The organism is Polynucleobacter necessarius (assembly GCF_900095205.1).
In the GTDB taxonomy this organism is placed as follows: Bacteria; Pseudomonadota; Gammaproteobacteria; order Burkholderiales; family Burkholderiaceae; genus Polynucleobacter; species Polynucleobacter necessarius_E.
This window is the reverse complement of sequence record NZ_LT606951.1, coordinates 1,483,644-1,598,986: the sequence shown is the minus strand read 5'-3', so window position 1 is coordinate 1,598,986 and position 115,343 is coordinate 1,483,644. Positions and strand designations below refer to the sequence as shown.

The 115,343-nt window shown below is 44.8% G+C and carries 108 protein-coding genes, 2 tRNA genes and 28 pseudogenes (1 of these 138 only partly in view); 92 read left to right on the top strand and 46 right to left on the bottom strand.

The genetic code is table 11. The features are described from left to right. Nucleotides 1-513 precede the first annotated feature (513 nt). Nucleotides 514-2,238, bottom strand: a pseudogene (locus DXE37_RS08805) (Rne/Rng family ribonuclease); the annotation flags it as partial. 86 nt (nt 2,239-2,324) lie between these two features. Further along, nucleotides 2,325-2,567, bottom strand: coding sequence for a hypothetical protein (locus DXE37_RS12980; protein ID WP_114637230.1), 243 nt, complete (start codon nt 2,565-2,567; stop codon nt 2,325-2,327). A 138-nt stretch (nt 2,568-2,705) separates the two neighbouring features. Between DXE37_RS12980 and DXE37_RS08795 the strand changes: the two genes are divergently transcribed. The 3 genes and pseudogenes from DXE37_RS08795 (at nt 2,706) to DXE37_RS08785 (ending at nt 5,382) form a co-directional block, all read left to right on the top strand. Next, nucleotides 2,706-3,719 (top strand): RluA family pseudouridine synthase, encoded by a 1,014-nt coding sequence (locus tag DXE37_RS08795; protein WP_114637229.1) that lies wholly within the window; start codon nt 2,706-2,708, stop codon nt 3,717-3,719. A gap of 21 nt (nt 3,720-3,740) precedes the next feature. Beyond that, nucleotides 3,741-4,423: pseudogene (locus DXE37_RS08790) on the top strand (HAD-IA family hydrolase). A gap of 8 nt (nt 4,424-4,431) precedes the next feature. Then, nucleotides 4,432-5,382, top strand: coding sequence for a S49 family peptidase (locus DXE37_RS08785; protein WP_114637228.1), 951 nt, complete (start codon nt 4,432-4,434; stop codon nt 5,380-5,382). A gap of 22 nt (nt 5,383-5,404) precedes the next feature. Here DXE37_RS08785 and DXE37_RS08780 read toward each other — a convergent pair whose 3' ends face one another. Both DXE37_RS08780 and DXE37_RS08775 read right to left on the bottom strand, forming a co-directional pair. Then, nucleotides 5,405-6,178, bottom strand: a complete 774-nt coding sequence (locus DXE37_RS08780; protein WP_114637227.1) for an SAM-dependent methyltransferase — start codon at nt 6,176-6,178, stop codon at nt 5,405-5,407. A gap of 12 nt (nt 6,179-6,190) precedes the next feature. Next, entirely contained in the window at nt 6,191-6,829 is a 639-nt protein-coding gene (locus DXE37_RS08775) for a Maf family nucleotide pyrophosphatase (protein ID WP_415066978.1), read from the bottom strand. A gap of 13 nt (nt 6,830-6,842) precedes the next feature. Here DXE37_RS08775 and DXE37_RS08770 point away from each other — a divergent pair, with 13 nt between their 5' ends. From DXE37_RS08770 to nagZ, 17 genes and pseudogenes are all read left to right on the top strand, one after another. After that, a complete protein-coding gene (locus DXE37_RS08770; RefSeq protein WP_114637226.1) occupies nt 6,843-7,418 on the top strand; it encodes a YceD family protein in 576 nt (191 codons plus the stop codon). A 107-nt stretch (nt 7,419-7,525) separates the two neighbouring features. Further along, on the top strand, nt 7,526-7,705 hold the full coding sequence (rpmF, locus tag DXE37_RS08765; protein ID WP_114637225.1) for a 50S ribosomal protein L32: 180 nt from the start codon (nt 7,526-7,528) through the stop codon (nt 7,703-7,705). 83 nt (nt 7,706-7,788) lie between these two features. Then, complete coding sequence (gene plsX, locus DXE37_RS08760) at nt 7,789-8,802, top strand: phosphate acyltransferase PlsX (protein WP_114637581.1); 1,014 nt, start codon at nt 7,789-7,791, stop codon at nt 8,800-8,802. Continuing rightward, nucleotides 8,799-9,785, top strand: a complete 987-nt coding sequence (locus DXE37_RS08755) for a beta-ketoacyl-ACP synthase III (RefSeq protein ID WP_114637224.1) — start codon at nt 8,799-8,801, stop codon at nt 9,783-9,785. The genes plsX and DXE37_RS08755 overlap by 4 nt, the downstream gene beginning before the upstream one ends. Nucleotides 9,786-9,842: 57 nt before the next feature. Continuing rightward, a complete protein-coding gene (fabD, locus tag DXE37_RS08750; protein WP_114637223.1) occupies nt 9,843-10,778 on the top strand; it encodes an ACP S-malonyltransferase in 936 nt (311 codons plus the stop codon). A gap of 42 nt (nt 10,779-10,820) precedes the next feature. Then, on the top strand, nt 10,821-11,564 hold the full coding sequence (gene fabG / locus DXE37_RS08745) for a 3-oxoacyl-ACP reductase FabG (RefSeq protein WP_114637222.1): 744 nt from the start codon (nt 10,821-10,823) through the stop codon (nt 11,562-11,564). 101 nt (nt 11,565-11,665) lie between these two features. Beyond that, on the top strand, nt 11,666-11,905 hold the full coding sequence (gene acpP / locus DXE37_RS08740; protein WP_114637221.1) for an acyl carrier protein: 240 nt from the start codon (nt 11,666-11,668) through the stop codon (nt 11,903-11,905). 21 nt (nt 11,906-11,926) lie between these two features. After that, nucleotides 11,927-13,174 carry a beta-ketoacyl-ACP synthase II gene (gene fabF / locus DXE37_RS08735; protein ID WP_114637220.1) on the top strand — a complete coding sequence of 416 codons (1,248 nt, stop codon included), beginning with the start codon at nt 11,927-11,929 and terminating at the stop codon, nt 13,172-13,174. A gap of 74 nt (nt 13,175-13,248) precedes the next feature. Continuing rightward, nucleotides 13,249-14,664, top strand: a complete 1,416-nt coding sequence (locus tag DXE37_RS08730; RefSeq protein WP_269460333.1) for a DegQ family serine endoprotease — start codon at nt 13,249-13,251, stop codon at nt 14,662-14,664. Between the two features lie 138 nt (nt 14,665-14,802). Then, nucleotides 14,803-16,608 (top strand): translation elongation factor 4, encoded by a 1,806-nt coding sequence (gene lepA, locus DXE37_RS08725; RefSeq protein WP_114637218.1) that lies wholly within the window; start codon nt 14,803-14,805, stop codon nt 16,606-16,608. Then, nucleotides 16,608-17,414, top strand: a complete 807-nt coding sequence (gene lepB, locus DXE37_RS08720) for a signal peptidase I (protein ID WP_114637217.1) — start codon at nt 16,608-16,610, stop codon at nt 17,412-17,414. The genes lepA and lepB overlap by 1 nt, the downstream gene beginning before the upstream one ends. A 23-nt stretch (nt 17,415-17,437) precedes the next feature. Then, complete coding sequence (gene rnc / locus DXE37_RS08715) at nt 17,438-18,178, top strand: ribonuclease III (protein WP_415067151.1); 741 nt, start codon at nt 17,438-17,440, stop codon at nt 18,176-18,178. A gap of 33 nt (nt 18,179-18,211) precedes the next feature. Then, nucleotides 18,212-19,147: a GTPase Era gene (era, locus tag DXE37_RS08710; RefSeq protein ID WP_114637216.1), complete on the top strand. Its 936-nt coding sequence runs from the start codon at nt 18,212-18,214 to the stop codon at nt 19,145-19,147. Nucleotides 19,148-19,152: 5 nt separating this feature from the next. Then, nucleotides 19,153-19,887 carry a DNA repair protein RecO gene (recO, locus tag DXE37_RS08705; protein WP_114637215.1) on the top strand — a complete coding sequence of 245 codons (735 nt, stop codon included), beginning with the start codon at nt 19,153-19,155 and terminating at the stop codon, nt 19,885-19,887. 12 nt (nt 19,888-19,899) lie between these two features. Further along, nucleotides 19,900-20,651 (top strand): annotated as a pseudogene (pdxJ, locus tag DXE37_RS08700) (pyridoxine 5'-phosphate synthase). Between the two features lie 6 nt (nt 20,652-20,657). Further along, on the top strand, nt 20,658-21,050 hold the full coding sequence (acpS, locus tag DXE37_RS08695; RefSeq protein ID WP_114637214.1) for a holo-ACP synthase: 393 nt from the start codon (nt 20,658-20,660) through the stop codon (nt 21,048-21,050). A 9-nt stretch (nt 21,051-21,059) separates the two neighbouring features. Beyond that, nucleotides 21,060-22,138: pseudogene (gene nagZ, locus DXE37_RS08690) on the top strand (beta-N-acetylhexosaminidase). Here nagZ and DXE37_RS08685 read toward each other — a convergent pair. The 3 genes from DXE37_RS08685 to earP form a co-directional block, all read right to left on the bottom strand. After that, on the bottom strand, nt 22,044-23,144 hold the full coding sequence (locus DXE37_RS08685) for a hypothetical protein (RefSeq protein WP_114637213.1): 1,101 nt from the start codon (nt 23,142-23,144) through the stop codon (nt 22,044-22,046). The pseudogene nagZ and the gene DXE37_RS08685 overlap by 95 nt on opposite strands. A 77-nt stretch (nt 23,145-23,221) precedes the next feature. Next, nucleotides 23,222-23,782 (bottom strand): elongation factor P, encoded by a 561-nt coding sequence (gene efp / locus DXE37_RS08680; protein ID WP_114637212.1) that lies wholly within the window; start codon nt 23,780-23,782, stop codon nt 23,222-23,224. Between the two features lie 87 nt (nt 23,783-23,869). Continuing rightward, nucleotides 23,870-24,940 carry an elongation factor P maturation arginine rhamnosyltransferase EarP gene (gene earP, locus DXE37_RS08675; protein ID WP_114637211.1) on the bottom strand — a complete coding sequence of 357 codons (1,071 nt, stop codon included), beginning with the start codon at nt 24,938-24,940 and terminating at the stop codon, nt 23,870-23,872. Here earP and uvrC point away from each other — a divergent pair. The 5 genes from uvrC (at nt 24,939) to DXE37_RS08650 (ending at nt 28,321) form a co-directional block, all read left to right on the top strand. Further along, on the top strand, nt 24,939-26,849 hold the full coding sequence (gene uvrC, locus DXE37_RS08670) for an excinuclease ABC subunit UvrC (RefSeq protein ID WP_114637210.1): 1,911 nt from the start codon (nt 24,939-24,941) through the stop codon (nt 26,847-26,849). The two genes, earP and uvrC, sit on opposite strands and share 2 nt — an antisense overlap. Nucleotides 26,850-26,879: 30 nt before the next feature. Next, on the top strand, nt 26,880-27,455 hold the full coding sequence (gene pgsA, locus DXE37_RS08665) for a CDP-diacylglycerol--glycerol-3-phosphate 3-phosphatidyltransferase (protein ID WP_114637209.1): 576 nt from the start codon (nt 26,880-26,882) through the stop codon (nt 27,453-27,455). Between the two features lie 116 nt (nt 27,456-27,571). Continuing rightward, nucleotides 27,572-27,647 (top strand) — tRNA-Gly (locus DXE37_RS08660). Between the two features lie 49 nt (nt 27,648-27,696). After that, nucleotides 27,697-27,770 (top strand) — tRNA-Cys (locus DXE37_RS08655). An 89-nt stretch (nt 27,771-27,859) separates the two neighbouring features. Further along, nucleotides 27,860-28,321, top strand: a complete 462-nt coding sequence (locus DXE37_RS08650) for a hypothetical protein (protein WP_114637208.1) — start codon at nt 27,860-27,862, stop codon at nt 28,319-28,321. A gap of 79 nt (nt 28,322-28,400) precedes the next feature. Here DXE37_RS08650 and lexA read toward each other — a convergent pair whose 3' ends face one another. Further along, entirely contained in the window at nt 28,401-29,120 is a 720-nt protein-coding gene (gene lexA / locus DXE37_RS08645; RefSeq protein ID WP_114637207.1) for a transcriptional repressor LexA, read from the bottom strand. Between the two features lie 60 nt (nt 29,121-29,180). Here lexA and DXE37_RS11755 point away from each other — a divergent pair, with 60 nt between their 5' ends. The 9 genes from DXE37_RS11755 to dnaB all read left to right on the top strand — a co-directional run bounded on the left by DXE37_RS11755 (nt 29,181) and on the right by dnaB (nt 33,344). Beyond that, entirely contained in the window at nt 29,181-29,579 is a 399-nt protein-coding gene (locus tag DXE37_RS11755) for an asparaginase domain-containing protein (protein ID WP_197713184.1), read from the top strand. Next, entirely contained in the window at nt 29,558-29,635 is a 78-nt protein-coding gene (locus tag DXE37_RS14430; RefSeq protein WP_415067149.1) for a hypothetical protein, read from the top strand. The genes DXE37_RS11755 and DXE37_RS14430 overlap by 22 nt, the downstream gene beginning before the upstream one ends. Nucleotides 29,636-29,804: 169 nt before the next feature. Further along, on the top strand, nt 29,805-30,053 hold the full coding sequence (locus DXE37_RS12975; protein WP_231971288.1) for a hypothetical protein: 249 nt from the start codon (nt 29,805-29,807) through the stop codon (nt 30,051-30,053). Beyond that, nucleotides 30,046-30,264 (top strand): hypothetical protein, encoded by a 219-nt coding sequence (locus tag DXE37_RS12970; RefSeq protein ID WP_231971287.1) that lies wholly within the window; start codon nt 30,046-30,048, stop codon nt 30,262-30,264. Before DXE37_RS12975 ends, DXE37_RS12970 begins: the two co-directional genes overlap by 8 nt. A 134-nt stretch (nt 30,265-30,398) precedes the next feature. After that, a complete protein-coding gene (rpsF, locus tag DXE37_RS08635; protein ID WP_114637206.1) occupies nt 30,399-30,779 on the top strand; it encodes a 30S ribosomal protein S6 in 381 nt (126 codons plus the stop codon). A gap of 54 nt (nt 30,780-30,833) precedes the next feature. Continuing rightward, nucleotides 30,834-31,127, top strand: coding sequence for a primosomal replication protein N (gene priB / locus DXE37_RS08630; protein ID WP_114637205.1), 294 nt, complete (start codon nt 30,834-30,836; stop codon nt 31,125-31,127). A gap of 13 nt (nt 31,128-31,140) precedes the next feature. Beyond that, the gene (gene rpsR / locus DXE37_RS08625; RefSeq protein WP_076022861.1) at nt 31,141-31,413 is read left to right on the top strand and encodes a 30S ribosomal protein S18; all 273 of its coding nucleotides are present in this window, start codon (nt 31,141-31,143) and stop codon (nt 31,411-31,413) included. 13 nt (nt 31,414-31,426) lie between these two features. After that, on the top strand, nt 31,427-31,879 hold the full coding sequence (gene rplI / locus DXE37_RS08620) for a 50S ribosomal protein L9 (protein WP_114637204.1): 453 nt from the start codon (nt 31,427-31,429) through the stop codon (nt 31,877-31,879). 25 nt (nt 31,880-31,904) lie between these two features. Beyond that, on the top strand, nt 31,905-33,344 hold the full coding sequence (dnaB, locus tag DXE37_RS08615; RefSeq protein WP_415066967.1) for a replicative DNA helicase: 1,440 nt from the start codon (nt 31,905-31,907) through the stop codon (nt 33,342-33,344). Here dnaB and DXE37_RS10880 read toward each other — a convergent pair. Then, nucleotides 33,341-33,598 (bottom strand): hypothetical protein, encoded by a 258-nt coding sequence (locus tag DXE37_RS10880; protein ID WP_162786111.1) that lies wholly within the window; start codon nt 33,596-33,598, stop codon nt 33,341-33,343. The two genes, dnaB and DXE37_RS10880, sit on opposite strands and share 4 nt — an antisense overlap. A 72-nt stretch (nt 33,599-33,670) precedes the next feature. Continuing rightward, entirely contained in the window at nt 33,671-34,492 is an 822-nt protein-coding gene (locus tag DXE37_RS08610) for a mechanosensitive ion channel family protein (protein WP_114637203.1), read from the bottom strand. A gap of 303 nt (nt 34,493-34,795) precedes the next feature. Between DXE37_RS08610 and DXE37_RS08605 the strand changes: the two genes are divergently transcribed. The 3 genes from DXE37_RS08605 to DXE37_RS10875 all read left to right on the top strand — a co-directional run bounded on the left by DXE37_RS08605 (nt 34,796) and on the right by DXE37_RS10875 (nt 36,871). Next, nucleotides 34,796-35,407: a hypothetical protein gene (locus DXE37_RS08605; RefSeq protein ID WP_162786247.1), complete on the top strand. Its 612-nt coding sequence runs from the start codon at nt 34,796-34,798 to the stop codon at nt 35,405-35,407. 146 nt (nt 35,408-35,553) lie between these two features. Beyond that, entirely contained in the window at nt 35,554-36,243 is a 690-nt protein-coding gene (locus tag DXE37_RS08600; RefSeq protein ID WP_162786246.1) for a hypothetical protein, read from the top strand. Nucleotides 36,244-36,364: 121 nt separating this feature from the next. Continuing rightward, a complete protein-coding gene (locus DXE37_RS10875; protein WP_162786245.1) occupies nt 36,365-36,871 on the top strand; it encodes a hypothetical protein in 507 nt (168 codons plus the stop codon). Here the strand turns inward: DXE37_RS10875 and DXE37_RS08595 are convergent. The 10 genes and pseudogenes from DXE37_RS08595 to DXE37_RS08550 form a co-directional block, all read right to left on the bottom strand. Next, on the bottom strand, nt 36,820-37,356 hold the full coding sequence (locus DXE37_RS08595; protein ID WP_114637200.1) for a C40 family peptidase: 537 nt from the start codon (nt 37,354-37,356) through the stop codon (nt 36,820-36,822). The two genes, DXE37_RS10875 and DXE37_RS08595, sit on opposite strands and share 52 nt — an antisense overlap. Beyond that, nucleotides 37,337-38,899: pseudogene (locus tag DXE37_RS08590) on the bottom strand (PhoH family protein). Before DXE37_RS08590 ends, DXE37_RS08595 begins: the two are co-directional and overlap by 20 nt. Nucleotides 38,900-39,230: 331 nt before the next feature. Next, nucleotides 39,231-39,698 carry a peroxiredoxin gene (locus DXE37_RS08585; RefSeq protein WP_114637199.1) on the bottom strand — a complete coding sequence of 156 codons (468 nt, stop codon included), beginning with the start codon at nt 39,696-39,698 and terminating at the stop codon, nt 39,231-39,233. 32 nt (nt 39,699-39,730) lie between these two features. Continuing rightward, nucleotides 39,731-40,648: a polysaccharide deacetylase family protein gene (locus tag DXE37_RS08580; protein ID WP_114637198.1), complete on the bottom strand. Its 918-nt coding sequence runs from the start codon at nt 40,646-40,648 to the stop codon at nt 39,731-39,733. A 16-nt stretch (nt 40,649-40,664) separates the two neighbouring features. Next, entirely contained in the window at nt 40,665-41,711 is a 1,047-nt protein-coding gene (locus DXE37_RS08575; protein ID WP_114637197.1) for a bifunctional UDP-4-keto-pentose/UDP-xylose synthase, read from the bottom strand. Between the two features lie 25 nt (nt 41,712-41,736). After that, a complete protein-coding gene (locus tag DXE37_RS08570) occupies nt 41,737-42,606 on the bottom strand; it encodes a formyltransferase (RefSeq protein WP_114637196.1) in 870 nt (289 codons plus the stop codon). Next, nucleotides 42,607-43,569: a glycosyltransferase gene (locus DXE37_RS08565; protein ID WP_114637195.1), complete on the bottom strand. Its 963-nt coding sequence runs from the start codon at nt 43,567-43,569 to the stop codon at nt 42,607-42,609. Nucleotides 43,570-43,610: 41 nt separating this feature from the next. Next, entirely contained in the window at nt 43,611-44,777 is a 1,167-nt protein-coding gene (locus DXE37_RS08560; protein WP_114637194.1) for a DegT/DnrJ/EryC1/StrS family aminotransferase, read from the bottom strand. A 21-nt stretch (nt 44,778-44,798) separates the two neighbouring features. Then, entirely contained in the window at nt 44,799-46,490 is a 1,692-nt protein-coding gene (locus DXE37_RS08555; protein WP_114637193.1) for an ArnT family glycosyltransferase, read from the bottom strand. Beyond that, entirely contained in the window at nt 46,490-46,867 is a 378-nt protein-coding gene (locus DXE37_RS08550) for an Mth938-like domain-containing protein (RefSeq protein WP_114637192.1), read from the bottom strand. The genes DXE37_RS08555 and DXE37_RS08550 overlap by 1 nt, the downstream gene beginning before the upstream one ends. Before the next feature lie 79 nt (nt 46,868-46,946). On the opposite strand from DXE37_RS08550, the gene DXE37_RS08545 reads away from it, so the two are divergent. The 25 genes and pseudogenes from DXE37_RS08545 (at nt 46,947) to DXE37_RS08420 (ending at nt 68,230) form a co-directional block, all read left to right on the top strand. Beyond that, nucleotides 46,947-48,203, top strand: a complete 1,257-nt coding sequence (locus DXE37_RS08545) for a pyridoxal phosphate-dependent aminotransferase (protein WP_114637579.1) — start codon at nt 46,947-46,949, stop codon at nt 48,201-48,203. Beyond that, the gene (locus DXE37_RS08540) at nt 48,200-49,510 is read left to right on the top strand and encodes a homoserine dehydrogenase (RefSeq protein WP_114637191.1); all 1,311 of its coding nucleotides are present in this window, start codon (nt 48,200-48,202) and stop codon (nt 49,508-49,510) included. Before DXE37_RS08545 ends, DXE37_RS08540 begins: the two co-directional genes overlap by 4 nt. 23 nt (nt 49,511-49,533) lie before the next feature. After that, nucleotides 49,534-50,976, top strand: coding sequence for a threonine synthase (gene thrC / locus DXE37_RS08535; RefSeq protein ID WP_114637190.1), 1,443 nt, complete (start codon nt 49,534-49,536; stop codon nt 50,974-50,976). Nucleotides 50,977-51,031: 55 nt separating this feature from the next. Next, a pseudogene (locus DXE37_RS08530) lies at nt 51,032-52,282 on the top strand (molybdopterin molybdotransferase MoeA). After that, nucleotides 52,279-52,536: a MoaD/ThiS family protein gene (locus tag DXE37_RS08525; RefSeq protein ID WP_114637189.1), complete on the top strand. Its 258-nt coding sequence runs from the start codon at nt 52,279-52,281 to the stop codon at nt 52,534-52,536. The pseudogene DXE37_RS08530 and the gene DXE37_RS08525 overlap by 4 nt, the downstream one beginning before the upstream one ends. A gap of 1 nt (nt 52,537) precedes the next feature. Next, nucleotides 52,538-52,997, top strand: a pseudogene (locus tag DXE37_RS08520) (molybdenum cofactor biosynthesis protein MoaE). After that, nucleotides 52,930-53,556 carry a carboxylesterase family protein gene (locus tag DXE37_RS13705; RefSeq protein WP_114637188.1) on the top strand — a complete coding sequence of 209 codons (627 nt, stop codon included), beginning with the start codon at nt 52,930-52,932 and terminating at the stop codon, nt 53,554-53,556. The pseudogene DXE37_RS08520 and the gene DXE37_RS13705 overlap by 68 nt, the downstream one beginning before the upstream one ends. Then, nucleotides 53,457-54,089: a carboxylesterase family protein gene (locus tag DXE37_RS13700; RefSeq protein WP_331852171.1), complete on the top strand. Its 633-nt coding sequence runs from the start codon at nt 53,457-53,459 to the stop codon at nt 54,087-54,089. The genes DXE37_RS13705 and DXE37_RS13700 overlap by 100 nt, the downstream gene beginning before the upstream one ends. Then, complete coding sequence (locus DXE37_RS08505; protein WP_114637186.1) at nt 54,074-54,397, top strand: hypothetical protein; 324 nt, start codon at nt 54,074-54,076, stop codon at nt 54,395-54,397. The genes DXE37_RS13700 and DXE37_RS08505 overlap by 16 nt, the downstream gene beginning before the upstream one ends. Next, nucleotides 54,375-54,689, top strand: a complete 315-nt coding sequence (locus DXE37_RS08500; protein WP_114637185.1) for a hypothetical protein — start codon at nt 54,375-54,377, stop codon at nt 54,687-54,689. Before DXE37_RS08505 ends, DXE37_RS08500 begins: the two co-directional genes overlap by 23 nt. 445 nt (nt 54,690-55,134) lie before the next feature. Beyond that, nucleotides 55,135-57,738, top strand: coding sequence for an ATP-dependent chaperone ClpB (gene clpB / locus DXE37_RS08490; RefSeq protein WP_114637184.1), 2,604 nt, complete (start codon nt 55,135-55,137; stop codon nt 57,736-57,738). A 162-nt stretch (nt 57,739-57,900) separates the two neighbouring features. After that, nucleotides 57,901-59,034: an MFS transporter gene (locus DXE37_RS08485; protein ID WP_231971286.1), complete on the top strand. Its 1,134-nt coding sequence runs from the start codon at nt 57,901-57,903 to the stop codon at nt 59,032-59,034. 281 nt (nt 59,035-59,315) lie between these two features. Beyond that, nucleotides 59,316-60,607: pseudogene (gene aceA, locus DXE37_RS08480) on the top strand (isocitrate lyase). 105 nt (nt 60,608-60,712) lie between these two features. Next, nucleotides 60,713-61,153 (top strand): HIT family protein, encoded by a 441-nt coding sequence (locus tag DXE37_RS08475; RefSeq protein ID WP_114637183.1) that lies wholly within the window; start codon nt 60,713-60,715, stop codon nt 61,151-61,153. Nucleotides 61,154-61,219: 66 nt separating this feature from the next. Then, nucleotides 61,220-62,172 (top strand): annotated as a pseudogene (locus tag DXE37_RS08470) (TRAP transporter substrate-binding protein). Nucleotides 62,173-62,177: 5 nt separating this feature from the next. Next, nucleotides 62,178-62,732: a TRAP transporter small permease subunit gene (locus DXE37_RS08465; protein WP_114637182.1), complete on the top strand. Its 555-nt coding sequence runs from the start codon at nt 62,178-62,180 to the stop codon at nt 62,730-62,732. Next, nucleotides 62,729-64,040 (top strand): annotated as a pseudogene (locus tag DXE37_RS08460) (TRAP transporter large permease). The gene DXE37_RS08465 and the pseudogene DXE37_RS08460 overlap by 4 nt, the downstream one beginning before the upstream one ends. Nucleotides 64,041-64,045: 5 nt before the next feature. Then, nucleotides 64,046-64,354, top strand: coding sequence for a 5-oxoprolinase subunit B family protein (locus tag DXE37_RS08455; RefSeq protein WP_114637181.1), 309 nt, complete (start codon nt 64,046-64,048; stop codon nt 64,352-64,354). Nucleotides 64,355-64,362: 8 nt separating this feature from the next. Further along, on the top strand, nt 64,363-64,701 hold the full coding sequence (locus DXE37_RS14425) for a carboxyltransferase domain-containing protein (protein WP_114637180.1): 339 nt from the start codon (nt 64,363-64,365) through the stop codon (nt 64,699-64,701). After that, the gene (locus DXE37_RS08445) at nt 64,662-65,405 is read left to right on the top strand and encodes a 5-oxoprolinase subunit C family protein (RefSeq protein WP_162786243.1); all 744 of its coding nucleotides are present in this window, start codon (nt 64,662-64,664) and stop codon (nt 65,403-65,405) included. Before DXE37_RS14425 ends, DXE37_RS08445 begins: the two co-directional genes overlap by 40 nt. Next, a complete protein-coding gene (locus tag DXE37_RS14420; protein WP_415066957.1) occupies nt 65,333-65,725 on the top strand; it encodes a 5-oxoprolinase subunit C family protein in 393 nt (130 codons plus the stop codon). Before DXE37_RS08445 ends, DXE37_RS14420 begins: the two co-directional genes overlap by 73 nt. A 76-nt stretch (nt 65,726-65,801) precedes the next feature. After that, nucleotides 65,802-66,468: pseudogene (locus DXE37_RS08435) on the top strand (5-oxoprolinase subunit PxpA); the annotation flags it as partial. A gap of 174 nt (nt 66,469-66,642) precedes the next feature. Next, entirely contained in the window at nt 66,643-66,951 is a 309-nt protein-coding gene (locus DXE37_RS12960; RefSeq protein ID WP_114637177.1) for a substrate-binding domain-containing protein, read from the top strand. Then, nucleotides 66,952-67,218 carry a molybdate ABC transporter substrate-binding protein gene (locus DXE37_RS12955; protein ID WP_114637176.1) on the top strand — a complete coding sequence of 89 codons (267 nt, stop codon included), beginning with the start codon at nt 66,952-66,954 and terminating at the stop codon, nt 67,216-67,218. It abuts the gene before it with no gap. A gap of 38 nt (nt 67,219-67,256) precedes the next feature. Further along, nucleotides 67,257-68,230, top strand: a pseudogene (locus tag DXE37_RS08420) (Bug family tripartite tricarboxylate transporter substrate binding protein). Here the strand turns inward: DXE37_RS08420 and DXE37_RS08415 are convergent. The 5 genes and pseudogenes from DXE37_RS08415 to DXE37_RS08395 form a co-directional block, all read right to left on the bottom strand. Further along, nucleotides 68,227-68,652 carry a DUF1841 family protein gene (locus DXE37_RS08415; RefSeq protein ID WP_114637578.1) on the bottom strand — a complete coding sequence of 142 codons (426 nt, stop codon included), beginning with the start codon at nt 68,650-68,652 and terminating at the stop codon, nt 68,227-68,229. The pseudogene DXE37_RS08420 and the gene DXE37_RS08415 sit on opposite strands and share 4 nt — an antisense overlap. Beyond that, nucleotides 68,645-69,301 carry an endonuclease III gene (gene nth, locus DXE37_RS08410; RefSeq protein ID WP_114637577.1) on the bottom strand — a complete coding sequence of 219 codons (657 nt, stop codon included), beginning with the start codon at nt 69,299-69,301 and terminating at the stop codon, nt 68,645-68,647. The genes DXE37_RS08415 and nth overlap by 8 nt, the downstream gene beginning before the upstream one ends. After that, nucleotides 69,301-69,987 (bottom strand): electron transport complex subunit RsxB, encoded by a 687-nt coding sequence (rsxB, locus tag DXE37_RS08405; protein ID WP_114637175.1) that lies wholly within the window; start codon nt 69,985-69,987, stop codon nt 69,301-69,303. The genes nth and rsxB overlap by 1 nt, the downstream gene beginning before the upstream one ends. Before the next feature lie 30 nt (nt 69,988-70,017). After that, nucleotides 70,018-71,333 (bottom strand): annotated as a pseudogene (locus DXE37_RS08400) (polyhydroxyalkanoate depolymerase). 41 nt (nt 71,334-71,374) lie between these two features. After that, complete coding sequence (locus tag DXE37_RS08395) at nt 71,375-72,574, bottom strand: amino acid aminotransferase (RefSeq protein ID WP_114637174.1); 1,200 nt, start codon at nt 72,572-72,574, stop codon at nt 71,375-71,377. Nucleotides 72,575-72,725: 151 nt separating this feature from the next. Here DXE37_RS08395 and uvrB point away from each other — a divergent pair, with 151 nt between their 5' ends. The 10 genes from uvrB to DXE37_RS14415 all read left to right on the top strand — a co-directional run bounded on the left by uvrB (nt 72,726) and on the right by DXE37_RS14415 (nt 81,472). Beyond that, the gene (gene uvrB, locus DXE37_RS08390) at nt 72,726-74,885 is read left to right on the top strand and encodes an excinuclease ABC subunit UvrB (protein WP_231971285.1); all 2,160 of its coding nucleotides are present in this window, start codon (nt 72,726-72,728) and stop codon (nt 74,883-74,885) included. A gap of 137 nt (nt 74,886-75,022) precedes the next feature. Beyond that, a complete protein-coding gene (locus tag DXE37_RS08385; RefSeq protein ID WP_114637173.1) occupies nt 75,023-75,592 on the top strand; it encodes a Fe-S cluster assembly transcription factor in 570 nt (189 codons plus the stop codon). Nucleotides 75,593-75,619: 27 nt separating this feature from the next. Beyond that, entirely contained in the window at nt 75,620-76,879 is a 1,260-nt protein-coding gene (locus DXE37_RS08380; protein WP_114637172.1) for an IscS subfamily cysteine desulfurase, read from the top strand. Nucleotides 76,880-76,918: 39 nt separating this feature from the next. Next, complete coding sequence (gene iscU / locus DXE37_RS08375) at nt 76,919-77,305, top strand: Fe-S cluster assembly scaffold IscU (protein ID WP_114637171.1); 387 nt, start codon at nt 76,919-76,921, stop codon at nt 77,303-77,305. A gap of 31 nt (nt 77,306-77,336) precedes the next feature. Continuing rightward, entirely contained in the window at nt 77,337-77,660 is a 324-nt protein-coding gene (gene iscA, locus DXE37_RS08370) for an iron-sulfur cluster assembly protein IscA (RefSeq protein ID WP_114637170.1), read from the top strand. Continuing rightward, entirely contained in the window at nt 77,638-78,165 is a 528-nt protein-coding gene (gene hscB, locus DXE37_RS08365; protein ID WP_231971284.1) for a Fe-S protein assembly co-chaperone HscB, read from the top strand. The genes iscA and hscB overlap by 23 nt, the downstream gene beginning before the upstream one ends. 26 nt (nt 78,166-78,191) lie before the next feature. Continuing rightward, nucleotides 78,192-80,057 carry a Fe-S protein assembly chaperone HscA gene (gene hscA, locus DXE37_RS08360; RefSeq protein ID WP_114637168.1) on the top strand — a complete coding sequence of 622 codons (1,866 nt, stop codon included), beginning with the start codon at nt 78,192-78,194 and terminating at the stop codon, nt 80,055-80,057. Nucleotides 80,058-80,085: 28 nt separating this feature from the next. Continuing rightward, a complete protein-coding gene (gene fdx / locus DXE37_RS08355; RefSeq protein WP_114637167.1) occupies nt 80,086-80,424 on the top strand; it encodes an ISC system 2Fe-2S type ferredoxin in 339 nt (112 codons plus the stop codon). 9 nt (nt 80,425-80,433) lie between these two features. Continuing rightward, nucleotides 80,434-80,865, top strand: coding sequence for a cupin domain-containing protein (locus DXE37_RS08350; protein WP_114637166.1), 432 nt, complete (start codon nt 80,434-80,436; stop codon nt 80,863-80,865). A 283-nt stretch (nt 80,866-81,148) separates the two neighbouring features. Further along, a complete protein-coding gene (locus DXE37_RS14415) occupies nt 81,149-81,472 on the top strand; it encodes a DUF2325 domain-containing protein (protein ID WP_114637165.1) in 324 nt (107 codons plus the stop codon). Here DXE37_RS14415 and DXE37_RS08340 read toward each other — a convergent pair. From DXE37_RS08340 to DXE37_RS08285, 9 genes and pseudogenes are all read right to left on the bottom strand, one after another. Further along, nucleotides 81,407-82,754 (bottom strand): annotated as a pseudogene (locus DXE37_RS08340) (sulfate adenylyltransferase subunit 1). The gene DXE37_RS14415 and the pseudogene DXE37_RS08340 sit on opposite strands and share 66 nt — an antisense overlap. After that, a pseudogene (gene cysD / locus DXE37_RS08335) lies at nt 82,754-83,625 on the bottom strand (sulfate adenylyltransferase subunit CysD). Before cysD ends, DXE37_RS08340 begins: the two co-directional pseudogenes overlap by 1 nt. Before the next feature lie 26 nt (nt 83,626-83,651). Then, a pseudogene (locus tag DXE37_RS08330) lies at nt 83,652-84,357 on the bottom strand (phosphoadenylyl-sulfate reductase). A 66-nt stretch (nt 84,358-84,423) separates the two neighbouring features. Continuing rightward, nucleotides 84,424-85,361: pseudogene (locus DXE37_RS08325) on the bottom strand (CysB family HTH-type transcriptional regulator). A 17-nt stretch (nt 85,362-85,378) separates the two neighbouring features. Then, nucleotides 85,379-86,466 (bottom strand): annotated as a pseudogene (locus DXE37_RS14410) (sulfate/molybdate ABC transporter ATP-binding protein). Then, nucleotides 86,463-87,333, bottom strand: a pseudogene (gene cysW / locus DXE37_RS08305) (sulfate ABC transporter permease subunit CysW). Before cysW ends, DXE37_RS14410 begins: the two co-directional pseudogenes overlap by 4 nt. After that, a pseudogene (gene cysT, locus DXE37_RS08300) lies at nt 87,333-88,173 on the bottom strand (sulfate ABC transporter permease subunit CysT). Before cysT ends, cysW begins: the two co-directional pseudogenes overlap by 1 nt. Nucleotides 88,174-88,320: 147 nt before the next feature. Beyond that, complete coding sequence (locus tag DXE37_RS08295) at nt 88,321-89,352, bottom strand: sulfate ABC transporter substrate-binding protein (protein WP_415066950.1); 1,032 nt, start codon at nt 89,350-89,352, stop codon at nt 88,321-88,323. A gap of 428 nt (nt 89,353-89,780) precedes the next feature. Further along, complete coding sequence (locus DXE37_RS08285; RefSeq protein WP_114637160.1) at nt 89,781-90,362, bottom strand: RBBP9/YdeN family alpha/beta hydrolase; 582 nt, start codon at nt 90,360-90,362, stop codon at nt 89,781-89,783. 150 nt (nt 90,363-90,512) lie between these two features. On the opposite strand from DXE37_RS08285, the gene epsC reads away from it, so the two are divergent. The 3 genes and pseudogenes from epsC to DXE37_RS08270 form a co-directional block, all read left to right on the top strand. Further along, nucleotides 90,513-91,421 carry a serine O-acetyltransferase EpsC gene (epsC, locus tag DXE37_RS08280; protein WP_114637159.1) on the top strand — a complete coding sequence of 303 codons (909 nt, stop codon included), beginning with the start codon at nt 90,513-90,515 and terminating at the stop codon, nt 91,419-91,421. Between the two features lie 58 nt (nt 91,422-91,479). Further along, nucleotides 91,480-92,396: pseudogene (locus DXE37_RS08275) on the top strand (family 2A encapsulin nanocompartment shell protein). A gap of 370 nt (nt 92,397-92,766) precedes the next feature. Then, nucleotides 92,767-94,000: pseudogene (locus tag DXE37_RS08270) on the top strand (family 2A encapsulin nanocompartment cargo protein cysteine desulfurase); the annotation flags it as partial. Nucleotides 94,001-94,148: 148 nt separating this feature from the next. Here the strand turns inward: DXE37_RS08270 and DXE37_RS08265 are convergent. Next, nucleotides 94,149-94,424 (bottom strand): tripartite tricarboxylate transporter substrate-binding protein, encoded by a 276-nt coding sequence (locus DXE37_RS08265; protein WP_114637158.1) that lies wholly within the window; start codon nt 94,422-94,424, stop codon nt 94,149-94,151. Nucleotides 94,425-94,426: 2 nt separating this feature from the next. On the opposite strand from DXE37_RS08265, the pseudogene DXE37_RS08260 reads away from it, so the two are divergent. From DXE37_RS08260 to DXE37_RS12935, 7 genes and pseudogenes are all read left to right on the top strand, one after another. Continuing rightward, nucleotides 94,427-95,328, top strand: a pseudogene (locus DXE37_RS08260) (thiamine pyrophosphate-dependent enzyme); the annotation flags it as partial. Between the two features lie 92 nt (nt 95,329-95,420). Further along, nucleotides 95,421-95,948 (top strand): Bug family tripartite tricarboxylate transporter substrate binding protein, encoded by a 528-nt coding sequence (locus tag DXE37_RS13685; protein WP_269460332.1) that lies wholly within the window; start codon nt 95,421-95,423, stop codon nt 95,946-95,948. Next, nucleotides 95,941-96,405: a Bug family tripartite tricarboxylate transporter substrate binding protein gene (locus tag DXE37_RS13680; RefSeq protein WP_269460331.1), complete on the top strand. Its 465-nt coding sequence runs from the start codon at nt 95,941-95,943 to the stop codon at nt 96,403-96,405. The genes DXE37_RS13685 and DXE37_RS13680 overlap by 8 nt, the downstream gene beginning before the upstream one ends. A 19-nt stretch (nt 96,406-96,424) precedes the next feature. Beyond that, a complete protein-coding gene (locus DXE37_RS13675) occupies nt 96,425-96,619 on the top strand; it encodes an aconitase X (RefSeq protein ID WP_269460330.1) in 195 nt (64 codons plus the stop codon). Nucleotides 96,620-96,642: 23 nt separating this feature from the next. Then, nucleotides 96,643-97,656 carry an aconitase X gene (locus DXE37_RS08250; protein WP_269460329.1) on the top strand — a complete coding sequence of 338 codons (1,014 nt, stop codon included), beginning with the start codon at nt 96,643-96,645 and terminating at the stop codon, nt 97,654-97,656. Next, nucleotides 97,653-97,802, top strand: coding sequence for a hypothetical protein (locus DXE37_RS12940; protein ID WP_231971282.1), 150 nt, complete (start codon nt 97,653-97,655; stop codon nt 97,800-97,802). The genes DXE37_RS08250 and DXE37_RS12940 overlap by 4 nt, the downstream gene beginning before the upstream one ends. Before the next feature lie 15 nt (nt 97,803-97,817). Then, the gene (locus tag DXE37_RS12935) at nt 97,818-98,063 is read left to right on the top strand and encodes an aconitase X swivel domain-containing protein (protein WP_269460361.1); all 246 of its coding nucleotides are present in this window, start codon (nt 97,818-97,820) and stop codon (nt 98,061-98,063) included. Nucleotides 98,064-98,067: 4 nt separating this feature from the next. On the opposite strand, the gene DXE37_RS08240 is transcribed toward DXE37_RS12935, so the two are convergent. The 7 genes and pseudogenes from DXE37_RS08240 to DXE37_RS08205 form a co-directional block, all read right to left on the bottom strand. Continuing rightward, entirely contained in the window at nt 98,068-98,637 is a 570-nt protein-coding gene (locus DXE37_RS08240) for a nitroreductase family protein (protein ID WP_114637157.1), read from the bottom strand. A 12-nt stretch (nt 98,638-98,649) separates the two neighbouring features. Further along, nucleotides 98,650-99,414: pseudogene (locus DXE37_RS08235) on the bottom strand (dimethyl sulfoxide reductase anchor subunit family protein); the annotation flags it as partial. Between the two features lie 172 nt (nt 99,415-99,586). Beyond that, a pseudogene (locus DXE37_RS08225) lies at nt 99,587-100,173 on the bottom strand (4Fe-4S dicluster domain-containing protein). A gap of 50 nt (nt 100,174-100,223) precedes the next feature. Then, nucleotides 100,224-102,996, bottom strand: a pseudogene (locus tag DXE37_RS08220) (molybdopterin oxidoreductase family protein). 97 nt (nt 102,997-103,093) lie between these two features. After that, a complete protein-coding gene (locus DXE37_RS08215) occupies nt 103,094-103,717 on the bottom strand; it encodes a phosphate acyltransferase (protein ID WP_114637154.1) in 624 nt (207 codons plus the stop codon). Then, nucleotides 103,714-103,983 carry a hypothetical protein gene (locus tag DXE37_RS08210; protein ID WP_114637153.1) on the bottom strand — a complete coding sequence of 90 codons (270 nt, stop codon included), beginning with the start codon at nt 103,981-103,983 and terminating at the stop codon, nt 103,714-103,716. The genes DXE37_RS08215 and DXE37_RS08210 overlap by 4 nt, the downstream gene beginning before the upstream one ends. Nucleotides 103,984-104,022: 39 nt before the next feature. After that, nucleotides 104,023-104,754 (bottom strand): IclR family transcriptional regulator, encoded by a 732-nt coding sequence (locus DXE37_RS08205; RefSeq protein WP_114637152.1) that lies wholly within the window; start codon nt 104,752-104,754, stop codon nt 104,023-104,025. 262 nt (nt 104,755-105,016) lie between these two features. Here DXE37_RS08205 and DXE37_RS12930 point away from each other — a divergent pair, with 262 nt between their 5' ends. From DXE37_RS12930 to DXE37_RS14405, 5 genes and pseudogenes are all read left to right on the top strand, one after another. Further along, nucleotides 105,017-105,277: a type 2 periplasmic-binding domain-containing protein gene (locus DXE37_RS12930; RefSeq protein WP_231971281.1), complete on the top strand. Its 261-nt coding sequence runs from the start codon at nt 105,017-105,019 to the stop codon at nt 105,275-105,277. Then, nucleotides 105,222-105,752, top strand: coding sequence for a tripartite tricarboxylate transporter substrate-binding protein (locus DXE37_RS12925; RefSeq protein WP_231971280.1), 531 nt, complete (start codon nt 105,222-105,224; stop codon nt 105,750-105,752). Before DXE37_RS12930 ends, DXE37_RS12925 begins: the two co-directional genes overlap by 56 nt. A 108-nt stretch (nt 105,753-105,860) precedes the next feature. Continuing rightward, a pseudogene (sauS, locus tag DXE37_RS12920) lies at nt 105,861-107,133 on the top strand (acylating sulfoacetaldehyde dehydrogenase); the annotation flags it as partial. Between the two features lie 4 nt (nt 107,134-107,137). Then, nucleotides 107,138-107,446 (top strand): AMP-binding protein, encoded by a 309-nt coding sequence (locus tag DXE37_RS08190; protein WP_114637150.1) that lies wholly within the window; start codon nt 107,138-107,140, stop codon nt 107,444-107,446. 266 nt (nt 107,447-107,712) lie between these two features. Continuing rightward, entirely contained in the window at nt 107,713-108,642 is a 930-nt protein-coding gene (locus DXE37_RS14405) for an AMP-binding protein (protein ID WP_114637148.1), read from the top strand. A 35-nt stretch (nt 108,643-108,677) separates the two neighbouring features. Here the strand turns inward: DXE37_RS14405 and DXE37_RS08175 are convergent, their stop codons facing one another. The 4 genes and pseudogenes from DXE37_RS08175 to DXE37_RS08160 all read right to left on the bottom strand — a co-directional run bounded on the left by DXE37_RS08175 (nt 108,678) and on the right by DXE37_RS08160 (nt 112,759). After that, nucleotides 108,678-109,481: a sulfite exporter TauE/SafE family protein gene (locus DXE37_RS08175; RefSeq protein WP_114637147.1), complete on the bottom strand. Its 804-nt coding sequence runs from the start codon at nt 109,479-109,481 to the stop codon at nt 108,678-108,680. After that, a pseudogene (locus tag DXE37_RS08170) lies at nt 109,481-111,099 on the bottom strand (GMC family oxidoreductase). The gene DXE37_RS08175 and the pseudogene DXE37_RS08170 overlap by 1 nt, the downstream one beginning before the upstream one ends. Before the next feature lie 4 nt (nt 111,100-111,103). Next, nucleotides 111,104-111,931 (bottom strand): 3-oxoadipate:acetyl-CoA acetyltransferase, encoded by an 828-nt coding sequence (locus DXE37_RS08165; protein WP_114637146.1) that lies wholly within the window; start codon nt 111,929-111,931, stop codon nt 111,104-111,106. 15 nt (nt 111,932-111,946) lie between these two features. Beyond that, entirely contained in the window at nt 111,947-112,759 is an 813-nt protein-coding gene (locus DXE37_RS08160; RefSeq protein WP_114637145.1) for an IclR family transcriptional regulator, read from the bottom strand. A 226-nt stretch (nt 112,760-112,985) separates the two neighbouring features. Here DXE37_RS08160 and accB point away from each other — a divergent pair, with 226 nt between their 5' ends. The 5 genes from accB to DXE37_RS08130 form a co-directional block, all read left to right on the top strand. Further along, nucleotides 112,986-113,438, top strand: a complete 453-nt coding sequence (gene accB / locus DXE37_RS08155) for an acetyl-CoA carboxylase biotin carboxyl carrier protein (protein WP_114637144.1) — start codon at nt 112,986-112,988, stop codon at nt 113,436-113,438. After that, nucleotides 113,438-113,776, top strand: coding sequence for a hypothetical protein (locus tag DXE37_RS08150; RefSeq protein ID WP_114637143.1), 339 nt, complete (start codon nt 113,438-113,440; stop codon nt 113,774-113,776). The genes accB and DXE37_RS08150 overlap by 1 nt, the downstream gene beginning before the upstream one ends. An 11-nt stretch (nt 113,777-113,787) precedes the next feature. Next, nucleotides 113,788-114,069 (top strand): hypothetical protein, encoded by a 282-nt coding sequence (locus DXE37_RS08145; protein WP_114637142.1) that lies wholly within the window; start codon nt 113,788-113,790, stop codon nt 114,067-114,069. 15 nt (nt 114,070-114,084) lie between these two features. Beyond that, nucleotides 114,085-114,597: a hypothetical protein gene (locus DXE37_RS08140; RefSeq protein WP_114637141.1), complete on the top strand. Its 513-nt coding sequence runs from the start codon at nt 114,085-114,087 to the stop codon at nt 114,595-114,597. Between the two features lie 359 nt (nt 114,598-114,956). Further along, on the top strand, nt 114,957-115,343 hold the 5' portion of the coding sequence (locus tag DXE37_RS08130) for an ABC transporter substrate-binding protein (RefSeq protein ID WP_114637139.1). The gene runs 216 nt beyond the window's last position; only the first 387 of its 603 coding nucleotides appear in the window; the start codon lies at nt 114,957-114,959; its stop codon lies off the right edge, out of view.

Sequence of the window (115,343 nt, the reverse complement as noted above, 5' to 3'; positions counted from 1 at the left end):
GTCGGTGGCGACCCAGATCATTCCTGCTGATTGCACAACACTATGCAATGGGGTTTCTTCAAGCGCCTGAAATGCCACTTTAGGAAGCTCTGGTGCAGGCTTCGTAATCACCTCTACGGTTGCTACAGCTGCAACTACCGCTGCTGGTGCTGGTGTGCTTGCTGGAGCTGGGGTGGAACCTTGTGCAGAGCGATTCGATTGACGCGGAGCACGAGGTGCGCGCTCAGGTCTTTCTTGTTTTTCTGCAACAGGTTTTGCATTACTAAAGCTACTCACGATATTCTGAATTGGCATGCTTGCAGAAGCGCCGGCCATTCCAGCTGGAGGGCCTGAAAATGGGCTGACTGATACGGCTGTATTAGGCGTATTTGCTCCTTCGTTACCGCCTTCAGTACGCTCACCGCGTTCACGTTGACCGTGACCACGACCGCGACGATTGCGACCACGATTGCGATCTCCGTTACGACCTTGGTTACGTCCACGGTTGTTGCTAGGAGCTGGCTTCTCTTCAACTGCTGGAGGTGAACTAAAGAGGCTCTTAATAAATCCAAAGAAACCACCAGAGCTTTCTGCTTTCACTACTTTTTCAGTGCGAGCAGGACGCGGTTGGCTAATCGGCGCAGGTTGTGTTGGAGTGATACCTTTAACAGCTGCTTCTGGACGGACTTTGACATCAGCATCTTTTTTGCGAACTGTTGTATCTGTTTCCAATTCCCGAGCAGCTTCTTCTGCCATCACATAGCTGGCTTTTTGATCGTCAAGACGTGGATCGTCATGACGTAAGCGCTCTAGTTTGTAATGTGGAGTTTCTAAATGCTTGTTTGGAACCATCAAGACATTGACCTTGAAGCGTGTCTCAATCTTGATCACTTCAGCACGTTTTTCATTCAACAGGAAGGCAGCTACTTCGACTGGAACCTGTGTATGAATAGCTGCTGTGTTTTCCTTCATTGCTTCTTCTTGAATGATGCGCAGAACTTGCAATGCAGAAGATTCGGTATCACGAATGTGACCTGTGCCATTACAACGTGGGCAGGTCACATGGCTACCTTCAGAAAGTGCTGGACGCAAGCGTTGGCGTGACATTTCCATCAAGCCAAACTTGGAGATCTTGCCCATCTGAACGCGAGCGCGATCGTGACGTAGCGCATCTCGCAGGCGATTCTCAACGTCCTTCTGGGCTTTACTGGACTCCATATCAATGAAGTCGATCACGATTAAGCCGCCCAAGTCACGTAAACGTGCTTGACGAGCGATTTCATCAGCAGCTTCTAAGTTGGTGCGGGTTGCAGTCTCTTCAATGTCAGAGCCGCGGGTTGCACGTGCAGAGTTCACGTCCACGGAAACCAAAGCTTCGGTGTGGTCAATCACAATTGCTCCGCCAGATGGTAATGGCACAGTACGTGAGTACGCAGTTTCAATTTGATGCTCAATTTGGAAGCGTGAGAACAAAGGTACGTCATCTTGATAGCGCTTTACGCGTGGCAAGTTGTCTGGCATAACAACAGACATAAATGCGGCAGCTTGTTCGTAGATGTTATCGATATCGATGAGGATCTCGCCGATATCTGGTTGGAAGTAATCGCGAATAGCGCGAATGACTAAGCTAGATTCGAGGTAAATCAACAATGGTGCCGAATTGCCTTTGGCGGCTTCATCAATGGCTTTCCACAACTGCATCAGGTAACTTAAGTCCCATTGCAATTCAGTGGCATCACGACCGATACCAGCTGTACGAGCAATGATGCTCATGCCGTCGGGTACTTCTAGTTGAGACATCGCTTCGCGAAGTTCTTGACGGTCTTCGCCTTCAATACGGCGAGAAACGCCACCTCCATGGGGGTTATTTGGCATCAAGACCAAATAACGGCCTGCCAAGGAGATAAATGAGGTGAGTGCAGCGCCTTTTTGGCCGCGCTCTTCTTTTTCTACTTGAACAATGATTTCTTGACTTTCGCGTAAGGCATCCTTAATAGAGGCGTTACGGACATCGATGCCCTCTTTGAAATAACTGTGGGCAACTTCCTTGAATGGCAAAAAGCCATGACGCTCTTCGCCGTAATTGACAAAGCAGGCTTCTAAGGAAGGTTCAATACGGGTAATGACACCTTTGTAGATATTGCCTTTACGTTGTTCACGACCGGCAGCTTCAATATCGATATCAATGAGTTTTTGACCATCAACGATGGCAACTCGCAACTCTTCTTGTTGAGTTGCATTAAACAACATGCGTTTCATAACACTCTCTCCTATGGAGGGGGGCGTCGCTGCGCGCTGCGTTAGGGGACAAGTTAAATACCGCTTAGGACAGAGTCTAAGGCGGTTTACGAGTGTGGAGCTTGCAAACCTAGGCACTTTTTGCCTAGTTCACCCAGTTCACGTTTGGTTAAATCGGTGCCACACTTGACGATCGCCGCAGAGACCTCCTTTAGGTCATCAATGCAGGCGCGCGCCTGAAAACTGTCTTCTAATCGTGGGTCGCGGCATACGGCACACCAACCCTGCGCCTCATTACAACGGGGGAGGGGCGACCCCGGGAGTCCATTAAGGGCGACTCCAAGCTCCACGATTCAAGCGCCTGACTTCAGGCTGGTCTCGGGCCAATAAATTGGCTAGAGCGTTGATTATACGGCACAAGTTGCGTGACAATGGGGTATTGTTGAGTCCCTTGTCATCTCCGAATGGGGTTGCAAAAGAGATAAATCATGAAATCCGAACTCATTTCCAAGCCTCCTAAGCTAAAAACCCCCTCCAGTTCAGCGCCTGCTGCAGGGCATCTTCAGATTATTGGTCCAGAAGAGGCTGGTCAACGCTTAGATAATTATTTATTACGATGGGCTAAAGGGGTTCCCAAAAGCCACGTTTACCGAATTATTCGATCGGGAGCGGTAAGGGTCAATAAAAAGCGCGCCGAGCCTACCACTCGTCTCGTTGAGGGTGATGTAGTTCGAGTTCCCCCTGTCCGAATTGCCGAACCCGCCCAAATGGCAGCCGTGAACTCTGCCCAAACTAAGTCTAGGGCGCATGGCTACTCAGACAAAATGCCCATCCTTTTTGAAGATGAGGCTCTTTTAATAGTGAATAAGCCAGCTGGTTTGGCTGTTCATGGTGGTTCAGGTATTGCACTTGGGGTGATTGAAACCTTACGGATTACCCGTCCAGAGCTGAAGTTTTTGGAATTAGTTCATCGTTTAGACCGAGATACTTCAGGAGTATTACTCTTGGCTAAAAAGCGTAGTGCTTTAGTTGAGCTCCATCGTCAAATCCGTGAGGGTCAAACCGACAAATGCTACTTCTTGCTTGCACATGGTGAAATCGTGCAAGGCGCCAAAACGATGCAACTGAAGTATCCACTGCATAAATATCTTCTGGCCAATGGAGAGCGTCGTGTCAGGATGGATCCAGACGGTCTGCCTAGCCATACGGCATTGAGAGTCACTAAAATTTTTAAGCGGGATGATGCTGCTATTACGTTAGCTGAAGCACAACTAAAGACAGGGCGCACCCATCAAATTCGGGTGCATCTGCAAAAGTTGGGTCATGCCATTTTGGGTGATGATAAATATGGCTTTGAAGATATCGATAAACTGATTAAATCAAAGCGCTTATATCTTCATGCACATTTGGCAGGATTTACGCATCCTCGCACTGGTGAAAAAATGCGCATTGAATCGCCGTTGCCACCAGAATTTACTGCCATGATGAAAACGTTTGAGTAGTGCAATTACAGTAAGCTAAGTATGTCGCAAGCCAATAAAATAAATCGTCCATATGACCTCATCGTTTGGGATTGGGATGGAACCATCATGGATTCCACGCCAACGATCGTTCACTGCATTCAGCAGGCTTGCCGCGATTTGGGCTTTAAGGTACCTGACGACCAGTTGGCAAGCTCGGTCATTGGTTTGGGAATTCAGGACTCCTTGCGAAGAGCAGTTCCTTGGATTGAGCCGATTCATTTTCAAAAACTGACTGACCGTTTTCGCTACCACTATCTGGTAAAAGATCATGGGCTCGATTTGTTTGTCGGCATTCGGGAGTTGCTAGAAGAGTTACACGATAAGCAATATCTACTTGGTGTAGCAACTGGTAAATCTCGTGTGGGTCTAGATCGCTCACTAAAGCATCATCAAATAGGACATCTTTTTCATGAGACGCGCACGGCAGATGAACCATTTTCAAAACCCCATCCAGGCATGTTGTTGGAGTTATCTGATGTTACTCAAGTGCCTACGCGTCGTATGCTCATGATTGGCGATACCACGCATGATTTGGATATGGCGGCTAATGCCGGCGTAGATGCTATTGCTGTGACCTATGGGGCCCACCCGCCCGATACTTTGAAAACATCACCTTCATATTAGTGCATGTGGACAATGTTGCTCAACTATCCCAATGGCTTAAAAATAATTTGCAACACTAGGAAACGACATGACGGAAAACAATCCAAATCAAAATTGGGAGCGACAAGCGCTTGAGCATCTCTTATTGGAGAATTTAAAAGAGACACGCAAAGCACGTCGCTGGAAAGCGGTATTACGCGTTCTGACATTGCTTGTGATCGTTGGCGCCTTAATTTCTATATTTGATTTTCATCTTCCTGGTAAGGGCATGGGAGTGGAAAAACATACTGCTTTAGTCAGTCTGGAGGGAGAAATTTCTTCCAGCTCGATGGCTAATGCAATGGATATCAATTCATCCTTAGTGTCGGCATTTGAGAATGAGCAAAGTGCTGGAGTCGTATTACGTATCAATAGCCCTGGAGGCTCACCAGTCCAAGCTGGCATGATCAATGATGAGATTCATCGTTTGCGTAAGCTGTATCCAAAAAAACCGTTTTATGTTGTTGTCGAGGATATTTGTGCGTCTGGCGGATATTACGTGGCGGTTGCAGCAGATCAAATCTTGGTCGATAAAGCGAGCTTAGTAGGATCGATTGGCGTCATCATGGAAGGCTTTGGGTTCACTGGCTTAATGGATAAGCTCGGGGTGACGCGTCGCATGATTACATCAGGATCCAATAAGGGCATGCTTGATCCATTTAGCAAAGAAAACCCTAAACAAGTTGAAATGGTGAAAATCATGATTGATGAGATTCATCAGCAATTTATTACGGTAGTGAAAGAAGGTCGTGGCGACCGTTTAAAAGATATCCTCGATTTATTTTCTGGTCGAATTTGGAATGGCGAACAAGCAGTGAAGATTGGCTTGGCGGACGGCTATGGCACTGTTGATACCGTTGCGCGCGATATTTTTAAGGCGCCCGATATTTTGGACTACACCATGAAAGAAAACTTCGCAGAGAGAGTTGCTAAGCGCTTTGGAGCGGAAGCTGGAGCTGCTGCGGGTAAGGTTTTGGTGAAAACGCCAGATCTTAAGTAATCAAGATTAAACAAATCGTAGCCTAGGCCAATAGTAGAAAAACTGTTGGCCTATTTTGTAATGAAGCGCATGCCGCTTCATTGGAGTAGCGTTTACGCCATTCAGCAACGGCGAGTGTTGTGATCATTTCAGATTTGAGGCTGAAGTCTATTCCAAGGCAAAGCAAACTTTGTGGTGCTAAAGAATTGATGCATGCCATCAGCATGGCGGCATTGCGATAGGGTGTCTCAATCCATATTTGGGTTTGCTGCAGCTTTCTGGATTCAATTTCGAGTTGTTTGAGTTTGCTGCCGCGCTCATGGGTGTCATGAGGCAAGTAGCCCTGAAATGCAAAGCGCTGCCCATTGAGACCACTTGCCATCAACCCCAACAAAATCGAGCTTGGACCTACTAATGGCTTTACTTGGGCACCTAATTTATGGGCTGCTAGCACTAATTCAGCACCAGGATCAGCAACACCAGGAACGCCCGCTTCGGACATTAAACCCATATCGTTTCCGGCCAGAAGTGGCTTGAGTAAATCAGCGGGTTTTACCGAATCACCATATTTGGCGTTACGTGCTGCGCCACGCCATTCGCTCATCTGCATTTCTTGAATGGTGCAAACCAGTGGTGAAACTGTATCGATTGCTTTAAGTAGGGCGCGTGCCGTTTTGGCATTTTCCACGATCCAGTGCTGAAGCTTGGCTGATTGTGCAATGGTTTGGGCAGGTAGCACCCAGGGGGGTAATTGCTCTGCGCGGCCATCATCACCTAGAGTATTGGGAACTAAATACAGCGTGCCGAGTTTGCTCATGAATATTTTTTCTTATTGTTTTGATGGAATCGCAAATCCTGCATCGCGTAGTAAGCCCGTTAATGCAATGAGTGGTAATCCAATTAAAGCAGTTGGGTCATTACTCTGGATGGACTCTAATAGGCTAATTCCAAGTCCTTCAGACTTGGCGCTACCTGCGCAATCATAGGGCTCCTCAGCTAGTAAGTAACTTTCCAATATATCGTCAGAGAGTTTACGAAAAGTGACTTCGGTTGGAATGCTTAAAGTAGTTTGTATGTCACCTTTCATTAAACAGAGTGCGGTATGAAAAGTCACTGTTGCACCACGCATCAGTTGCAACTGCGCCAATGCTCTTTCAAAATTACCTGGTTTTCCGATTGCTGCCCCACAAAGATCGGCAACTTGATCTGAGCCTATTACCCAAGCTTGAGGATGTAATTTGGCAACTGCTGTTGCTTTGGCATGAGCGAGGCGAAGTGCTAATTCAAGGGTGCTTTCGCCGGGAAGGGGGGTTTCGTCTACTTGAGGGGAAATAACTTCAAAAGGAATGCGTAGGCGCGCTAAAAGTTCACGTCGATATTGCGATGTGGACGCCAAGATGAGACTTGGATTTTGGGGTGTATTGGTAGCAATACTCATGTTTAGCTGTGCTTTCTGGCTGGCATTCATTTAGACTGATGTCATGAAGCATAATCAAGTTTTACTTCAAGTCGAACTATCTATCGAGCCTAATGCTTTAAAAAAGGTGGATTTTTGTGCTCCACAATCCTATCAAGGTACTGGTTTTTTGAGCATTTCAGATTTACCCAGAGTAGCGGAGGAGGCTTCAACCATCATCCCTGGTGACGGTTTTGATTGGTCGGTTAAGACTCATTTTGAAGATTCGCCAGGTAGCGAGCCCCATCAAATTTTGGATTTAGGCCTGAAAGGACGTCTACACCTGGTTTGCCAACGCTGTTTGCAAGGTTGCGCGATCGATTTGGACGAAAAGTGTCGCTTTGTCCTGGTTTTAGCTGATGTCGAGGCAGATGCTTACCCAATTGAGGATGAAAAGCAGGAGCCTTTGGTAGTAAATCAGCATTTCAACCTCCTGGAAACCATAGAGGACGAGGTTTTGCTGTCATTACCCCTGATTCCTAAGCATCCGGATGGCTTTTGCGAACCCCACACCTCAACTTTTGGTGATGAGGAGGGTGAAGTGGCTGCAAATGAACATGAAAATCCTTTTAACATATTGAAAAATATGAAAAAAAACTGAAATCAGGAGTTTTATTTCAGCTGTTGTTTTGAGTGTGCTTACTCGATAAATCAAGCATTTAGGCTCTTTTCCATGTTAGAATGCCGCCTCTTGCTTAGGAGTTCAATATGGCCGTTCAACAAAATAAAAAATCACCTTCCAAACGTGGCATGCATCGTGCGCACGATTTTTTGACCGCACCTGCTACGGCTGTTGAAGCCACAACTGGTGAGGCTCATTTGCGCCACCACATTTCACCTAATGGCTGCTATCGTGGCCGTAAAGTTGTTAAAACAAAAAGCGACTAATTTTTTAGTCCAAACAGATAGAAGCGGCTCTATACAAAGCCGCTTTTTTCTTGGATAAATCACTTGCAGCAATCAATGAGTTTATGAGCGTTACTCTTGCTATTGATGCCATGGGCGGAGATCATGGAGTCGTCGTGACGGTTCCGGCCGCCTGCGATTTTTTGGAAAAGCATGCTGATGTGAAGATTGTCCTGGTGGGCGATCTTGACTTAATTAAGCAAGTCTTGAGCAAGTCTCCTAAAGCTCCAATGGATCGCATTCAAATTATTTCCGCTAGTGAAGTTGTGTTGATGGATGACCCCATTGAGGCGGCATTACGTCGCAAAAAAGATTCCTCTATGCGCGTAGCGATAGAGCAAGTCAAAGAGGGTGCAGCAGATGCTGTAATCTCTTCTGGCAACACTGGTGCGCTCATGGCGATTTCTCGCTACATTCTAAAAACCCTCGAAGGAGTTGATCGTCCTGCGATAGCCACTGCTATTCCTAATGAGTTGGGCCATGGAACCACTATGTTGGATCTTGGCGCTAATGCTGATTGTGAGCCCATGCACTTGGTGCAATTTGCGCAAATGGCAAACGTTATGGTCCAAGTGGTTGATGGAAAACCAAACCCTTCAATTGGATTGCTCAATATTGGCGAGGAAGTGATTAAAGGTAATGAAGTGGTGAAGCAAACTAGTGAGCTGCTACGCCAAACTTCGCTCAATTTTTATGGCAACGTAGAAGGTAATGACATCTTTAAAGGCACCACCGATATTGTGGTGTGCGATGGCTTTGTAGGAAACGTAGTCCTTAAAGCAAGCGAAGGCTTGGCAAAAATGATGAGTGGTTTTATTCGGGAAGAATTTAATCGCTCATGGCTCACCAAGCTAATGGCTGTGTGTGCCATGGTACCTTTGCTCAGAGTTCGTAAGCGTGTTGATCATCGTTGTTATAACGGTGCAGTATTGTTAGGATTACGCGGATGTGTGATCAAGAGTCATGGGTCTGCTGACCGTTTTGCATTTGGATTTGCTTTAGACCGCGCATATGAAGCGGCTAAAAATCGTATGGTGGAACGTATTGCTGCAGCCTTTGTGGTGGAGACAAAAGTATGAGTATCTTTGCAAGAGTCGCCGGCACTGGAAGTTACCTTCCAGAATTGCGATTAACGAATCAAGATTTAGTGGAGCGCCTTGCTAAAACCGGTCTAGAGACCAGTGATGAATGGATTAAAACACGCAGCGGAATCTCCGCGCGCCACTTTGCAGCAGAGAATGAGCTTACTAGCGACCTGGCGGTGAAGGCTGCACAAGCAGCGCTCGAGAGTGCTGGCATTACGTCTGAAGATTTAGATCTTATTATCCTAGCCACTTCTACACCTGATCATTTGGGTGGATTTCCCAGTACGGCCTGCGTAGTGCAGGATAAATTAGGTGCGCATACCGCTTGCGCGGCGTTTGATGTGCAAGCGGTATGCGCCGGTTTTACATATGCGCTTGCAATTGCAGATGCTTTTATTCGTGCGGGAAGTTATCAGAAAGTATTGGCAATCGGCTCCGAGACATTCTCACGAATTTTGAACTTTCAAGATCGTGGCACTTGTGTCTTGTTTGGTGATGGCGCGGGAGCGGTAGTGCTTGAAGCTTCAAATGAGGCAGGCATTCTTTCTACAGCATTGCATGCTGATGGCAGTCAGCGCGATATTCTATGTGTTCCTGGGCGCGCAGGTAATGGCGAGGTACATGGCTCGCCATTTATGACCATGGATGGTCAAGCGGTTTTCAAATTAGCCATTAAGGTTCTAGAGCAAGTAGCTCACGAAGCACTCGCTAAAACTAATCTCAAGCCAGAGCAAATCGATTGGTTAGTTCCGCATCAAGCAAATATTCGGATTATGGAAGGCACGGCCAAGAAGATGGGCATGTCTATGGATAAGGTAATTGTCACGGTACACGAGCACGGCAATACTTCTGCCGCATCTATTCCTTTAGCATTAGATTCTGGCGTCCGCTCTGGACAGATTAAACGCGGACAACATCTTTTGTTGGAGGGTGTTGGCGGAGGCTTTGCTTGGGGTGCGGTTGCCATTAAATATTAAAAATATTTCACAAAAACGATTCACTATTTTTTCATCTCCTTTTAGCGAATTAATCACATGACATTTGCATTTGTATTTCCAGGTCAAGGTTCCCAATTCGTTGGGATGCTCAATTCAATTTCCGAGCGTTCAGAAGTCCGAGCAACATTACAAGAGGCCTCGGATGTCTTAGGTGAGGATGTCGCAAAGCTAATTGCTGAAGGCCCTGCAGAGGCTTTGTCTTTAACTACCAATACTCAGCCTGTCATGCTGGCAGCAGGTATTGCCTTTTACCGTGCATGGTTAGCTGCGGGAGGTCCTGCTCCTAAGGTGATGGCAGGTCATAGCCTAGGCGAGTACTCAGCCTTAGTTGCTGCTGGCGTCATCTCGTTTAAGGATGCTGTGCCATTGGTGCGATTCCGTGCTGAGGCTATGCAAACAGCAGTACCAGTAGGTACAGGTGGTATGGCAGCCGTTCTGGGTTTGGATGATGCGACTGTAATCAAGGTTTGTGCTGAAGCTGGCACTACATCTGGCGGCGTAGTCGAAGCGGTGAATTTCAATGCCCTTGGACAAGTAGTCATTGCTGGCGCAAGCGATGCCGTTACTAAGGCGTGTAAGTTGTTAAAGGCTGCAGGCGCCAAGCGTGCTCTGCCTTTACCAGTTTCCGCACCATTTCATTCCTCTTTGTTGCAGCCTGCCTCTGAAAAACTCAAAACTTATTTAGCCAATATCGAATTCAAAGCACCAACGATTGCTGTGATTAATAACGTTGATGTTGAAATTCTAAATGATCCAGCTGCAATTAAAGATGCCTTAGTGCGTCAAGCAGCCAAGCCTGTGCGTTGGCAAGAGACTATTCAAGCCATGGCTGGACAAGGCATCACTCAAGTGGTGGAGTGTGGTCCAGGTAAGGTTTTGGCTGGGCTCACGAAGCGTATTAATGATCAAGTGACTGGCGTGCCAGTATTTGATGAAGCCAGCTTGAATGAAGTTTTGGCAAGTTTTAAATAAAAAACCAAATTAAAGAAATACAGAAAATAGCGGAAGACCAATATGAATCTCGACTTAAGCGGACAAATTGCCTTGGTAACTGGTGCATCGCGTGGTATTGGTCAGGCGATTGCTGATGAGTTAGTGAAGTGTGGAGCTAAGGTGATTGGCACGGCCACATCAGAAAGTGGCGCGAAAGCGATTGATGAGCGTTTAAAGCCGTCAGGAGGCGCTGGTAAAGTTTTAAACGTTACTGCGCCAAATGCTTGTGAAGAAATCATTGATTTGATTGTCAAAGAATATGGCGGTATCAATATTTTGGTGAACAATGCTGGCATCACTCGTGATAACTTGGCAATGCGCATGAAGGCGGATGAATGGGCTGATGTTATCGACACCAATTTAAGTTCGGTATTTCGTTTGTCTCAAGCAGTCATGCGCCCCATGATGAAGGCTCGCGGTGGCCGTATCATCAATATCACTTCTATTGTTGGTCATATGGGCAACCCTGGCCAGGCAAATTATGCTGCTGCAAAAGCAGGCGTTTCAGGCATGACTCGCGCTTTCGCCCGTGAAATTGGTAGCCGCAATATCACCGTCAATTGTGTTGCACCAGGGTTTATTGATACTGATATGACGCGTGCTTTGAGTGAAGAACAGCAAAATGCACTAAAAGTGAACATACCTTTGGCTCGCTTAGGCAGTCCTGAGGACGTAGCCCAAGCGGTGGCTTTTTTGGCCTCTCCAGTTGCTGGTTACATTACGGGTAATACCCTACATGTCAATGGCGGACTATATTTAGCCTAACGGCAAACCAAGGATTTTGTCATTTTTAGGCAAATTTGCTAATTCGGTCCGCTAAACTGATAGAATCCTTCCATCGTTTTTTACAACCCCTGGGGAAATTAATGGATAACATCGAACAACGCATTAAGAAAATCGTCGCTGAGCAATTGGGCGTCGCAGAAGCAGAGATCAAAAATGAATCTTCTTTTGTGAACGACCTGGGCGCTGACTCTCTTGACACTGTTGAGCTGGTTATGGCTTTGGAAGATGAATTTGGCATCGAAATTCCTGATGAGGAAGCTGAAAAGATGACTACAGTTCAGCTCGTGCTCGACTTCGCTAAATCAAAAGCTCAGGGTTAATTCCCTAGCCTAGGTAATGCTGTGTCAGCATCAAATGGCCGACGTCGGGTAGTGGTCACTGGTCTTGGCCTTATCTCACCTGTTGGTAATTCTGTTGGTGTAGCTTGGTCTAATTTGCTTGCGGGCAAATCAGGCATCGCTACCATCACGAAGTTTGACCACACTCCGCTTAGCATTCATTTCGCTGGAGAGGTGAAAGATTTCAATGTCGAAGAATATGTCACTGCCAAAGAGGCGCGCCATATGGATACATTTATCCATTACGGCATCGCTGCTGGTACGCAAGCAATTCGCGACAGTGGTTTAGAGATTACCGAACAAAACGCCGAGCGCGTTGGTGTAATGGTGGGTTCCGGTATTGGCGGCCTGCCAATGATTGAGGATACGAGCGCTGAGATGTTGGCTCGTGGCCCTCGTCGTATTTCACCATTCTTTGTTCCTGGTTCAATCATCAACATGATTTCTGGGCACCTCAGTATTTTGTTTGGGCTTAAAGGGCCAAACGTTGCTGCGGTGACTGCTTGCACCACTGGATTGCATAGCATTGGTTTAGCTGCGCGATTAATACAGTATGGTGACGCTGATGTCATGGTTGCTGGTGGCGCTGAATCTACGATTTCTGCTTTGGGTGTAGGCGGCTTTGCATCTGCAAGAGCACTCTCTACTCGAAACGATGATCCTGCTACAGCATCGCGCCCATGGGATAAAGACCGTGATGGTTTTGTATTAGGTGAGGGCGCTGGTGTCGTGGTGCTCGAAGAGTATGAGCATGCAAAGGCACGTGGCGCAAAAATTTATTGTGAGTTACTTGGCTTTGGCATGAGTGGTGATGCTTATCACATGACTGCACCAAATATGGATGGTCCACGTCGTTGCATGGTGAATGCAATGCGTGATGCCCAATTAAATCCAGATCAAATTCAGTATTTAAATGCACACGGCACTTCTACGCCATTGGGTGACAAGAATGAAACCGAAGCAATTAAGGCTGCTTTAGGTGATCATGCTAAGAAAGCCTTAATTAATTCCACCAAGTCAATGACAGGCCACCTGTTAGGTGGTGCGGGTGGTTTAGAGTCTGTATTTACGATTTTGGCGCTTCATAACCAAAAATCGCCACCTACGATCAATATTTTCAATCAGGACCCAGAATGCGATTTGGATTATTGTGCCAATACCGCTAGGGATGTGAAGATTGATCATGCGGTCAAAAACAATTTTGGCTTTGGGGGTACTAACGGTACCTTGATTTTTGGCAAATTGACCTAATATTTTCAATGTCTTTATTGTTGGTCTTTACCAAGTAGGTCTCTAGCATTATGAAAAAGTACTTAATTGCGCTCATGGCTATTCTTAGTCTTGGGCTAACTACATTGATTCCAACAGCCTCGGCGCAAAATCCGCGCGTCAGTATTCCAGATTTTGCCGATCTGGTTGAGCGGGCTAGCCCAGCTGTAGTGAATATCCGCGTAACTGAAAAAGTAGCGGTTCAGCAGGCTCAAGGAGGTATTCCTGGAATGCCTGAAGAGCAAGCGGAATTCTTTCGTCGGTTTTTTGGCGTGCCTATTCCCGGAATTCCTAATAGCCCAAAACCAAATTCTGGCAAACCACAAGAAGCGGATCGGGGCGTAGGCTCGGGTTTCATTATTGAATCGAATGGATTGATTTTGACGAACACGCACGTAGTGGAAGGGGCAACTACTATCTATGCCACCTTAACTGACAAGCGTGAGTTCAAAGCGAAGTTGTTGGGTATGGACAAGCGCACTGATGTTGCAGTTGTGAAAATTGAAGCGCGTGATTTACCAAGACTGCCCTTGGGTGATTCTTCTAAGGTGCGTGTGGGTGAATGGGTGCTTGCAATTGGCTCTCCATTTGGTCTTGAGAATACGGTCACCGCCGGTATTGTGTCTGCTAAGAGCCGTGACACTGGCGACTATTTACCCTTTATCCAGACTGACGTTGCCGTTAATCCTGGAAACTCAGGTGGCCCACTGTTAAATGCTGCTGGCCAGGTGATTGGGATAAATTCACAAATCTTTAGTCGCTCTGGTGGCTATATGGGAATTTCATTTGCTATTCCTATTGATGAAGCAATGCGCGTGGCGGATCAATTGCGTACTAATGGAAAAATGACTCGCGGTCGCATTGGTGTTGCCTTGGGTGAAATGACCAAAGATGTGGCTGAGAGTTTGGGTTTAGGAAAACCTCGTGGAGCGTATGTTCGCAATGTCGAACCAGGTGGTCCTGCAGCCAATGGCGGCATTGAAGCAGGAGATGTGATTCTTGGCTTTAATGGCCGTGATATTGCTAAATCAACCGATCTTCCAAGACTGGTTGGAGAGACAAAGCCAGGCACTTCAGCGACTGTGCAGGTATGGCGCAAAGGGAGTGCTCGCGATTTAACAGTAACCGTTGCTGATTCGGAGTCTAATCAAGTAGCCAATAAGAAGTCAGATGCTCCGGCTGCAACCGGCAATAATGCCAATTCTCTCGGTGTTGCTGTTGCTGAGTTATCCGATGCCAAAAAGAAGGATCTCAACATCAAGGGTGGGGTTGAAGTGACGGGATTGGGAGACGGCCCCTTGGTTAAGGCTGGAATTCGTTCTGGTGATGTCATTATTCGGGTTGCTGATGCTGATATCACCAGCGTAAAGCAGTTTGAAGCCTTGGTGAAGGGCTTGGATGCCAATAAGGCCGTTCCGGTCTTCATCAGGCGTGCTGACAGCACTTTAGTAGTCCCTGTAAGGCCAAAATAACCTGATTTTGGAGTTAAAAATGGGGTTCGGCGTCTTTTTTGGGCGCCACCCATTACAATCTCTTCAAGACGACTTTTTGCAGCGCATCATTGTGGTGCGTTCTGACAAGGCGTTTTTTCAATGACTTATTAAGACGCTATGGATTTAATCCGCAATTTTTCTATCATCGCCCATATTGATCACGGCAAATCTACGCTCGCTGATCGCATTATTCAACTGTGTGGTGGTCTTTCTAATCGCGAAATGGAAGCGCAAGTATTGGACTCGATGGATATCGAGCGAGAGCGTGGCATTACGATTAAGGCGCAAACAGCCGCTTTAAATTACAAAGCGAAAGATGGCAAGATTTACAACCTCAATCTGATTGATACCCCTGGACATGTTGACTTCTCTTATGAAGTCAGTCGCTCCTTATCTGCTTGTGAGGGCGCTTTGTTGGTGGTCGATGCTAGTCAAGGTGTTGAGGCTCAAACGGTTGCGAACTGTTACATGGCTCTTGAATTGGGTGTTGAAGTAGTTCCTGTGCTCAATAAGATTGACTTACCGCAAGCCGATCCTGATCGCGCCAAAAAAGAAATTGAAGATGTGATTGGGATTGATGCATCGGATGCAGTGACGTGTTCAGCCAAAACGGGTCTAGGTGTTCAGGATGTCATTGAAGAAATGATTGTGAGAGTGCCTCCGCCAACAGGTAATGCAGCGGACCCATTGCAAGCATTGATTATTGACTCTTGGTTTGACAACTACGTAGGTGTTGTTATGTTAGTGCGTGTTGTGAACGGCACCTTAAAGTCAAAAGAAAAAATTACCTTAATGGCAAATGGCTCAATTCATTTAGTTGAGCATGTTGGGGTATTTAGTCCGAAATCAGTTGATCGTCCAGAGTTATCGGCTGGTCAAGTAGGCTTTGTGATTGCTGGCATTAAAGAATTAAAAGCTACCAAAGTGGGTGATACCGTTACGCATTCGCCTGGGCAACAAGGCCGAGTTCCTGCGGCCGAGCCGCTCCCCGGTTTTAAAGAAGTTAAACCACAAGTGTTTGCTGGCCTATATCCGGTGGAGTCAAGCGAATATGACCAATTGCGTGAATCTTTAGAGAAACTGCAATTAAATGATGCCTCACTCTTGTATGAGCCAGAGGTGTCACAAGCCCTTGGTTTTGGATTCCGGTGCGGCTTCTTGGGTTTATTGCACATGGAGATTGTGCAAGAGCGCTTAGAACGTCAGTACGGCATGAATCTTATTACCACTGCGCCAACAGTGGTCTACCAGGTCGAGCAATCTGATGGAACGATAGTGTCTGTCGATAACCCATCGAAGATGCCAGAAGCTAGCAAGATCAACACCATTCTTGAGCCAATTGTTACGGTGAATTTATATATGCCCCAAGAATATGTGGGTGCAATTATTACTTTGTGCGTTGGTAAGCGCGGCATTCAGATGGATATGAACTATCTAGGTCGTCAAGTCAAACTGACTTATGAATTGCCTATGGCTGAAATTGTTTTGGACTTCTTTGACAAAATGAAATCTATCTCACGTGGCTATGCTTCGATGGATTACGAGTTCAAAGAGTATCGTCCAGCAGATGTAGTGAAAGTCGACATTCTGATTAATGGAGAGCGGGTTGATGCGCTCTCTGTCATTGTCCACCGCAGTAATAGTCAGCATCGCGGTCGCGAAGTAGTTGCTAAGATGCGCGGCATTATTCCTCGTCAGATGTTTGATGTAGTAATTCAGGCGGCAATTGGTAGCAATATTGTGGCGCGAGAAAATGTCAAAGCTTTGCGTAAAAACGTATTGGCTAAGTGCTATGGTGGCGATATTTCTCGTAAGCGCAAACTCTTAGAGAAACAAAAAGAGGGCAAGAAACGCATGAAGCAGGTGGGTAACGTGGAGATTCCACAAGAAGCGTTCTTGGCTATTTTGCAGGTGGGGGATTAATGAATTTTGCTCTAATCCTTTTTATTCTGGTTATTACAACAGGCCTCGCATGGGTTGCTGACAAGCTCTATTTTGCTCCGCAAAGACGATTGGCTGGTATCGATCGCATGCCTTTATGGTTAGAGTACACCGCTGGTTTCTTCCCAGCAATCTGTGCTGTATTTGTCTTGCGCTCCTTTATTGCTGAGCCTTTCAAGATTCCATCGGGATCCATGATCCCAACATTGCAAATTGGCGACTTCATTTTGGCAAACAAATTTACCTATGGAATTCGTTTGCCAGTACTGAATCAAAAAATTGTCGACCTAGGTTCGCCAAAGCGTGGCGATGTAGTGGTGTTTCGCTATCCTCGCGATGAGTCTGTGAATTACATCAAGCGTGTAGTGGCCTTGCCGGGTGATGAAATCACATATGAAAATAAACGTCTGACTATTAATGGCCAACCATTGCAGTACAGCGGTGGTGAGTCTTATCTCGATCCCGAAAACATGCGTTACGCTAAACGCTTTACGGAGACTTTCCCAGCAGATTTAGGTGGAAATCGTCACGAGATTCTCAATGATCCTGATCGTCCTGCTACGGTCTTTCCAACAGAGCGTTTCCCAGGATTTGAATTTTGTCAGTATCAACCAACTGGTTTGACATGCAAGGTGCCTTCAGGCCATTATTTTGCTATGGGCGATAACCGCGATAACAGTGCAGACTCACGCTATTGGGGTTTTGTGCCAGATAAGAATATCGTTGGTAAGGCATTTTTTGTTTGGTTGAATCTCGGTAATCTTGGCCGTATAGGCGGCTTCGAGTAATCACCATGAATGCGCGCGCCGTCATTGAAGCTGGACCGCTACAAGATCGCCTTGGCTACGTTTTCAAGAAGCCAGAGTTGTTGAATCAGGCATTAACTCATCGAAGTCACAGTAAAAAAAATAATGAACGCCTTGAATTTTTGGGCGATTCTATCTTGAATTGTGTTGTCGCTGAAATGCTCTATGAGCGATATTCAGATTTAGATGAGGGTGACCTCTCTCGCGTACGCGCAAACTTAGTAAAGCAACAGGCTCTATATGAGATCGCGCAAACCCTCTCCCTATCAGATTACTTGCGTTTGGGTGAAGGCGAACTCAAAAGTGGCGGCTTTCGTCGCCCATCTATATTGGCTGATACTTTAGAAGCGGTTACAGGCGCTATTTTTGTAGATGGCGGTTTTGAAGCGGCTAAAACTTGCTTGCGTAAACTTTACTCCATCATTTTGGCGAACGTTGATCCCAAGACATTGGGGAAGGACGACAAAACACTTTTACAGGAATGTTTGCAAAGCTATCAATTGCCTTTGCCAACCTACAACGTCACTGGCACTACTGGTGCGGCACATAATCAGCAATTTGAAGTGGAATGTTTAATTCCCAATCTCAAAGTAGCTGTAAAAGGTGAGGGCGCTTCCCGTCGTGCCGCCGAACAGGCTGCCGCAAAAGTGGCTTTACTGGCAGTATTGAAGGCATTGCCACAAGAATCGCGTAAACCCAAAAAACTCGGTCTGCTAAGAAAAAGCGGCCAAAAAAGAAGTTACTGAAGAACAATTAAATCTTAAGCTGAAGGGCTAATTGTGTTTAGATGCGGCACTATTGCCATCGCCGGACGTCCTAATATGGGCAAGTCAACCTTGCTCAATGCTCTAGTTGGTCAAAAAATTAGCATCACTTCGCGTAAGGCACAAACTACCCGCCATCGGATTTTGGGTATTCAGAATCGCGAAGAGGCTCAATTTATTTTTATTGATACTCCGGGGTTTCAGACGCGCTTGATGAATATGCTGAATAAGGCGCTTAATCGAACTGTCACAACTGCATTGCAGAATGTAAATGTAGCCTGTTTCGTAGTGGAGGCTGGTTACTTTGGTGAAGATGACAAGAAGGTGCTGAAGTTGCTCCAAGATGATTTGCCAGTAGTCCTGGTATTAAATAAGCTGGACTTATTTAATAGTCGTTTTCAGACGCCCTCCGAGCGCGATCAGGCATTGCTGAGTTTTATTAAGGAAATGGCTCGTCCCTGGTCTGAGTTAGGTGGACATGAAGATCAGAAGTGTGAGTTTGCTGAAATCGTACCGATGAGTGCGAAGAGTCCTGGGGACATTGAAAGACTTTTAGATGTGCTTGAGGGGTATCTGCCTGAAGCCCCAGCAGTTTATGACGGCGATACTATTACTGATCGCAGTGAGCGTTTCCTGGCTGCTGAGATTCTGCGTGAAAAAGTGTTTCGCTTTACTGGTGAGGAGTTGCCATATACCAGCACGGTTGTCATTGATCAGTTCAAGATGGATGGCAAGATGCGTCGTATTGCAGCAACAATTTTGGTCGATCGTGATAGCCATAAGGCAATGATTATTGGGCAAAAAGGCGAGCGTCTTAAAAAGATTTCGATAGATGCTCGTATTGATATGGAAAAGCTTTTTGATGGCAAGGTCTTCTTAGAGACTTGGGTTAAGGTGAAGCGTGGCTGGGCAGATGATCGTGCCGAATTACAGGCGCAAGGGCTGGAATAAGCTGAATGGCATCGATTCGCGTTGCTGACGAGCCTGCCTTTGTATTGCACAGCATTCCCTACAAAGAAACCAGCTTAATTCTGGATGTTTTTACGAGGCAATATGGGCGTATGGCCCTGATCGCCAAGGGCGCTAAACGACCACACTCAACCCTTAGGCCTGTATTGCAACGTTTCCAGCCGCTACTGGTTTCTTGGAGTGGTAAATCTGAGTTTCGTACCTTAACAAAGTCTGAGTGGGTGGGCGGTATGCCATCTCTAGTGGGCGATGCATTACTTTGCGGTTTCTATTTAAATGAGTTACTCATGAAATTTTTGGCGCGCGAGGACGATTACGAAAAATTGTATGACCGCTATGCAGAAACTATTAATGCCCTATCTAATCTAGAGTTTGAATCTAAGGGCTTGGAAGAAATTTTGCGCCCATTTGAGTTATCTCTACTTCAAGAGACAGGTTATGCTGCTGCGCTAGATCGCTGCGTTGAAACCAACGAAATTCCTATAGCTCATGAGCAATATGTTTACCAACCAGAACGCGGCGTTCGTCCTGTTCAAGTGGATGATCCAGGGCACTGGCCTGTTCTCACCGGAAAATCTCTGCTAGCAATTGCAGTGGGAGATTTTTCTGATCCAGAAACGCTATCGGAAAATAAACAATTAATGCGTTTTCTGCTTGGCTTGCATTTGCAGGATCAGGTTTTAACAACCCGTCAAATTTTGATAGATTTAAAGAAAATCTAGTAATCTACAATGATGAGTCATTTCCCAGCATTGGAACTCGGCATTAATATTGATCACGTGGCTACCTTGCGTAATGCGCGAGGCACGGTCTATCCCGATCCCTTAAGAGCGGCCCAATTGGCTGAGGAGGCTGGTGCTGATTTAATTACCTTACATTTGCGTGAAGATCGTCGGCACATCAAAGATGCTGATTTATTAGCGCTGCGCCCACTGATTAAAACCCGTATGAATTTCGAATGTGCGGTAACGCCTGAGATGATTGATATTGCCTGCACGGTGCGCTCACATGATGTGTGTTTGGTTCCGGAAAAGCGCGAGGAGGTGACAACAGAAGGTGGTCTAGATGTATTGGGTCAATTCGAAGCGATAAAGGCTGCTACGAAGAAATTGTTAGGTGCTGGTATTCGAGCGTCATTATTTGTTGATCCAGAAGAAAGTCAAATTCAGGCGGCTAAAGATGTCGGTGCAACGGTGGTGGAATTACATACTGGACGTTATGCAGATTTATCTGGTCCAGAACAAGCTAAAGAGCTAGAGCGCATTCGTAAGGCTGCTGTATTCGGGAGAAAAGCATTGGCTTGAGAGTCAATGCGGGTCATGGTCTGCATGAAGGCAATGTGATGCCTATTGCTGAAATTGCTGAATTATCTGAGCTCAATATCGGGCATGCCATCGTTGCTGAAGCCCTGTTTAAGGGCTGGCAAAAGGCTATCGTCGATATGAAAGTTTTAATGGCTCAAGGTAGAGCAAATTCTCAGGATTGATCTGAAATGATTATTGGAGTTGGCACGGACATCCTTCAAATTGAGCGTTTGCAAGCCGCTTATGATCGTACTAACGGGCGTCTTGCTGAAAAAATTTTAGGGCCAGACGAGATGGTGGTTTTTCAGCATCGTCTCGCTAGAAATCACAAGCGGGGTATAGCATTCTTGGCTACACGTTTTGCCGCTAAAGAGGCGTTCTCAAAAGCTATTGGATTAGGGATGAGGATGCCTATGACATGGCGTTCACTCCAAACTTTAAATGAGCCAAGCGGAAAACCAGTCGCGACATATTTGGGAAAGCTAGCTCAATTTATGCAAGAGAAAAATTGGGAAGCTCAAGTAACTGTCAGTGATGAGCAAGATATGGCAATTGCGCATGTAATTGTCACTCAAAAATAAGAGGAAAAAATGAGCAAGTCAACGATGGCTCCAGGGCCGATTACCTTGGATGTAGTTGGTTTTGAGCTCACTGCTGAGGATCGCCGTCGAATTCTTCATCCTCTTACTGAGGGTGTGATTTTATTTGGAAGAAACTTTTCTAACCGTCAGCAACTGACTAAATTAACTGCGGCTATTAGAAAGCTTCGCCCTGATGTTCTGCTCTCAATCGATCATGAGGGTGGGCGCGTGCAGCGCTGCAAGGTGGATGGTTTCCCCATTTATCGGCCATGCGCAAGCTTGGTGACCTGTGGGTCGCGAAGAATACATCATCACATCCTGCAGAATCGGCTGCTATTGCGATGGCTGCTGCGACCGCTTGTGGGATATATGTGCTCGTAACTGAATTGCGTGCATGCGGGGTCGACTTTAGTTTTACCCCGGTATTGGATTTAGATTTTGGCCGTAGTGGTGTGATTGGAGATCGATCTTTTAGTCGTGATACTCAAATTGTCTTTGCATTGGCGAAAAGTTTAAACGAAGGCTTGCGTCTTGCTGGAATGGCTAACTGCGGTAAACATTTTCCGGGGCATGGCTGGGCTGAGGCAGATTCACATGTGGCTATTCCAGTAGATGAGCGTAGCTTGAAGCAAATCTTAAATGATGATGCTAAGCCTTATGAGTGGCTGGATTTGAGTTTAGCTGCCGTAATGCCAGCTCATGTGATCTACCCAAAAGTGGATCAAAATCCCGCTGGCTTTTCAAAGATTTGGCTGCACTCTATCTTGCGACAAGAATTGGGTTTTGAGGGTGTGATCTTTAGCGATGACCTTTCAATGGAAGGTGCTAGCGTTGCAGGATCAGTGGTCAAGGGTGCTGAGATGGCTTTAGATGCTGGCTGCGATGCGGTATTGATCTGTAATCGACCAGACCTTGCGGATCAGTTGCTTTCTAAATTGAAAGTAACTAAGGTGAAGCGGGCCGAGTCGATAACCCGTTTAAATCGTTTAATGCTTACTGCCGCTGCAAGCTCATGGGAAGTGCTTCAAAGTGAGTCTGAATACCAGCATGCCAAGGGCTTGCTGCAACAGTTGAATTTGATTCAGTAGACTTAGTTAATTTTTGAAACTCTCTCCATTCAGAGATAACAAACTTTTTAATGTCGTATCCCTGCGGTCTTGCACACACAATCGTTTCCACATCTACGGACTGGTAAATTTTCTGTAGTCTTAGTGCGTTGCCCTCAGTTGAAAAATTGGGCATCCAAGATCCCCAGAAAAATCCAATGCTTTCGAGCTCAAGATAGGCATGGGCCGCTGTCTCTTGTTCGATGGGAATATCTAAATAGACTGAGACTAGATTAAGAGCTTCTATCTCCCTGAGTTCGTGCATGACAGCGGCAACTAAATCGCTGCCAATCCGATCAATTGCAATATTTGCAGTTTGAATACTGGAATTAATGACGGCGTGAAAAGTTGTCTTTCCGCTCGCTGCTACATTAGTGCTCACAATATTGCGAGGTAGATTTAAATCGATAGCCAGTAACTTAGCATGCTCTGCATGCAGAGGGGGCATGTAGATGGTATGTGGTCGATCGTTTAATGATAGATAAAAAGCCAGCAATGACATCCGAGTTTCTGGATGATTTTCTAATCCTTTCATGGAGATAGTTGGCGGAACGTCTCCAATAAACAAACCCGTTTCCTTCGCGTTGAAGGCAATCATCTCATGTTGGCTTATAAGGGTGATCGGTAACGCACTCGGTCCAAAACCCTGGCAGAGACAGTTCTTGGGCAATCTCAATACGTTTTTTTGCCATGATTTCGGCAATATGGTGCCCCTGAAATTCGGATCAACCATCATCTTTCCAGCTTCGGACGAAACATTGTGGGTGCCATCAAAAGTCAGAGCGCAATGCCCAATGATTTGACTATTGGGTGCTTTTGCAATGACCGAATGCATCAACTTGTCCTCAATAATTTCTTCAAGTTGACGGATGTTGTACATGATCGTGTTTGGGTAGCTATCTCCATAACAGCGACGAACGCAATCAACTAATTGCGGGAGGTCAGCTAGATCAAGGCGGTCAATTAATGGTGAAAGTTCATTATTCATAGTTTGGACTTGATGAGAGTTGGTCTCACATTAAAAAACCCGGCATGCCGGGTTTTTTAGGTTCGATAGTTAACTAATTAGTTAGCGCGACTACGGTATTCGCCGGTACGGGTATCAATCTCGATTTTGTCGCCCGTATTGCAAAATAGTGGAACTTGTAATTCATAGCCAGTAGCTAGCTTAGCATTCTTCAATACTTTGCCAGAGCTGGTATCGCCTTTCACTGCTGGCTCTGTGTAAATGATTTCACGAACCAATGAGTTTGGCATAGCTACTGAAAGTGCTTTACCTTCGTAAAACACAACCTCACAAGGCATGCTCTCTTCAAGATAATTCAGTGCATCACCCATGAACTCAGCTTCCACTTCATACTGGTTGTACTCAGTATCCATAAAGACATACATCGGATCAGCAAAATAAGAATAAGTACATTCTTTCTTGTCGAGAATCACAACATCAAATTTGTCATCAGCTTTGTATACACCCTCATTTGGCGCGCCTGTTAACAAATTCTTAAATTTCATTTTCACAACAGAGGAGTTGCGGCCTGAGCGGCTGTATTCGGCTTTTAAAACGACCATGGCATCAGTGCCGATCATTACTACGTTACCAACGCGGAGTTCTTGTGCTGTTTTCATATTGCTATTCCTGGGGGCAGAGCTATTTTTCTGCAGTTTTTATCAAAAACAAGATTGTAACCGCCCGCAAGCCTTTATTGCTTGGGATTAAGCGACAAAGCGGATTAAACGTGCTGGCAAGCCACCATCCCCTTGTTTTTTGAGTAAATGGGCTCGCCATTGCCCTGCATGGGTCTTCCAGCCATCCAGGCCATCAAGCCATTCACTGGGCATTGCCCAGGTCATCGCTGCAATCGTGGCAAGTCGGAGGGTTTGGTTAGCCTCCTCAAGATAGAGGTCCAGAAAAGCTGCTAATTTCACTTCATGAGCGCGATCCTCTTGAGGGTAAATGTGCCAAATAAATGGTTTCCCAGCTAACTGAGCGCGTACAAAAGAATCTTCACCACGCACGATATTGAAATCGCATTGTGAAAGGACCCAGTCGAAATCATCTTGGGAAACAAATGGCATCGATAACAATTGCAAATTATTTGGTAATGCGATTGGTTGCTCGCCATAGAGATTTAATTGCTCAGCATGTCCATGTGCCAACAAGATATCAATATCTTCGTCAAGCTGACCTAAATTTTCTAGCCATTTTTTTAAAGGAGCGCTTGGATAGCAAAAAATACTCATCCTCTTTGCATTTGGGCGGAGCTTTGACCAGATGATTTTTAGATCTTTTGGAATGTGCTTTTCAACTAGGTTGCATTCAGGTGGAATGGGGTCAAGTAATAGGCCACCCACTTCATCCTGAAATCCGGGAAAGAAAAAGTATTTTGGAATGCCATGAGACTGGGGCGATGCTTTGCCATGGAACTCGGTCACCCAGGGTTCAGCACTGAAATACTCTAAGTTAATAATGATCGGTTTTACGGGTGCGACAAATAGGCTGGCTAAATAGCGTTCTGGTAGTTCGCAGCCAAAGGCTTCAATGACAACACCTGGTGTTTGCACGGGATGCCGAGCATTGCTGTGACTGGCTTCCCATGGTTGGATATCAATTTTTTCTTTAGCAGACGAATCTACGCCTGATGAGAGTAAATTAAGGGTTGGTAAATCATCACAAAAAATACGGACCTCTTGTCCATGAATACTTGATAAGCTTCGGGCTAGACGCCAGCAAACACCGGCATCACCAAAGTTATCTACGATTTGACAGAAAATATCCCAACGCATGAGTAATTCGCTTTTCGAAACCCTTCAGAAGGATGTTAAACAGCTACCCGGTTTGCCGGGGGTGTATCGATTTTTTGATGAAGCGGGAAATATTCTGTATGTAGGCAAAGCTCGTAACCTTAAAAAACGTGTGTCTAGTTATTTTCAACGCACCCAATTATCACCGCGCATTGAACTCATGGTTGGCAAAATTGCCCGCTATGAAACTACGGTAACACGAACCGAAACCGAAGCTCTCATTCTAGAGAACAATCTTATTAAAGAGTTGGCTCCGCCATTTAATATTTTGTTTCGTGACGATAAGTCATACCCTTATGTGATGTTGACTGGACATCAATTTCCGAGGTTGGCCTCATACCGAGGAAAGGTTGATAAGCGCAATCATTATTTTGGACCATTCCCTAATAGCTGGGCAGTGCGAAATAGCGTACAGATCTTACAAAAAGTATTTCGGCTGAGAACCTGCGAGGATTCTGTGTTTAAGAATCGTAGTCGCCCTTGTCTTTTGCAGCAAATTCATCGCTGTAGCGCTCCGTGTGTTGGTCGTTTGAGTGCTGAGCAATATGGTCAAGATGTTGCTCAAGCTACTCGATTTTTAGAGGGTGATCACAGCCGAGTTTTATCCGAGCTTGAAAGAGAAATGCATCAGCATAGCGATGCTATGGAGTTTGAGATGGCAGCGGTACTACGCGATCGCATTGCTGATTTGTCTAGTGTTTTACAACAACAGGCAATGGATACGGTAGCTGAAGGTGAGGGTGATGTGGACATCATCGCTGTCGCACAAATGGAAGGTATGGTTTGCGTCAATCTTGCAATGGTGCGTGGCGGACGTCATTTGGGAGATAGGGCGTATTTCCCTAAGGGGTTGCGCACTACCTCCGGCAAGTTGCCATCTTCTGCAGAAATATTGGAAGCTTTTATTACTCAGCATTATCTTGAAGAGAGTGCTGAAAATGCGACTGGTAATTTAATTCCACCAGTATTAGTTTTAAATCACGCCTTGCAATCTGCAAACGATGATTTGACTCAACTGAATGAATCTCCCCCTGAAGATTTACATGAATTATTAAATGCTCAAGCGGGTAAAAAAATTACTTTCTTGCACCAACCTCAGGGACAAAGGCGCCACTGGCTTGCAATGGCCGAAGGCAATGCCAAAATTGCCTTGACTAAACGGCTGGTAGAAACTGGTGGGCAATTAGCCAGAGCGCGTGCTTTGGCTGATATCTTGAGTCTTGACTTAGAGAGTCTTGAACAACTCCGAATCGAATGTTTTGATATTAGTCATACCTCTGGTGAAGCTACGCAAGCTTCTTGCGTCGTGTATGCCAAGAATGCGATGCAGTCGAGTGAGTATCGACGTTTTAATATCAACGACATAACTCCGGGTGATGATTACGCTGCTATGCGACAGGTCTTGCATAGGCGGTACGCTAATTTCCAAGAGCTACCAGTAGAAAAAATTCCGCAAGTCATTTTGATTGATGGCGGTAAAGGTCAGGTCGAAATGGCGCGCCAGGTTCTATCCGAATTTGGCATGGATGTAGGATTGATCGCTGGTGTAGCCAAAGGTGAGGGGCGCAAGGTGGGCTTAGAAACCCTTATCTTTGCCGATGGTCGTCCCGCTCTGGAGTTGGGTATTGATAGTGCTGCTTTGCTATTGGTTGCTCAGATACGAGATGAGGCTCATCGTTTTGCAATTACTGGTATGCGGGCTAAGCGTGCTAAAACAAGAACGATTTCTCGTTTGGAAGAGATTGAGGGGGTTGGGGCTAAGCGTCGTCAAAAATTATTGGCGCGTTTTGGCGGTCTAAAAGGCGTTGCTAACGCCAGTATTGAAGAGATGGCTAGCGTTGAGAGTGTTTCTTTAACGCTTGCCGAACAAATATATCGCCAGCTTCACTAGGCCTTTAACCACTTGGTTTATGCTTAACGGATGCCTTTTAATATACCAATAGCCCTGACCTGGTTGCGTGTTGCAGCTATTCCATTGCTGGTGGCTGTTTTTTATCTTCCGAATAGTTGGCTGACCCCGTTTGAAAAGAATCTGATAGCAGCAGTCATCTTTATCTCTGCTGCAATTACTGATTGGCTAGATGGTTTCTTAGCTCGTCATTTAAAACAAGAATCTGCATTTGGTCAGTTTTTAGATCCAGTGGCGGATAAGCTAATTGTTGCAGCTGCTTTGTTGGTGTTGTTGAATATGGACCGAGTGCAGGTTTGGACGGCACTCATCATTATTGGTCGAGAGATTACGATCTCTGCATTAAGAGAGTGGATGGCTTTATTGGGTGCTGGTAAAAGTGTGGCCGTTCATATGGTCGGCAAGTTAAAAACGACTGCCCAGTTAGTTGCAATACCTTTTTTATTGCTGAATGACACTCTATTTGGTTGGCTCAATTGCGCTCAAGTGGGTACATGGTTAATTTGGATCGCTTTCTTTTTAACGCTTTGGTCGATGTTCTACTACATGAAAAAGGCTCTGCCGCAGCTAGTAGGAAAAATTGAATAGAGCCTAAAAAGCCCAACCAGCAAAGCCTTTCAAGGCAATTGCAAGCCCTCATTTTTTGGAATTTACAATGAATAATGCTTTCTTTGCGATTGTTTGTTAAACTATCGCCCTGTTATGCGGGAATAGCTCAGCTGGTAGAGCGATACCTTGCCAAGGTATAGGTCGGGAGTTCGAACCTCCTTTCCCGCTCCATGTTTGATGGGAAGCCCTAAAAAGCTTCCCATTTTTGATTCAAGTGTTTGGCGCGTTGGCCGAGTGGTTAGGCAGGAGCCTGCAAAGCTTCGTACGGGGGTTCGATTCCCTCACGCGCCTCCAGTAATTTGTCTTGACGAATTAGGTGCATCACCTAAAATACTTTTAACTAATGTGAGTAAAAGCGTCGACTACCTTTATATAAAGTGCACATGATCAAATACAGAACTCTTAAACTCAGCGCCCATGCATTGTTTTTGGCAACTGTATTGGGTGCTTGCGCCAGTTCTGGCGACTCTCCTTCTGGATCACCCCAGGAAGTTCAAGAAGTGCAAACGCAATTATTGGGCGATATGTTATTGCCACAAGGTGCACGTCTAAACGGATCTGATTCAATCATTATTGGTCGTGGCAATGAATGGGTAGGCAAGGCGACTGTCAATGCTCTGCAAGGCGCTATCGATGTTTATGCATTTTTTCAATCTGAGTACCCTAAGAATGGTTGGACAACGGTCACTGCAGTGAAGGCAAAAACTAGTATTTTAGTTTTTACAAAGGGTGATAGAACTGCAACTGTAGAAATTGTGGATAGTTCTCTCGGCGGACCAAAATCAGTCATTATTATTACTTCGTCACCAAAGAATGCAAACGTAGTAGCTCCTGTCCGTAAGTAAGGAAGTTACCAATCAATCTGCTGATTGATGAAATTAAAAAAGGCCTCTAATAAGAGGCCTTTTGTTTCAAGGGGCTGCCTTATAGTCCTTCAGCTCGAATCAGACCAACTGCCTGGCCTTCAATTGCAAAATTAGGCTGACGATCGTCTACCAAAATATTTTTGAAGTCTGGATTTTCTGCTTGTAACTCAATGACCATGCCGTTGGCAGTTTTCTTTTGTTGCCAACGCTTGACCGTAACTTCGTCATCTAGGCGAGCTACTACGATGTCACCATTGCGAACTTCAGTCGTTTTTCTCGCTGCCAAGTAGTCGCCATCCAAAATTCCTGCATCACGCATGCTCATACCTTTTACTTTTAATAAGTAATCAGCACCCTTGCTAAATAAGCTCGGGTCAATAGGCACATGTTTTTCAATATGTTGTACAGCCATGATCGGTGATCCAGCAGCAACACGTCCAATTAAGGGTAATGTCAGTTGCTGAAGTGTTCCTGATGGCAAAGATAATTGACGATATTTATTGCTGTTATGTGATTGATTGAATCGTTGCGGGATACGAATGCCGCGTGATGTGCCAGGTGTTAGTTTGATATAACCTTTTTTTGCTAATGCACGTAAATGTTCCTCAGCTGCATTTGCAGAGGCAAATCCGAGTTGGGTCGCAATCTCTGCTCGCGTTGGCGGCAGGCCGCTCTCATCGATAGCCTTGGTAATTAACTCCAATATCTCATTCTGACGCGGAGTGAGTTTGGGGAGGGCAGTCAGCTCCTCCGGGAAATCGACTGTGTTTATGTCCATACTGGGATTGTATACAGCAGTTTTTGATATATCAAGCAATTTAGAGGGGATAATGAAGGAATGAGCTCAATTCAAAATAATGCACAAAATTCACCCCATATCTTAGTTTTAGGGATGATGGGAGGCACGATTGCTGGAATCGCTGCTAGACCAGATGAAAATCCCATGCAATATGAGGCTGGGCGTGTTGAAATTGCTTCCTTGTTGACGCACATTCAATCGGCCATCCCTGAAGAAATTAAGCTAGTTGCTCAGCAGGTTGCCAATATCAACAGTCGCAATCTCACGGAGCCTTTATTGAGCCTGCTTGGTGAGATTGTGAGGGCTGCCATTGATAACACCTTGGTCAAAGGGATAGTGATCACTCACACGGAACCGATACGATTGAAGAAACCGGAGTCTTTTTGCAGCTTACCTGTGGAAAATTTGCTCAAAATTTGGGCAAAAGAGTCATCCTGACCGGCGCGATGTTGCCAGCTAATGCCCCCAAGCAGATGGGCCGTCAAATCTGCTAGATGCAATTCGCTGGGCTTCAACCTCCATTGACAATTGCCCTGGTGGCATCTACGCGGTTATGGACGGTCGCGGTTGTATGGGGCATGGATCTTTCAAAACGACACGGTAGGGCTCTAAATGCACCTATTCAGGCTTCACCCAGTAGCTCCGTTGGATTATTAATCCATCTTGGCTCTCGGGCGTGAAAGCGGTTCAGGCGCTTGGATCGAGGATTTGCCCATTCCAAAGGCAAATGAGTGGCCTTGGGTAGAAATATTAACGAGCCATGCGGGCGCACGCTCTGAAACCATCACCCACTGGTTTGAACTCAAGGTAGAAGGGGTTAATTCTTGCTGGGACACGGGTATAGGCGGCTTTCATGATGCCTGGAAGGAATCCTTAATAAGCAGCAGTCAAGCACGGTATTGCCTTGGTTAGAACAAGCAGAACCGGGGCGGGAGAAACGGTTGTTGACTTACCGGAGGTCGATATTTCTGGATGCCTAGCGTCAGGCAGTCTGTCGGCTCCTAGGGCCAGAATTGCCCTGCAGTTGTCCTTGAATGCTGAAAAACAAGCTCAATCAGCAGGTAAATCCCTGACTTGGCAGGAATTTTTTGCTAGAATAGCAGCCTTGTCAGTAATTCGGTAAGCGCTGAAAAGCGGCTGTAAAAGTGTTGTATGCAGTACCTACAATTTGTTACTACCTTGTCACATTGGCGCTGAGTTCACAACCATCAGAGCTTAGCAAGACGCCCAGGTGACTTTATCCTTAAGGAGTGTTAGATGCGTCATTATGAAATCGTCTTTATCGTCCATCCGGACCAAAGCGAGCAAGTGCCAGCGATGATCGATCGTTACAAAGCTACATTAGCAGCTGCGGGCGGCAAAATTCATCGTATTGAAGATTGGGGTCGTCGTCAGATGGCTTACATGATCGACAAGCTTGCTAAAGCCCACTACGTTTGCATGAATATTGAGTGCGACCAGAAAACTCTGGAAAAGCTTGAGCATGCGTTCAAATTTAACGATGCTGTTTTGCGTCACCTCATCATCAAGACTAAGAAAGCTGAAACAGAGCCTTCCATCATGATGAAAGAAGTGCAACGTGAAGAAGCGCGCAAATCAGCCCAAGCCGACGCTCCTGTAAGCGGCAGCCTAAGTTAGAAATTTGAAGAGGAATACACAGACTAGAAAGCGTATCAGAGAAGCGGAACGGCGTTGAATCATTTCAACCTAACTGCAATCTTGGTATCTAAAGACGCGATTCGATTTACACCAGCAGGAATACCGGTGATGCATTGCCAGCTAGAACATAGCGGACAAGCAAACGAGGTAGGAGTGGCAAGGAAAATTCAGATGATCGTTGAAGCCATCACAATCGGTCCGGTACAAAAGGATTTAGAGCGAATGGATTTAGGTGCTGAAGCAGTGTTTGAGGGATTCTTAGCGCCCAAGACTCTACGTAATCAAAGACTTGTTTTCCATATTACCCATATTCAATTGAAAAATTAAAGAGGAAATCATCATGGCGTTTGGAAAGAAACCCGATTTCAAAAAGAAACCAGCTCAGAACCCATTGTTCAAGCGTAAGCGTTATTGCCGTTTCACTGTTGCTGGCGTAGAACAGATTGACTACAAAGATGTAGATACATTGAAGGATTTTATTGGCGAAAACGCCAAGATCACTCCTGCTCGTTTGACAGGCACAAAAGCTAAATATCAGCGTCAGTTGGACACTGCTATCAAGCGTGCTCGTTTCTTGGCTTTGTTGCCATTCTCCGATCAACATAAGAAATAATTAGGAGCCCTCAATGCAAATCATTCTTTTAGAAAAAGTAATTAACCTGGGCAACCTTGGTGACATCGTTCGCGTTAAAGACGGTTACGCTCGCAATTTCTTAATCCCGCAACGTAAAGCTCGTCGTGCAACTGATGCAGCAATTGCTGACTTTGCAGTTCGCCGTGCTGAATTGGAAAAAGTGGCTGCTGAGAAATTGGCTGCTGCTGAAGCGGTTGGCGCAAAGCTTAAAGACTTGGTTCTCGAAATCGGTCAGAAAGCTGGAGTTGACGGTCGCTTGTTTGGTTCTGTAACCAACCATGACATCGCTGATGCGTTGAAAGCTAAAGGCTTCACAATTGAGAAGTCTTCAGTACGTTTGCCTACCGGCCCATTGAAAATGGTTGGTGATCACCCTGTGGCGGTTGCTGTTCATACCGGCGTCATTGCAGACATCACTATTCGTGTGGTTGGCGAGCAAGCTTAAGTTTTAAAACTTGTAAACTAGCCTCATGGCTGAATCCCGTTCACGTTCCGTTACGCTGAATCCCAGCATGATGGGTTCTGGGGATGCAGTCGTGCAGGCTTTAAAAGTTCCGCCGCATTCAGTAGAAGCCGAGCAGTCTTTGCTCGGCGGTCTACTGATCGATAACTCCTCTTGGGATAACCTTGGCGGAGTATTAAACGACAAAGATTTTTATCGCCCTGAACATGCTCTGATCTATAAGGTCATCGCACGTTTGGTTGGCGACAATCATCCTGCTGACGTCATCACTGTTTATGACGCGATTAAATCTGAGCAGGGTGGTGACTTAGTCAGTATTGACTACCTTAATTCTCTTGCGCAAAACACTCCTAGTGCAGCCAACATTAAAGGTTACGCTGATATTGTTCGTGACCGCAGTATTTTGCGCCGCTTGATTGAAGCTTCTGACAGCATTGTTAATTCTGTATTTGTGCCAGAAGGTCGTACTGTTAGAACGCTTTTGGATGAAGCAGAGTCACGTATTCTCCAGATTGGTGAAGAGGGTAGTCGTAAGGCTGATTACCTCGAGATTGAACCTTTATTAAAAACCGTGGTTGCTCGTATTGATGAGCTTTATAACCGTCAAGGCGGAAGCGATATTACGGGTATAGCAACTGGTTTCTTGGATTTAGATAAACAAACTAGCGGTTTACAAAAAGGTGACTTGGTCATTGTTGCTGGAAGACCCTCGATGGGTAAGACAGCCTTCGCATTAAATATTGCTGAGAATGTCGCCCTAGCTGAAGGTTTACCAGTTGTCGTGTTCTCCATGGAGATGTCAGGCGAACAGTTGGCTGCCCGTTTGCTTGGATCGGTAGGGCGCGTTGATCAAGGTCGTATGCGCACTGGTAAGTTGCAAGATGATGAGTGGCCACGCGTAACGGATGCGATTGCGCGTTTAAGCAATACTCAAATTTTGATAGATGAGACCGGTTCTTTATCCAGTCTAGAACTGCGTGCACGTGCACGTCGTATCGCCAGAAACTTTGGTGGCACTCTTGGTTTGGTGGTGATTGACTATTTGCAGTTGATGAGTGGCTCAGGTTCGGAAAATAGAGCAACAGAAATTTCTGAAATCTCTCGCTCGCTCAAGTCTATTGCAAAAGAATTGCAGTGTCCCGTAGTGGCGCTCTCGCAGTTAAATCGTGGTCTGGAGCAACGTCCTAACAAGCGCCCGATTATGTCTGATTTGCGTGAATCCGGCGCTATTGAGCAAGATGCTGACCTAATTATGTTTATCTATCGTGATGAGGTTTATCACCCAGATACCACTACCGACAAAGGTGTAGCAGAGATCATCATTGGTAAGCAACGTAATGGCCCGATCGGTACAGTGCGCTTAAGCTGGCAAGGTCCATATACCAAGTTTGACAACTTGGCGATGGGGTCTATTGGATACTCTTTTGGTGGTTACGAGCCGTTCTAAGTAAATGCAAAATTAAACAGATAAAGAAAAAGCCTCGCATGCGAGGCTTTTTCATGAGGCAGAGAAAAATTACTCTGGGTAATCTTACTTACCGCCTTCACACTTTTTAATCGAGCAGCCTTTGTAGCGCCATAGAGTGGCTTACCATCTTCTTTACTAACTGCTTTAGCTTCACAAGCTGCTTGATCGGCAAAGGCCGCGGTAGGAATCGCAAAACTGAGTGCAATACTTAAAGCGATGATGATTTTTTTCATACCCATTCTCCTTAGTAATTGTGGATTTACTTCTACGGCAAATAGACACTACGTTCATTCTAATATTAAAAATTAATTCTGCTTCACAATCATATTCTGTGAGGCTACTGGCGCTGGGAATTCAGCTGCAGCAAGAGATTCACTCATGATGCGGTTGCTATCAAAATATACCTGCCAATAAAAATCATTACTGCAATATGGGCGCACAGCTAAGACGGGGCCAACTAGATTGAACTCTAGAATATTCACCTCAACCGCTGGATCCTGCAGAACATTGGGAATAGTGGCAATCTTTTCACGTAGCAAAGCCATCGCAGCATTTTGATCTGTTGCACCAGAAAGTTGACATTTAAGATCAACACGACGATAAGGGCTATGACTAAAGTTTTGGATAGTGTCACCCAAAATCTTGGTGTTACCAATCATGGTGGCAATATTATCTGGCGTATAAATGGTTGAAGAAAATAGACCAATTTCTTTCACTGTGCCAGTTACTCCACCTGCCGTAATAAAATCGCCCACTTTAAATGGACGCAATACGATTACAAAAACACCTGCCGCAAAATTCGAGAGTAAACCTGCCCATGTTGCTCCAATGGCAACACCAGCGGTAGCAATTAAAGCGGCAAAGCTGGTTGTTTGAATTCCAAAATAACCAAGAATTCCAACAACAAGAAGAATATTCAAAGTTACTGAAACGACTGAGCCCACATAACGCAGGATGGTGGTGTCTAATTTCTGTGCCTCTAGGCCTTTGCGAATAATGCTCAATGCGATGCCAATTAACCAGCGACCAATTACCCAAAAGGCAATCGCAACCAAAATCTTTAGGCCAATATCAGTGGCGGCGGTAACCAATATCTCTTGAATACGGTTTAAATCTATTTCTTTCATTGCTACTTTCCAATCTCATTACGATAAAAATATCTTAAAGCCTAAGAAATGATTATTTCCTATAAAAGAGCGATTAGGTATTAGCCCTAGGGTTAATAGATGTTCACTTTATAGGTAATTATGATTCTTATGAATAAAAATTTAAAATTAATATCACAATAAAAAATTAATTAATCCCTTCTCATGAAATACCTTCAATCTCAAAATATCCATCGGCGTTTTTGTATTTTTCTTGTGCTAACAGCGCTAACATTCATTTTAGAATTCGGTGTTTCATATGCATAAAGTAATGCTAAATGTATTTTGACGGGTAATAATAATGCTGTCTCTACCCCGACAGTTCCTGGTACGTATACATATACACCTACTGGCGGCGAAAATATTACTTGTATGCCGATTAATGCAGGCGCTACATCTCCAGAGACAGTAGCAACGGGCGGCGGCGTTACATCTCCCACGAATACTACTCAAGGAAATGGTGTAACTGTTACCGTTACTTCTGGGACTGTTTATACTGTTGTTGGTTCAACCATTGGATTAGGAAGTGGAGCTACTGTAAATAATTCCGGCACACTAAATATCAGTTCATTTTTTAATGGATATGGTATTTCTGCTGGTGCAAACGGTCGTTCACAGGCAGGTGGCAATAGTTTGAATAACCTCGTTGGGGGCCAAATTATTACTGCAGGTGGCAATGCAGTAAGTATTTATGTTAGTGCTACTAATTCAAGTTCCACTGCAAATACGCTAAGTAATGCTGGCTCAATTACTACTTCTGGAGCTAATTCGGCTGGTATGCGTTTGAATTCTGGCGCAACTAATACTAGCTCTGAATACGATCACGAATACGGGCACGATTACAACAAGCGGTACAGCGGCATATGGTATTCAGGTCTCTGGTGTTGGTGCGGTTAGCGTTCTGAATACCGGCTCCATCAATACCTCTGGCGCAAATTCATTTAGCATCTTTAATACCGGCAACATTGTTAGTTTGTCCAACTCTCAAGGTGAGTCTACCCCACTCACATATTCTGGGATCCTACCAACTAATTACAACGTGATTGTTTTCTAGTCCGTCCAGCTACGGTAAGTTGGACGTTAGTGCTGGAGCTGTTACAGGTGTTATGAATTTCAATATTAATAGCGCCTCTTCACTGACTTATAACAATACGTATGCAACAGTATTAAATGGATTAAAGCTTAATAATCTAGGTAATTCATATAGAACATTTACCTCGGGGGGTAATGTTTATCAATGGGCTTTGGTGCATCGCGTGGGTGGCCCAGCTACTCAGACTGATCTTGTGATTCAACCCGCTCCTCTATCATCAGCGCCTCCAACCTTGGCAGAGTTGAAAGCGGCTTTATTAGCAGATTCCTATTTGATTGCCCCTATAAATTGCGACACTCAAGCTTCTGTAGCTGCATTAGGGAATAGTCTTCAAGGTTTGTTTGCTATGCAGTCAGCCGGTGTAATTAATGGCATGACTTACGATTGCTCATTGTTTGGCCCCAACAATATTTGCGTCTCTGCAGGTGGTCGATTTACTGGTATTAGTGCATTTCCAAATAACACTGTTAGCGCACTGATTATTAGCGCTTATCGCTTTTCGCCTAATTTGCGATTTGGGGGTTATCTAGATCAAAACCTTTCGCAAAGTACACCAGGAGGGATTGCTCAGCTTAATAATGGTCCAATGGTGTCGGTGTATTTGGGGTATGGTCACAAAGTCAGGATGGCACTGGTTTAGAGGTAAAGATGGCGGCGGGTTATGCGAATAAGCAGACCACCTTAACTTGTCCTGTGATTGGTGTTTCTGAGGCAGGCACAGGGTCTACGGGATTAAATACTCAAGGAGTGTTGGGGGTACTGTGAAATATGGTTTTGGGGTAGGCAATACAAGCGTTATATCGCCCTATGCTGGAATACGTTATGTTGTGGGAGGCATGGGAAGTTATGTTGAGGCTCAGTCTTCGACGGTGTCTAGCCCGCTTACCTACAATGGTATCAATAATTACACATCAACAGTACTTGCAGGATTAATTGGTTTTCATAAGTTGAATGAGAAAACCAATATCGCACTTAGCGCAGGCGTGGAGAAAGATGTGAATGCAAACATTGGCAACCTAATCACTAGTGGCAATGGTGACTTTAACGTCGCGATGAATAGTAACTATCGCACCATTAGACCGACTGTAAGTCTAGGTATTTTTTATGATCTTAGCAGTCGAGAAAGACTCGGTTTAAATGGCATCTATCGCCAAGAATCTTATCAAGCTATAACGTCAGCAACAGCGCTTACCCACTTACACAGTAGGTCTTTAATTCATTGCTGGGGGGCTATTCGTCGTGCCTCAGTAAACTTAGCGGCCCAGTAAGGTGTGGTGATGTAATCCAATCGCACCGTGCCTCCTGCGCTGGGGGCATGAACAAATCGTCTTTGTCCAACATAGATGCCGGCGTGAGAATATTTTTCACCGGTCGTATTAAAAAATACTAAATCGCCAGGAGCTGGAGGTTCATTCTCAACACTGCGTCCTTTACTACTCATGAGCTGAATAGTTCTTGGCAGTTTAATGCCCGCTGCTTTGTTGTAAACATAGACAATGAGTCCGCTGCAGTCGAAGCCACCTTTGGGAGTGTTGCCGCCAAAGCGATAGGGGACATCAACCAAACCTACTGCTGCGATAGAAATATCCTCAGTGCCTACGCTCGTATCTTGCTTAAATTGAGCAATTTTAGGATTGGATGATTTATTGCTAGAGGTGCTACATCCGCTGAGAAAGATGAGGGTGCAAATAAAAATGCCGCACCCCATGAGAGTGCGGCATGAGGTGGGTTTCTTAAAGTGCGTCAGCTGCATGATCCGTAAGACGTGAACGCTCGCCACGAGCTAGGGTGACATGACCGCCATGACGCCAACCTTTAAGCGATCAACTACGTAGGTTAAGCCGGAAGATCCCTCAGTTAAGTAAGGTGTATCAATCTGTGCAATATTACCTAAACAAATGATCTTGGTTCCTGGTCCAGCGCGGCCAACTAAGGTCTTCATTTGTTTTGGGGTTAAATTTTGCGCTTCATCAATGATGACAAACTTGCTAACAAAAGTTCTGTCGCGCATGAAATTCATACTTTTTACTTTGATGCGGGAGCGAATCAATTCTTGAGTAGCAGCCCGACCCCACTCTCCGCGCCGCCATCATCATTGCGTTGCAGTACCTCTAAGTTGTCATCAAATGCACCCATCCAAGGCTGCATTTTTTCTTCTTCAGTACCCGGTAAGAAGCCAATGTCTTCGCCAACTGGCACTGTTACGCGTGTGATAATGATCTCGTTGTAGCGTTTGCTATCCAGCACTTGTTCTAAGCCTGCTGCCAATGCCAACAGGGTTTTTCCGGTACCGGCTTGACCAAGCAGGGTCACAAAATCAACATCAGGATTCATTAAGAGATTCATCGCAAAGTTTTGCTCACGATTGCGAGCGGTTACGCCCCAAACGTTATTTTTCTGATGGGAGAAATCTCTTAAGGTTTGTAGGAGAGCGGTCTTGCCGTTGATCTCTTTTACTTGTGCGTAGAAGGGTGTTGAGCCATCTGGGTTTTCTTGATATACAAACCGATTCACCAGCATATTCATCACTGTTGGGCCAGTAACGCGGTAGAACATCGTGCCAGATTTAGAGTCAGCCCAACTCTCCATATCCTTACCGTGCTTCGGCCAAAAATCTGCTGGCAATGTCATCACACCCGCATACATCAAGTCACGATCTTCTAATACTTGATCATTGAAGTAGTCTTTAGCGGGTAAGCCAAGTGCGCGCGCTTTAATGCGCATATTGATATCTTTTGATACCAATACCACCTCTTGACCTTTGCGAGTTTTTTGCAGTTCACTAACTACTGCCAAAATGAGGTTGTCCCCTTTACCTTCAGGTAGGCCCTCAGGTAATGGCTGAATGGAAAGTTTGGTTTGGAAAAATAGACGACCAGTTACATCTTGGTTGCCAAGCTTGTTTAATAGAATACCGTCATCAAGGGTGCCACTTATACCAGCAATCAACTGGTCTAGGGATCGACTGACTGTACGGGCATTGCGCGCTACCTCAGTCATTCCCTTTTTGTGGTTATCTAACTCCTCAAGAGTAGTCATGGGAAGGTAGAGGTCATGTGTTCCGAGAAGCGGAACAATGGGCTTGGATCATGCATTAATACGTTTGTATCTAGGACAAATAAGCTTGGAGGACCTGTGCGAACAACACGTTTTGGTTTTGCAGGCATAGGCGCTTTGCTCTCACTGCACTCATTACGAAGAGGGCTACGATCGGCTTTGATTTTTTCAAGAGCCACTTCTGCTGCAGATAAATCCTCCTCTGCATCGTTAGCCCAATCAGAAGTTTCTACTACCACTGGTTTTGCTTGAGCTGGGCGGTTTTTCTAAGTCAGGAGTATCTTTGCGACTGAGTTTCACTTGATCAGCAATTTGAGTGGGGATTGGGGGCGGTGGCATGAACTCTCCTAAAAGAAAAAACCGCCAAGCGGAGTGCGTTGACGGTTTATTACGAAATGGGTTGCAGCAAGATTGGAAAAGTGGAGGGGTTACTCACCACACCTGATCTTAGATATTCAGGCTTACGGTTCAAACGGACTATCTGACTTTCCCGTCGTTTACGGTGCATGTGAATCGCTTTACCCCAAAATTTGGGGTTTGCAAGCACCCACCAGAAAATTATTGTAAAAATTATTTAGCGGCTTGGGCGGCTTGTAATACCTCTGTCACATGGCCAGGAACCTTAAGACCACGCCACTCTTTAACCAGGTTGCCAGATGAGTCAAATAGGAAAGTGCTGCGCTCTACGCCACGAACCTGTTTGCCATACATATTTTTCATCTTCATAACGCCAAATAGTTGGCAGAGTACTTCTTCTGTGTCAGCAACCAGCTCAAATGGAAGTTCTAATTTGCTACGGAAGTTGTCGTGTGATTTGAGGTTATCGCGAGAGACCCCCACAATTAGGGTATTGGCTTTAGTAAAAGCATCAATATTGTCTCTAAATCCACCTGACTCGGCAGTGCAACCTGGAGTCATATCTTTTGGGTAAAAATACAGCACTAACTTCTTGCCTTTGGCAGAGTCGGGGGTAAAAGTTAATCCCGATGTCGCTGGAATCGCACACTGCGGTATAGGTTGACCAATTGCTACTGTCATGATGACCCCTCTTTAATGGATTGTCTCTAATTTTAATTATTTTGAATGATTAATTCGCCACTGCGATTAGGTATTTCACCCCAGGTTAGTGGTAGTACGGCTATTTTATCTAGCTGTTTGGTGGCTTCCCAGGATTTGTGCAGTTCACCCATGGTTACTAGCTCGTGACCCTGATTTAGCCACTCAGCCAATAATTGCTCAAATGCGGGCAAGAGCTTTTGTCCTTCCAGCTCAGCGTGAAGCGTGAAGACTTGGTCATTTGGATTGCTCTGAGTAATTTCAAGTAATTTTTTAACCGCACCAAATTCATCGGCACCATCAATACCGATAAGCTCATCAAAGGTGGGGAGGGTGGTTGGATACTGGACGTGCTTAGCTTTGCCAGCGGGTAGAGCGAGGCGATATGGCATCAGGTTGGGCTCTGCTCTGCCATCCGAGGAATAGGCGATACCCCATTGATCCAGTTGCTCAAAAGCAGCAGCATTCATTTGCCAGCCTGCAGCACCATAAGTTACTGGAGCATGGCCAAAAATCTCCAGAAAGCGATCCCAACTTTTTTGCATCATTGCTTTAGTCCAAGATGCATCTTGATTGCGAACCGCATCTTGCCAAGCCACATGATCCCAAGTGTGAATGCCTGTCTCATGACCCGCTTGACCTATGGTGCGCATTTCAGCGGCAGCCTTTTTACCAATATCAGGCCCTGGAATAAGAACGCCATATAGTAATGTTTTGATGCCGTAGTGCTCCACGACAGAAGTGCGACTAACTTTTTTCAGAAAGCCTGGGCGAAAGACGCGCTTTAAGGCCCATCCCATATGGTCTGGACCTAAGCTAAAAAGAAAGGTTGCCTTTAAACCAAAGCGATCTAGGGTACGAGCAAGATTAGGTACGCCCTCTTTGGTGCCGCGTAAGGTATCAACATCTACCTTGAGAGCAATCTTAGCCATGAATCCTTTGTTTTGCTTATTCTTTATCGACTAAGGTACGCGCTTTTTCTACATCTTCGCGATAGGCTTCAAAAATATTCTTCAACGCATCGGACATTGTAGTAGTTGGCTTCCAACCAAGTTCATTCATAGTGTTATCAATTGCTGGAACGCGATTCTGCACGTCTTGATAGCCTTCACCGTAATATGCACCAGAGGTGGTTTCCGCAATCTTCACTTCATTTGCAGTCTTCGCATACTCAGGAATGCTGCAAGCAATATCTAGCATTTGATTTGCTAGTTCACGAATCGAGTGGTTGTTCTTTGGATTGCCGATGTTATAGATTTTGCCGTTAGCAACACCATCTTTGTTATCGATGATGCGCATGAGGGCGTCGATACCATCGTCAACATAGGTAAAGGCGCGCTTCTGGGCGCCACCATCAACGACGTTGATTGATTCACCGCGGACGATATGCCCAAGGAATTGGGTGACCACACGGGATGAGCCTTCTTTTGGTGTGTAGATGCTATCTAAGCCAGGACCAATCCAATTAAATGGACGGAAAAGGGTAAACTGCAAACCTTCCATGCCATATCCCCAAATCACGCGATCCATTAACTGCTTAGAGCATGCATAAATCCAACGTGGTTTATTAATAGGGCCATAAACCATATTTGATTTAGCGGGATCGAATTCACTGTCTTCACACATGCCATACACTTCGGATGTAGAAGGAAATACCAAATGCTTTTTGTATTTCACGGCAGAACGCACGATTGGTAAATTGGCTTCGAAGTCGAGCTCAAATACTTTCAGTGGTTGTTGTACGTATGTTGCTGGAGTCGCAATCGCAACCAAGGGCAAGATAACGTCGCATTTGCGAATGTGGTACTCAACCCATTCTTTATTGATGGTGATGTCACCCTCAAAGAAATGCATACGTGGATGATTGACTAAATCACCTAAGCGATCATTTTGCATATCCATGCCATAGACATCCCAATCGGTTGTCTCAAGAATGCGTTTGGATAGGTGGTGACCGATAAATCCATTAACACCAAGAATGAGTACTTTTTTCATCTTTACTGCCTCGTTTTAATCTAATTTATTTGCTTGCTGGAAACCATTCCAAGATTTCTAAAGCTTGGTGATCACCACAAATGCTGAATACCCGATTATCAACCACTTGGATGCCGCAAACCCCAAGATCAAGATTCGCCGGAAATGGCCCTTTTAGACTGGTGCGGGCCACAATCATGACCTTGCCCTGATAGTCTGTAAAGGCGCCTGGATAGGGGGGTGCAACGGCCCTAACTAGGTCATGGATCTGTTGGGCGGTCTGATTCCAATGAATTTGCCCATCAGACGGCTTCCTTCCGCCAAAATAACTGCCTTTTTGTAGCTCGTTGGGCGTGCGGGGAACATTTCCTCGAATCAAGCTTGGCAAGACTTGTTGAATCACATTCACGGCAGTTTTGCTAACTTTGCCAAAGACGTCTGTAGCAGTTTCATTTGGACCAATATTCACTGATGCCTGCCCAACAATATCTCCAGCATCGGGTTTTGCTTCCATGATATGCAAAGTAGCACCAGTTTGAGTTTCGCCATGCAGAATTGCCCAATTGACTGGCGCCCGCCCGCGATACTTTGGTAGCAGCGAGCCATGCATATTGAGTGCGGCAATTTTGGCGCATACCAAAATTTGCTCAGGAATCATAAAGCGATAGTAGAAAGAGAAAATGTAATCAGGCGCTATCGCTTGAATCTTTGGAATCAACCCCAGTAGTTCGCTAGAGCTGGGGGTGATATATGGAATATTATTCTCATTGCATAATTTTGCTACGCTTCCAAACCAAACATTCTCATTGGGGTCATCTTGGTGCGTAAGCACGAGGTCAATTTGAATGCCGGCATTGAGAAGTGCTTTGAGGCAGTTGACTCCTACGTCGTGATAAGCAAAAACGACCGCGTGCAATTATTTTTTCTCTAAGACAGTTTGAACAACATAGCGCGGACGCTTGCGAATTTGCTGGTAAATACGGCCAATGTATTCACCCAAGAGGCCCAGTCCAAATAGCATCACGCCTATGAGGAAAAATGTGAGCGCAAAGAGGGTAAATACACCCTCAACCTCAGCACCCAAAACAAAGCGGCGTATCAGTAGGTAGAGGAATAAGCTGCCAGCTGCTAGTGATAGAAGTATGCCAAGGATCGAAAAGATCTGCAGCGGCATGATAGAGAAGCCTGTCACTAAATCAAAATTCAAGCGTATGAGTTGATACAACGGGTATTTAGATTCACCAGCAAAACGCTCTTCATGCTTGACGGATATTTCAACTGGATTCGCAGAAAAGGTATAAGCCAATGCCGGAATGAAGGTATTGCTTTCATCACATTGACGAACTAGATCAACAATGCGACGGCTATAGCCACGCAACATACAGCCTTGATCGGTCATCGTGATGCAGGTGATATTTTCACGCAAGCGATTCATGGCGCGAGAGGCAAATTTTCGAAAGAAGCTGTCTTGACGATTAGCTCGAATAGTGCCGACGTAATCATGACCTTTTAATAATTGCTCAGTGAGCGCATCAATTTCTTCGGGTGGATTTTGTAAGTCAGCATCTAGGGTAATGATGTATTCGCCTTGAGCATATTCAAACCCAGCCATGATGGCCATGTGCTGCCCAAAGTTGCTATGGAATAAAACAGCGCGAGTCACATCGGGGCGCAACTCTACTTGCTTCGATAGAATGCCAGCAGAGTGATCTTTGCTGCCATCGTTAACAAAAACGATTTCGTAAGTGATGTTTCGTTTAGCAGCCAATGCATCTAATGCTGGATATAAGCGATCAAACAGAGCCTGAAGCCCATCTTCCTCGTTGTATACGGGGATAACAATGCTCAGTGTTGGGTTGGCGGCTAAATGTGCAGTCATGCCGCAATTTTGCCTGATTCTTCGGTCTCAACCCAAGAACACTAGTTTTTGGTGTATTTCACCAGAATTCCGACTAATCCCCTGGCGATACGGCCAATATCTTCATCCGCCATTGCGGGGAATAAAGGAAGGGTCAGAATAGATTTGCCAATACGTTCAGCAATGGGTGTATCTGAGGTTTTATAGCCTTGGTTTTTATAGAGCGTAAAGCCAGAGATGGCTGGGTAGTGAACACCGGTGCCGATGCCAATCTCCTTTAAGTCAGCCATGATTTGGGCGCGGTCGGCATTCAATTGCTCAAGTGGCAACACAACCTGAAACATATGCCAATTACTATCAGTAAAGTTTTCCACTGGAAGCTCTAATTTCAAACCTACTAAACCGGCAGCTTTTAATTTGTTACGCATCACATCAAAGTATTGACGGGCTAAATTAGTTCGACGTGCTTGGTACGAGGGTAGTTGTTTTAATTGCTCAAGACCAATGGCGGCATTCACATCAGTCAAGTTATCTTTCCCGCCAAGGACATCAACATCCATGCCATCTATGCCTTGACGAGTTAAGCCTTGGAGGCGGAATTTCTCTGCGAGTTTGGCCTCATCTGCATTGTTTAAGACTAGACATCCGCCTTCAACAGTGGTGAGATTTTTATTGGCTTGAAAACTGAAACTGATTAAGTCACCGAAGCTACCGATCTTCTTACCTTTCCACTGTGATCCAAAGGCTTGAGCGGCATCTTCAATGACACGAAGTTTGTATTGTTCTGCGAGAGCATAGAGTTGATCCATGTCAACCGGTAGGCCTGCTAAATAGACTGGCATGATGGCGCGAGTCTTGGGGGTGATTGCAGCAGATACTTTATTGAGATCAATATTTCGGGTAACTGGATCGATATCAACGAATATGGGCTTTGCACCAACACTCAAAATGACATTGGATGTTGCTACCCAAGAAATTGGAGTGGTAATCACTTCATCCCCGGCACCAATGCCTGCAACTTGAAGGGCGATCTTCATGGTGGCAGTGCCATTTGCAAAGCAACGAACTGGACGATCACCAAAATACTTGCTTAAAGTAGATTCAAACTCTGCGAGCTTAGGGCCGGATGTCACCCATCCCGAACGCAATATCTCTGAAACAGCATCAATGGTTTCTTGATTGAAACTGGGGCGCGTAAACGGAATAAATTCAGAGCTGGTATTTGACATGATGTCTCAGATATTACAGTGTTACTGCGTCACGTTCGCCACATCAGGATGTTTCACAATAACTCTACGTGAGTCACGATCAACCTCTACCATTGGAAGATTTTGAGCTTGAAGTGCATCAAATTGCTCGGGAACCATGATGGCGTAGGCGGTTTGATCTTCTTTCCAGCGACCAATAAAAGCCTCTAAAGTCGGCATCCAGAGCTCGGGCTCTTGATTAACACCAAATTCGAGCTCGTCAGGTGATTCCACCATGATCATCGTTCTGCCTAAATAGAATGGAACAGTGTGGTCTAAAAGCCGAACGGAATAGAAGTTTACTTTTTCAGGGATAGAGGCTTTCACCCGTTCTACGAGATCGATACCAGAAACTGCGTGGCCTAAGGTCTCATGTCCTGTGCCAGCAATAATGGCGTAAAGAAAAAATCCACAAGCAAAACTCAAGATGCTTCGAGTGCCATCACGTTTACTTCGCCATGCGGCATAAGCGCTAAAAGATGCTAGTACCACTAATGCGGCAATCACCCAGTAGGTGTATTGCGCATACGCTTCAATTTCATCGGGCCTTGCTTGCTTTCCAATAGCATCTAGAAAGAAAAAGCCAACACAACCAAGAATGGCAAACGCAAGCGTTTGTAATTTCCAAGGCAATGCCATGGTATTGGTATCTCCGAGTAAGCGATCTAAACGATTGCCAATCACTAAGGCGAGTGCGGGAAAAATAGGGATGATGTATCCCGGTAACTTTGAGCGTGAGACGCTAAAAAAGGCAAATATCACTACAAACCAGCATACCAATAACCAACCAGCAGAAAACTCGCGACGACGCTCGCTCCAAGCCTGAGCCACAGCACCTGGAATTTGAAGAGCCCATGGCAGGATGCCAATGAGGAGTAGGGGAACAAAATAATAAATAGGGCCTGTTCTGCTGTGTGCGTCTTGGGTAAAGCGCTGTAGATGCTCATGAATAAAAAAGAATTCTAGGAACTTAGGATTACGTTGCGCAATCAACACAAACCACGGAGCTGTGATTGCTAGAAATAAAACGCTTCCGCTGAATAAACGCAAGCGGGCCCAAATTTTCCAATCCCACGTACTAATGGAATAGGCAATAAATACCATTGCAGGAATTGCGGCACCAATCACGCCCTTGGATAAGGTCGCCAGCGCCATGAAAATCCAACAAACCCACATCCAATTGCGACAGCTATTTTTATTATGAGAACTTTGGGCTAGCAACAAGCTACAGAGTGCTGCAACCAAAAAAGAGGAGAGGCCCATATCTAGCGAATTGAAATGACCGCTGATAACCCACATCGGACTGGATGCCAACACAATTGCTGCCAACCAGCCTGCTCTCGCGTTATAAATTTTGGCGCCAGTAAAGCCAACAAAAAGAATGGTGAGAAAGCCGGTTAATGCGGTCCAAAGACGCGCTTGCCAGTCACCAATGCCAAACATCTGAAATGAAGCAGCAGTTGCCCAAGCTTGAAGTGGTGGCTTTTCAAAATACTTATAGCCGTTATAGCGCGGGGTAATCCAGTCGCCTGTTACCAGCATTTCGCGAGCGATTTCTGCATAACGCCCTTCATCTGAAGGGATGAGGTGACGATAGTTCAGTGTGCCAAACCAAAGCAATGCATAAATGATGACTAGCAGCAAAATCTTGCCTGGATTAAGGGCTGATGATTGCCGAATCTGGCTAAATTGCATTAAATGGGCTCCACTATCAGAGCCAATAGAGCTTGGCGTCCTTCGCCTACCAAGATGCTGTAGGTTCGACAGGCAGCCTGGGAATCCATGATTTCAAAGCCAATTTTTGCTTCAATCAAGGCTTTTAGAAGTTCCGGCTTTGGGAATCGCTGACGACTGCCGGTGCCTATCAGAATTAATTCTGGCTTTAAATCAACCATTTGCGCGAAATGGTTGGGCTCTAGATCATCAAATGCTTGGACTGGCCACTCTGAGATGGCGCCATCTGAGCTTAGAAGCACGGCATGTGCATAGGGAGCTTTATTGATCTCTACGTAGCCATCGCCGTAGCCAGTGATCGTATTCGCTCCTGAATGGAGATCAGATTGAAGCTTCAAGTGGGCTCTCTGTCATAATTATGTGGATTATAGCTAGTTGTTTTTTCTCATATTTCAAGAACTTACCATTAAATTTATTGTGAAACCGATCCTAAAGTCCCAAAAGCTTGAAAACGTCTGTTATGACATACGTGGGCCGGTGCTCGAGCTTGCTCAGCGCATGGAGGAAGAGGGTCACAAAATCATTAAATTAAACATCGGAAACGTAGGGGTTTTCGGTTTTGATCCTCCTGAAGAAATTCAGTTAGACATGATTCGAAATTTAAGTAACGCTTCTGCCTATTCTGACTCCAAAGGGATATTCGCTGCTCGCAAAGCGATCATGCAATATTACCAGGAAAAAGGTATTCAAGGCGTAGCTTTGGATGACGTGTACACCGGCAATGGTGTTTCTGAGCTCATCGTACTCTCAATGAACGCACTCTTGAATGATGGTAATGAGGTCTTAGTGCCGACGCCAGATTACCCACTGTGGACTGCTGCAGTGAGTTTGTCGAGCGGAACACCCGTGCATTATCTTTGTGATGAATCTAAAGATTGGGCGCCTGACTTAAATGATCTGCGTAAGAAAATTACGCCTCGTACTAAAGCGATTGTGGTGATTAATCCCAACAATCCTACAGGTGCTATTTACTCCAAAGAGGTATTGCTAGAGTTAACGCAAATTGCCCGTGAACATGGTTTGATTCTGTTTGCCGATGAAATCTACGACAAGATGTTGTACGACGGGGAGAAGCATCTTTCATTAGCTTCATTATCTACTGATGTTGTCATCATCACCTTTAACGGCTTATCCAAGAATTACCGCTCCTGCGGCTACCGCGCTGGCTGGATGGTGGTATCAGGCGACAAGGAAATGGTGCGCGATTACATCGAAGGCCTCAATATGTTGGCCTCTATGCGTCTTTGTGCAAACGTGCCTGGTCAGTATGCAATCCAGACTGCGCTCGGCGGCTATCAAAGCATCAATGATTTGGTGGGGGAGGGCGGTCGTCTTGCAAAGCAACGCGACCTCGCATGGAAACTCATCATTGAAATTCCTGGCGTTACTTGTGTGAAGCCAAAATCAGCTTTGTATTTATTTCCAAGATTGGATCCTGAGGTTTATCCCATTGAGGATGATCAACAATTTGTTGCCGATCTTTTGAAAGAAGAAAAAGTGTTGTTAGTACAGGGCTCTGGTTTTAACTGGGGTAAGCCTGATCATTTCCGCGTAGTGTTCTTGCCTCACGAAGATGTGTTGAAGGAAGCCATTGGCCGCCTTGCACGCTTTCTGGAGCGTTATCGTAATAAACAAGGCCGTAAGGCTTCTTCAACTGTAGTAAAGGCATCATGAAACCGATTCAAGTAGGTCTATTAGGTATTGGCACCGTTGGTGGTGGCGTATTCACTGTTCTCGAACGTAACCAAGATGAAATAACCCGTCGTGCTGGGCGCGGCATTCGAATTAATACTGTTGCCGACTTAAATGTCAAGCGCGCAAAAGAGTTGGTAAAAGACTGTGCTCAAGTAGTGAGCGATGCGCGTGCGGTGATTAACAATCCTGAGATTGACATCGTTGTTGAGTTGATTGGTGGTTATGGTATTGCTAAAGACTTGGTGCTAGAGGCAATTGCTGCTGGTAAGCATGTTGTTACAGCCAATAAGGCGCTGATCGCAGTACATGGTAATGAGATTTTTAAAGCTGCTCATGCTAAAGGTGTCATGGTTGCTTTCGAAGCTGCAGTTGCTGGCGGTATTCCAATTATTAAGGCTCTGCGCGAAGGCTTAACTGCAAATCGTATTGAATGGATAGCCGGCATCATTAACGGTACAACCAACTTCATCTTGTCAGAAATGCGTGACAAAGGATTAGATTTTGAAACCGTTTTAAAAGAAGCGCAGCGCTTAGGTTATGCTGAGACAGACCCTACCTTTGATATCGAAGGGGTTGATGCAGCTCATAAAGCAACCATCATGAGTGCGATTGCATTTGGTATTCCAATGCAATTTGAAAAAGCACACGTAGAGGGTATTACAAAATTTGCTGCGATTGATATTCGTTATGCTGAGCAGTTGGGCTATCGCATTAAGTTGCTCGGTATTGCCAAGAAAACTGCAATCGGTGTTGAATTGCGCGTGCACCCAACCTTAATTCCTTCGAAACGTCTGATTGCAAACGTAGAAGGCGCTATGAATGCCGTGCAGGTATTTGGTGATGTGGTTGGCACTACTTTGTATTACGGTAAAGGTGCTGGCTCAGAGCCAACGGCTTCTGCAGTAATCGCAGACCTGGTTGATATCACTCGCTTGCTCAGTGCTGATCCTGAACATCGTGTTCCTTACTTGGCTTTCCAGCCAGATGCAGTTCAAGATACCCCAGTGTTGCCGATTGGAGAAATCACCACCAGTTACTACTTACGTATGCGCGTAGCAGATCAAGCTGGTGTACTAGCTGATATCACCAAGATTTTGGCTTCACATGGTGTTTCAATCGATGCGCTCTTGCAAAAAGAAGCAAACGAGGGTGAGAGTCAAACTGATTTAGTAGTTTTGACTCACGAGACCAAAGAGAAGAACATGCTTGCCGCAATTAAAGAGATTCAAAATCTCAAGACTGTTGCAGGTGAAGTGGTGAAGATCCGTTTAGAAAATCTGTCTTAATTAAGTAAAATTTAGCAAAATACATGCGTTACCAATCTACTCGTGGCAATAGCCCACAACAATCTTTTTTAGAAATTTTGTTAGGTGGATTGGCGCCTGATGGCGGTTTGTATTTGCCCGTTCAATATCCAAAAGTTACTCCGGCGCAATTAGATTCTTGGCGTGGTTCGCCATACGTTGATTTGGCTTATGAAGTGCTCAGTTTGTATTGCGACGATATTCCTGAGGCAGAGTTACGCGCTCTCTTGCGTAAAACATATACCGAGCAGGTCTATTGCAATGGCCGTCCGCAAGATAATGCCAAAGACATTACGCCTTTGCATTGGCTGGGTGAAGAGCATGGCACGCGCATTGGTCTTTTAAGTCTATCAAATGGCCCAACCTTAGCATTCAAAGATATGGCAATGCAATTGCTAGGTAATCTCTTTGAATATGCTCTCAAGAAAAAAGGCCAACAGCTCAATATTTTAGGTGCTACCTCTGGCGATACTGGCAGCGCAGCTGAATATGCAATGCGTGGCAAAGAGGGTGTAAAAATATTCATGCTTTCACCTCGTGGCAAGATGAGTGCGTTTCAGTCCGCTCAAATGTATTCTTTGCAGGACCCCAATATTTTCAACTTGGCGGTAGCTGGAGTATTCGACGATTGCCAAGATATTGTGAAGGCTGTCAGCAATGACCATGCCTTTAAAGCGAAGAACCAAATTGGTACGGTGAACTCGATTAACTGGGGTCGCGTAGTTGCCCAAGTAGTATATTACTTCCAAGGATATCTCTTGGCGACTAAGTCGAGTAATGAGAAGGTTTCATTTACAGTTCCTTCCGGTAATTTTGGGAATGTATGTGCCGGGCATATCGCTCGCATGATGGGATTACCAATTGAGCATCTGGTTGTGGCAACCAATGAGAATGATGTGCTTGATGAGTTCTTCCGAACTGGCGTTTACCGAGCACGTAAGTCAACTGAGACATTGCATACCTCGAGCCCTTCAATGGACATCTCTAAAGTAAGCAACTTTGAGCGTTTCGTATTTGATTTCATGGGTCAAGATGATCAAGCTACCGTTGGAATGTTTAAACAAGTGGATGAGACTGGTGGCTTTGATATCTCTAATGATGCTGTTTTCAAAGATCTTGGTAAGTACGGATTCCAATCTGGTCGCAGTACTCATGAGAATCGCTTAGAAACCATTCGAGACATTGATCAACGCTACGGCGTAATGATTGATACGCACACTGCAGATGGTGTAAAGGTTGCACGTGAGCACTTACAGGCCGGTATTCCCATGATTGTTCTCGAAACGGCATTGCCTATTAAGTTTGAAGAGACAATCGAGCTAGCCTTGGGTCGTCCTGCTGAATGCCCGCCTGCTTTTAAAGACATTAAGTCTAAGCCTCAGCGTGTTGAGAATATTGATGCCGATGTGAACCAAGTTAAGAATTTCATCGCCACGCATCTTGGTTAATTTCTTTTAGTCAAAATTTTAAGCTCCGCCTATTCATCTCATGACTAAGCCACCAATGTTGAGTGCGCAACAGGCACTAGATCATTTACTCTCTCATGCAGTAGCTGTAATTGAGAGCGAGAAGGTTCCTTTGCAGGCTGGTTTGAGCCGTATTCTTGCTGAGAATGTGAATAGTCTGGTGGATGCGCTCCTCCATTGAACAATACTTCCATGGATGGTTATGCCGTTCGTTGCGCTGATACTGCTTCATCAGGAAAAACATTAAGAATCGCTCAACGTATTCCTGCAGGCTCAATGGGGGTGGAGTTAGAGCCAGGTACTGCTGCCAGAATTTTTACGGGTGCCCCTATCCCACCGTGCTGATGCAGTAGTGATGCAAGAGGACTGCACCGTAGAAGGTCACACAGATCAAGTGACCATTAAATATTGCGCCGATATCGGGTCAGTGGATTCGTCGTAGAGGTGAAGATCTAACAGCAGGCAAAACGGCTCTTACTGCTGGCACCTTTTTACGTCCACAAGAATTAGGTGTGGCTGCATCTGCAGGGCTAATCTATCTGAATGTGAAGCGTTGAGTCAAAGTGGCTGCATTTTTTACGGGTGATGAGTTAGCTCTCCCGGGGGAGCCATTAAAACCAGGCGGCATTTATAACTCGAATCGCGATACCTTGTTAGCCTGCCTTAAATCCTTAGGGTGCGACGCGACGGATCTAGGCATCGTTCCTGATCGATTAGAAGCAACGCGTGAGGCGCTACGCAAGGCAAACAAAGACCACATGATCTGATTATTACCTCAGGCGGTGTATCGGTTGGCGAAGAGGGTCATATCAAACCAGCAGTGACTGCAGAGGGTAGATTAGATCTGTGGCAGATTGCAATAAAGCCAGGCAAACCCCTTGCTTTTGGCGCAGTACGCAAATCAAATGAACCAAAGGATGGTGAGGCATGGTTTATTGGCTTACCCGGTAATCCTGTTTCTAGTTTTGTGACTTTCCTCTTGTTTGTTCGCCCCTTTATTTTGAAATTACAAGGACGCGAAACTAAGCCGACCCAATCGTATTTAATGCGCGCTGACTTTGATTGGATAAAAGCCGATCGACGTAACGAATTCTTACGCGTCAAAATAAATGATCAAGACGGGCTAGATTTATTTCCTAATCAAAGTTCTGGCGTACTCACTAGCGCCTCTTGGGGCGGTGGTTTGGTCGACTGCCCGCCAAATCAACCAATTAAAGTTGGGGATTTTGTTAAATACATCCCCTTTGATGCGCGCTCCTCAAATAATCGGTTTACGATTAGTCTATGAAACTCGAATTACGATTCTTTGCCTCATTACGTGAAGCTCTTGGGGTATCTCAAGAAGACATTACGCTTCCTGAGGCTGTAAAAACCATTGCGGATCTGAGGAATCACCTTGTCGAGCGTGGCGCTCCTTGGTCAGATGTTTTGGGTAATGGAAAAGTGTTGCGCTGTGCGCTCAATCATCAGATGGTTGATCCAAATACCGCCTTACAAGAAGGTGCTGAAGTGGCTTTCTTTCCGTCAGTTACTGAGGGCTAGTGTGCCAACCCGAATACAAGAAGATGATTTTGACCTTAGTGCTGAAATTGCAGCGCTTCGGAAAGATGACCCTCGAGAGTGGGTGCAGTCGTTTCTTTTTTGGGTACGGTTCACGATCTGAATGACGGTGGCCAAGTCAAGGCCATGACCCTTGAGCATTATCCAGGCATGACTGAAAAAGCTTTAGAGGAAATTTTGATTGCTGCTAAATCACGATGGGATGTTTACCAAACATTAGTCATTCAGCGTGTAGGTCCTCTGCTTTCAGAAGACCAGATTGTTCTTGTTGCGGTTACTAGTGTGCGCATCGAGGTGAAGCTTTTGCTGCGTGTGAGTTCATTATGGATTACCTCAAAACCGCCGCTCCATTTTGGAAAAAAGAAGAGACCCCTTATGGCACTCGTTGGGTGGACGCACGCGTTACTGATGATGCTGCAATGGCTCGTTGGAAGAAAAAGTAACAATTTAATTTTGAAATTCACTGAATACATGATGATTTTTGGACTTAGGAAATTGCGAACGAAAAAGGTAATAGCACTCATTTTGAGTTACATAGCGATCAATGCTTTTGCTGTAGAGAGGCCAACAGCAAAGGTTGATACAGGCTCTCTTCAAGGGACTGTTGAATACAACATGAATGTATTTAAGGGAATTCCTTATGCTGCTCCCCCTGTGGGTAATTTGCGTTGGCGTCCTCCGCAACAGGCACTACCTTGGAGTGGCGTGCGGGATGCTAGCAAGTTTGGTGAATCATGTCCACAACAGTTTATTAAAAATATTAGTACTGGCCTTGGTCTTCCAGGTAGTGAAGACTGTCTCAAGTTAAATGTTTATGCGCCTACCAAGCCTGGCAAAAATTTACCAGTGATGGTTTGGATTCATGGTGGTGGATTGGTTGTTGACGGTACTAGAGATCCGCAATTCACGCCAATCAATTTGATCAAAAATGGTGTCATCGTGGTGACGGTGGAATATCGTTTAGGCTCATTGGGATTCTTTGCTACGAAAGAATTAAAATAAAAGCAAAGGGTGAGCCGGTCGGTAACTACGGCACCATGGATCAAATTGCTTCTCTTAAGTGGGTTAAAAAGAATATCGAAGCCTTCGGTGGTGATCCCAATAATATCACGATATTTGGTCAATCTGCTGGTGGTAGAAGTGTGACGTGGCTGATGGTTTCTGATGCTGCTCGGGGTCTATTCCATAAGGTGATTGCCCAAAGTGCTCAGCAGCGTCCACTGCGTGGTATGACTGAGCAACGTCTTGGCTTAACCCCAGAGGTTGATATTGGAGCCAAATATATGTCTTCGCTTGATGCGAACTCTTTGACGGAATTGCGAAAGTTGCCGGTTCAAAAGTTAGTTCTAAATGGAAGCTCTTATTATGCTGGTGAGTTTGGCGGCGCTTTTGTGGATGGTCAAATAATCAAGGGCGATCCAATTCCTTTGTTTGCTGCCGGTAAGCAAGCTAAAGTGTCTTTCATGATTGGTATAAACTCATTTGATAGTGATTTCATGTTGCCTGGTGAGCGCCTGCATTGGATGTATTCCTAAAGCAAGTCAAAGAGGATCCAAAAATTATTGAGCAGTTGTACTCAGGCGTAAAAGACAAATGTATTTTGAATTCTTTTGTGATTCAAGATCTCATGTTCCGGGCGAGTACAAAATTACTGGCCAATAGCATGAACGGCATTGTTCCTGGTTATGCCTATTACTATGATTATTTAACTCAAAATATTCGTGACTCTTTGCCGGGCGCCCCCCCATACATACGAAATTCCATATGTGTTTGGCAGCCTAGAACTCATGCCTCAAGCGCCCAAGCAGCCTTTAACAGGCATGAACCAGTGCGCTCGAATTGAAAAAGATGTCGCTGAGTTCAAAAAGACACATACTTGGCCAAAAGATTGGGTACCAATTGTGGATAAAAATAATCCGCAAGATCAGGCGTTGTCTGAAAAAATGTCTATAAGTTGGGGCGGCGTTTGCAAAAACAGGAAATCCCAATGTTGTGGGTCAGGTAAATTGGCCAATCTACAACATGAATGCAGATGTCATGAGAACTTTTCTTATGGCCAAGAGACGATTACAGGCCTATTTAAAGATCGCATTGCCTATCAAGCTCTGCACTTTAAGGGAAATCTATGCGCTTGAGCGCATAAAAGGTGCCTTCTAGTGGGCTTCTGACAGTTGAGTAAATCACAAATTAACCACCCTACGGGGTGGTTTTTGTTTTCATGGTGACGCTTGTACTTTTAAAGAATGCCAACTTCTCTGATCTGGGCAGTTGCTTTAATTTGATCTCTGCCTTGGATGCCTCTGATCGAGCCGGGTGCTCCTGTGTGGCCAGAAGGATCACTGGGTCGACGAGATCTTGTGTAACGAGCACCTTGGCCCGAATTATGGGCTTCCAAGCGGTGTTCTAGACGGTTAGTTAGCGATGCCGGCGTAGTAGGTGCCGTCAGCGCATTCTAGTAGGTAAACAAGCCAAGTCAAATTGGGTCAAATTCTGGTAAAAAGGGCGTTAAAACCCTTGAAATTAGCAAGATTGCCCTTATATTCTACAGATAGATATATATGGAGTTGATGGAATATAAAAATGAGAATAGATAAATTAACAACCAAATTTCAAGAGGCTTTAAGCGAGGCCCAAAGCATCGCTTTGGCTAAAGATAATCAATATATTGAACCTGCTCACGTGTTGTTGGCAATGTTGCGTGATTCGGATGGTGGCGCAAAGAGTTTATTAACCCGTGCGGGTGTCAATGTGACCGGTCTTGAAAAAGGCGTAGAGAAATTCATTGGTAATTTTCCTGAAGTTCAAGGAACCAGTGGCGAAGTACAAGTTGGTCGCGATCTGAGTAACTGGCTGAACTTATCTGAAAAAGAAGCGAATAAGCGCAACGATCAATTTATTGCTGGTGAGTTGTTTTTGCTAGTAGTGGCTGAAGACAAAGGCGAGCTTGGCAAGGTTGCACGTGAGAATGGGTTAAATCGTAAATCATTAGAAGCGGCTATCGACTTAGTCCGCGGAGGAGAATCAGTGAATAGTGCAGATGCTGAAGGCCAACGTGAAGCCTTGAAGAAATACACCGTCGATCTAACAGAACACGCACGCGCAGGGAAGTTAGATCCAGTGATTGGTCGTGATGATGAGATTCGTCGCACCATTCAAATATTGCAACGTCGCGGTAAAAATAATCCCGTACTGATTGGTGAGCCAGGCGTAGGTAAGACTGCCATTGTTGAGGGTTTGGCACAGCGCATCGTCAATGGTGAAGTGCCTGAAACGCTTAAAAATAAATGTGTCTTGGTGTTGGATATGGCTTTGCTATTGGCTGGCGCTAAGTATCGCGGCGAGTTTGAAGAGCGCCTAAAAGCGGTATTGAGTGATGTCACTAAAGATGAAGGTCAAACGATTATCTTTATTGATGAGATTCATACGATGGTAGGCGCTGGTAAAGGTGATGGCGCAATGGACGCTGGCAATATGCTTAAGCCTGCATTGGCTCGTGGTGAATTGCATTGCATCGGAGCTACTACGCTTGATGAATACCGTAAGTACATTGAAAAAGATCCAGCACTTGAGCGCCGTTTCCAAAAGGTGATGGTTGAAGAGCCTAGCGTTGAGGCAACTATTGCGATCTTGCGTGGTTTGCAAGAGCGTTATGAACTTCACCACGGTATTGAAATCACTGATCCTGCGATCGTTGCTGCGGCTGAGTTGTCACATCGCTACATTACAGATCGTTTCTTGCCGGATAAGGCGATTGACCTCATAGATGAGGCTGGTTCACGTATTCGAATGGAAATTGATTCCAAGCCGGAAGTAATGGACAAATTAGAGCGTCGCCTGATTCAATTGAAGATTGAACGCGAAGCAGTGAAGAAGGAAAAAGATGAAGCCTCACAAAAGCGCCTAGGTCTGATTGAAGAAGAGATTAAGCGTCTTGGTGCAGAGTATGCGGACTTAGAGGAGATCTGGAAAGCGGAGAAGGGTGCCGTGCTTGGTGTCGCCAATCTAAAAGAAGAGATCGAGAAAGTACGTGCAGAGATTGCCAAGTTACAACGCGAAGGCAAGCTTGAAAAAGTAGCTGAGTTGCAATATGGTAAATTGCCTGAGCTTGAGGCAAAACTGAAGTCTGCCGCTGCTGCTGAAGCCAAAGGCGATAAAGATGGCGTAGTCAAAAATAAATTATTACGTACTCAAGTTGGCGCAGAAGAAATTGCTGAAGTCGTTTCTCGTGCAACTGGTATTCCAGTATCCAAGATGATGCAAGGCGAACGTGACAAATTACTGAAGATGGAAGAGTTGTTGCATAAGCGTGTGGTTGGCCAAGAAGAGGCTATCCGTGTCGTGTCTGATGCTATCCGTCGTTCCCGTGCGGGCTTGGCTGAAGAGAATCGTCCTTATGGATCATTCTTATTCCTTGGACCTACAGGTGTTGGTAAAACTGAGCTATGCAAAGCGTTGGCTGGTTTCTTGTTTGATAGCGAAGACCATCTCATTCGTATTGATATGAGTGAGTTTATGGAAAAGCATAGCGTTGCCCGCTTAATCGGCGCGCCTCCAGGCTATGTTGGCTATGAAGAGGGTGGTTACTTAACTGAGCAAGTTCGTCGCCATCCATACAGCGTTATTTTGTTTGATGAAATCGAAAAAGCGCACCCAGATGTATTTAATGTGTTCTTGCAGGTGCTTGATGATGGTCGCTTAACTGATGGTCAGGGTCGTACTGTGGACTTTAAAAATACAGTCATTGTTATGACCAGTAATATCGGTTCACATTTGATTCAGTCCATGGCTGATAAGAAGCAGGCCGAGATTAAGGAAGCTGTATTTGAAGAATTAAAGAACCATTTCCGCCCTGAATTCCTCAATCGTATTGACGAAATCGTAGTGTTCCATGGTTTGGATAAAGGGAATATCGCGAATATTGCAAAAATCTTGCTGAAGAACTTGTCCGATCGCTTGGCGAAAGTCGATATGCAGCTTGAGGTCAGTGATGCAGCCCTGAATAAGATTGCTGAAGTAGGTTTTGATCCAGTTTTTGGGGCAAGGCCGTTGAAGAGGGCTATTCAGCAGCATATCGAGAACCCTGTTTCCAAGATGATTTTGGAAGGCAAGTTTGGACCTAAGGACGTGGTGCCAGTAGATGTAGATAAGTCAGGCGACTTTAGTTTTACTCGCCAGGTTCATTAATTCCCCTTTAAGTAGTTCAGCAGGAATATTCCTGCCCCAGTAAACTCGGTACATGACTGTTGCGCTTAGTAGGCGTGCCAGTGATGTCCGGGTTATTGGCCTCATTAGTCTGGCTCACGGCAGCTCTCATTTCTTTCATTTAATTCTCCCTCCCATGTTCCCATGGTTGAAGGATGCGTTTGCGTTGAGTTATGCAGAGCTTGGGTTTGCTCATGTCAGTATTCTTTGTCATCTCATGCGTCGCTCAAGCCTACTACATCTGGTTTCTTAGTTGATCGCATTGGAGCAAGACCAGTATTGTTTGGCGGTATAGGAATGTTGATTCTTGCCGCCCTGATTTATTCACAAAGCAACGGATATGCCATGTTGATCCTGGGGGCAGTGATTGCTGGTTGCGGTAATGGAATTTTCCATCCAGTCGATTACACGTTGATTAATTACAAGGTGTCGCCACCCAATCTTCCATATGCTTATTCAATGCATGGGGTAACGGGATATTTAGGGTGGGCAGCAGCACTAGCCTTCATGGTTGCGATTGCTCAATTGTCTGATTGGCGTATTGCATTCTTATCTGCAGCTTTACTGGAATCTTGCAGCCTAATTATTCTTTGGCTTAATAAAAAATACCTCTTAGATAACGTCAAGGAGCGCCATGAGCAGAGCCACGCCAGCGCACAAGCCTCTAATCCTGGAGTAACCCCCGAGAGTGCATTTGCATTTCTGAGGTTACCTGCCGTATGGTTGTGCTGGGTTTTCTTTTTCTTTAGTATGGCGTCTACCTCAAGCCTACAGTCATTCGCACTCAGTGCATTATTTAATATTTATCAAGTACCAATGAATGTGGGAAGTTATTACATCACTCTGTTGGCTCTGGGTAGTGCTGCTGGCGTTTTGTTTGGCGGTTATCTCGCTGCGAAATTGCAAGCACCAGAACGTATCGTGTCTTCCTGCTTAACTATCACTATTGTGATGTGCTTATTGCTAGGAACCGGATTCATACCTGTAAGTTTGATCCCCATTTTATTTATAGGTTTAGGTTTTGGTTGTGGTGTTGTCGCGCCTTCTCGCGATCTTTTGGTGAAGATAGTAACTCCTAAAGGTGTAGCAGGGCGTGTGTACGGAATTGTTTATTCTGGCATTGATTTAGGTGCTGCAGTGGTGGGCCCATTCATGTTTGGTTTCTTTATGGATGCCGGTCTTCCAAAAGCATTATTTTTTGGCATTGTCCTATTCCAGCTAATGATCATTCCGACCGTGGTTAAGGTATCAGCCGACACTTCGCCTAAAACAGCCTAATAGAGATCTAATAATTCCATAATATGAAATCTCATTACGCTGCGTAAAATGCAGTGCAATATGGCTATGCTACTTTTATCCCAAAGAGCGGATATTCATTTCATATTACAAAATATAAATCATAACTTATTGAATTTAAATAACTAAATATTTTTAAAAATACCTCAAATTCTACTTGCTTGAATTTTTGAACTGTCTAAACTCTTATATAAGACATAAGACTTGAATGGTCTTAAGGGTCCTCAAATTTTGAAGTACTTGTTTGACTTAGGGAGAAAAACATGGCAGATTGCAAAGCAGAAATCGGAGCACTACAAAAAGACTGGGATACCAATCCACGCTGGAAAGGTATTACTCGTGGTTATACAGCTGAGGACGTAGTACGCCTCCGTGGTTCATTGAAGATTGAGCACACTTTAGCTAAGCATGGCGCAGAGCGTCTTTGGGGCTTGGTAAACAACGAAGCATACGTAAACTGTTTAGGTGCTTTGACTGGTGGTCAAGCTATGCAACAAGTTAAAGCTGGTATTCAAGCAATTTACTTGTCAGGTTAGCAAGTTGCTGCTGACGGTAACTCATATGCAGCGATGTATCCTGACCAATCTTTGTATCCAGTGGATTCAGTGCCTAAGATGGTTGAGCGTATCAATAACTCACTCCAATGTGCCGATGAAATCCAAACCGCAAAAGGTATCAACAAAGGTGACCCTGGTTATATCGAATATTTTGCTCCAATCGTTGCTGATGCTGAGGCTGGTTTCGGTGGTGTATTGAATGCCTTTGAATTGGCTAAAGCTTTGATTAAGCAAGGCGCCGCTGGCGTTCACTTTGAAGACCAATTGTCTTCAGTGAAGAAATGCGGACACTTAGGTGGCAAGTTGTTGTTACCAACCGGTGAGTCAGTGCAAAAATTGATCGTTGCTCGTTTGGCTGCTGACGTAATGGGTGTGCCAACAATCATCTTGGCTCGTACCGATGCTGAAGCTGCTGGCTTGTTGACATCTGACTATGATGAGAACGACAAGTCATTCTTGACCGGCGAACGTACACCTGAAGGCTTCTACAAAACACGTAAAGACTTGGATCAGGCGATCTCACGTGACTTGGCATATACGCGGACATGGTTTGGTGTGAAACAGGTATGCCTGATCTTGAATTTGCTCGTCAATTTGCTGAAGCAATTCGTGCGAAATTCCCAGGCAAGATGTTGGCTTACAACTGCTCACCATCTTTCAACTGGAAGAAGAACTTAGATGATGTAACGATTGCTAAATTCCAACGTGAGTTGGGTGCAATGGGTTACAAGTATCAATTTATTACTCTCGCTGGTATCCACTCTATGTGGTACAATATACACGACTTGGCACAAGACTGCTCTCAGCGCGGTATGACTGCTTATGTAGAGAAAGTTCAAGAGCCAGGGTTTGCAGCTCGTGATCGCGGCTACATATTCGTTTCACATCAGCAAGAAGTTGGTACAGGTTACTTTGATGATGTCACTACTGTTACCCAGGGCGGCAAGTCTTCCGTAACAGCATTGACTGGATCTACTGAGGAAGAGCAGTTCCACTAAGAATCCCTAAGTAGTACGTAGTAAGGCAGTAGCACCAATACTGCCGCGGTACCTAAATTACCCCACAAGGGTGACTTGGGTGCCGTTTTCGTTTACATTCTTCCCATGACAAATTGCGTACTTTGTAAAGAAGAACTCACTCCTGAAGAAGGTCAACTGATCTGGCGAGGCGATGATTGTCGCGTCATCCTTGTTAATGACCCTGATTTGCCTGGGTTTTGCCGCGTTATCTGGAATCGTCACATCGCTGAGATGACAGATCTCACCTATAGTGAGCGTGAGCACTTAATGGCTTTGGTATTTGCGGTTGAAGAGGCTGTACGTCATGTAATGCATCCACATAAAGTTAATATCGCAGCTTTGGGTAATATGGTTCCGCATATACATTGGCATGTCATTCCTAGATTCAAGGATGATGCTTTCTTTTCTGGATCTATCTGGTCTACTCGGAGCCAACAAACACCTGCTTCTGTATTGAGTCAGAGACAAAAGGTTGCACTAGACCTTCCGCATGCTGTTCGCGAACAAATTTCTCAGTTATATTAGTAATAATAAAAATAGAAGCAGCTGATAGTTTCATCAGTTTCTCAAAATTCTCACTAGGAGACATAAATGAGTCGTTGGATATTGAGTCAATCCAAATTTTGGATCGTGGCCTTGTTGGGTTTTTCCTCTATAGGTGTAAATGCTCAAACAAAATGGGATTTAGCAAGTGCTTATCCAGTCAGTAATTTTCACACTGAAAATCTCCAGCAGTTAGCCGTTGACGTTAAAAAAGCTACTGGCGGTAAGTTAAAGATTGTGGTTCATCCAAACGGTTCATTATTTCCTGCAAATGGAATTAAGCGTGGCGTCCAAACTGGACAGGCTCAAATGGGTGAGGTGCTGATCTCAGTATTGGCAAATGAGAATCCGATTTTTGGGGTGGATTCCATTCCATTTTTAGCGACTAGTTATAAAGATTCTGAAAAGCTCTGGAAGCTTTCCAAAAATGCCACCGAGGCTGCTCTGCAAAAGCAAGGTTTGAAGGTAGTTTATGCGGTACCTTGGCCGCCGCAAGGTCTTTATTCTAAGAATCCTATTAATTCAGGCGCTGATATGAAGGGTCTGAAGTGGAGGGCATATAACCCAGCATCCAAGATTGCCGAGTTGGTGGCTGCGCAACCAGTCACGGTCCAGGTGGCTGATTTAGTTCAAGCCATGGCTGCAGGTACTATTAATTCCATGATGACCTCTGGTGCAACTGGTGTGGATATCAAGGTATGGGAAAGTTTGAAGTATTACTACGTTTTGATGGTGAATCAAAAAGCATTTGATGCATTGGATAAGCCAACGCAAGCAGCATTGCTGAAAGCCTGTGCTGAAGCTGAAAAGCGAGGTACAAAATTTCAGAAGAAAAGACTAAGCTATATAACGAGACTTTAGCTAAAAATGGTATGGTCGTACAAAAACCATCCCCTCAGTTGAAGAATGATTTGGATAGGGTTGGTCGAATCATGGTTGCCGAGTGGATTCGCAGTGCAGGTGATGAAGGGCAAAAAATCATCGAAGAATTTAAAAAGTAAGATTTATGCACGCACCACGAAGTTATTACGGCCATCTTTTAGATGGTCTAATCCAAGGGGCCGCCGCTTTGGCGGCCTTATGTATTCTCAGTATCTGCATTTTGATGGTGTTAATGTCACTGTCACGAGAATTTGGTATTAACCTGCGTGGAGCTGATGACCTGATTGCGTGGCTATGTGCGGCATCAGCTTTCTTAATACTGGGCCAAACATTTCAACATGGTGGCATTGTTCGTGTTGAAATTTTTTTAGGTACATTGAATGATGCGTGGAAGAAGCGCTTGGAGATTATTGGCCTAGCTGTTATGTCTGCTTTTTGTCTTTATGCCTTAGCTGCCTTTTCTTTATTTGTATATCAAAGTTGGAAATTTAATGATGTTTCTCAGGGGCAAATAATTGTGTCACTCTGGATCCCACAAATTTTCACCGCATTAGGTTGTCTCATCTTTTTCTTAGCGGTAGTAGATGAATTAGTTCGTGTAATTAAGGGCGGCAAACCTCGTTATCAACAAATGGCAGAAGATCGTTTATCTGTTGGTGATTTTGGGGAGAGCTTGTGAGCATCACATTAATTGCTCTGATTTTATTGGTCTTGATGTCCTTCTTGCTCTTGATGGGTGTTTGGATTCCAGTTGGCGTAGCTATTACCGCATGGTTTGGTTTAGCCTTTTTCTCAGATAAAGACACGATGATGAATTTAGCCAATGTTTGGTGGAATTCGAGTTCGTCATATACCTTAGCTTCTCTGCCTTTATTTGTCTGGATGGGGCGAGATCCTTTTTAGAACCAAATTCTCCGAGCAGATGTTTGCTGGATTGTCTCCGTGGCTCAATTGGTTACCTGGTCGCTTGATGCATGTGAATATTTTGGGCTGCGGTATTTTTGGTTCTGTATCTGGTTCATCGGCGGCAACCTGTGCCACTATTGCTAAGTCTGCATTACCCGAGCTTACGAAGCGTGGCTATGATGAAAAAATCACTCTAGGCTTTTTGTCTTGTGCTGGCACTTTAGGGATCTTGATTTCGCCCTTAATCACGATGGTAGTCTTATGCCGTTGTAGCTGATCAATCAATTATTCGAATCTTTTTAGCTGGATTTATACCTGGCGCCATTTTGATGGGTTTGTTTTCTGGCTACATCGTTATGTGGGCTTTGCTGAACCCAGATAAAACGCCTCCAGCAGAAAAATATTCTTGGCAACAGCGCATTCACTCCATTGGGCAATTAATGCCCTGTACCGCATTAATTATCTTTATTGCTTGGTTGATGTTGGCTGGATACTCTACAGCCACAGAAGCAGCGGCTTATGGTGTTGTGGGTTCCTTAGTATTAGCTGCGGTAGGGCGCAATCTTTCCTGGTCTAACTTTTGGCAGAGCTTGCTTTCTGCTACCCGTCTGACTGCCATGATTAGTTTGTGCTGGGAGCAACCTCATTTCTATCAATTGTGATGAGCTACACAGGTATTCCCAGAGGCTTGGCTGAGTGGGTGCAGAGTATGCATCTTTTACCATGGGCACTCATTTTTGTTTTAACGATTATTTATATTTTGCTAGGTACTGCCTTAGATGGCATTTCGATGATTGCTTTAACTACGGTGACGGTCTTACCTATGGTGCAACAAGCTGGCTTTGATTTAGTTTGGTTTGGTATTTTCATAGTTCTGTTGGTAGAGATTGCAGAAGTAACGCCCCCTGTCGGATTTAACCTTTTTGTCTTACAGAGCATGACTGGTAAAGATAGCAATTACATCGCCAAAGTATCTTTACCCTTCTTTGCCATGATGGTGGTGGCAGTTGCGATGATTACCATATGGCCAGAGTTAGTGACATGGCTGCCAGATCAGTTTTTGCAAAAAGAAATTAAGTAGCCTCAATGCAGTTAAAGAGATCTAGGAAAGCTGCTAGCAAGGCTGATATCCTCGATTTAGGTGATTCTGCTGTATTGCTTGATTTCCGTGGCTACCCAGAGCCCCTGAGTAAGATTCACCAATTAGCGGATCTTTTATTTTCGCTCTCACCAGCATGGCTTTTGGATTTAATCCCAGGCATTGATAGTCTCTTAGTCGCCTTAAAATTTTTAGACTCCAATTATCGGGATACCCGTCTCACTGCTAAAGCAGAGATTGAGGTATTGCTTAAAAAGTTATTGAGTGAAAAAAGCGAGAAGCTAAGAATGAGGTAGTTCATCGTATTCGAGTCTGCTATGATCCAGAACTAGCCCCAGATTTATTGGCAAGCGCTGAAAAATGTAATTTGACTGTACGAGAGTTTATTAATCGCCATAAAAACTCAAAGATTCAAGTAGATATTTTGGGCTTTATGCCAGGGTTTTCATATTGCAGCGGATCAGATCCCAGCTTAAAGTTACCCCGTTTGGAATCTCCGCGAATCGCTGTGCCTGCAGGGTCAGTTGCCATCGCAGAATTGCAGACAGCTATTTATCCTCAGTCTACTCCGGGGGCTGGAACATTATTGGCCGAAGCCCCGATGTGTTATTTGATACTCGCAAGTCCGATCCAAGTCTGTTGAGAGCTGCGGAATACGTTGAGTTTATTGAAATTGATTTAGATGAGTTTAGGAAAATTGAAGCGCAAAAATTAAACAAAGGGGCGCAAAATAAATCAAAAAAAGGTGTAGCGAATCATTCTATCGAGGTGATTTCTCCGAGTTTACAAACCACTATACAAAGTTTGCCACGTTATGGTTTTGCGCATTTAGCCTTGGGTGCTGGCGGCCCAATGGATCAAGAGGGCGCACGAATGGCAAACGCTTTATTAGGCAATCCTGATGATGCAGCAGGACTCGAAATCACTGGTGCGGGAACCAAATTACTATTTCATGAAGATATTTGGGTTGCTTGGGTTGGTGCAAGTTGTATGGTGCACGCGAGCAGTAACTCTATTCCAGGTAATCGGCCTGTATTTATTCGTAAAGGTGAAACCCTAATTTTTGGAACCATGCTGCAAGGGCATCGGCTATTTTTGGCTTTGAGTGGTGGTATTGATAGCGAATTTATTTTAGGCGGAAAAGGTTCCCATCTTAGTGCTGGCATTGGCGGTAATGCCTTGCAAAAAGGGGATGTGTTGCATTTGTCCCATGCACAGGATATTTACAAGCCATTCATCAAAAAAATGCAGGATGCGCAAATACGTTTTCCCAAGTGGTCAATTGCTTCACCTGCCTTGCCGGGAAAAAGCTGGAAATTATTAAGGCGCTACCGAGTATTCATTTGAATGTGTTGAGTGCGGATGAACAAGATGCTTTATGGAAAACTGTTTGGACTGTATCTTCACAAAGTAATCGTATGGGGATGTGTTTGGAAAGTGATTTGAAAATATCAAGTCCAATAACGGGAATTGCCTCCCAAGGAATCTGGTTTGGTACGGTTCAGCTACCCCCATCTGGCCAACCTATTTTGATGATGGCTGAGCATCAAACTACCGGCGGGTACCCCAGATTAATGGAGATGGTCAGTTCCGAGCGATCTAAATTGGTACAATTAAGATCCGGGCGACAAAATTCAATTTTTGCCGATTACTCTGGAAGAGGCTGATCAAATCAATACAGCGTATTTTCGTGAGCAGAGAAAATACATTTGATAATGTAAGGGCAATTCTTTTGGCGGCATCATGAAACATAAAATTGACCTAAATAGCGATATGGGCGAGGGCTTCGGTATCTGGGAGATGGGTAATGATCTCGCCCTCTTAGACTAATTGACTCTACCAATATTGCTTGTGGATGGTACGCTGGCGACCTAGAGCGCATGAAAAAATTAGTGGCAGCTGCCTTGCAAAATCAGGTATTGATTGGCGTTCATCCTAGTCTTCCAGATTTAGTCGGATTTGGTAGAAGGGAAATGGCCATTACTCCTAACGATGCTTATAACTTTGTCCTGTATCAAGCGGGCGCTCTTCAAGCATTTATTCGTGCACAAGGTGGAAGCTCCACCATGTAAAACCGCACGGTGCGTTTTACAACCAAGCAGCAAAAGATATGAACTTGGCCCGCGCAATTGCTCAGGCCGTGAAGAATCTAGGTGATGACGTTATTTTGCATGGATTAGCCTCCAGTTGTTTTGTTAAGGCTTCAAATGAGATTGGCATTTCCCTATGGCAGGAGGTGTTTGCAGATCGGCGATACACCTCAGAAGGATATTTGGTGCCTCGTACTCAGGTTTGAGGTATTAATCGAGGATGAAGAAGAGGCTGCAGCTCAGGCGCTACGAATGGCTCAAAAGGGTGAAGTGATTGTGCCTTAGATGGTAGTGGCGTCAAAGTCCAGGCCGATACATTATGTATTCATGGGGATAACCCAACAGCGCTTGATTTTGCGAGAAAGATCAAAGCCCTGCTGTAATGAAGTTCAATTTAAGGTATCAATATGCGATTACAGCAGATTAAACGAGTCATTCCATTACTTTTCGCTAGCCTATTATTTTTTGGCACAGCATCCGCAGCGGAAATTTAGGTGATTACTTCGGGCGCCTTTGCCGAGGCATTAAAGGTGCTGGTTCCAGAGTACGAAAAACAATCTCTAAACACAGTGATGATTTCTTACGGATCTTCGATGGGGGCGGCATCAGACTCGATTCCATCTCGATTGGCCAGGGGTGAAAAGTTTGATGTTCTTATATTGGCTGTTCCCGCTTTGGATGGGTTTATTAAAAGTGGGGCGGTCCAGCCAGGTACTAGGGTTGATTTGGTGGCTTCTGTAATGGGTGCTGTAGTGAAGTCAGGCGCACCCAAGCCAGATATCAGCACAATGAGTGGCCTTTAAATCCGCATTGCTGAATGCGAAGCGCGACGAGAAGCGGATTTGGGCTTTCAGCAGGTTAGTGAGTTGCTTCCCATACCAGGAGTAGACTTTATTGGTGAGCTACCTCCAGAAGCACAGAAGACAGTTTTATTTTCAGCTGGGATCACAAGCAATTCTGCAAATTCAGAAGCATCTAAACATTTAATTGGATTTTTAGCTTCGACAAAAGCGGTGCCTACTATTCAGAAGGCCGGTCTCAAGCCGGTGTTGCCAGCATTGCCTTGGTGAGAAGAGTTAAAAATATATTTCAAATGAGAGTAGAAAAAATGAAAAAAATAAGACTTATTTTCAAGGCGGCGATTATTCTTGGTGCCTGCTTGGTATTTAACACAGCATTTGCTGCTGATCCATGGCCTAACCATGCTATTAAATTTATAGTCGGATTTGGGCCTGGCGGTGCTAACGATACCGTTGCTAGGGTAGTTGCTGAAGCAGTATCCAAGCAATTGGGCCAGCCCATTATTGTTGAGAATAAGCCTGGCGCCGGATCTGTCTTGGGTGCAGATTTTGTGGCGAAGAGTGCACCAGAGGGCTATACCTTTTTTGTCAGTGCTGGTGGCATTATCACTAATCCTATGATTAAGTCCCCTATGTCATATAAGGAGAGTGATTTAGTTCCTGTTGGTTTATTAACGATTAGTCCCTCCATCAGTGTTGTTTCAGAAGATTTGAAAATCAACAATATGAAAGATCTGCTGGCGTTGGCTAAGGATCCCAAAGGTTTAAATTTTTCCACCGCTGGCACGGGAAGCACGCCGCACTTTGTGGCGGAGATGTTGAAGGTTAAGGCGGGTGGAAAATATGAAATCATTCCTTACAAGAGTGGTTCCGAAGGGATGATAGCGGTCATTTCCAATCAGGTGGATGCAACCTCAGAAGCTAGTGTCGTGGTCATTCCGCAGATTCAGGGTGGAAAGTTAAGGCCAATTGCCTCTACATGGAATAAACACATAAGTGCGTTGTCAAATGTACCGACTACTAAAGAACAGGGGTACCCAGAAGTATTTATTGGACACTGGGCTGGCGTTTTTGCTTCAAAGGGAACGCCACAGATGCTATCTTGGAGAAGATGAACCAAGCAATTAATGCTGGCTTGAAAACAGCTGCCGTTCAGAGTTGATTGGTACCGTAAGGTATTGAGCCATCTCCAGGAACTCGCGCATCATTCATTAAGTTCTTGGCAGATGAAAAAGCAAGATTAGAGCCTATTGTGAAGCGCGCCACTATGAAAGAGGATTAAACCAGTTTCTTCAGTGCTTCTAAATATTTTTCAGGATTCAGAGGTTGGCCTTCACGCTGCGCCTCCCACATCACTTGACCCAAACACTCCATCATCAGGTGCTGTGCTTCATGCATTGAGCCTGCTTTTTGGGAAAGTTTGTCAGCTATCTCTTTAATGCCTGGAGGTTGATTAATCGATATTTGCTCACTGATCGATAAATGCATCGACAGGTGTAGAAATGGGCTGGATTCACCACGTTCGGGGGTGTAGTCTTGTCCAAGTGCGCCTTCTGGGTCTGCTAGTAGCGAATGATATTCGGGGTGCTCAACCATCCAATCGCTCGCGAGAGTTTCCATTGGGTCGAGAATATGGTTATCGGTTTTCTTTTTCCAGGTATCACAGAAAAAGCGACGTACTTCTTCACGGGTTGGATTAAATATCGCCACGGACTTTTCCTTTGCCAGTTTTTTGTTTAAAGCCACATAAAGGCTCAACAATACATTGCCCACATTCTGGGTTACGGGCCTTACAAGTATATCGACCATGCAAAATAAGCCAGTGATGGGCATTCAATAGATATTCCTTGGGAACGCGCTTCAGTAATTGCTCTTCTACCTTAAGGATATCTTTGCCAGGGGCAAGACCAGTTCGATTGGACACTCTAAAGATATGGGTATCAACAGCAATGGTGGGTTGACCAAAGGCTGTATTGAGAATGACGTTCGCAGTTTTTCGACCTACGCCAGGAAGAGCTTCTAATTCCTCACGAGTTTGGGGAACTTCACCCCCATGTTTTTCCAGCAGTAAACGACATGTCTCCTGGATATGTTTGCCTTTGGAGTTAAATAAACCAATATGTTGAATAAAAGGTCTGACATCCTCTTCACCCAAATCCAATAGGGCCTGCGGGGTATTGGCGATCTTAAATAATTTTTTGGTGCCTTTATTCACCGAGACATCAGTCGCTTGTGCCGAAAGTAATACTGCAATCAGCAACTCAAAAGGCGAGCTGTATTCCAACTCGGTTTTGGGCTTGGGATTATTTGCTTTGAGCTGCTCAAAAAAAGCACGCCGCTTCTCAAGATTCATCATTTCTTTTGCTGAGCTCGTGCAATAGCGGCTGCAATGATGGCGCGTTTGCGTTCTTGTTCTTTTAACTCTTCTTCAGATTGAGGCGCCTCACTATTTACCATCTTTAATTTAGCTGCTGCTTTTTTAGCTAGACGATCATCGTTATCTTTTTGTTCTGTATCAAGGCGCTGCTCACGATCGTGATAGCGCTTGCGCGAGATATTTGCCAACTCTTGAGACCAGGCATCCCAGCCTGTTTTATTTCCGCTGACATCAATCATGCTGATGCAATCAACTGGGCATGGCGGAATACAAAGATCGCACCCTGTGCACCATTCAGTTAAAACCACATGCATTTGTTTAGAGGCGCCAACAATCGCATCTACAGGGCACGCCTGAATGCATAAGGTGCAGCCAATACATTTTTGAGGGTCGATAAATGCAACTGGTCGGGGTCGCTCCACCCCACAATCAGAGTCGACAGTAGGGTGGAGATCAAAAGCGTCTTGTGGGTAAATGGGTATCAGGACTTTACTAAGACGTTTAATGCTCTCTACTCCACCTGGGGGGCATCGATTGGGCAATGCATCGCCGCTGGCCATTGCTTCTGCATATCCTCGGCAATCAGGGTAGCCACATTTAGTGCATTGAGTCTGCGGAAGGATGTCCTCAAGTTGATCAATGAGTTTGTTTTCTTGGCTCATGAAATTGCTTGTAGAAATATTCTGTCAAAATTAAAGGCTCCGAAGAGCCCTTAATTTACGCTGACTTAGTAGTTCGTGTTGCAGTTTTTTCGTATTCTGATGCTCACGAATAAAGGTTTTAATCTTTGGATAAACCTTCTCGCGCCAACGGCGACCAGCAAAGATGCCATAGTGACCTGCGCCTGCGACTTCATGGTGGTCTTTATTATCTTTCGGAATGCCTGTGCATAAACCATGCGCCGATTGGGTTTGACCGCTTCTGGAGATATCGTTAAGCTCACCTTCAACAGTTAGAAGCGCAGTCTTCTTAATATCTTGTGGCTTAACCAATTGACCAGCGACTTTCCAGGTGCCATTGGGTAGTGCGTAGTCTTGGAAAACAGTTTTAATGGTATCCAAATAGAATTTGGAATCCAGATTTAATACTGCGTTGTACTCATCATAGAAACGGATGTGTGCCTCTGCATCCCCTTCATCACCACGTACTAAATTGGTGAAGTAGTCCCAATGCGATTGTAGATGGTTTTGTGGGTTCATGGCAATAAAGCCAGTATGTTGCAAGAAGCCTGGGTAAACACGACGACCTGCGCCTGGGTAGTTAGGTGGAACGTTATAAATCACATGGCTCTCAAACTACTCATAAGACTTTTGATCTGCTAAGTTATTAACAGCAGTAGGTGATTTACGCGCATCAATTGGACCGCCCATCATGATTATCGATGCAGGAGTTGCTTCGCCCGCAGAGGCCAGCAATGAGATCGCCCCTAAGGTTGGTACGGTCGGCTGGCAAACAGAAATGACATGTAAATCTTTTGCGCCAATAGTGCGAATAAATTCTTGAACATAGTGAACGTAATCATCTAGACCAAATTCACCATCTTCAATCGGAACTAGTCGAGCGTCGATCCAATCGGTAATGTATACCTTAGGGTCTTGCAAAAGAGTGCGTACAGTGTCACGCAATAATGTGGAGTGGTTGTCCAGACAGAGGGGCAACAACTAAAACCACTGGATCATCTTTTAGTTTTTTTGATGACATCAACATCATCTGAGAATCGTTTGAATCGAACCAAGTTGCAAAAAGGTTTTGCAACGATTGTTCTTTCATGAATAGCAACTTCGCGACCATGTGCTTGTACAGAGCGAATACCAAATTCAGGCTTCTTATAGTTCTTACCCAATCGGTATAAGAGTTCGTAGCTAGCAGCTAGGCGCGCGCTCTGATCCTGAAACCATTAACGCAGGATTAGAGGCATTAATAAATGCTTCTGATGCGGCCCCCCGCGCGCCCAAGAGCTAACGGGTTGAAGTAAGGCTTTTTGAAATTCGTGTAACTGATATACCATGGTACCTCCGGTAATTCAGTCTATCCGCTTATTAAGCTTTGTTAAGCCAATACACGGGCGATTGCTTTAGCCACTTTGTCAATATTTTTGGTATTGAGGGCTGCCACACAAATGCGTCCAGTAGAGAGGGTATAAATGCCATCTTCTTTCTGTAAGCGCTCAACTTGCTCGGCTGTTAGGCCAGAGTAAGAAAACATTCCACACTGCTTTTCGATAAAAGCAAAGTTTTGCTTTACACCAGCTGCAGCGAGTTTTTCAACGAGACCATGACGCATGGACTTAATGCGATCACGTATTTCTGCCAACTCATCTTCCCAGAGCTTGCGTAGTTCTGGTGAATTTAAAACAGCTGCAGTAATTGCTGCGCCATGAGTTGGGGGGTTGGAATAGTTAGTGCGAATGACGCGCTTCAATTGTGAAAGCACGCGAGTGGATTCATCTTTGCTTTGTGTCACGATAGAGAGAGCGCCAACGCGTTCACCACAGAGTGAAAATGACTTGGAAAAAGAGTTGGATACAAAGAAAGACATGCCAGATTCAGCAAAGAGGCGAACTGTAATACCATCTTGCTCAATCCCGGCCGCAAATCCTTGGTAGGCCATATCTAAGAAGGGGATAAGGCCCTTGTTCTTACAGATATCAATCACTTGACGCCATTGGGCTTCAGCAATATCTGCACCAGTTGGGTTGTGGCAACAAGCGTGTAACAACACTGTTGTGTTCTTTGGGAAAGACTCTAAAGATTTCACCATGCCGTCAAAATCAACGCCACGTGTTTTGCCGTCGAAGTAGGTGTACTCAACTACATCAAAGCCGGCAGATTCAAAAATGCCGCGATGGTTTTCCCATGTTGGGTTGCTAATAGCGCATGGTGCATTTAAGTTCAGATGCTTGATGAAGTCAGCGCCAACACGTAATGCGCCTGTACCGCCCAAACATTCGGCAGTCACAACGCGACCATCTTTAATAAGCGCTGAGTCAGTACCAAACAATAAGTTTTGCACTGCACTGTTGTAAGGGTTCGGTCCTTCGATGGGGATATAGCTACGCGGTAAGTGCTTTGCAACAATCGCTTCTTCCGCTTTAATGACCGCTTTTAAAAGTGGAACCTTGCCTTCGTCTGTGTAATAAACACCAACGCCTAAGTTCACTTTGTCAACGCGTTGGTCGGCAACGTAGGCTTCTGTGAGACCAAAAATAGGATCTTTAGGGGCTAATTGGACGGAGGTAAACAGGGCCATTTGAGGTCGAAAGTGGTAGTTTTAAGGTAGTTTTGTTCGTAATTGACGTTAAAAATTGTCGGTTTTTGAGGCTAGAATCAACTATTTCCAAAGAAAAACGGCAAAATCAATGTTTGTACAAAATTCGCTGTGAATTAATCTCACAGGTGAAATGATAGCCGAGATGCCCCCTAAGTTACCTAAAACTGGATCAAATTCTGAAGTAAAAGTTGTGAATAAAACCCCAACGGCCGATCCCTTGGGTGAGGTAGGTCACGACCTTGATCCGGCTAAGCTTGTTACCTTCCCGGACTCCCCTTATCAGCTTTACCAGCCGTTTCCCCCGGCTGGAGACCAGCCCCAAGCCATTGATGCCTTGGTGGAGGGTATTGAGGATGGCCTGACCTTTCAGACTTTATTAGGGGTCACCGGGTCCGGAAAGACCTTCACTATGGCCAATGTCATCGCCAGAACGGGTCGTCCAGCCATTATTTTTGCCCCTAATAAGACCTTGGCTGCCCAGCTTTATAGCGAATTTAGGGAGTTTTTCCCAAAAAACGCAGTCGAGTACTTCGTCAGCTATTACGACTATTACCAGCCCGAGGCCTATGTTCCTCAGCGTGATCTATTTATTGAAAAAGACTCTTCCATTAATGAGCACATCGAGCAGATGCGTTTATCGGCAACCAAGAGTCTATTGGAGCGTCGTGACGTCATCATAGTTGCAACAGTATCTGCTATTTACGGCATTGGTAATCCTGGCGACTATCACAGTATGGTGATGACATTGCGCCCAGGCGACAAGATGAGTCAGCGCGATATTCTGATGCGCCTCATTGCTATGCAATACGACCGTAATGAAACTGATTTCAAACGTGGTGTGTTTCGCGTGCGCGGTGACACGATTGATATTTTCCCTGCCGAACATAACGAGTTGGCAGTGCGAGTGGAATTGTTTGATGATGTAGTGGAGAGTTTGCAATTCTTTGATCCGCTTACAGGAAAAATTCGACAAAAGATTCCACGCTTTACTGTTTATCCAAGTTCACATTACGTCACACCACGCGATACTGTTTTAAAAGCAATTGAAACCATTAAAGCCGAGCTCCGTACACGCTTAGATGAGTTCGTAAAAGATGGTAAGTTGGTAGAAGCGCAACGTCTTGAGCAACGCACACGTTTTGATTTAGAGATGCTCAATGAATTAGGTTTTTGCAAAGGGATCGAAAACTACTCTCGCCACCTTTCAGGCGCAGCCCCAGGTGAAGCCCCGCCAACGCTGGTGGATTACCTGCCCAACGATGCATTGATGTTCTTGGATGAGAGCCATGTCCTGATTGGGCAACTCAATGCAATGTATAACGGCGATAAATCTCGTAAACATACTTTGGCGGAATTTGGTTTTCGTTTGCCATCAGCAATGGATAATCGCCCACTCAAATTTACTGAGTTTGAAACTAAGATGCGTCAAACCATCTTTGTTTCTGCAACACCGGCTGATTATGAGAATACGCATCAAGGTCAGGTGGTGGAGCAAGTTGTTAGACCAACAGGTTTGGTTGATCCAGAAATTGAAGTCTTACCAGCAAGCACGCAAGTTGATGATTTGTTGGATCAAATACATGCACGCGTCAAAGTAGGGGGGCGTGTATTGGTGACGGTCCTCACTAAACGCATGGCAGAACAATTAACAGACTATCTTTCTGATAATGGCGTGAAAGTTCGTTATGTTCACTCAGATATCGATACCGTTGAACGTGTAGAGATTTTGCGAGATTTACGTTTGGGCGTCTTTGATGTATTGGTTGGCATTAACTTATTGCGCGAAGGCTTGGATATTCCAGAGGTTTCTCTAGTGGCAATTTTGGATGCCGATAAGGAAGGATTCTTGCGTTCCGAGAGAAGTTTGATTCAAACCATTGGGCGCGCTGCTCGTAACGTCCGCGGCAAAGCTATTTTGTATGCTGACCGAATCACTGATTCCATGAAACGCGCCATGGGGGAGACCGAAAGGCGCCGTACTAAGCAAATCGCCTTCAATAAATTACATGGCATTGAGCCCAAAGGGGTCCAAAAGCGCATTAAGGACATCATTGATGGCGTTTATGACGTCAAAGAGAGGCGTCAGGAGATGCAGGTGGAGCAGGAGAGAGGGTCTTGCTATGAAGATATGGGCGAGAAGGACTTAGCGGCTGAAATTAAGCGTCTTGAGAAGCAAATGAACGCTGAAGCCAAGAATTTGGAGTTTGAAAAGGCTGCTAGCACTCGAGATAGGCTCACAAGGGTCAAAGAAATGGCCTTTGGAGCGCGGTCTAGAGACTCGATCGGCTAGATTCCTCGCCGTCCTTAGGGATTTTTGGGATAATTCCCGAGCAGATTGCTAGGGCATATGTTAAAGTTGAGTGGAATAGTCGGGTATTACCCGCCCGACTGTTAGCTGTCCATAACAATCCATTACCAAGGTGACATATGAGAATTACAACCAAAGGTCGTTTTGCAGTAACCGCAATGATTGATTTAGCCCTGCGTGAGACGCATGGTCCTGTAACTTTGGCCGGAATTAGTCAAAGACAAAAGATTTCCCTTTCCTACCTCGAGCAATTGTTCGGAAAATTACGTCGCTTCAATATTGTGGAGAGTACGCGTGGTCCTGGCGGTGGTTACACCCTAGCCCGTCCTTCTTCTGAGGTGAGTGTTGCTGACATTATTGTTGCCGTCGATGAGCCTCTCGATGCTACTCAGTGCGGTGGTAAAGGGAACTGTCATACCGATGACGAAAATCATGGGCGTTGTATGACCCACGATCTTTGGAGCAATCTCAACTCCAAAATGGTTGAGTACCTCAGCTTAGTGAGCCTAAAAGATTTGGTTCAACAGCAAGAAGGGCGAGGTATCGTCATCCAAGACATGCGTCAGAAGAAAGTCAAAGTTGAAAGCGCAAAAGCAGATAAGCCTGCGCCTGTGCTTGTAGCGAAAAAAGAGATAGCCCCTAAGGCGCCTTTAGTGAATTCCGTATTCAATTTAGCGCGACAAAGTTAATAACGTATTACCACCGATAGATAAACCATGAACGCCCCAAAAGACCTGCCACAACAACCGGTTCCGATGTTTAGTCCTAAACACTTCCCTGTGTATATGGACTATTCCGCTACAACACCGATTGATCCCCGTGTGGTCGACAAAATGCTGCCATATTTGCGCGAGCAGTTTGGTAATGCTGCTTCGCGTAGCCATGCTTATGGTTGGGCTGCAGAAGAAGCTGTTGAATGGGCGCGTTCAGAGGTTGCTCAATTGGTGCATGCTGATCCAAGAGAAATCGTCTTTACCAGTGGCGCTACAGAAAGTATTAACTTGGCATTAAAAGGTGCAGCGCATTTCTATAAAGATCGCGGCAATCACATCATTACCGTCAAGACTGAGCATAAAGCCACTTCAGATACTTGTCGTGAGCTTGAGCGTGAAGGGTATGAAGTGACTTACCTAGACGTGTTGCCCAATGGTTTGATTGATTTTGCACAACTAGAAACAGCCATGAAGCCAGGCACCATTTTGACTTCAGTAATGTATGTCAATAACGAAATTGGAGTTGTTCAAGATATTTCAGCGATTGGAGATTTGTGTCGCTCACGTGGCGTAGTTTTCCATGTGGATGCGGCGCAAGCAACTGGTAAAGTGGAAATTGACCTCGAAAAGATTAAAGTTGATTTGATGAGTTTTTCTGCTCACAAGACATATGGCCCTAAAGGTATTGGTGCTTTGTTTGTGCGTCGTAAGCCTCGTATTCGTATTGAGGCACAAATTCATGGCGGTGGTCATGAGCGCGGTATGCGTTCAGGAACGCTAGCAATTCATCAAATTGTAGGCATGGGCGAAGCATTCCGCATTGCCCGTATTGAAATGGCTGAAGAAAATAAACGTATCCGTGCCTTGCGCGATCGTTTATTAAATGGCTTAAAAGATATTGAAGAGGTTTATGTCAATGGCGACATGGACAATCGTGTCCCTCATAACCTCAACATTAGTTTTAACTACGTAGAAGGCGAGTCTATGTTGATGGCGCTCAAAGATTTGGCCATCTCATCTGGATCAGCCTGTACCTCAGCATCTTTGGAGCCATCTTATGTATTGCGAGCTTTGGGTCGCAATGATGAGTTGGCGCATAGTTCGATTCGTTTTACCTTGGGTCGCTTTACAACCGAAGAGGAGGTGGATTTCACTATCAAGTTGGTGAAGGAAAAGATTGCCAAGTTGCGCGAGCTATCACCACTTTGGGAAATGTACAAAGATGGAATCGATCTGAACACGATTCAATGGGCTGCACATTAAAAAGAAATATTAAGCATAAAAAATTAAAGAGGAAATACCATGGCATATAGCGAAAAGGTCATAGACCACTACGAAAACCCCCGTAACGTTGGCTCATTTGAGAAGGGTGACGATAGTGTTGGTACTGGTATGGTTGGTGCTCCAGCCTGTGGCGACGTCATGAAATTACAAATTCGCGTAAATGATCAAGGTGTGATTGAAGATGCAAAGTTTAAGACCTATGGTTGCGGCTCTGCCATTGCATCATCTTCATTAGTAACGGAATGGGTGAAAGGTAAAACTTTAGATCAAGCATTAGAGATTAAGAATTCACTCATTGCTGAAGAGATGGCTTTGCCGCCAATAAAAATTCACTGCTCTATTTTGGCAGAAGATGCAATTAAAGCGGCAGTAGCGGATTACAAAGAAAAGCATCCGGCGAAATAAAGAAACGAAGTAAACAAAAAGATTTAAAACTATGGCAATTACTTTAACTGACAAAGCAGCTGCGCACGTAAACCGCAATTTGGAGAAGCGTGGCAAAGGATGTGGCTTACGCTTGGGTGTTCGAACAACAGGCTGTTCCGGCTTGGCATATCAACTTGAGTATGTTGATGAACCAGCTGCTGAAGACCAAGTGTTTGAGTCCAATGGCGTTAAGGTATTCGTAGATCCAAAGAGCTTGGCCTATTTAGATGGGGCTGAACTAGACTTTGTACGCGAGGGTTTGAATGAAGGATTTAAGTTTCAGAATCCAAACGTAAAAGATGAGTGTGGTTGTGGCGAATCCTTCCGCGTCTAACGATTACTTCCGCTTCTTTGGTTTAAATCAGCAATTCAAAATCGACTTGCCTGTCCTTGACCAGGCTTACCTAGCAGTTCAGAAGGAGGTGCATCCGGATCGCCATGCGCGCGGTAGCGATACAGAGCAGCGTTTGGCGATGCAAATGGCCACCTTCGCAAATACTGCTTTTCAAACACTCAAGAACCCTGTGCAGCGCGGCCTTTATATTTGCCAGCTTCATGGTGTTGATGCCAAGCTAGAAACCAATACTGCGATGTCTGCTGCTTTTCTTATGAAGCAAATGGAGTGGCGCGAGTATCTAGACGATCAGGCAGAGGATTTGCCTACATTAGAGGCTTTGATGGCCGAAGTGGAGCAATCCAAGCAAGATACTCTCGCAGAGATCACCCAGGCAATTGACGGCGCTAAAAACTATGTGCGTGCCGCAGAGTTACTGCGTGGCTTACTCTTTATTGATAAGTTTGCTGTAGAGCTAGATGACGCTATTTCTGCTTTGGTATAGCTAGGTTAAATTACACTCAATCTTCTATGGCCTTATTACAAATCTCAGAACCCGGTAAATCGCTAGCGCCACATCAGCACCGTATTGCCGTGGGCATTGATTTGGGAACCACGAATTCTTTGGTTGCCATAGTGCGTGATGCCTTGCCTAAGGTATTGCCAGACGCACAAGGACGTGAGTTACTACCTTCTGTTATTCGTTATTTACCCAATGGTCGCACCCAAGCTGGCTTTGAAGCGCTAGATAGCGTAGTCATCGACCCTAAGAACACCATCGTTTCAGTAAAGCGCTTCATGGGTCGCGGATTGCTCGATGTGGAACATATTGAAAGTGCTCCATACGATTTTGTAGATCAACCGGGAATGCTCAAGCTGAGAACTGTCGCTGGCGATAAAAGTCCTATTGAAGTTTCAGCAGAAATATTGGCTCATTTGCGTCAGTTAGCCGAAGACTCAGTTTCTGAAGAAATTGTTGGTGCGGTGATTACAGTGCCAGCGTATTTTGATGACGCACAACGTCAGGCGACAAAAGATGCTGCGAAATTAGCAGGCATTGAGGTGTTGCGTTTATTAAATGAGCCTACTGCTGCAGCGATTGCTTATGGCTTAGATAATGCTTCCGAAGGTGTCTATGCCGTTTATGACTTAGGTGGGGGCACCTTTGATATCTCTATCCTGCGGATGAGTAGAGGAGTATTTGAAGTGCTTTCTACTGGTGGTGACTCTGCCCTAGGCGGGGATGACTTTGATCACCGCTTGTATTGCTGGGTAATTGAGCAGGCGAAGCTTCCACCGCTATCCATTCATGATCATCGTACTTTGTTGCAGGCCTGTAAGCACGCTAAAGAGCAACTCAGCCACAATCCTTTAGCGCGGGTGCATGAGAAGCTGGCAGACGGAACAGTGGTGAATGTTGGTGTTAGTCAGGCTCAGTTTTTTGAGATCACTCAGAACTTAGTCACCAAAACTCTATTAGCATGCAAAAAGGCTTTGCGTGATGCTGGACTTAAGGCCGAAGATGTTAAGGGTGTTGTGATGGTTGGCGGTTCAACCCGGATGCCAAATGTTCAGCGAGCTGTCGGTGAGTTGTTTGGCACGCAGCCATTAAATAATCTCAACCCTGATCAAGTAGTAGCTCTTGGTGCCGCAATGCAGGCTGATTTATTGGCAGGCAATCAAAGTAAAGATGACGAGTGGCTTTTATTAGATGTGATCCCATTGTCCTTAGGTATTGAAACTATGGGTGGTTTGGTTGAAAAAAGCATTCCACGGAATATGCCTATTCCGGTTGCTAGGGCGCAGGATTTCACCACCTTTAAAGATGGTCAGACTGCTTTAGCTATTCAGGTAGTGCAAGGTGAGCGCGAGTTGGCACAAGACTGTCGCTCTTTAGGTAAGTTTGAATTACGGGGCATTCCAGCGATGGCAGCTGGAGCAGCGCGGATACGCGTGACTTTCCAAGTGGATGCGGATGGCCTGCTTTCTGTGAGTGCAATTGAACAAGGCTCTGGTGTGAAGGCGTCCATTGATATCAAACCTTCCTATGGCTTAACTGATTCTGAAATTGCTCGCATGCTACAAGATGGTTTTGCATCCGCTAAAGAAGATTTGCTTTCTAGATCTCTGCGTGAAGAACAGGTTAATGCACAACGTTTACTAGATGCTGTGCAAACCGCATTAGCAAGCGATCGTAATCTTCTGAATAGCGAAGAGCAAGTGGCCATTGATCAAGAGATGGCGATCTTGCAACAGATTTTGAATAAAGAAACAGACAGTGCCATTGTGCGCAAAGCAGTTGATCATGCAGCCAAGGCCACTGATGAATTTGCCCAAAAACGCATGAACGCCAGTATTCAAAAGGCTCTATCTGGCAAGAATGTTGCCGAGATTTAAGCGAACTAAATATAAATAGAAAAGAATTATGACTCAAATAGTTGTCTTACCGCATAGTGAATATTGTCCAGAAGGCGCTGTAGTTGAAGTCGCCCCAGGCATATCGATTTGTGAAGCGTTACTAGAAAATGACATTCCGATTGAGCATGCGTGCGATATGGTGTGTGCTTGCACCACTTGCCACGTCATCGTGAAAGAGGGTTATCAAAGCCTGAATCCGCCGGATGAAAATGAAGAAGACATGCTTGATCGCGCGTGGGGTTTAAATCCTCAATCTCGTCTCTCATGCCAAGCGATTGTTGCTAAAGAAGATTTGGTAATCGAAATACCAAAATACTCAATCAATCACGCTAAAGAAAATCACTAAGCATTCATCATGAAGTTAGCGATATATAGTCGCCTCATATTTTCTTTTGGAATTGCATTTTCAATTTCATCTTATGCAGATGAATATTCTGGGATCACTACCCTGATTATTAGAAGTGGCAGTAATTGGACTGGAAGTGTCTTGCCATCATATTTAACTAGCTCCCCTGAGATTGCGGTGATGCGCTATGTCATTCCTCCCCAAACTGCTTTGCCAGTTCATAAACATCCAGCAATTAATGCTGCGTATGTGGTCGATAGCGAAATTACCGTAGTGCAAGAAGGTGGTATCCAGCGCAACTTTAAGAAGGGTGATGTCATCATTGAGTTGGTGGATCAGTGGCATTACGGCATGAATCAAGGATCCAAGCCAGTTGAGTTAGTGGTCTTTTATGCAACCACTAAAGACTTACCTCTAGCAATCAGGAAGTCTGCCTCCTAGATTCAGGGCATTAATGCACCAAATTAGCGCATTTTGGTTCTAAATCATGCACTTACTTCAGAGACATGTTTAAAGCGGGATTAATATGAAGTTGTAGTTCATTCTTTAGGTAGTACCTCCAAAAAATCTTTTAAGCCATTCTTCGGGGTAGCTTTTCTTTTGGGTAAATTAGTAATCCATTCTTCCATCTAATGAATTAATCAACTTAATAATTCGAAATTTCTTGGTTCACTAATCGGATCGTAATTTCTAAACTGAATGTAATTCAACCAAGGGAGGCGCGATGACGGTTTTAATCGTAGGTGGCGATTGCATTTCGAGTATTACAAAATACCTGGCTCAAAATGGATACGATCAAATTCAACATTGGGATGCTAGGCGTAACGGCGACACACATCGCTACATGCCACAAAACACTCGCTTGGTTGTCATTTTGATTAACTTTCTCAATCACGGCATGGCTAGGAAAATTAAACGTAATGCAGAACAGTTGGGCGTGCCAGTTTTATTTACTGCAAACAAAGCCTATAAATATATAAAATTATTGAGATGCTGCCTCTCGAATCATGCCCGCAGCCACTGTGTGATTGGTCGCTTCATCAATTAAGATGAATGCGCCAGTTCGCTGGGATTGAGCAAATAAGTCGGCTGCAATAGGCTTTTGTAAAACAAAATCAACTCTGCCGATTTCATTAGCTGAAAGAGCATGTATATCACTTGCATGCGATAGAGTTTGAACATCTAATACTCTTTGAATTGCCTTCACCTTTGCAGCAACTGTATTGGTAGTGTGTCGGAGTGCGTATTTACGGCTTAATGACAGTGGCTCTACGTCTAACCAGCATAAATCAGCAGAAATTAGTTTGGTAAGCACCGGTGGATTCAGATCGTCAGTGCTTATAAACATAGATCCGCGAGAGACGTGTCAATGTCTTCGCTAAGTTCAATCGCTACAGATTGACCAGTCTCTGCTAGGTCAGCCACATTGCTACTGCTCTGTTTGTTAACAAAGCCATTGCCGAGATATATCTCCGATACCGTTGCTTCAAAGCCACTAGGTAGCACTCTAATTTTTTGACCTTTACGAATCTTGCCAGATTCAACTTCACCAAGATAACCCCGGAAATCATCGGAAGCACTCCCATCCTGTCGTGCAACATATTGGATCGGTAGGCGCAAAGATAGTTTTTCTGATTCAGGGCTAGTATCCAGACCCTCTAGCCACTCAAGCAGAGTGGGGCCTTTATACTCTAAGGAGTACTTTTGCTTGCATTAACGACATTGGCGCCTAGTAGTGCCGAGATCGGAATTAACGTCGGCTTGGCTAAACCAATTTTTTGCGTGAGATCTTCAATTGACTCTTTGATGGTGTTAAAAATCTTTTCATCAAATTCATATAAGTCCATCTTATTGATTGCGAATACCACATGCCGAAGACCTAGCAAATGAACAATCGCGGTATGACGTTTAGTCTGGGCTAGTAAAGTTGCAGGGGTGGTATTTAAATCAACACGTGTAGCATCCACCAATATCACAGCTACATCAGACTGTGAGGCTCCTGTTACTAGATTACGAGTGTATTGCTCATGACCTGGAGCATCTGCCACAATAAATTTTCTCTTGGGAGTGGAGAAGTAGCGATAAGCAACGTCAATCGTAATTCTCTGTTCACGTTCAGCTTCTAGCCCATCCGTGAGTAGCGCTAAATCTACCCCTGCATTAGAGGATGTGACGCGCGCATGCTTTGTCTTGGATAGCGACTCTAATTGATCCACCAAAATAGATTTAGTGTCATAAAGTAAGCGTCCAATCAAAGTGCTTTTACCATCATCTACGCTACCGGCGGTGATAAAGCGCACTATGTTTTGATGTTTTAGATTTGTTGTCATTAGAGGTAACCTTCTTTCTTTTGCGGCGCTCCATAGAGGCCTCATTCGTTTGATCATCCATGCGGGTGGCGCCGCGCTCAGTAATTTCTGTTATTGTAGTTTCTGCAATGATCTCGAGTGGAGTGGCGGCAGCGCTTAATACTGGACAGGTGCAGCTAATGTCACCAACCGTTCTAAAGCGTACCCTCAGTATTTCGCTGATATCACCAGGCACCTTTGGCGTAACGTTCGTAACGGGAACTAATAAATTATTTTTCACTACTACTTCACGCTCATGTGTGTAATAGATGCTAGGAAGTTCTAAGTTTTCACGGGCAATATATTGCCAAATATCCAATTCTGTCCAATTGGAGATTGGAAACACGCGCATATTCTCGCCTCTAGCAATGCGAGCGTTATATAGATTCCACAGCTCTGGACGCTGCGCTTTAGGGTCCCATTGACCAAATTCATCGCGGAAAGAGAAGATGCGCTCTTTGGCACGAGCCTTTTCTTCGTCTCGGCGAGCTCCACCCATCAGCGCATCGAATTCATGTTCTGCAATCGCTTCACGCAAGGTAACTGCTTGCGCCGCATTTCGTGAATCAGTTTCTTTACGTAAGCGAACGCTACCCTTTTTGATTGAATCTTCAACATGGCCCACTATTAACTTCACCCCAGTTTTTTCTACAACGGCATCACGATAGGCAATGACCTCTGGGTAGTTATGGCCTGTATCAATATGCAAAATGGGGAAGGGGAGTTTGACTGGGCGATCGCCGAACTGAAATGCCTTTCGAGCTAAACATTGAGCTACCACTTCGCGGATGATATAAATCGACTCAGCCTCAAGCCAGTCAAGGTGATCATTTAATAATGTTTGTTCTTGCATACTGTACTTCGTTCTATTGAGGTTAATTATTGATTGACGTGTAAACCGCACTCTTTGCTATCGCTCTGCAGCCACCACCAACGACCAGCACGGATGTCTTCACCTTTTTTCACCTGTCGAGTACAGGGCTCGCAACCAATGCTGGGATAGCCCTTTAGATGTAGTGGATGAATGGGTACGTTTTCTTGTTGGATGTAAGCCCAGATATCTGCTTCTGACCAATCAAACAATGGGTTGAATTTGGCAATACCTCGGGCATCGTCATGCTCTTTAAAATTGAGTTCCGTACGTGTGCCGATTGTTCACGTCTTTGGCCGGTAATCCAGGCATTAGCACCCAATAGCGCTTCATTGAGTGGTTTGATCTTTTGCGTGCGCCGCAACAGGCCTTCTTAGGCTCCTCACCATCGTAGAAGCCATTCATGCCATATTGATCAACGAAAGCTTGTACATCGCTTTCTTGAGGATAAATTTTTTCGATCGAAATTTGATACTTGTTTTCGGTGGTCTTCACCATATCAATAGTCTCTTGATGCAGCCATCCAGTTGCTAAAGTAAACAATTGAATTTTTGCGCCTGCTTTGCTTATGGCATCTGTGAGCACCATATCTTCTGCAGCAAGACTAGTAGCAAAACGAACATCAGAAAAGCGTTTGGATAAATCTAATAATCGTTCCCGCAGGATGAGGGATTTTTGCGCAAGTTCACTTGGCGTAAGAGCGCTGGATGGAATAGTCCAAAACGTTGGCTTTTCAAGGTGAGATGGGGGGGTGGAGCAAAGTCATTCAATATTCCTAATTCAATCAATATCTATATCTGCATCGGGATTTAATGCACTCTTGATTTTTGACTCAACTAATTTTGGTGAGCAAAGTTCAATAAACTCATATGCAAAACCACGCAGAAAATATCCTTTTCTGAGGGCAGTGCGTGTGGTGTTTTCTTCAAAAAGTGAAGCAACATCTAATAAGCTAAGTTTGCTATCCCTATCGGCTTGATAAGTCATTGAGGTAATAATCCCAATTCCAAGACCTAGTTCAACATAAGTTTAATTATGTCGGCATCAAGAGCGGACATCACGATATCCGGGGTAATGCCTGCATTTGAGAAGGTTTGATCAATTGTTTTTCTGCCGGTAAAGCCTTCTTGATAGGTCACGATAGGGAATTCCGCAATGTCTTCCAGAGTGATTTTTTTACCGTCTAGTGCATGGTCTTTGGGAATAATGACCGTGTGATGCCATGTGTAATAGGGAAAAGTGACTAATTCAGGTATGCCTTCTAATGCCTCGGTAGCAATGCCGATATCAGCTTGACCCTTGAGTAGTAACTCAACAATTTCTTGTGGGCTGCCTTGGTGAAGGGCAAGGTGGACTTTGGGATAGCGTTTCTTAAATTGACTGACGACAGTTGGTAATGCATATCTGGCTTGAGTATGAGTAGTGGCAACAGTAAGTTGGCCCTTGTCTGTCTGGCTAAATTGTTCTCTCAGTTGTTTTATATTTTTGGTGTCTAGCAAGATGCGTTCAACAATCGTTAGAAGCTCTTTTCCTGGTTCGGTAAGGCATAAGAGTCTTTTGCCTTTTCGTACAAATAACTCAATGCCTAATTTATCCTCTAGATCCAGAATATGTTTACTAACACCTGATTGTGAAGTGGCCAGTGCATTCCCAACCTCTGTGAGGTTGAAATTGCGCTGTGCTGTTTCTCTGATGATACGAAGTTGCTGGAAGTTCATAGTAATTTGATCATTCTTTATTTAACGTTTTCAAATACACGTAATTGGGAAGGTGCGATACGCACTTGTTGACCTTCGGATAAACCACGTTTCAAAACTTCAGCTCTAGGTAATTCGACTTCATAAAAATGCTGTTTATTACCATCTTCAAGAGCTACTTCAGCCGACAGCTCAATCCGGGAGTTCAACCCGAATGACAGAATTTGATCAATAGTGGCTTTTACACCTTCTGACTCTTCTTCCATTGTGAGAATGTCTAATTCATGGGGACGTACAAAAGCTAAAACGGAAGCGCCTTGTGAAATGGTTTGGGATTTATTGTGATTCAGAGTGTCATTTCCTACCTGTATTCCTTCGCCCTCTATGCGGCCATGAAATAGGTTCACATTACCTAAAAATCCATAGACAAATGGGGTTGCGGGGTGCTCGTAGACTTCATCTGGGTTGCCGATTCGCTCGACTTTGCCTTGGTTCATCAGCACAACACGATCCGCTACTTCGAGAGCCTCTTCCTGATCATGAGTAACAAAGATGGAGGTAATATGAAGTTCATCGTGAAGCTTGCGTAGCCAGCGACGAAGTTCTTTACGAACCTTAGCGTCCAAGCGCTCCAAAAGGCTCATCAAGCAACAGTACCTTTGGTTCAACTGCCAAAGCGCGCGCTAAGGCTATCCGTTGGCGTTGCCCTCCGGATAGCTGGGCTGGGAATCGATCATGTAGCCAATCAAGCTGCACTAATTTAAGAAGCTCATGGACTTTATGCGCAATTTCTTCTTTACTAGGACGCTCTTTACGATTCTCTACCTGCAAACCAAAAAGCTACATTATCAAAAACGGTCATGTGCTTAAAAAGTGCGTAGTGCTGAAATACAAACCCCACCTGCCTGTCTCGAACTGGAGTGGTAGATGTATCTATTCCATCTAGAATGATATTGCCGATATCAGGAGTTTCTAATCCAGCAATAATTCTTAAGAGAGTGGTTTTGCCGCAGCCAGAAGGGTCCAGAAGAGTAACTAACTCACCGGAGGGAAATCAAGAGATACATTGTTGAGTGCAACAAAGTTTCCAAAAGTCTTGTTAATATTTTTTGACTTCAATGCTCATAGTGGCCCTTCAATTGCTGGTGTTGCGTTTGTTTCAAATTTGAGGCGCCATTCAACATAGGTTTTAGCTGCCAGAGTAAATAAGGCCAATAGGGGCCAGTAGAGATGCCACTGCAAACGCAGCGACAAAGTTATATTCGTTGTAGAAGATCTCTACCTGCAATGGAATGGTGTTGGTATATTCACGGATATGTCCAGAAACAACTGAAACCGCCCCGAATTCACCCATAGCGCGTGCATTACAAAGAATCACGCCATACAAGAGCCCCCATTTAATATTGGGAAGCGTGACATACCAAAAAGTTTGCCAGCCACTTGCACCCAAGACTGTAGCCGCCTCTTCTTCGCGACCTTGAGCTTCCATGAGGGGAATCAGTTCACGAGCAATAAAGGGAAAGGTGACAAAAATAGTTGCCAAAATAATTCCGGGGATGGCAAAAATAATTCTGATGTCGTGATCGTTTAGCCAAGTGCCAAACCAACCTTGAGCACCAAAGACTAAGACATAAATTAAGCCTGCGATAACAGGTGATACCGAAAATGGAATATCAATCAGGGTAATTAATAAGCGCTTGCCTCTGAAATCAAATTTAGCGATAGCCCAAGAGGCAGCAACACCAAATACCAGGTTAAGGGGAACTGCAATTCCAGCCGCTAGGAGAGTTAATTTGATTGCGGACCAGGTGTCTAGCTCTGTAAGTGCATTGAAATAAAAAACCCATCCCTTGTGTAGCGCCTCGGCAAAGACTGAAAAAAGAGGTAGTAATAAGAAAATGCCAAAGAAACCCAATGAAAGCGATAAGGCAAGTGTTTTAACTAGGACAGAGTCACGAGTTGCGCTACTGCGCTCGAAGCGAGTGGTGCTCATCAGTGGGCTCTCCCCGTCCGCTTGGCAGTCCAAGCCTGAAGCCCAGTAATTGCAAGCAATAGCAGCATAGAAATTGCTAGCATGACGGTAGCGATTGCAGTAGCGCCAGCACATAGTCATACTGCTCTAACTTGGTAATGATCATGAGAGGTGTAATCTCAGACACCATTGGGGTATTGCCCGCAATAAAAATGACGGAGCCATATTCCCCAACAGCTCTTGCAAAAGCCAAGGCAAAGTCCGTCAATAAAGCTGGAAACAAAATAGGAAGCACAACTCTTTTAAAGGTTTGCCAACGATTTGCGCCAAGACTGGCAGAGGCCTCTTCTAATTCAATCTCAGTCTCTTCTAATATGGGCTGCACCGTTCGCACTATAAAAGATAGGCCAATAAAAATGAGTGCAACGAGTACACCCCCAAGGTGTAAAGGCAATCTTGATACCCAATGGCTCTAAATACTGCCCAATTCAACCATTTTTTGCGTATAAGGAGGCAAGCGCGATACCAGGTAACAGCAGTGGGGAGGGCAAAGGGAAGGTCAACTAGGGCATCAACTAAATTTTTACCAATAAAGGCGTATCGTACAAGAGACCAAGTAAGTAAAAGACCAAAACCTGTATTGATCAGTCCAGCTAATAGAGCCATTCCAAAACTGAGGCGATACGATGCCATCACACGTGGAGCGGTGACTTCATTAATGAATTCTCCAAACGTCAGGCTAGTAGTTTTGAAAATTACCGCTGAAAACGGAATTAAAACAATGATTGATAAGTAAACAATCGTGCAACCAAGTGATAAGCCAAAGTCTGGGAATATGCTGTTTTTCTTTACTGTAGGCATCCCTTGAGTCTAGGGCTTGCCCTAATAAAAGGGAAACAAGAAAAGATCATTAACTTATACGTTAAATGCATATAAGAATTATTAGTAAAGAAAAAGCCCGGATATTGTTGTCCGGGCTCTTGTGTTTAAAGTCTTTAGATGATTTTGTTATTTGATAATAATTTCATCGAATATCCCACCATCATTAAAGTGGGTCTTTTGCGCTTTATGCCAACCGCCAAATACTTGATCAATCGTGACTAATTTGACTTTTGCAAACTGGTTAGCATATTTAGCGGCAACCTTAGGGTCACGTGGTCGATAGTAATTTTGAGCCGCAATCTCCTGACCTTCAGGGGTGTATAGATTCTGCAAGTAGGCTGTTGCTACTTTACGGGTACCCTTTTTATCCACTACTTTATCCACTACAGCAACGGGTGGCTTAGCCAATATGGATAGGGATGGAGTAACGATTTCAAATTTTTCAGGCCCCAATTCCTTTATTGCCAAGAAGGCTTCATTCTCCCATGCAAGTAATACATCGCCAATTCCTCGCTCAGCAAAGGTGGTTGTAGCTCCACGAACTCCAGAATCCAATACCTTTACATTGGCATAGAGTTTTTTGACAAATTCTTTCGCTTTAACCTCATTGCCATCGGGTTGTTTAAGTGCATAAGCCCATGCTGCTAAATAATTCCAGCGTGCTCCACCCGATGTTTTGGGGTTGGGCGTAATGACTTCAATACTGGGCTTGACTAGGTCATTCCAGTCTTTAATGCCCTTTGGATTTCCTTTTCTTACTAGAAAGACAATCGTTGATGTATGTGGTGAGGCGTTATCTTTAAATTTCTTTTGCCAATCCTTTGCAACCAATCCTTTGTCGGCCAGTATGTCAATGTCATAGGCTAAAGCAAGGGTGACAACGTCAGCATCAAGCCCATCTAAAACAGCTCGAGCTTGCTTTCCATAGCCACCATGAGACTGTTTGATGGTAATTTCTTGGCCGCTAGATTTCTTCCAGTCGGCTGAAAAGACCTTGTCGTAATCTTGATAAAGTTCGCGCGTAGGGTCGTAAGAGACATTCAGAATGCTTTGTTGCGCAAAGCTAGTGGAGAGTAGGCCGGCCCCTAATAAAAGGGCGGCTAAGATTTTTGATAGACCACGATATTTCATTGCAATTCCTTTCTTTCGAACAATCAATTTATGCTTTTTGAGATTGGAATAAAAGAAAGAAAAAGTATTATCTATATCTTGATTCTCTATATCAAAAATATAGGAATAGATATGAAAAATACTTGGTTTTAATTGCGATAGTCTCTCAATATGATGAATGACATCATCAATGGGAGTGTAATTATGAATTCTTTGTCATCAGCTTTTGGAGCAATTATTGGATGCGCGCTCTTGGCTCTCTCAAGGAATTTGGCATTTACCTATGTGCCATTGAAGAGGGTATTTAAGGATGATGGGGTAAGCTCAAACGAGCTAGCAATTATTTTCCTTATTGCATTTGGAATGGCAGGGGGCATCTACTTAATAGTTCAAGCTATCCTTAATGATGAAGATACGGGTGCATCAGTCGACCAGACCTCTTTTCTTTGGTAGGTATTGGCACCTAGCAATTTGTACTAAGTGTATTGGAGGGCTTTTTGATGGGTTTCTTGAAACCTCTTAAAGTAATTTAGCCCCTCAGGCCAAGGGCCAAATCCTGCTTCCACATTAATATGCCCAGCATTTTGTAAACAAATAAATTCGCTACCCCAGCAACTACTCCATAGTTGTGCTTTATTTGATTGCATCCATGGGTCATTGCTGCTTGCGATTACTAGACTGGGAAACGGAAGAGGTTCGCCAGGAATCATGGCCTGAATACTCTCTTGGTCAGCTGACTGAGTGTTTTTGATGCCTTGTAATGTAAAGCGCCCTGGATCAGCGGGAGCTATCAACATTGCACCGCCCACTTTATCTGCCCGCTCTAACCCAGCCGTGACTGCAGCCAAACACCCAAAGCTATGAGCTAGCAACCACACCCTATCGTTGGTAGAGCCAATTGCCTGAATGATTGCTTCAACCCAGTGAGAGAGTCCGGGTTTATCCCATTCTTGCTGCACGCGATATGACGAGCAAATTTGTCTCTCAATCCAGCTTTGCCAATGCGCGTCCTCGCTTCCAAGGAAACCGGGAATGATCAGTGTAGTTTCATTCGTCATGATTTAAGTGTTAACTATAAGCGTGAAACCACTTTTTAGAGTCAAGAATTTCTGCTATTGATATTTAGGAATGCTTAGATGTAATTCTTAGTTCTCATTTATTTGATTTGGTCATAAATTGCATTTGTTAACTTATTAAGCAAGTGTTTTATGTCTAATTTTCAGCAGGTACCCGCTTTTTTCAACTTGTCACGAGTCGTTGGAGATTTACGTCGTTCAAGAGAAGAAACTCATAAGATCCGTCATTTAGGAAAAGTTCGAGAGCTCCCATCTGGGGAAGTCTTAAAAGACATTCTGGCGGGATTATTTGCAGCATTATTTCCAACGCACTACAGACGTGCAGATCTTACGGATGAAAGCATTGATTGCTTTGTTGGCAATGTTTTAAGTATCGCCTTAAGGCAGCTTTCTGAACAAGTTCGTCGCAGCTTATATTTTTCTTCAAGTAGCAATCTCGAGGAAGAAGCTGCTTTTAATATCTTGGCTGAAAAAATTACAGGCCAGTTTAGTGCTGAGCTTCCAACTATCCGCGCTTTGATAGTGAGTGATATCCGAGCTGCAATGAGCGGTGATCCCGCTGCTACTAGCGTTTCTGAAGTCTTATTGTGTTACCCTGGAGTGAGTGCCGTAATTCACTATCGAATTGCGCATGCTCTTTATCAATTGGGCACGCCACTTTTAGTTAGGTTTATATCTGAAATTGCCCATTCAAGAACTGGGGTTGATATTCACCTAGGTGCTCAGATTGATGAAGGGTTTTTTATCGATCACGGAACAGGAGTTGTCATTGGACAAACAGCTGTTTTAGGAAAGAATGTCCGCCTTTATCAGGCCGTTACTTTGGGTGCCAAGCGCTTTCCGGAGGATGACGAAGGCAACTTAATTAAAGGCGCCGATAGACACCCCATTCTTGAAGATGACGTTGTTATTTATGCGGGTGCGACTGTGCTTGGGCGCATCACTATTGGAGCGAGATCAACTATTGGTGGAAATGTTTGGCTGACCAAGAGCGTTCCACCAGATAGCAATATTTCTCAAGCACAAACACTTGGGCACTAAACAGCTCGATCAATATTTTTTTATTTATTTTTTTTAATCAACCACTACAGGAGTATTTATGGCAGAAGTAATTCAAAGCCCAACAGCATTAGGTGATTTGGCAGCACGGTAATTAGCCAATGCAACAAAACCGTACCTCAACTATCTACGATTTCTCCTCGATGGTTAACCCAGTTGCTGGGCTGGGTTCCTGTTGAGGCGGGGATCTATCGCCTAAACAAGGTGATTACCCATCTGAGGTGTTAACAGACTGTTCTAGTCGTGATAATGAGCGCGTGTTACCTCAAACTTTTGTTGATTATGATTCCACCACGTGAGTACTTTTTAAGCGCGGTTAATACCGTATTAGATGTACATACCCGTATTTCAGATTTATATAGCAGTCCATATAACCAAACTAGCGAACAGTTGCGTTTAACTATAGAGACGGCGAAGGAGCGACAAGAGGGGGAGTTAATCAATAATGCTGAGTATGGTTTATTAGCAAGTGTTGCCCCTGATTAGCGTATTAAGACTCGAACTGGCGCGCCAACGCCGGATGACTTAGATGAACTATTGACTAAAGTTTGGAAGGAGTCTGGTTTCTTCTTGGCCCACCCCAAAGCTATTGCCGCTTTTGGTCGTGAGTGCACCCGTCGTGGCGTTTCTCCCCCTACGGTTGGACTATTTGGCAGTCAATTTTTGACTTGGCGCGGTGTTCCGCTAGCTCCCTCAGACAAAGTGAAGATTCAAGACGGAAAGTCTTCTATTTTATTAATTAGATCTGGCGAGAAAAAGCAGGGCGTAGTTGGTTTATATCAACCAAATTTACCGGGTGAACAAAATCTAGGCCTATCAGTCCGCTTTATGGGTATCAATAACAAGGCTATTGCTTCCTACTTAGTTTCTTTGTATTGCTCTTTGGCTGTATTGACAGATGACGCTCTCGCAGTACTTGATGGTGTTGAGGTTGGCAAATACCATGAGTACAAGTAATCAATATCAAGTGGGGTACTTAGATCCCAAAGTGTTGGCAGACCTGGCTAATCAGAATTTTTCTGATACTCAGCCTACCCCCACGGCTCTTGGTGATTCACGGGGTAGATTGCCCAGTGGAGTAGCTAGCCATTCATTTCAACCTTTAGCAGGATTGGATATTGGTGCATTAGCGCAACTCGCTTTAGGAGGGGTACAGCAACAAGCTGGCCATGATTTGCTTGCTCAGAACCCAAGTTCACTTTCATTGGGTAGAAGTTTTGGGGCCGAACAGTTCATTCCAAACTCTTTATTGAGTGGTTTGGCTAACCCTGGTAATGATCAGTTATTTAATCAGCTATTTCCTGATCAGATCCCAGTGGCAAAGACTGGTAATACTGGTTTTGATCCATTGCTAATTCGTAAGGACTTCCCAATCCTCTCTGAGCGTGTTAACGGTCGACAATTAATTTGGTTCGATAATGCAGCTACAACACAAAAGCCAAAATCTGTAATCGATCGAATCACTATTTTTATGAACATGAAAATTCCAATATTCATCGAGCTGCTCATGAATTAGCTGCGCGAGCTACAGATGCGTATGAAGGTGCTCGTGAAAAGGTGCGGGCTTTTATTAATGCAAAATCTGTAAATGAAATCGTCTTTGTTCGCGCGGAACAACCAAGGCAATTAACTTAGTCTCTCAAAGTTGGGAGCGCCAAAACCTCAGGGAGGGCGATGAAATCATCGTCAGTAATTTGGAGCATCACGCAAATATCGTTCCTTGGCGGTTGCTAGCCAAAGAAAAAGGTCTGCGTATACGCGTGATTCCAGTCGATGACGATGGTCAATTGCTTTTGGATGAATATCAAAAGCTGTTAAATAGCCGCGCCAAACTGGTTAGCTTTACGCATGTTTCAAATGCTTTAGGAACAATTATTCCGGCTAAAAAGGTCATTGAATTGGCTCATGCTGCAGGGGCTAAGGTACTTCTAGATGGTGCCCAGTCTATTTCCTATATGAGGATTGATCTTCAAGATCTTAATCCCGACTGGTTTGTATTTTCGGGGCATAAGGTATTTGGACCAACCGATATTGGGGCGCTCTATGGCAAGGAGGATTTATTAAATGCTACTCAACCATGGCAGGGTGGGGGAAATATGATTAAGGATGTGACCTTTGAGCACACTCAATTTCATGGTGCACCGAGCCGATTTGAGGCGGGTACCGGCAATATTGCCGATGCCGATGCCGATGCCGTTGGTCTTGGTGCTGCATTGGATTATGTCAGCTCTATTGGTATTGATTTGATTGATCAATATGAGTACCAACTTTTGCTTTATGCGACTCGTCTTTTAAAGGATGTGCCAGGTTTAAGATTAATTGGTGCTGCAAAAGATAAAGCAAGCGTTTTGTCATTTGTCGTCCCTGGAGTTAAAACTGAGGATATCGGTGCAGCACTTAATAAAGAAGGCATTGCAGTTCGGTCGGGCCATCATTGTGCTCAGCCAATTCTGCGTCGTATGGGGGTTGAAACTACTGTGAGGCCGTCTTTGGCTTTCTACAATACCTGTCAGGAAGTAGATGCATTAGTTGCAGCGCTCTATCGAGTTCGATCGCATTAAACTGATTGCGGACAAAGATCGCAAGTGATCTTTGTCCGTACTTAAGTCAAATCTTGTTGCTGAGTAGGGATGTTTCTTGCCTTAATCACTTTTTCCCAGTTAGCTGATTCAGCTTGAATTTTAGAATCGACGTCTTTGCTCTTCATTATCATCGGTGTGAGGCCGTTGGCTTCCATATTAGCCAGTAGTGATGGGCTTTAAATGACTTTTCAGTAGCGACATAAATTTTGTCGATAATAAATTGAGGTGTTCCCATGGGAACTGCTAGCGCATACCAACCGGTATTTTCAAATCCAGGAATAGCGGCCTCAGACACGGTTGGAACATTAGGAAGTTGTTTCAATCTTTTGCTGCTGGTAACAGCCAAGGCCTTGGCTTGACCTGCTTTAGCAAATCCACTGGTAGCCGGGAAGTTACCCGCCATAAAATGCAAAGATCATTCAGATTGATGCTGATAACAAGATGCTTGGTCTGGTAAAGAAAATTTTAGTAGGAATTTGTGGTGATGCCAAAGCTGCAGCAGTTGTCTTAACTAAGCGTTTGGAAGGCAAGACCTTGGCCTGTGATGCTACTAAAGCAGAGCGCGCTAAAACAATTGCAGCAGAAAAAGCGGCATGGGAAAAAGAGTTGGATGAGTGGACTCACGAAAAAGACCCATTCAGCTTGGATATGATTGAAGAGCAGAAGAAAGAAGTGACTCCTACAGGTGGTCATTACTTGCACCCACGTCAAGTATTGCGTGAGCTTGAAAAAGCGATGCCTGCTGACGTCATAGCGTCTACTGATATTGGCAATATCAACTCCGTTGCCAATAGTTACCTCCGTTTTGAAAAGCCACGTAGCTTTTTGCCCCAATGAGTTTTGGTAACTGCGGTTATGCGCTACCAACAATTATTGGTGCTAAAGCCGCTGCTCCTAATCGTCCTGCGATTGCTTACGCTGGAGATGGTGCTTGGGCGATGAGTATGGTCGAGATTCTGATTGCGGTTCGTCACGATATTCCGGTGACCGCTATTGTGTTCCATAACCGTCAGTGGGGCGCTGAGAAGAAGAACCGGGTTGACTTCTATAACCGGCGCTTTGTAGCTGGTGAGCTAGAGAGCCCGAGTTTTGCAGGACTTGCGCAATCAATGGGTGCGGAAGGTATTGTGGTCGACCAGTTGGATCAGGTAGGTCCAGCACTCAAGAAGGCTATCGATATGCAGATGAAGGAAGGTAAGACTTGTGTGATCGAGATTATGTGTGCTCGTGAACTTGAGGACCCATTCCGTCGTAATGCTTTGTCTAAGCCAGTGCGTTTCTTGGATAAATATAAAGATTACGTATAAGCAATCATGAGAGTAAAGAAAGAGTCCGGTTTAGCTGGACTTTTTCTTTTACGCTAGACTCATTCCATTCATACTTTGCTGAGGTTTGAAATATGAATGGCCTAGCACTTAAAGTTCTTAAGCGTTTCTCAGTCTGCCTTAGCTTCTTACTGCTGTCTAGTAACGTAGTAGCAGATGCCTATCCAAGCAAGCCCATCAGATTGATTGTTCCTTTTCCTCCTGGTGGGCCAACCGATATTGTTGCTAGACCTTTGGCGCTCCTATTGGGTGATCGTCTAAAGGAGCAGATCGTCATTGAGAATAAAGGTGGGGCTGGCGGATCGATTGGTGCAGATCTAGTAGCCAAATCAGCTCCTGATGGTTATGCCTTGTTCATGGGTACTGTCGGCACGAATGCAATCAACGGCAGTCTATATAAGCAGTTGCCATATGACATGACGAAGGATTTCACCCCGATTGCTTTGGTGGCAACAGCGCCAGTAGTGATTGTGGTCAACTCAAGTGATCGTATTAAAACGCTCTCCGAATTAATCACAGAAGCACGCGCAAAGCCAGACACGATAGCCGTATGGAACTGCTGGCAATGGAACGCCTGGGCATCTAACAGCAGCCTTGTTTGAGTTAACTGCTCAAGTCAAATTCAAGCATATTCCTTATAAAGGAAGTGCGCCTGCAGTAACGGATCTGGTTGGTGGTCAGATACCCTCGGCATTTAATCCGATTCAATCTGTATTGTCACACATTACTTCTGGAAAACTACGGGCTTTAGCGGTTACCAGTAAGACGCGCTCCCCTTTATTGCCCAATGTACCCACAGTAGCTGAATTGGGTTATCCCCAGTTTGAATCAACAGCCTGGTGGGCATTATTTGGTCCTGCAAAATTGCCAGATTCAATTACTAAAAAACTGAGGGTGGATACTGAGAAAGTAGCTCAATCGGCTGCCTTCAAAAAGCGCTTGGGAAATTTAGGCGTACAACCAAATGTAGATTTCAAAGAAAGTTTGGCTAATTTTCAAACTAGTGAGATTGCAAAATGGGTTAGAGTAGTTCGCGATTCTGGTGCCACTATTGATTAATGGTAGATAAGAGAAAAACATGAAGCTGAACGCAGAAGAAAAGGCAATGCTAGCTGGTGAGTTTGGACCAGCTAGGCAAACCGCTATTCAACATCAAATCAAGGTAGGCGAATTTTTTGGCGCTGAAGATTTAGTGCCCGTATCTCAGGCTCACATCATGGCTGATACTGAGAGTCTTGGTGAGGCAGGCGTTGAGTGGTTGGCAGGCCCCTAGCCAAAAATGCACCGCAAGATTGTATGGTTCGTATACCGACTATCACTGGTCTTAGGGGTACTGACTTCACTAAAGCAAAACAGTTGGGTCAAACTGAAAAAATGCTGGAACTCGAAAGACAAGCAATCGATGCATTTGTGAAGATGGGTGTATCGATGACTGATATCTGCATTAATTACCAAACGATTATGGCTCCTGTGTATGGCGAGCATTTAGCGTTTGGTGACACAGGAGTGGTGATTTATTTAAACAGTGTTTGTGGTGCTCGCTCTAACTTTGAAGGTGGCCCTTCAGCGCTGGCCGCTGGTCTCACCAGCAGAACACCGCGATATGGCTATCAAGATGAGCATCGCAAGCCAACTCATCGTTTCAAGACTTCATGGACTCCTCAGACTCTGAATGAGTGGAGTGTATTGGGAGGGTTGATTGGTAAGAAATCAGGCAATTATTGGTCGGTTCCCGTTTTAGAGGGAATTGAAGGTCATCCTGGATCCGATGCTATGAAGCATTTCGGGGCGGCGATGGCCAGCTTTGGTTCTACTGCTTTATTTCATGTATTAGGCATTACGCCGAAAGCGCTGCAAGCGCGAGATTTGGAGTGCTTGCATTTACCCGAAATCCTCATTACCAAAGAAGAGGTAATGGGTTTACAAAACTCCTATCGCATTGCGGAGGAAATTGATGTGGTGGTATTTTCTGCGCCGCAATTAAGTCTTATGGAAATGAAGAGCATGGCTGAGTTATGCAATGGTAAGAAATTCATTAAGCCACTATTGGCCATGACAAGCCCACAAGTAAAGCCAGATTCGGATCGAATGGGTTATACCGAAATGATTGAAGGTGCTGGAGGAACCGTATTTTCTGGAATGTGCTTCTATCAGTCCTATGCAAGAGAAATTGCTGAGACCAATGGATGGAAGGCCTTGGCGACGAATAGCGCAAAGATTGTGAATATATTAGGTGGCTATGGCTACACACCAATGCTGGCCTCTATGGAAGACTGCGTACAAGCTGCGGTAACAGGGAGATTAAAGTGAGTGGAAAAATTTTCAAGGCAAAACATGCTCATGGTGAGAGTATTGAGGGCGAATGCCTTAGTGCATCAGATGGATTTTCAGCGCGCTACGATTTAGATCGACTGAAGGGTGTTTTTTCCCGTCCAGCTCATAAGTTATTTGGTTAGTTCTATAAAGATAAGATTTTGGTGTTAGATGCCGCTAAGGGTGGTGTAGCTAGCGCTTGGATGCTGTATGAAATGAAATCTAGAAATCTGTGTCCATCGGCCATTATTTTTAATGCAGTTAATCCGATCTTGGCTCAAAGTGCAGCCCATGCTGGCATACCAATGTTAAGTGGTTTTGATTGCAATGTTACTCAGGCGATTGCTAGTGGTGAGCGCGTGCGGATCGATACTAAAAATCAAACCGTGGAAGTGCTTAAGTAATCACTTAATAAATAGAGTAGTACTCAGATAAGCTCGGCCGAATACGACCGGGCTTATTTTTTTGCACAGTGCCAATCGTAATAAAGCAAATGGGTTCTTCATCTTTTGTGAGTTTAAATAGTGATCGGATGCGATCACTCTGAAGGGCTCTACCACTAGATAGCCCCGAGCCAAATCCATAGGCATACGCGCTTAAGAGGATGTTCTGAATTGCGCAACCAAGAGAAATGAGTTTTTCTTGTTTGCTGATGTCGTCATTTGGATCTTGGTAATTTGCTATAGCCAATAAAAGCAAGGGGCCACGGAAAGCTTTTTCATAGGCCTCTTGCTGTTGTATATCTGTGGCATCTGGATCGCGATCCAATAATGACTGTTTGAAGGCTTTACCTAAGCTTGCGCGACTACTTTCCTGGATCTCAATAAAACGCCATGGAAGCATTCTGTCATGATCAGGAGCAGCATTAGCTGCCAAGAGTATGGTTTCCTTTTGAGCTAGTGTAGGTCCTGGATTCCCTAATCTTTTAGGAGAAATATGAGCTCTACCGTGAATCAGTTGTTCAGCGAATTGATCCATGGACAGGCAGGTTTAAGAAACTCTTTGGTAATACAAATTTTGCGGGTGATTTGCTTCGGCAAAGAACATCCATCTTTCAGCAAGTAAGCCTAAGTAATTGATGAACAATGCTAAGCCGATAACCAACATATTGGGGGATATGATCGCATATGCTATCAATACCATTGGGATTACATATGCACAAAGCAAAATAATTTTGCGGATATTAGCAATCACTTGATCGGTTTGATAATGAAAGAACTCGTGCGTATTAAAACTACCGCCCATTAAACCCATCGAGGTTTGGCGGATATTCGTACCCTTAATGCCAGTTGCTGAAGCAAGATTGGATTTTGGCTTGAGGTCACGATTGCGTCTCCACATCCAAGGTTTCAGATTAAATGACAGAAATAAAAGTGCGAAAGCAATGATCGATAGGGGTGCATCAATCATTTGCGCAGCATCGTCTCTCCATAGAGCGATGAGCAGTTTAAGCAAAAGCCATCCTGAAGTCATGCCTAAAAGGATAAAGTTCGTGAGGGTGGAGGGGTGTGGCCATTCTTGAATAAACCGAATGCATTGATAGATTTTCGCGGTACAAATCCATAGCGCAAAGGTAGTGATGAGGAGTGCTACCCATAACCATTGCGGCACTTGGCTAGTAGCGGCATAAAAGTAAGCAATTAAGGTGACGCCCATGAGTGCTGGTAGTGCAATCACCTCTCTTGAGAGCCAGGATGTTTTCCACATCATTGCAGCCCGCCAGGCTCGCCCTGGATGGCCTAGGTGAAAGAATGAAGCAACTAAGCCTTAAGACCCAGGAGGATGAAAGCTACTGGTAGCGCAAGATGGGTAAGAAATGCATTGGGGGTTGCTTGGCTGTAAAGATTAGAGAGGGCTATAAAAAATAGAAGGCCCTGAGCCATGCCGGCTAATGTAGTGAAGAAAATGATTGAAAATTGTGGACGCATTATTTGTCATTCCTTGCAGCATCAATGGTTTCCATGATGGAGCGCGGTAAATAGTGATTAGCAGGTTGGGTTTCCCATTCAGGCATCAATGCATAGCCAGAATATTCTTCGATTGCTTTGCTAGCTGCAGATTCTGGATTATGAACATCGCCAAAAATACGTGCACTTGTAGGGCAGGCGAGAACGCATGCAGGTTTTTTCTCGGCTTCCGGCAAAGTCTCGCTATAGATGCGATCTACACAGAGAGTGCATTTTGTCATCACCTGACGTTCTTGATCGAGTTCACGAGTGCCATAAGGACAGGCCCAAGAACAATGCCATCCTCTTTGCGTTTGTAGCTTGCGCCTGTAGGGCAAACAGGAACACAAGGAGATTCTTCGCAATGTAGGCATGACTTAGGAGAGTGAACAGTCTGGGTGTTTGGAAAGGTTCCCGCTTCAAAAGTTTGAACCCTATTGAAGAAGGTGCCGCTTGGATTAGCCCCATAGGCATTGAGATCAGTGAGGGGGCCTGCCGATCCAGAGGTATTCCACTCCTTGCAAGACGTTACGCACGCATGGCACCCAACGCATACATTTAAATCAATGACGAGAGCGAGTTGTTTATTTTTTTGCTCACTTTGTCTCCCCCGCTTTTTTAAGCGGTCATTCCAGGTACTTCAAATGCTTTTACTTGAGGCCAAGTTTCTTTTGGCTCGCTTTCATCTGCAGGTGCCAGTCTTACTCTGACGTCATACCAACCTGCTTGTCCAGCAATCGGATCAGAATTGCTTACAGTAAAGCCTCCCAATGGAAGTAGTTCTTCTGAAATAAGGTGATTAAGCAAAAAGCCTTTTTTGGATTCATCAGCATCGCTAGTTAAGCTCCAAGCTGATTCGGCTTTGCCAATTGCATTCCAAGTCCAAATTGTTCCTGGATCAACCGCCTCAGAATGTCTAGCCATACATCTCACCTTGCCCCATTGAGACTCAATCCACATCCATGCACCGTTTGCAAGCCCGCATTTGAGGGCGGTAGCAGTATTGACGTAGATAGTTATGACTATGAATTTGTCTCAACCACGCATTTTGAGAGTCCCATGAGTGATACATGGCCATTGGACGTTGAGTGATGGCATTCAGGGTAAATTTGCTAAGGTCGGTAGCCTCATCTTCAAGTGGCGGATACCAGAAGGGCAATGGATCAAAGTATTTGTAGATGCGCGCTTTTAAATGCTCAGGGGGTTGTGCTCCTGGACGCTTTCCAGCTGATGCCAATCTGAAGCGTTGCAATATATCTGAGTAAATTGCGATCATGATCGGATCACTCTTTTGTCTCAAAGCATTCTCTTTTGAGAACTCTAAATATCCCTTATTCCAGTTGTGCATATATTGATGCTCAGGAGGCATGTGGTATTGATGCACGCAATTATTTTCAGCATACTTTTGCCACTGGTTGGGGTTTGGTTTGCCGCGTAATGGTTTATCTCCATCCTTGCCACGCCAGCCGCTTAAGAAGCCAATTCCTGAAGCAGGAGCTGTCTGAAAGCGCGTAATAAAGTCGGGGTAATCCTTAAACTTGCGCTCACCTTCTGGAGTGGTGAAGGCTGGAAACTTTAAACGGGAGGCTAGCTCAATCAACACTTCCTGGAAGGGCTTGCATTCTCCTAGTGGCTCTAGCACTGGTATACGCACAGAATCGACAGGACCATCAAACTCTGAAATTGGTCTATCGAGCATGCTCATCACATCATGACGTTCAAGATAGGTTGTGTCTGGAAGTACTAAGTCAGCAAAATCTATCATCTCAGATTGGAATGCATCGCACACTACTAAGAATGGGATCTTAAATTCACCATTATCATTTTTTGCGTTGAGGTGTTCGCGTACTTCCATGGTATTCATGGTGGAGTTCCATGACATATTGGCCATGAAGATCATGAGTGTATTGATGGAGTAGGGGTCACCCTTCACTGCATTGGTAATCACGTTATGCATCAGCCCATGAGCTGCCAAAGGATGTTCCCATGAGTAGGCTTTATCAATACGCAGTGGCTTTCCTTCAGAATCTAACGCTAAGTCTTCTGGTTGAGTTGGCCAGCCCAATGGTGGTTTTGCCAAAGGGGTGTTGGGCTTGATGTCATTCTTAGAAGAAGGTGGCTTTGTATTCGGTGGCACCTGTCTTGGATAGGGGGGTTATGCCTAAAGCCGCCTGGTCGATCAATCGTTCCCAATAAAGACATCAGTACCGCTAAACCTCGAGTGGTTTGAAATCCATTGGAGTGGGCAGATAGTCCCCGCATTGCATGAAAAGCAACCGGCCTGCCTGTTACAGATTGATGTGTTTCACCCCGGGTATCGGTCCATTGAATAGGTAGCTCAAATTCTTGACCAAAGGCGGTATCTGCCATTTCTAGTGCAAGTTTGCGAATGCGTTCGGCAGGAATGCTGGTAATAGCAGCAGCCCATTCAGGCGTGGTCTCATTGACTTGGCGTTTCAGTAATTCAAAAGCCGGCACTACTTTTTTGCCTTGATGTGGCCCTGGCCCCATGACGTATTCACCCGAGAGTGCAGGGGATGTACCCTGAGCAAAGCAAGGTTTGGCACTTTGGGATTTTTCATCCCATATATATTTGTTATGCGGTAAATCTAAATTGATTGGATCAGAATCGGGATCATATAAGAACAGACCTTCTTCTGGGCCTGAATCCATGCAGACTAGTTGGGAGGAGTTGCTATAGCGCTTTAAGAAGGGGGCATCATATTTTTCTTGGCGAATGAGTTCATGCATCAAAGCCATGAAGAGTGCGCTATCGGTCCCAGGTTTAATGGGTATCCATTCATCTGCGATTGCGAAGTACCCTGTTCTTACTGGATTGATAGAGATGAAACGACCATCCGATCTTTTAAATTTAGATAAGGCAATTTTCATCGGGTTGCTATGATGATCCTCGGCCGTGCCAATCATGACGATTAACTTGGCTTGATCCAAGTCTGGTCCACCGAACTCCCAAAAACTTCCACCAATCGTATAAATCATTCCAGCAGCCATATTGACCGAGCAAAAACCTCCGTGAGCTGCATAGTTGGGTGTCCCAAATTGCCTTGCAAACAATCCTGTCAGAGCCTGCATTTGGTCGCGGCCTGTAAAGAGAGCAAACTTCTTTGGATCGGTATTTGGCAAGTCGCTCACTCAGAATATCGAATGCTTTGTCCCAACTGATGGGCTCAAATTCTCCATTACCTCTCTCGCTTCCTGCTTTGCGCAAGAGTGGTTGTGTAATACGTGCTGGGGAGTTTTGCTTCATGATTCCTGAAGAGCCCTTAGCGCAAATTACGCCTTGATTTAAAGGGTGCTCAGGATTGCCATCGATATAGGCTAATTTACCATCACGAAGATGTGCTCGGATGTCGCAACGGCAGGCACACATATAACAAGTCGTTTTTTTATTTCGGTCGCAGGCGCTTGTTTATTAATGGGATCATGCGCGGGATCGCTAGAAAATATTTTGAACATAGCCTTCTCAACTATTGAGGATTTTTAGCAAGGAGAATGGCTATCGCGGTCGATGCCACTCTAGAAAATACAGAATCAGATCTTGATGTCAGCGTAATTGGAACTTGAGCGCCTAAGATAGTACCGGCGCACTCTGCACCAACCATATAAACAAAAGACTTATAGAGAATATTGCCGACTTGTAAATCAGGCATCAGCAAGAAATCAGGATCGCCAGCCACCTTTGAATAAATTCCCTTGGTCCTTGCGGATTGAGCCGAGATCGCATTATCAAATCCAAAAGGGCCTTCAATAATGGTGTCTGGAAAAATGGGGTGTGCAATGTGCTCATCAACGATTTCTTTTGCATCAGTAGTGGATGACATTGCTGGGTTGATCACTTCAGTGGCAGCAATAATCGCCACTTTGACATTGCTAATACTCAACCGTTTTAAGGCATCAAGACTATTAGCTAGTATTTCTCTTTTGAGTTGGGCACTTGGCGCAATACTCACAACAGCGTCAGTAACACCCAGTAGCTTATGGTATCGGGCAAGTTCAAATAAGAACAGATGGCTTACTCGTTTATCAGTGCGTAGACCATCACGACTCACAATCGGCCCCATGAGATCTTCAGTATGCAAAGAGCCTTTCATAAGACGGCGAGTTTTCCTTCTTTGACCATCTCAATGGCCTTCTTGGTCGCTAAGATAGGATCCTTCGGTGTATCCACAATTTGGATGCCATCAAGAGAAAGCTCTTCAATCTCTTTTTTAGGGCCTATTAGTATCGGAGTGCATAACTCTCTCTTGATGAGATCGAAGACGGTTTCTAGTACTGGCGCACTTAATGGATACATCACTTCAAGCGGAAGGTCGTTCTTAGCTTCCTCAATCATTTTTTCTAAGAGCTGATATTTCACGTTTAGATATGTCCTAAGATGACTGGGAAGCAATACTTACTAAGAAAGTGTTTGAGAGATACGCTCAGACGCTTCTTTTAGTTTAGGAATATGCTCCATCGCTTGATTTAATGGGAGTCTAGCGGTAGCTGCATGAACTGCAATGGCTGCGACGACTTCGCCCAGCGCATCTCTTACAGGAACGGCAACGCAAGAGACTCCTAGTACATACTCTTCGTTATCGACTGCATAACCTGTACTCACAATTCTTTCCATTTCCGATTCCAGTAAGTGACGATCGGTAATTGTTCTGTGAGTAAATTGTTCAAGCGGAAGATTTTCTAAAATCTTCGTACGCTCTTCAACAGGTTTAAAAGCAAGAAGTAATTTGCCACTCGCACTACAGTGCGGTGGCAAAACTGTGCCTGGCGGTAAGTGGAGGCGTAAGGCCCAATTCGCCTCAACACGGTCTAAATAAAATAGCTCTCCACGTTTTAAAACAGCAAGGTTGCAGGTTTCACCTAAATCGGCAACCAGCTTGCGAAGAATAGTGTGTCTTACAGCAGAAACAGTATCGTGAGTTAATGTTGACAACGCTAAGTGAGAAAGGCGCTTACCCGGAGAATAGGTTCGTCCGCCAGGTTCTCTTGCCACTAAACCAGCTTCTTCAAAAATGGCCAAGGTCCTGTGCAAGGATGCCTTCGGCATACTGGTAATTTGCATGAGTTGGGCAAGTGTTGCTGGCTGTTGTAAGCCAGCTAAGGCCTCCAAAATGACTATACCCTTGAGCATGGCGAGTTTTTGCTGGAGTTATCTCTTTTGGAGGTATCGAGCTGCTCGTTAGTGTCTAATTCAATCATTTGTACTAAATCCCATGAATTGTGCTGTTTTGTTCACTCTAATAGAACAAAGTTGTAATTTATAGGGAAAATGTTAGTATTTTTACTTATGCGAAACAACTTGTTCCGTTGAATAAGATCATTTATGCTGTTTAGAGCGGTAAATATAAGGGCTAAGAGATGGGTCTGAAAATGGTTTTAACAGGAGATTAGGTATGCGTAGAAGCAATCGATTAGTCGCTGTTTTGTCAACGATCCTAGCTTTAATGGGTTCTTTTGGTTGGATGCAGTTTGTCCACGCGCAGGCTTGGCCTACAAAGCCCATCAAATTTATTGTTCCCTATCCGCCGGGTGGGGGTACTGATGTGATTGCACGCATCATGCAGGAGCCATTAGGTCAGGCTCTTGGTCAACAGATCATTGTTGATAATCGTTGGCGGTGCTGGCGGTTCGATTGGAACGGATATTGCTGCTAAGTCACCATCAGATGGCTACAACGTTTTATTTACACTCTCTTCACACACGATTAATCCAGCGATTTATCCAAAGCTTGCTTTTGATACAGAGAAGGATTTCTTGCCAGCATCTTTAGTAGCATCATTACCGCAAATTCTGGTGGCTAACCCAAACTTCCCAGCAAAGAATGTTCAGGAAGTGATCGAAATGGCTAAGGCAAAGCCGGATGCAATTGCATATGCGTCAGTTGGTAACGAATCACCCGGGCATTTAGCTGGCGCCATGATGGCAGGGTCTGCTGGAGTGACGATGCAACATATTCCCTATCGCGGAGGTGGTCCTGCTATCACTGATGTGATTGCTGGGCAGGTTCCCTTGCCGTGGGTTTCAATTCCTGCAGCAGCAAATTATGTCAAGACTGGCAAGCTGCGCGCCGCTAGTAGTTTCAACTGTAAAGCGCTCACCTGTTTTCCCGGACGTGCCAACCATGGCTGAGTTAGGTTTTAAGGATTACGAGAGGTGGACTCTTGGTATGCCATGTTTGTGCCAGCTAAAACGCCGCAACCGATTATTGATGCTCTATATAAAGCAACGGTGAAGGTGCTTGCTGAGCTTGCCGTTAAAGATACTGGCCTTGGTGATGTGGCTGATAAACTTAAAAAGAACTTTAGAAAAACTTTAGGTTTAGTGCGTGACCTAAGTTATGCCAAAACAGTTGGCATTATTTCTGAGGATTTAAAGACGGGGCTCACAGAGTATGCGCGTCCAGTAGGAGTGGTTACAGCGATAACGCCATCAACAAATCCTGGAGCTACACCGATTAACAAGATTTTGAATGCGCTGAAATGCCGAAATGCTGTCGTAGTAGCGCCATCACCTAAGGGGTATTCTACCTGCGCACGTCTTTTGGAGTTTGTTCATCAGCAATTAGATCAGGTCAAGGCGCCTAGAGATTTAGTGCAGATGTTGCCATTTCCAATTACTAAGGATTCAACCAATGAGTTAATGCGTTTGGCTGACTTGGTTGTAGCTACTGGATCTCAAGCAAATATTCGCTCTGCATACACATGTGGTACGCCAGCATTTGGCGTTGGGGCAGGCAATGTTCTCGTCATTATTGATGAGCATGCCGATGTGGCAAGCGCAGCCAATAAGATTTTGCAATCTAAAACATTTGATAACGCCACGAGTTGTTCAAGTGAGAATGGCGCAGTGATTTGCGGGCAAATTTATAACAAGGCCATTGCTGCACTAGAGTCTAGTTGGTGGCTTAATGCTAGATGCAGCAGATAAGCAACGTTTATAAGATGTGATGTTTGAAAAGGGTAAGCTTACTTCAGCCTTGACTGCTCAGAGTGCAGCAGTGATTGCTGAGCGGACGAAATTGCAAAATCCAAAAGCAAAATCTGCCAAATTCTTTATGGTTGAAGAGAATGGTTTCGGGCCAACCGCACCATTTTCTGGTGAAAAATTAAGTCCCATCTTGACTGTGTGGAAGGCCGCAGATTTTGAAGCTGCCAAAGAATTAATTGCTAATGTCTATGCCTATCAAGGCGCAGGACATTCAGTGGGTTTACATACCGCGCAAAGCGGCGAGATCCTAGAGTCAAGAGCTGCGGCGCTCGCACAACAATTACCCGTGGCTAGAATAATTGTGAACCAAGCTCATGCTATCGCTACCGGTGGCAGTTTTGAAAATGACTTGCCTTTCTCTTTATCCATGGGTTGTGGAACATGGGGAAAAAACAATTTCTCTGAAAATATGAATTATCGCCACTACCTCAATATTACGAGGGTGGTGAGACCTATACCGGAGCATGTGCCCAAGGTTGAAGATTTGCTGAAAGAGTATTTCAGTCGCTATCCTCAGGGGTAATTCGATGATGACTGCTTCATGCAAGAGTTTGGGTGAGGTGCTTTCGTATTGGGAGAAGGTTCAGCCTGAAAAACCATTTCTATTTGCTCCTGAAATTAGCACTGCCCTAACTTATAGGCAGCTCGCCAAGGAAGCGCGTCATTTTGCAAACTGGTTGGAGCAAGAGAGTATTAGTGCAAAGGGTCATATTGGCCTCTTTATGCAAAACGGGCGCCAAACTAGTACAGTATTTTTGGCAACCATGGCCTCTGGGCGAGTGATTACCTCTTTAAACCTATTGGCGCCGACCGCGATCAACTTGCTTGGGTGTTAGATCACAGTGATATTGAGCTGTTGTTTTACTCGCCCGATAAGAAGCAAGGATTATTTTTTAGCTCTTGAAAAAAGACTAAAAGAAAATTCAAGCTCATTGAGCTTGATCCAGATGCTGCAGAGGGGCCCTTTATGCAATGCGGACCTGGAACATTGCCATCGGTTGAGTCTGCACAACCTGCTCTCTTGATGTATACCTCGGGTACAATTGGAACGCCTAAGGGGGTCTAGCTTACTCACGCTAATTTATTGCATGCCGCACGCTCTATGGCAGCATGGCATTCATTAACCCAAGCAGATATTGTTCTGAGTTCATTACCGATTTACCACATCAATGGGCAAGTGATTTCTACAATCACTCCTTTCGTATCAGGCGGGTCTGTAGTAGCCCCTCATTCCTTCTCTGTTTCAAGTTGGTGGAATTTGGCAATTCAGTATCGATGTACTTGGATCAATATGGTGCCGACCATCATTGCGTATTTAATTAATGCCGCAAAGAGCGGAGGTGCATTACCAAGTCGTGAAGAACTAAAGTCAATTCGTTTTGGAAGATCCGCCTTTGCGCCTTTGCCGCCTGAGCATCATTGCGAGTTTGAGAGTCTCTTTGGAATCACCGTGATAGAAGGCATGGGAATGACAGAGTCAGCCTCAAGGTCTTTTGTAATCCTCATGGACGAAAGCAGACGCTACGGTGGTCCTGGCCAACCTTGTGGTGTAGAGGCTAAGGTTATTGATCCCGATGGCAACCTTCTTGGTAACAATACCGTGGGTGAAATTTGTCTGCGTGGTGGGAATGTACTCAACGCTTATTACAAAGCAAAGGCAGAGACTGCCAAAGCCTTTGATAGCGAGGGATGGTTAAAGACTGGCGATCTGGGTATGCGTGATGATGATGGTTTTTATTTCATTGCCGGCCGCCTCAAAGAGCTCATTATCAAAGGCGGAGAAAACATTGCACCTCGTGAAATCGATGAAGCGATATTAAAACATCCTGGAGTATTGGATGCCGCAGCGGTTGGTATTCCTGATGCAAACTATGGACAAGAAATTATGGTTTGTATTGTTCTGAAGAGGAAATGTGCGCATTCTGTATCAAGGAACTCGGAAAATTCAGAACGCCCAAGATCATTCTATTTATGGAAGATCTACCACGCGGACCTTCGGGTAAGGTACAGCGTCTCAAGTTATTGGATGTAGTGCCTAAAGCGCATTAAGCACTTCTCTCTGAATCTTTAGCTAAACGAGCGAGCGATTACCCAAATGCCTAAGCTCACTAAATAGCAGCCTAATAATCGTTGCCGAATTCCGTCTTTCATTCTGACCAATCTTCCTGCCGCAAGCGTTTGAGTAAGGGCCACACTTACTCCGAGAATAAGCATCAAAATCAGCATAGTTTTATCAATACTCTTGAGCCCATGCACTCCTACCCATGCCGTGCTTAAAGTAGCCAGGCTCACAACAGATGTGGCAGAAACAAATAGAATTGAAATATCCACGCAAATCGCAATTAGCAATCCAACCCACATGGTTAATAGTGGCATTAATAATGTCGCCCCACCTAGGCCAAAGAGTGCGGATGAGATTCTGGAGATTGCGCCTACAGTAATGAGTTTATAAGTGTTTGGTTTATGTGGTGTTGTTTCAGATTTGGTGGAGGGGGCTTTACCAAAAAGCGTCCATAGACCTATCAAGACGATAGTTCCTGCGAATCCTAGGCGTAGCGCTTTATCGGCCAATTGAGTGGCGAGAAAGCTAGCTAACAAGATAAAAGGCATCGCACTTAAAATTAACAAATTAGCGATACCCCGTTCCTTTTTATCTCCCAAGAAAACCTTAATAGCACGTGGTAGAGATCCGATGACGATCGTGCACAAACTGCCAACAACAATCAATTGGAAAAGGGGGTGAGAATTGTTAGGTACCACCAAGAATGCTGCATCTAATGCTGAAACAATAAATGCGCCACCGCCAATACCAAACAGCGCCATGAGTAAGTCTGTTATTATCCCTATTAAGGAAAAGATTGCGTAGTGCATTAGTTAGATTGAATCTTCCCTAGGATGAGGTCAACGGCTCTTTCAGCAAGCATCACTGCAGGCCAGTTGGTGTTACCGGAGGGTAGGGTAGGCATAGCAGAGCAATCAACCACTCGCCGGCCTTGCACTCCACGTACGTGTAATGCTGAGTCTAAAACTGCCATAGGATCATCATTTCTGCACCATTTGGCAGGTGCCTGTGGGGTGGAAAAATGGTTGCGCCGTTATTGCGGCAGAACTCTAGTATCTCGTCATCAGATTGAGGATTGTTCGGTTTTACCTCTCGCACAATCAAAGAGCGAAGTGGTTCAGTCTGCGCAATTTTTCTGGCGTATTTAACTGCAGCAATACTGATCTCTCGGGCATAGGGTGTCGACATGTAATTTGCAAACATCTTAGGAGGCACTAGCGGGTCGGCGGATTGAATACGGACATGACCGCGAGACTCAGGTCTTAATTGGCATACCGACATGGTAAATTCAGAGAAGGGGTGCACTTTGCTTCCAGCCATTTCAGCCGACAGCGTTGCCAAGTGAAATTGAATATCAGGGGTTTTGGAGTCCTTCATGACTCGTGTAAATGGCCCACCTTGATTGATGCCAATGGAGAGTGGTCCACCACGAAAGAGCAACCAATCTAAACCCATCTTGAGTTGTCCAAACCAAGAGGAGAGTTGATCATTAGTCGAGATAGGTTGGTTTAATTCATAAATGAGACGATGCTGAAGATAGTCTTGTAGATTTTCTCCAACCCCAGGAAGATCTTGTACAACTGGAATATTAAATTCTTGAAGAAGTTTGGCTGGGCCCACACCAGATAATTGCAACAGTTGTGGGCTTTGGATCGCTCCTGCGCTTAGAATAACTTCTTTGTTTGCTCGTACTACGTGTCTAATACCATTGCGACTGTATTCAATGCCAACCGCTTTTTTGTTTTCAAAAATTACCCTGCAGGCTTGGCTATCGGTAAGGATCTCCAAATTTTTTCGCTGTTTTTAGCAGGCTTCAAATAAGCTACCGCAGTACTGCAACGAAAGCCTTTATGGGTAGTAAGTTGATAGTAGCCAACTCCTTCCTACGTCAAGTTATTAAAGTCATCCGTCTCAGGCACCCCGAGAGCATTTGCAGTCTTCTTGAATGCCTCTACTAAAGGATGTTTCTTAGGGATGGAAGACGCCTTTAATGGCCCAGTTTTTGAGTGCAATGGACCATCTAAGCGATCATTTTCTTCTGCTTTTTTGAAGTAGGGAAGTACGTCGTCCCAGCCCCAGCCAGGATTACCGAGGTCTCGCCAAGTGTCGTAGTCTTCCTTTTGTCCACGGATAAACATCAAGCCATTGATAGAGCTTGAGCCACCCAGTGTTTTGCCTCTGGGCCAATAAATCTGACGATTGTTTACTCCAGGATCGGGTTCGGTTTGAAACTTCCAGTTAAGCTTGGGATCCCACATCGTCTTCGCATAGCCGACGGGAAGATGAATCCATGGGGAGCGATCTTTTGGGCCGGCTTCGATGAAGTCAAACAGAACTGTTCGGATCTTCTGAGAGACGGTTGGCCAATACGCAACCAGATGAGCCACCGCCCACGATTACGTAATCAAATGAATTATTGACATACAGATAATTACTTTCTTAATCCCAGGATTTCACGAGCTTGGGCTGGGGTAGCTACGGTTTGGTTATATGCAGGCGCCATTTCAGCTACGCGCGCCACCAGCTCAGCGTTATCTTTGGCGGCACGAGTTTTATCAAAGCGCGTATTGTCTTCAAGACCTGTTCTAACGTGACCACCTAATTCCAAAGTCCACTCATTAACGGGTAATTGATAGCGCGCAATTCCAGCTGCAGTCCAAGTAGCATCTGGCATGACTGCTTTCAATTCTGAAATGAGGAATTCCAAGATGGAGCGTCTTGCTGGCATTGCATTCGGAATTCCCATGACAAATTGTACATGAGCGGGTGCCTTTAAAAGGCCACGTTCAATTAAATTTGCAGCGTTGTAGAGCATGGCTAGATCAAATATTTCAATCTCTGGTTTGATATCGTATTTAAGCATCTCGCTGGCCAAACCATCAACGAAGTCTGGAGGATTTTCATAGACGCCTGTTGGAAAGTTAACAGAGCCAGTGGCGAGTGAGACCATATCAGGTCGATGAAAGAGCATGCCACCGCGAGCGGCTTGATCGCGCCCACGACCACCAGTAGAAAATTGAACAATCATCCCTGGGCAATGTTTTTGTATGCCTTCTTGCACCGCTGCGTACAAGTCTGGGTTAGAGCTTGGAGTTTCATCAGGGTTACGTACATGAATATGTACAAGAGAAGCGCCAGCTTCGAAGGCCTTATGAGTTTCTTCGATCTGCTCACTAGTAGTCACTGGTAAACCTGGGCAATCTTTCTTGCGTGGAATTGCGCCAGTCATAGCAACAGTAATGATTGCGGGGTTGGTCATATACGTTCCGAGAAATTAGTTACTTGTTTCAGATAGGCTGCTTTGAATATCTTTCGTAACGCGTTTTAAAGGTTTGATGTAAAAATCAATCGATTTTTCTTGCATGCGTGGAGTGGGGCCATGAGCAGTAATCGTGGCAAAAGTTTTTTGTTTTGAATTCATCACGGGTACTGCTATACCAATAAATCCCTCTAGAAAGGCTGATTCATCAAGGGCGTAGCCATTTTGACGAATTTTTTCAAGCTCGGGAAATAACTTGTTATAGCTTGTAATCGTATTTGGTGTGTAGGTCTCAAATGGCTCATTGCCAAGCGAACGTTGCACTTGGAGTTCGGTCATCCCAGATAGAAATAATTTCCCGCTAGCAGTGCAATGAAGTGGCACCCGCATTCCTAAGTCCACGTGAAGGCGGATGGGCGCACTGGTTTCAACGCGATCCAAATACATTACTTTATTGCCATCCAAAATATTGAAGTTGCAAGTTTCGCCAATCTCTTCAACAAGACGTTTCATGACTGCTACACGTTGTGATCGTATTGAATCAACAGAAAGAATGTTGATTCCCATTATTCGAAGTTTTGCACTGGGTTGAAAGCGTCTGCCGTTAGGGTCGCGCTCAATAAAACCTTGGGTGACTAATGTATTTAACAATCTAAAGGCGGTAGGTTTTGCTAGGCCAGTACTGGTAGAAATGATCTCTAGGGTGAGGGGGAGTTCGGATTGAGCAATGGTTTCTAGAATGAGCAGAACCTTTTCCGCCATGCTGGATTTGGAGGATTCTTCCAATAATTCTGTTGGAGGAGTAATGCGCGCGAGCTTTTGTGGCATTTATATTAAGGATTATTTGAAGATATTTGTGTTTTTAAGTGTTTACCCTTAAAGCATTTCATCTGATGGTACTTTAAATTTCATTAGAGAAAATATTAACTAATAATAAGAGACAGTCCAAACAAAAAAGAAGGTCGCTTCTAAAGCGAAAGAAAACTTAAAGACACCGAAAAAAGTTTCAGCAAAAAAGGCTGTCACTAAGGTTAAGATTCCGCCTGAGTTCACCATGAAACAGGTGAAGGAAATTGTTGCCCTCATCAAAGATGCTGGCACATTCACTACCTTTGGATATAAGACGGATGAATTCGAAATCGAGATATCTGTAGGTGCGCCAACTACTATTGCGCCGGTGACTTATGTACCTCCGGTAGCAACTGTTACTCCATCAGTCGCCGTTACTCCACAGAGTAGTGGCGTCTCTTTATCGATTTCTGCATCAGAGCGTGTGATTGCTAGTCCGATGATTGGAACGTTTTATCGCAGGCCGAGCCCAAGCTCTCCCCCATTTGTTGAGGTTGGTGATAGCGTTACTCCAACTACGGATCTCTGTATTGTTGAAGTCATGAAATTGCCTAATACCATTCCTGCAGAATGCACGGGCACGGTAACCCGTATCTTGGTAGAAGATGGCGCAACCATTGAAGTAGGGCAGCCCTTAATGGTGATTGAGGTTGACTGATGGCCAGTAAAAAACCATTCGAGATGATCGATGTCACCCTACGTGATGCACATCAGCGCCTCTGGTCTACTCGCATGACAACTCCCCATATATATCCAGCCTTGGCTGATATTGATCAGGCGGGTTATGGCTACATCAATATTTTGGGTGGGGCTGTATTTGATGTGATGGTGCGTTTTCTGCGGGAAGATCCATGGAAGCGTATGCAGTTTTTAAGCAAACATCTGAAAACTCCTACAGATGCATTAACCCGTGGCCAAAGTATTTATACGTTTGAGTTATTTCCGGATGATGTAGTTTCCTTAAATATTGAGCTACTGGCTCAGAGTCTGGGGTAAGGGTATTGACGGTGTATGACACACTAAACGATAACCGCAATATTGAGTCTTCAGTTAAAGCGGGTAAGGAGAATGGCATGTTGATTAATGCCATGTTGACTTATGCATTAAGTCCTGTGCATGATGACGCTTACTTTATTGCTCGTACTCGCGAGTTGGTGAAGTTAGGGGTTGATTTCATTTCCATCAAAGATCCAACGGGATTGCTAACTCCTGAGCGAGCGGCAACCCTTTTCCCTGCTGTAGTTTCTGCAGCAGCAGGCATCCCTGTTAAATTACATTTGCATTGCTAGTCGGGTCTAGCACCATTGGTATATGAGGAAGCTATCAAGGCTGGCTTTGCTTACGGCTATGTGGTAAGCGATTGCTTGGCAAATGGTGCTTCCTTACCTTCAATGATGGATGTTTATGCCAGTGCGCATAAATTAGGTAGGGCACCCAAAATGAATCATTCTGCTTTGCAAAAAGTAGATGAATACTTTGATTGGATTTGTGCTCGAGATAATTTTTCTCGTGGAGAGAAAGCGAACTACGACCCAGCCTTATACGAACATCAAATTCCTGGTGGAATGATTTCTAATTTATGCGCTCAACTCGCAACCATGGGTATTTCTCATAAAGAAGCTGAAATCCTCGAGGAGACAGCTCGGGTACGAGAAGATTTGAGTTATCCCATTTTGGTGAGTCCATTTGCACAATATATTGTGACGCAAGCCGTACTCAATGTAATGCAGGGCGAGCGTTATAAAACAATTCCAGATGAAATTAAGCTTTACCTTAAAGGATATTACGGCAGATTGGCGGGGTACCCCAAGTGCTGAGGTCATGAGCCGTGCCAATGTGGGCTATGACGCATCTCGTAGGCCTGGAGAGTTGATAGAGCCAGCATTGCCTGGTTTGAGAAAAAATGGGGTCGCTCGGTTAGTAAAGAGCACTTAAGCTTGCATGCTTTTTATCTGGAATACCTTGCCTTGGGTTTAAAGGATGGTGCGCAGGAGGTTCTTCAGCAAGGACCTGCTTTACAGCCCTTTACTGGGTTGGTGAAGTATTTAGTTATGAAAAAAGAATATAGAAAAATTAGAACCAAATTAGGTGGCATAGAGTTAAGCTTCAGCAGTTAGTTTTTTGGCCTTTGCTTTAGGTATTCGGTACAAGAAATTTTAAATTTAAGGAGATCGCAATGAAACAATTTAGCGCATCACGTCGTATCTTTTCAGTGCTCGCTGTCGCAATGCTTTCGGGCGCACCTATGTTGTCAATGGCGCAAAACGCAACAAAATTTAATGACTATGGATGGCCAGAGGGTGTAGATGAAAAAGTATCTGAAAAATCGGTGGCCTGGTTAAAGGGCAAAGGTTGGTGGCCATTGCAGATTGCATTCCAGCCACCTTGGTCTGGTCAAAATACGATTAACTTAGTGATGGATAAAAAAGGTCTTTTAGCGAAGCGTGGTATCGAGTCTAAATTGCAAGCCTTCCCATCCGGTCCTGCGATTAATGAAGTGATCATTTCTAGACGCTTCCAGGTTGGTAATGGCGGTAATTTCCCATTCACTTCATTGATTGAT

What these genes read in the sequence shown, in the direction of transcription:
- DXE37_RS08795 (WP_114637229.1), top strand. Translation starts at nt 2,706, where the DNA reads ATGAAATCCGAACTCATTTCCAAGCCTCCTAAGCTAAAAACCCCCTCC.
- DXE37_RS08785 (WP_114637228.1), top strand. Translation starts at nt 4,432, where the DNA reads ATGACGGAAAACAATCCAAATCAAAATTGGGAGCGACAAGCGCTTGAG.
- DXE37_RS08780 (WP_114637227.1), bottom strand. Translation starts at nt 6,178, where the DNA reads ATGAGCAAACTCGGCACGCTGTATTTAGTTCCCAATACTCTAGGTGAT.
- DXE37_RS08775 (WP_415066978.1), bottom strand. Translation starts at nt 6,829, where the DNA reads ATGAATGCCAGCCAGAAAGCACAGCTAAACATGAGTATTGCTACCAAT.
- DXE37_RS08770 (WP_114637226.1), top strand. Translation starts at nt 6,843, where the DNA reads ATGAAGCATAATCAAGTTTTACTTCAAGTCGAACTATCTATCGAGCCT.
- rpmF (WP_114637225.1), top strand. Translation starts at nt 7,526, where the DNA reads ATGGCCGTTCAACAAAATAAAAAATCACCTTCCAAACGTGGCATGCAT.
- plsX (WP_114637581.1), top strand. Translation starts at nt 7,789, where the DNA reads ATGAGCGTTACTCTTGCTATTGATGCCATGGGCGGAGATCATGGAGTC.
- DXE37_RS08755 (WP_114637224.1), top strand. Translation starts at nt 8,799, where the DNA reads ATGAGTATCTTTGCAAGAGTCGCCGGCACTGGAAGTTACCTTCCAGAA.
- fabD (WP_114637223.1), top strand. Translation starts at nt 9,843, where the DNA reads ATGACATTTGCATTTGTATTTCCAGGTCAAGGTTCCCAATTCGTTGGG.
- fabG (WP_114637222.1), top strand. Translation starts at nt 10,821, where the DNA reads ATGAATCTCGACTTAAGCGGACAAATTGCCTTGGTAACTGGTGCATCG.
- acpP (WP_114637221.1), top strand. Translation starts at nt 11,666, where the DNA reads ATGGATAACATCGAACAACGCATTAAGAAAATCGTCGCTGAGCAATTG.
- DXE37_RS08730 (WP_269460333.1), top strand. Translation starts at nt 13,249, where the DNA reads ATGGCTATTCTTAGTCTTGGGCTAACTACATTGATTCCAACAGCCTCG.
- lepA (WP_114637218.1), top strand. Translation starts at nt 14,803, where the DNA reads ATGGATTTAATCCGCAATTTTTCTATCATCGCCCATATTGATCACGGC.
- lepB (WP_114637217.1), top strand. Translation starts at nt 16,608, where the DNA reads ATGAATTTTGCTCTAATCCTTTTTATTCTGGTTATTACAACAGGCCTC.
- recO (WP_114637215.1), top strand. Translation starts at nt 19,153, where the DNA reads ATGGCATCGATTCGCGTTGCTGACGAGCCTGCCTTTGTATTGCACAGC.
- acpS (WP_114637214.1), top strand. Translation starts at nt 20,658, where the DNA reads ATGATTATTGGAGTTGGCACGGACATCCTTCAAATTGAGCGTTTGCAA.
- DXE37_RS08685 (WP_114637213.1), bottom strand. Translation starts at nt 23,144, where the DNA reads ATGAATAATGAACTTTCACCATTAATTGACCGCCTTGATCTAGCTGAC.
- efp (WP_114637212.1), bottom strand. Translation starts at nt 23,782, where the DNA reads ATGAAAACAGCACAAGAACTCCGCGTTGGTAACGTAGTAATGATCGGC.
- uvrC (WP_114637210.1), top strand. Translation starts at nt 24,939, where the DNA reads ATGAGTAATTCGCTTTTCGAAACCCTTCAGAAGGATGTTAAACAGCTA.
- earP (WP_114637211.1), bottom strand. Translation starts at nt 24,940, where the DNA reads ATGCGTTGGGATATTTTCTGTCAAATCGTAGATAACTTTGGTGATGCC.
- pgsA (WP_114637209.1), top strand. Translation starts at nt 26,880, where the DNA reads ATGCCTTTTAATATACCAATAGCCCTGACCTGGTTGCGTGTTGCAGCT.
- DXE37_RS08650 (WP_114637208.1), top strand. Translation starts at nt 27,860, where the DNA reads ATGATCAAATACAGAACTCTTAAACTCAGCGCCCATGCATTGTTTTTG.
- lexA (WP_114637207.1), bottom strand. Translation starts at nt 29,120, where the DNA reads ATGGACATAAACACAGTCGATTTCCCGGAGGAGCTGACTGCCCTCCCC.
- DXE37_RS11755 (WP_197713184.1), top strand. Translation starts at nt 29,181, where the DNA reads ATGAGCTCAATTCAAAATAATGCACAAAATTCACCCCATATCTTAGTT.
- rpsF (WP_114637206.1), top strand. Translation starts at nt 30,399, where the DNA reads ATGCGTCATTATGAAATCGTCTTTATCGTCCATCCGGACCAAAGCGAG.
- rpsR (WP_076022861.1), top strand. Translation starts at nt 31,141, where the DNA reads ATGGCGTTTGGAAAGAAACCCGATTTCAAAAAGAAACCAGCTCAGAAC.
- rplI (WP_114637204.1), top strand. Translation starts at nt 31,427, where the DNA reads ATGCAAATCATTCTTTTAGAAAAAGTAATTAACCTGGGCAACCTTGGT.
- dnaB (WP_415066967.1), top strand. Translation starts at nt 31,905, where the DNA reads ATGGCTGAATCCCGTTCACGTTCCGTTACGCTGAATCCCAGCATGATG.
- DXE37_RS10880 (WP_162786111.1), bottom strand. Translation starts at nt 33,598, where the DNA reads ATGAAAAAAATCATCATCGCTTTAAGTATTGCACTCAGTTTTGCGATT.
- DXE37_RS08610 (WP_114637203.1), bottom strand. Translation starts at nt 34,492, where the DNA reads ATGAAAGAAATAGATTTAAACCGTATTCAAGAGATATTGGTTACCGCC.
- DXE37_RS08595 (WP_114637200.1), bottom strand. Translation starts at nt 37,356, where the DNA reads ATGCAGCTGACGCACTTTAAGAAACCCACCTCATGCCGCACTCTCATG.
- DXE37_RS08585 (WP_114637199.1), bottom strand. Translation starts at nt 39,698, where the DNA reads ATGACAGTAGCAATTGGTCAACCTATACCGCAGTGTGCGATTCCAGCG.
- DXE37_RS08580 (WP_114637198.1), bottom strand. Translation starts at nt 40,648, where the DNA reads ATGGCTAAGATTGCTCTCAAGGTAGATGTTGATACCTTACGCGGCACC.
- DXE37_RS08575 (WP_114637197.1), bottom strand. Translation starts at nt 41,711, where the DNA reads ATGAAAAAAGTACTCATTCTTGGTGTTAATGGATTTATCGGTCACCAC.
- DXE37_RS08565 (WP_114637195.1), bottom strand. Translation starts at nt 43,569, where the DNA reads ATGACTGCACATTTAGCCGCCAACCCAACACTGAGCATTGTTATCCCC.
- DXE37_RS08560 (WP_114637194.1), bottom strand. Translation starts at nt 44,777, where the DNA reads ATGTCAAATACCAGCTCTGAATTTATTCCGTTTACGCGCCCCAGTTTC.
- DXE37_RS08555 (WP_114637193.1), bottom strand. Translation starts at nt 46,490, where the DNA reads ATGCAATTTAGCCAGATTCGGCAATCATCAGCCCTTAATCCAGGCAAG.
- DXE37_RS08540 (WP_114637191.1), top strand. Translation starts at nt 48,200, where the DNA reads ATGAAACCGATTCAAGTAGGTCTATTAGGTATTGGCACCGTTGGTGGT.
- thrC (WP_114637190.1), top strand. Translation starts at nt 49,534, where the DNA reads ATGCGTTACCAATCTACTCGTGGCAATAGCCCACAACAATCTTTTTTA.
- DXE37_RS08525 (WP_114637189.1), top strand. Translation starts at nt 52,279, where the DNA reads ATGAAACTCGAATTACGATTCTTTGCCTCATTACGTGAAGCTCTTGGG.
- DXE37_RS13705 (WP_114637188.1), top strand. Translation starts at nt 52,930, where the DNA reads ATGGCACTCGTTGGGTGGACGCACGCGTTACTGATGATGCTGCAATGG.
- DXE37_RS08500 (WP_114637185.1), top strand. Translation starts at nt 54,375, where the DNA reads ATGAACCAGTGCGCTCGAATTGAAAAAGATGTCGCTGAGTTCAAAAAG.
- clpB (WP_114637184.1), top strand. Translation starts at nt 55,135, where the DNA reads ATGAGAATAGATAAATTAACAACCAAATTTCAAGAGGCTTTAAGCGAG.
- DXE37_RS08485 (WP_231971286.1), top strand. Translation starts at nt 57,901, where the DNA reads ATGGTTGAAGGATGCGTTTGCGTTGAGTTATGCAGAGCTTGGGTTTGC.
- DXE37_RS08475 (WP_114637183.1), top strand. Translation starts at nt 60,713, where the DNA reads ATGACAAATTGCGTACTTTGTAAAGAAGAACTCACTCCTGAAGAAGGT.
- DXE37_RS08465 (WP_114637182.1), top strand. Translation starts at nt 62,178, where the DNA reads ATGCACGCACCACGAAGTTATTACGGCCATCTTTTAGATGGTCTAATC.
- DXE37_RS08455 (WP_114637181.1), top strand. Translation starts at nt 64,046, where the DNA reads ATGCAGTTAAAGAGATCTAGGAAAGCTGCTAGCAAGGCTGATATCCTC.
- nth (WP_114637577.1), bottom strand. Translation starts at nt 69,301, where the DNA reads ATGAATCTTGAGAAGCGGCGTGCTTTTTTTGAGCAGCTCAAAGCAAAT.
- rsxB (WP_114637175.1), bottom strand. Translation starts at nt 69,987, where the DNA reads ATGAGCCAAGAAAACAAACTCATTGATCAACTTGAGGACATCCTTCCG.
- DXE37_RS08395 (WP_114637174.1), bottom strand. Translation starts at nt 72,574, where the DNA reads ATGGCCCTGTTTACCTCCGTCCAATTAGCCCCTAAAGATCCTATTTTT.
- uvrB (WP_231971285.1), top strand. Translation starts at nt 72,726, where the DNA reads ATGATAGCCGAGATGCCCCCTAAGTTACCTAAAACTGGATCAAATTCT.
- DXE37_RS08385 (WP_114637173.1), top strand. Translation starts at nt 75,023, where the DNA reads ATGAGAATTACAACCAAAGGTCGTTTTGCAGTAACCGCAATGATTGAT.
- DXE37_RS08380 (WP_114637172.1), top strand. Translation starts at nt 75,620, where the DNA reads ATGAACGCCCCAAAAGACCTGCCACAACAACCGGTTCCGATGTTTAGT.
- iscU (WP_114637171.1), top strand. Translation starts at nt 76,919, where the DNA reads ATGGCATATAGCGAAAAGGTCATAGACCACTACGAAAACCCCCGTAAC.
- iscA (WP_114637170.1), top strand. Translation starts at nt 77,337, where the DNA reads ATGGCAATTACTTTAACTGACAAAGCAGCTGCGCACGTAAACCGCAAT.
- hscA (WP_114637168.1), top strand. Translation starts at nt 78,192, where the DNA reads ATGGCCTTATTACAAATCTCAGAACCCGGTAAATCGCTAGCGCCACAT.
- fdx (WP_114637167.1), top strand. Translation starts at nt 80,086, where the DNA reads ATGACTCAAATAGTTGTCTTACCGCATAGTGAATATTGTCCAGAAGGC.
- DXE37_RS08350 (WP_114637166.1), top strand. Translation starts at nt 80,434, where the DNA reads ATGAAGTTAGCGATATATAGTCGCCTCATATTTTCTTTTGGAATTGCA.
- DXE37_RS14415 (WP_114637165.1), top strand. Translation starts at nt 81,149, where the DNA reads ATGACGGTTTTAATCGTAGGTGGCGATTGCATTTCGAGTATTACAAAA.
- DXE37_RS08285 (WP_114637160.1), bottom strand. Translation starts at nt 90,362, where the DNA reads ATGACGAATGAAACTACACTGATCATTCCCGGTTTCCTTGGAAGCGAG.
- epsC (WP_114637159.1), top strand. Translation starts at nt 90,513, where the DNA reads ATGTCTAATTTTCAGCAGGTACCCGCTTTTTTCAACTTGTCACGAGTC.
- DXE37_RS08265 (WP_114637158.1), bottom strand. Translation starts at nt 94,424, where the DNA reads ATGGCGGGTAACTTCCCGGCTACCAGTGGATTTGCTAAAGCAGGTCAA.
- DXE37_RS13685 (WP_269460332.1), top strand. Translation starts at nt 95,421, where the DNA reads ATGAATGGCCTAGCACTTAAAGTTCTTAAGCGTTTCTCAGTCTGCCTT.
- DXE37_RS13675 (WP_269460330.1), top strand. Translation starts at nt 96,425, where the DNA reads ATGAAGCTGAACGCAGAAGAAAAGGCAATGCTAGCTGGTGAGTTTGGA.
- DXE37_RS08250 (WP_269460329.1), top strand. Translation starts at nt 96,643, where the DNA reads ATGGTTCGTATACCGACTATCACTGGTCTTAGGGGTACTGACTTCACT.
- DXE37_RS08240 (WP_114637157.1), bottom strand. Translation starts at nt 98,637, where the DNA reads ATGGATCAATTCGCTGAACAACTGATTCACGGTAGAGCTCATATTTCT.
- DXE37_RS08215 (WP_114637154.1), bottom strand. Translation starts at nt 103,717, where the DNA reads ATGAAAGGCTCTTTGCATACTGAAGATCTCATGGGGCCGATTGTGAGT.
- DXE37_RS08205 (WP_114637152.1), bottom strand. Translation starts at nt 104,754, where the DNA reads ATGCTCAAGGGTATAGTCATTTTGGAGGCCTTAGCTGGCTTACAACAG.
- DXE37_RS12930 (WP_231971281.1), top strand. Translation starts at nt 105,017, where the DNA reads ATGCGTAGAAGCAATCGATTAGTCGCTGTTTTGTCAACGATCCTAGCT.
- DXE37_RS08190 (WP_114637150.1), top strand. Translation starts at nt 107,138, where the DNA reads ATGATGACTGCTTCATGCAAGAGTTTGGGTGAGGTGCTTTCGTATTGG.
- DXE37_RS14405 (WP_114637148.1), top strand. Translation starts at nt 107,713, where the DNA reads ATGGCAGCATGGCATTCATTAACCCAAGCAGATATTGTTCTGAGTTCA.
- DXE37_RS08175 (WP_114637147.1), bottom strand. Translation starts at nt 109,481, where the DNA reads ATGCACTACGCAATCTTTTCCTTAATAGGGATAATAACAGACTTACTC.
- DXE37_RS08165 (WP_114637146.1), bottom strand. Translation starts at nt 111,931, where the DNA reads ATGACCAACCCCGCAATCATTACTGTTGCTATGACTGGCGCAATTCCA.
- DXE37_RS08160 (WP_114637145.1), bottom strand. Translation starts at nt 112,759, where the DNA reads ATGCCACAAAAGCTCGCGCGCATTACTCCTCCAACAGAATTATTGGAA.
- accB (WP_114637144.1), top strand. Translation starts at nt 112,986, where the DNA reads ATGAAACAGGTGAAGGAAATTGTTGCCCTCATCAAAGATGCTGGCACA.
- DXE37_RS08150 (WP_114637143.1), top strand. Translation starts at nt 113,438, where the DNA reads ATGGCCAGTAAAAAACCATTCGAGATGATCGATGTCACCCTACGTGAT.